The sequence below is a fragment of the Stenotrophomonas lacuserhaii genome, assembly GCF_014836545.1.
Taxonomy (GTDB): Bacteria; Pseudomonadota; Gammaproteobacteria; order Xanthomonadales; family Xanthomonadaceae; genus Stenotrophomonas; species Stenotrophomonas lacuserhaii.
The window spans coordinates 1-114,453 of sequence record NZ_JACSQS010000012.1; the positions used below are offsets into that span (position 1 = coordinate 1).

96 protein-coding genes and 1 tRNA gene (1 of these 97 only partly in view) are annotated in these 114,453 nt (G+C 66.1%); 63 read left to right on the forward strand and 34 right to left on the reverse strand.

The window, feature by feature from the left end; translation table 11 throughout:
* Positions 1-241: 241 nt before the first annotated feature.
* Entirely contained in the window at positions 242-511 is a 270-nt protein-coding gene (gene rpsT / locus H9654_RS11885; protein WP_042614258.1) for a 30S ribosomal protein S20, read from the reverse strand.
* A 116-nt stretch (positions 512-627) separates the two neighbouring features.
* Here rpsT and murJ point away from each other — a divergent pair, with 116 nt between their 5' ends.
* The 6 genes from murJ (at position 628) to H9654_RS11915 (ending at position 9,650) form a co-directional block, all read left to right on the forward strand.
* Complete coding sequence (gene murJ / locus H9654_RS11890) at positions 628-2,220, forward strand: murein biosynthesis integral membrane protein MurJ (protein WP_191771080.1); 1,593 nt, start codon at positions 628-630, stop codon at positions 2,218-2,220.
* A 75-nt stretch (positions 2,221-2,295) separates the two neighbouring features.
* Complete coding sequence (locus H9654_RS11895) at positions 2,296-3,243, forward strand: bifunctional riboflavin kinase/FAD synthetase (RefSeq protein ID WP_182655903.1); 948 nt, start codon at positions 2,296-2,298, stop codon at positions 3,241-3,243.
* Positions 3,240-6,071 carry an isoleucine--tRNA ligase gene (gene ileS, locus H9654_RS11900; RefSeq protein ID WP_191771009.1) on the forward strand — a complete coding sequence of 944 codons (2,832 nt, stop codon included), beginning with the start codon at positions 3,240-3,242 and terminating at the stop codon, positions 6,069-6,071. The genes H9654_RS11895 and ileS overlap by 4 nt, the downstream gene beginning before the upstream one ends.
* The gene (lspA, locus tag H9654_RS11905; RefSeq protein WP_057509280.1) at positions 6,071-6,589 is read left to right on the forward strand and encodes a signal peptidase II; all 519 of its coding nucleotides are present in this window, start codon (positions 6,071-6,073) and stop codon (positions 6,587-6,589) included. Before ileS ends, lspA begins: the two co-directional genes overlap by 1 nt.
* A gap of 36 nt (positions 6,590-6,625) precedes the next feature.
* Entirely contained in the window at positions 6,626-7,576 is a 951-nt protein-coding gene (ispH, locus tag H9654_RS11910; protein ID WP_042615501.1) for a 4-hydroxy-3-methylbut-2-enyl diphosphate reductase, read from the forward strand.
* A gap of 190 nt (positions 7,577-7,766) precedes the next feature.
* Entirely contained in the window at positions 7,767-9,650 is a 1,884-nt protein-coding gene (locus tag H9654_RS11915) for a M61 family metallopeptidase (RefSeq protein WP_191771010.1), read from the forward strand.
* Between the two features lie 150 nt (positions 9,651-9,800).
* Here H9654_RS11915 and H9654_RS11920 read toward each other — a convergent pair whose 3' ends face one another.
* Entirely contained in the window at positions 9,801-10,814 is a 1,014-nt protein-coding gene (locus H9654_RS11920; RefSeq protein WP_225212024.1) for a hypothetical protein, read from the reverse strand.
* Positions 10,815-11,158: 344 nt separating this feature from the next.
* On the opposite strand from H9654_RS11920, the gene H9654_RS11925 reads away from it, so the two are divergent.
* The 7 genes from H9654_RS11925 to H9654_RS11955 all read left to right on the forward strand — a co-directional run bounded on the left by H9654_RS11925 (position 11,159) and on the right by H9654_RS11955 (position 19,206).
* Positions 11,159-11,881, forward strand: a complete 723-nt coding sequence (locus H9654_RS11925) for a hypothetical protein (RefSeq protein WP_191771011.1) — start codon at positions 11,159-11,161, stop codon at positions 11,879-11,881.
* 35 nt (positions 11,882-11,916) lie between these two features.
* A tRNA-Thr gene (locus H9654_RS11930) sits at positions 11,917-11,992 on the forward strand.
* 388 nt (positions 11,993-12,380) lie between these two features.
* On the forward strand, positions 12,381-13,148 hold the full coding sequence (locus H9654_RS17805; RefSeq protein ID WP_318241138.1) for an RHS repeat-associated core domain-containing protein: 768 nt from the start codon (positions 12,381-12,383) through the stop codon (positions 13,146-13,148).
* A gap of 1 nt (position 13,149) precedes the next feature.
* Positions 13,150-13,407 (forward strand): hypothetical protein, encoded by a 258-nt coding sequence (locus tag H9654_RS11940; RefSeq protein ID WP_191771012.1) that lies wholly within the window; start codon positions 13,150-13,152, stop codon positions 13,405-13,407.
* Between the two features lie 553 nt (positions 13,408-13,960).
* The gene (locus H9654_RS11945) at positions 13,961-15,163 is read left to right on the forward strand and encodes an OsmC family protein (protein ID WP_191771013.1); all 1,203 of its coding nucleotides are present in this window, start codon (positions 13,961-13,963) and stop codon (positions 15,161-15,163) included.
* A gap of 198 nt (positions 15,164-15,361) precedes the next feature.
* A complete protein-coding gene (locus H9654_RS11950) occupies positions 15,362-18,232 on the forward strand; it encodes a TonB-dependent receptor plug domain-containing protein (RefSeq protein ID WP_191771014.1) in 2,871 nt (956 codons plus the stop codon).
* Positions 18,233-18,237: 5 nt separating this feature from the next.
* On the forward strand, positions 18,238-19,206 hold the full coding sequence (locus H9654_RS11955; protein WP_191771015.1) for a DUF1684 domain-containing protein: 969 nt from the start codon (positions 18,238-18,240) through the stop codon (positions 19,204-19,206).
* 39 nt (positions 19,207-19,245) lie between these two features.
* On the opposite strand, the gene H9654_RS11960 is transcribed toward H9654_RS11955, so the two are convergent.
* The 3 genes from H9654_RS11960 to H9654_RS11970 form a co-directional block, all read right to left on the reverse strand.
* Complete coding sequence (locus H9654_RS11960; protein WP_225212026.1) at positions 19,246-20,547, reverse strand: GGDEF domain-containing protein; 1,302 nt, start codon at positions 20,545-20,547, stop codon at positions 19,246-19,248.
* A gap of 2 nt (positions 20,548-20,549) precedes the next feature.
* A complete protein-coding gene (locus H9654_RS11965) occupies positions 20,550-21,350 on the reverse strand; it encodes an alpha/beta fold hydrolase (RefSeq protein ID WP_318241139.1) in 801 nt (266 codons plus the stop codon).
* 61 nt (positions 21,351-21,411) lie between these two features.
* The gene (locus H9654_RS11970) at positions 21,412-21,759 is read right to left on the reverse strand and encodes a hypothetical protein (protein WP_191771017.1); all 348 of its coding nucleotides are present in this window, start codon (positions 21,757-21,759) and stop codon (positions 21,412-21,414) included.
* Between the two features lie 151 nt (positions 21,760-21,910).
* Between H9654_RS11970 and H9654_RS11975 the strand changes: the two genes are divergently transcribed.
* Complete coding sequence (locus H9654_RS11975) at positions 21,911-22,915, forward strand: 2-hydroxyacid dehydrogenase (RefSeq protein ID WP_191771018.1); 1,005 nt, start codon at positions 21,911-21,913, stop codon at positions 22,913-22,915.
* A gap of 60 nt (positions 22,916-22,975) precedes the next feature.
* On the forward strand, positions 22,976-24,598 hold the full coding sequence (locus H9654_RS11980; RefSeq protein ID WP_191771019.1) for an L-lactate permease: 1,623 nt from the start codon (positions 22,976-22,978) through the stop codon (positions 24,596-24,598).
* 13 nt (positions 24,599-24,611) lie between these two features.
* On the opposite strand, the gene H9654_RS11985 is transcribed toward H9654_RS11980, so the two are convergent.
* Positions 24,612-25,142, reverse strand: coding sequence for a DUF2442 domain-containing protein (locus H9654_RS11985; RefSeq protein WP_225212027.1), 531 nt, complete (start codon positions 25,140-25,142; stop codon positions 24,612-24,614).
* A complete protein-coding gene (locus H9654_RS17985) occupies positions 25,085-25,315 on the reverse strand; it encodes a DUF4160 domain-containing protein (RefSeq protein ID WP_225212028.1) in 231 nt (76 codons plus the stop codon). Before H9654_RS17985 ends, H9654_RS11985 begins: the two co-directional genes overlap by 58 nt.
* 716 nt (positions 25,316-26,031) lie before the next feature.
* On the opposite strand from H9654_RS17985, the gene cyoA reads away from it, so the two are divergent.
* The 4 genes from cyoA to cyoD are packed head-to-tail and all read left to right on the forward strand — an operon-like array spanning position 26,032 to position 30,057.
* Entirely contained in the window at positions 26,032-27,078 is a 1,047-nt protein-coding gene (gene cyoA / locus H9654_RS11995) for a ubiquinol oxidase subunit II (protein WP_101100241.1), read from the forward strand.
* Positions 27,079-27,080: 2 nt separating this feature from the next.
* Positions 27,081-29,078, forward strand: a complete 1,998-nt coding sequence (cyoB, locus tag H9654_RS12000; protein WP_191771021.1) for a cytochrome o ubiquinol oxidase subunit I — start codon at positions 27,081-27,083, stop codon at positions 29,076-29,078.
* Positions 29,075-29,713, forward strand: coding sequence for a cytochrome o ubiquinol oxidase subunit III (gene cyoC, locus H9654_RS12005; RefSeq protein WP_042613165.1), 639 nt, complete (start codon positions 29,075-29,077; stop codon positions 29,711-29,713). Before cyoB ends, cyoC begins: the two co-directional genes overlap by 4 nt.
* Positions 29,713-30,057 carry a cytochrome o ubiquinol oxidase subunit IV gene (cyoD, locus tag H9654_RS12010; RefSeq protein WP_042613166.1) on the forward strand — a complete coding sequence of 115 codons (345 nt, stop codon included), beginning with the start codon at positions 29,713-29,715 and terminating at the stop codon, positions 30,055-30,057. The genes cyoC and cyoD overlap by 1 nt, the downstream gene beginning before the upstream one ends.
* A gap of 213 nt (positions 30,058-30,270) precedes the next feature.
* Here the strand turns inward: cyoD and H9654_RS12015 are convergent, their stop codons facing one another.
* Complete coding sequence (locus tag H9654_RS12015; RefSeq protein WP_191771022.1) at positions 30,271-32,328, reverse strand: putative bifunctional diguanylate cyclase/phosphodiesterase; 2,058 nt, start codon at positions 32,326-32,328, stop codon at positions 30,271-30,273.
* A 220-nt stretch (positions 32,329-32,548) separates the two neighbouring features.
* On the opposite strand from H9654_RS12015, the gene radA reads away from it, so the two are divergent.
* Entirely contained in the window at positions 32,549-33,931 is a 1,383-nt protein-coding gene (gene radA, locus H9654_RS12020; protein ID WP_101100286.1) for a DNA repair protein RadA, read from the forward strand.
* 145 nt (positions 33,932-34,076) lie between these two features.
* Here the strand turns inward: radA and H9654_RS12025 are convergent, their stop codons facing one another.
* Positions 34,077-34,874: a cytochrome C assembly family protein gene (locus tag H9654_RS12025; protein ID WP_191771023.1), complete on the reverse strand. Its 798-nt coding sequence runs from the start codon at positions 34,872-34,874 to the stop codon at positions 34,077-34,079.
* A 120-nt stretch (positions 34,875-34,994) separates the two neighbouring features.
* Between H9654_RS12025 and ffh the strand changes: the two genes are divergently transcribed.
* From ffh to H9654_RS12070, 9 genes are all read left to right on the forward strand, one after another.
* Positions 34,995-36,371: a signal recognition particle protein gene (gene ffh, locus H9654_RS12030; protein WP_101100245.1), complete on the forward strand. Its 1,377-nt coding sequence runs from the start codon at positions 34,995-34,997 to the stop codon at positions 36,369-36,371.
* 43 nt (positions 36,372-36,414) lie between these two features.
* On the forward strand, positions 36,415-37,488 hold the full coding sequence (locus tag H9654_RS12035; protein WP_191771024.1) for an NAD(P)H-dependent flavin oxidoreductase: 1,074 nt from the start codon (positions 36,415-36,417) through the stop codon (positions 37,486-37,488).
* Positions 37,485-38,288, forward strand: coding sequence for an aminotransferase class IV (locus H9654_RS12040; RefSeq protein WP_406833475.1), 804 nt, complete (start codon positions 37,485-37,487; stop codon positions 38,286-38,288). Before H9654_RS12035 ends, H9654_RS12040 begins: the two co-directional genes overlap by 4 nt.
* 102 nt (positions 38,289-38,390) lie before the next feature.
* Positions 38,391-38,651, forward strand: a complete 261-nt coding sequence (gene rpsP, locus H9654_RS12045) for a 30S ribosomal protein S16 (protein ID WP_042612633.1) — start codon at positions 38,391-38,393, stop codon at positions 38,649-38,651.
* 43 nt (positions 38,652-38,694) lie between these two features.
* The gene (gene rimM, locus H9654_RS12050; RefSeq protein ID WP_101100247.1) at positions 38,695-39,207 is read left to right on the forward strand and encodes a ribosome maturation factor RimM; all 513 of its coding nucleotides are present in this window, start codon (positions 38,695-38,697) and stop codon (positions 39,205-39,207) included.
* Positions 39,207-39,965 (forward strand): tRNA (guanosine(37)-N1)-methyltransferase TrmD, encoded by a 759-nt coding sequence (gene trmD / locus H9654_RS12055; RefSeq protein ID WP_182655927.1) that lies wholly within the window; start codon positions 39,207-39,209, stop codon positions 39,963-39,965. The genes rimM and trmD overlap by 1 nt, the downstream gene beginning before the upstream one ends.
* Positions 39,966-40,121: 156 nt before the next feature.
* Positions 40,122-40,529, forward strand: coding sequence for a 50S ribosomal protein L19 (rplS, locus tag H9654_RS12060; RefSeq protein ID WP_101100249.1), 408 nt, complete (start codon positions 40,122-40,124; stop codon positions 40,527-40,529).
* 88 nt (positions 40,530-40,617) lie between these two features.
* Entirely contained in the window at positions 40,618-40,998 is a 381-nt protein-coding gene (locus H9654_RS12065) for a DUF6404 family protein (protein WP_042612637.1), read from the forward strand.
* A gap of 184 nt (positions 40,999-41,182) precedes the next feature.
* The gene (locus H9654_RS12070; RefSeq protein WP_191771025.1) at positions 41,183-41,572 is read left to right on the forward strand and encodes a DUF1801 domain-containing protein; all 390 of its coding nucleotides are present in this window, start codon (positions 41,183-41,185) and stop codon (positions 41,570-41,572) included.
* A 162-nt stretch (positions 41,573-41,734) separates the two neighbouring features.
* On the opposite strand, the gene H9654_RS12075 is transcribed toward H9654_RS12070, so the two are convergent.
* Positions 41,735-43,222: an MATE family efflux transporter gene (locus tag H9654_RS12075; protein ID WP_191771026.1), complete on the reverse strand. Its 1,488-nt coding sequence runs from the start codon at positions 43,220-43,222 to the stop codon at positions 41,735-41,737.
* Between the two features lie 177 nt (positions 43,223-43,399).
* Between H9654_RS12075 and H9654_RS12080 the strand changes: the two genes are divergently transcribed.
* Complete coding sequence (locus H9654_RS12080; RefSeq protein WP_191771027.1) at positions 43,400-43,807, forward strand: RNA-binding S4 domain-containing protein; 408 nt, start codon at positions 43,400-43,402, stop codon at positions 43,805-43,807.
* Between the two features lie 115 nt (positions 43,808-43,922).
* Here H9654_RS12080 and katG read toward each other — a convergent pair whose 3' ends face one another.
* The 3 genes from katG to H9654_RS12095 all read right to left on the reverse strand — a co-directional run bounded on the left by katG (position 43,923) and on the right by H9654_RS12095 (position 49,056).
* Positions 43,923-46,160 carry a catalase/peroxidase HPI gene (gene katG / locus H9654_RS12085; protein ID WP_191771028.1) on the reverse strand — a complete coding sequence of 746 codons (2,238 nt, stop codon included), beginning with the start codon at positions 46,158-46,160 and terminating at the stop codon, positions 43,923-43,925.
* Positions 46,161-46,317: 157 nt separating this feature from the next.
* Positions 46,318-46,950 (reverse strand): DUF937 domain-containing protein, encoded by a 633-nt coding sequence (locus H9654_RS12090; protein WP_191771029.1) that lies wholly within the window; start codon positions 46,948-46,950, stop codon positions 46,318-46,320.
* 87 nt (positions 46,951-47,037) lie between these two features.
* Positions 47,038-49,056: an acyltransferase family protein gene (locus H9654_RS12095; protein ID WP_191771030.1), complete on the reverse strand. Its 2,019-nt coding sequence runs from the start codon at positions 49,054-49,056 to the stop codon at positions 47,038-47,040.
* Positions 49,057-49,363: 307 nt separating this feature from the next.
* Between H9654_RS12095 and H9654_RS12100 the strand changes: the two genes are divergently transcribed.
* Genes H9654_RS12100 through H9654_RS12115 form a run of 4 tightly spaced genes read left to right on the forward strand, consistent with a single transcriptional unit; the run spans position 49,364 to position 53,198 of the window.
* Positions 49,364-50,062 (forward strand): YIP1 family protein, encoded by a 699-nt coding sequence (locus H9654_RS12100; protein ID WP_191771031.1) that lies wholly within the window; start codon positions 49,364-49,366, stop codon positions 50,060-50,062.
* Positions 50,059-51,279, forward strand: a complete 1,221-nt coding sequence (locus tag H9654_RS12105; RefSeq protein ID WP_191771032.1) for an efflux RND transporter periplasmic adaptor subunit — start codon at positions 50,059-50,061, stop codon at positions 51,277-51,279. Before H9654_RS12100 ends, H9654_RS12105 begins: the two co-directional genes overlap by 4 nt.
* A gap of 1 nt (position 51,280) precedes the next feature.
* On the forward strand, positions 51,281-51,976 hold the full coding sequence (locus H9654_RS12110; protein ID WP_191771033.1) for an ABC transporter ATP-binding protein: 696 nt from the start codon (positions 51,281-51,283) through the stop codon (positions 51,974-51,976).
* Positions 51,969-53,198 (forward strand): ABC transporter permease, encoded by a 1,230-nt coding sequence (locus H9654_RS12115; protein WP_191771034.1) that lies wholly within the window; start codon positions 51,969-51,971, stop codon positions 53,196-53,198. The genes H9654_RS12110 and H9654_RS12115 overlap by 8 nt, the downstream gene beginning before the upstream one ends.
* A 68-nt stretch (positions 53,199-53,266) precedes the next feature.
* On the opposite strand, the gene mutS is transcribed toward H9654_RS12115, so the two are convergent.
* Positions 53,267-55,837, reverse strand: a complete 2,571-nt coding sequence (gene mutS / locus H9654_RS12120; protein ID WP_191771085.1) for a DNA mismatch repair protein MutS — start codon at positions 55,835-55,837, stop codon at positions 53,267-53,269.
* A 266-nt stretch (positions 55,838-56,103) separates the two neighbouring features.
* A complete protein-coding gene (locus H9654_RS12125; RefSeq protein WP_191771035.1) occupies positions 56,104-57,066 on the reverse strand; it encodes a cation diffusion facilitator family transporter in 963 nt (320 codons plus the stop codon).
* 131 nt (positions 57,067-57,197) lie between these two features.
* Between H9654_RS12125 and H9654_RS12130 the strand changes: the two genes are divergently transcribed.
* Positions 57,198-57,824 (forward strand): YiiX/YebB-like N1pC/P60 family cysteine hydrolase, encoded by a 627-nt coding sequence (locus H9654_RS12130; protein ID WP_191771036.1) that lies wholly within the window; start codon positions 57,198-57,200, stop codon positions 57,822-57,824.
* Positions 57,821-58,723, forward strand: a complete 903-nt coding sequence (locus H9654_RS12135; RefSeq protein WP_191771037.1) for an alpha/beta hydrolase — start codon at positions 57,821-57,823, stop codon at positions 58,721-58,723. The genes H9654_RS12130 and H9654_RS12135 overlap by 4 nt, the downstream gene beginning before the upstream one ends.
* A 128-nt stretch (positions 58,724-58,851) precedes the next feature.
* Here H9654_RS12135 and H9654_RS12140 read toward each other — a convergent pair whose 3' ends face one another.
* Positions 58,852-59,244, reverse strand: a complete 393-nt coding sequence (locus H9654_RS12140; RefSeq protein ID WP_191771038.1) for a barstar family protein — start codon at positions 59,242-59,244, stop codon at positions 58,852-58,854.
* Between the two features lie 261 nt (positions 59,245-59,505).
* Here H9654_RS12140 and H9654_RS12145 point away from each other — a divergent pair, with 261 nt between their 5' ends.
* Together H9654_RS12145 and H9654_RS12150 are read left to right on the forward strand one after the other, a co-directional pair.
* Positions 59,506-62,250, forward strand: a complete 2,745-nt coding sequence (locus H9654_RS12145; protein ID WP_225212037.1) for a hybrid sensor histidine kinase/response regulator — start codon at positions 59,506-59,508, stop codon at positions 62,248-62,250.
* A 104-nt stretch (positions 62,251-62,354) separates the two neighbouring features.
* Positions 62,355-62,717 carry a glycine zipper 2TM domain-containing protein gene (locus tag H9654_RS12150; RefSeq protein WP_101098382.1) on the forward strand — a complete coding sequence of 121 codons (363 nt, stop codon included), beginning with the start codon at positions 62,355-62,357 and terminating at the stop codon, positions 62,715-62,717.
* A gap of 115 nt (positions 62,718-62,832) precedes the next feature.
* Here H9654_RS12150 and H9654_RS12155 read toward each other — a convergent pair whose 3' ends face one another.
* Positions 62,833-63,888 carry a threonine aldolase family protein gene (locus tag H9654_RS12155; protein WP_191771039.1) on the reverse strand — a complete coding sequence of 352 codons (1,056 nt, stop codon included), beginning with the start codon at positions 63,886-63,888 and terminating at the stop codon, positions 62,833-62,835.
* 395 nt (positions 63,889-64,283) lie between these two features.
* Here H9654_RS12155 and H9654_RS12160 point away from each other — a divergent pair, with 395 nt between their 5' ends.
* On the forward strand, positions 64,284-66,869 hold the full coding sequence (locus tag H9654_RS12160; RefSeq protein WP_225212038.1) for a TonB-dependent receptor: 2,586 nt from the start codon (positions 64,284-64,286) through the stop codon (positions 66,867-66,869).
* A 39-nt stretch (positions 66,870-66,908) separates the two neighbouring features.
* Here H9654_RS12160 and H9654_RS12165 read toward each other — a convergent pair whose 3' ends face one another.
* From H9654_RS12165 to H9654_RS12190, 6 genes are all read right to left on the reverse strand, one after another.
* A complete protein-coding gene (locus tag H9654_RS12165) occupies positions 66,909-68,012 on the reverse strand; it encodes a metallophosphoesterase (RefSeq protein ID WP_191771041.1) in 1,104 nt (367 codons plus the stop codon).
* Between the two features lie 76 nt (positions 68,013-68,088).
* On the reverse strand, positions 68,089-70,347 hold the full coding sequence (locus H9654_RS12170) for a TonB-dependent siderophore receptor (protein ID WP_191771042.1): 2,259 nt from the start codon (positions 70,345-70,347) through the stop codon (positions 68,089-68,091).
* A gap of 16 nt (positions 70,348-70,363) precedes the next feature.
* On the reverse strand, positions 70,364-70,663 hold the full coding sequence (locus H9654_RS12175; protein ID WP_191771043.1) for a DUF3325 domain-containing protein: 300 nt from the start codon (positions 70,661-70,663) through the stop codon (positions 70,364-70,366).
* Entirely contained in the window at positions 70,660-72,237 is a 1,578-nt protein-coding gene (locus H9654_RS12180; RefSeq protein WP_191771044.1) for a PepSY-associated TM helix domain-containing protein, read from the reverse strand. The genes H9654_RS12175 and H9654_RS12180 overlap by 4 nt, the downstream gene beginning before the upstream one ends.
* On the reverse strand, positions 72,234-72,569 hold the full coding sequence (locus H9654_RS12185) for a hypothetical protein (RefSeq protein WP_225212029.1): 336 nt from the start codon (positions 72,567-72,569) through the stop codon (positions 72,234-72,236). Before H9654_RS12185 ends, H9654_RS12180 begins: the two co-directional genes overlap by 4 nt.
* Positions 72,570-72,658: 89 nt before the next feature.
* On the reverse strand, positions 72,659-73,096 hold the full coding sequence (locus tag H9654_RS12190; protein WP_191771045.1) for a winged helix-turn-helix transcriptional regulator: 438 nt from the start codon (positions 73,094-73,096) through the stop codon (positions 72,659-72,661).
* Positions 73,097-73,177: 81 nt separating this feature from the next.
* On the opposite strand from H9654_RS12190, the gene H9654_RS12195 reads away from it, so the two are divergent.
* The 3 genes from H9654_RS12195 to gpmA all read left to right on the forward strand — a co-directional run bounded on the left by H9654_RS12195 (position 73,178) and on the right by gpmA (position 76,244).
* The gene (locus tag H9654_RS12195) at positions 73,178-74,380 is read left to right on the forward strand and encodes an MFS transporter (protein WP_191771046.1); all 1,203 of its coding nucleotides are present in this window, start codon (positions 73,178-73,180) and stop codon (positions 74,378-74,380) included.
* Between the two features lie 84 nt (positions 74,381-74,464).
* The gene (locus H9654_RS12200; protein WP_191771047.1) at positions 74,465-75,427 is read left to right on the forward strand and encodes a cation diffusion facilitator family transporter; all 963 of its coding nucleotides are present in this window, start codon (positions 74,465-74,467) and stop codon (positions 75,425-75,427) included.
* A gap of 67 nt (positions 75,428-75,494) precedes the next feature.
* Positions 75,495-76,244 carry a 2,3-diphosphoglycerate-dependent phosphoglycerate mutase gene (gpmA, locus tag H9654_RS12205; protein WP_191771048.1) on the forward strand — a complete coding sequence of 250 codons (750 nt, stop codon included), beginning with the start codon at positions 75,495-75,497 and terminating at the stop codon, positions 76,242-76,244.
* A 61-nt stretch (positions 76,245-76,305) separates the two neighbouring features.
* Here gpmA and H9654_RS12210 read toward each other — a convergent pair whose 3' ends face one another.
* The gene (locus tag H9654_RS12210; protein ID WP_191771049.1) at positions 76,306-76,734 is read right to left on the reverse strand and encodes a DUF4262 domain-containing protein; all 429 of its coding nucleotides are present in this window, start codon (positions 76,732-76,734) and stop codon (positions 76,306-76,308) included.
* A 170-nt stretch (positions 76,735-76,904) separates the two neighbouring features.
* On the opposite strand from H9654_RS12210, the gene H9654_RS12215 reads away from it, so the two are divergent.
* The gene (locus H9654_RS12215; protein WP_191771050.1) at positions 76,905-79,001 is read left to right on the forward strand and encodes a M13 family metallopeptidase; all 2,097 of its coding nucleotides are present in this window, start codon (positions 76,905-76,907) and stop codon (positions 78,999-79,001) included.
* 129 nt (positions 79,002-79,130) lie between these two features.
* Here the strand turns inward: H9654_RS12215 and mfd are convergent, their stop codons facing one another.
* The 3 genes from mfd to H9654_RS12230 form a co-directional block, all read right to left on the reverse strand.
* Positions 79,131-82,595, reverse strand: a complete 3,465-nt coding sequence (mfd, locus tag H9654_RS12220) for a transcription-repair coupling factor (protein ID WP_191771051.1) — start codon at positions 82,593-82,595, stop codon at positions 79,131-79,133.
* Positions 82,596-82,737: 142 nt separating this feature from the next.
* Complete coding sequence (locus tag H9654_RS12225; RefSeq protein WP_101098371.1) at positions 82,738-83,283, reverse strand: GNAT family N-acetyltransferase; 546 nt, start codon at positions 83,281-83,283, stop codon at positions 82,738-82,740.
* Positions 83,284-83,376: 93 nt separating this feature from the next.
* Entirely contained in the window at positions 83,377-84,234 is an 858-nt protein-coding gene (locus H9654_RS12230; RefSeq protein WP_191771052.1) for a 23S rRNA (adenine(2030)-N(6))-methyltransferase RlmJ, read from the reverse strand.
* A 47-nt stretch (positions 84,235-84,281) separates the two neighbouring features.
* Between H9654_RS12230 and creB the strand changes: the two genes are divergently transcribed.
* The 6 genes from creB (at position 84,282) to H9654_RS12260 (ending at position 91,665) form a co-directional block, all read left to right on the forward strand.
* Positions 84,282-85,001, forward strand: coding sequence for a two-component system response regulator CreB (gene creB / locus H9654_RS12235; RefSeq protein ID WP_191771053.1), 720 nt, complete (start codon positions 84,282-84,284; stop codon positions 84,999-85,001).
* 2 nt (positions 85,002-85,003) lie between these two features.
* Positions 85,004-86,437, forward strand: a complete 1,434-nt coding sequence (gene creC / locus H9654_RS12240) for a two-component system sensor histidine kinase CreC (protein ID WP_191771054.1) — start codon at positions 85,004-85,006, stop codon at positions 86,435-86,437.
* Positions 86,438-86,524: 87 nt separating this feature from the next.
* The gene (creD, locus tag H9654_RS12245; protein ID WP_191771055.1) at positions 86,525-87,880 is read left to right on the forward strand and encodes a cell envelope integrity protein CreD; all 1,356 of its coding nucleotides are present in this window, start codon (positions 86,525-86,527) and stop codon (positions 87,878-87,880) included.
* A 146-nt stretch (positions 87,881-88,026) separates the two neighbouring features.
* The gene (locus H9654_RS12250; protein WP_191771056.1) at positions 88,027-89,643 is read left to right on the forward strand and encodes a M20/M25/M40 family metallo-hydrolase; all 1,617 of its coding nucleotides are present in this window, start codon (positions 88,027-88,029) and stop codon (positions 89,641-89,643) included.
* Between the two features lie 104 nt (positions 89,644-89,747).
* Entirely contained in the window at positions 89,748-91,154 is a 1,407-nt protein-coding gene (gene gltX / locus H9654_RS12255) for a glutamate--tRNA ligase (protein ID WP_191771057.1), read from the forward strand.
* A 25-nt stretch (positions 91,155-91,179) separates the two neighbouring features.
* Entirely contained in the window at positions 91,180-91,665 is a 486-nt protein-coding gene (locus H9654_RS12260; RefSeq protein ID WP_042612667.1) for a Fur family transcriptional regulator, read from the forward strand.
* A gap of 494 nt (positions 91,666-92,159) precedes the next feature.
* Here H9654_RS12260 and H9654_RS12265 read toward each other — a convergent pair whose 3' ends face one another.
* The 5 genes from H9654_RS12265 to H9654_RS12285 form a co-directional block, all read right to left on the reverse strand.
* On the reverse strand, positions 92,160-93,350 hold the full coding sequence (locus H9654_RS12265; RefSeq protein ID WP_191771058.1) for an HlyD family secretion protein: 1,191 nt from the start codon (positions 93,348-93,350) through the stop codon (positions 92,160-92,162).
* A gap of 8 nt (positions 93,351-93,358) precedes the next feature.
* A complete protein-coding gene (locus H9654_RS12270; RefSeq protein WP_191771088.1) occupies positions 93,359-95,041 on the reverse strand; it encodes an MFS transporter in 1,683 nt (560 codons plus the stop codon).
* Entirely contained in the window at positions 95,038-95,604 is a 567-nt protein-coding gene (locus H9654_RS12275) for a TetR/AcrR family transcriptional regulator (protein WP_191771059.1), read from the reverse strand. The genes H9654_RS12270 and H9654_RS12275 overlap by 4 nt, the downstream gene beginning before the upstream one ends.
* A 104-nt stretch (positions 95,605-95,708) precedes the next feature.
* Positions 95,709-96,929, reverse strand: coding sequence for an MFS transporter (locus tag H9654_RS12280; RefSeq protein ID WP_191771060.1), 1,221 nt, complete (start codon positions 96,927-96,929; stop codon positions 95,709-95,711).
* Positions 96,930-97,022: 93 nt separating this feature from the next.
* Entirely contained in the window at positions 97,023-99,206 is a 2,184-nt protein-coding gene (locus H9654_RS12285; protein WP_191771061.1) for a TonB-dependent receptor, read from the reverse strand.
* Between the two features lie 153 nt (positions 99,207-99,359).
* Between H9654_RS12285 and H9654_RS12290 the strand changes: the two genes are divergently transcribed.
* Positions 99,360-99,773: a MerC domain-containing protein gene (locus H9654_RS12290; protein WP_191771062.1), complete on the forward strand. Its 414-nt coding sequence runs from the start codon at positions 99,360-99,362 to the stop codon at positions 99,771-99,773.
* Positions 99,774-99,884: 111 nt separating this feature from the next.
* Positions 99,885-100,067, forward strand: a complete 183-nt coding sequence (locus tag H9654_RS12295; protein WP_042615275.1) for a 30S ribosomal protein THX — start codon at positions 99,885-99,887, stop codon at positions 100,065-100,067.
* A 241-nt stretch (positions 100,068-100,308) separates the two neighbouring features.
* On the opposite strand, the gene H9654_RS12300 is transcribed toward H9654_RS12295, so the two are convergent.
* A complete protein-coding gene (locus H9654_RS12300) occupies positions 100,309-102,372 on the reverse strand; it encodes a 3-hydroxyacyl-CoA dehydrogenase NAD-binding domain-containing protein (RefSeq protein ID WP_191771063.1) in 2,064 nt (687 codons plus the stop codon).
* A 237-nt stretch (positions 102,373-102,609) separates the two neighbouring features.
* Here H9654_RS12300 and rpoE point away from each other — a divergent pair, with 237 nt between their 5' ends.
* From rpoE to recO, 9 genes are all read left to right on the forward strand, one after another.
* Positions 102,610-103,230 (forward strand): RNA polymerase sigma factor RpoE, encoded by a 621-nt coding sequence (rpoE, locus tag H9654_RS12305; protein WP_042615277.1) that lies wholly within the window; start codon positions 102,610-102,612, stop codon positions 103,228-103,230.
* Positions 103,227-104,075 (forward strand): sigma-E factor negative regulatory protein, encoded by an 849-nt coding sequence (locus H9654_RS12310; RefSeq protein WP_191771064.1) that lies wholly within the window; start codon positions 103,227-103,229, stop codon positions 104,073-104,075. The genes rpoE and H9654_RS12310 overlap by 4 nt, the downstream gene beginning before the upstream one ends.
* Positions 104,076-104,161: 86 nt before the next feature.
* The gene (locus H9654_RS12315) at positions 104,162-105,721 is read left to right on the forward strand and encodes a DegQ family serine endoprotease (RefSeq protein ID WP_191771065.1); all 1,560 of its coding nucleotides are present in this window, start codon (positions 104,162-104,164) and stop codon (positions 105,719-105,721) included.
* Between the two features lie 157 nt (positions 105,722-105,878).
* Positions 105,879-107,672, forward strand: a complete 1,794-nt coding sequence (lepA, locus tag H9654_RS12320; RefSeq protein ID WP_042615285.1) for a translation elongation factor 4 — start codon at positions 105,879-105,881, stop codon at positions 107,670-107,672.
* Between the two features lie 59 nt (positions 107,673-107,731).
* A complete protein-coding gene (lepB, locus tag H9654_RS12325) occupies positions 107,732-108,526 on the forward strand; it encodes a signal peptidase I (RefSeq protein ID WP_057507296.1) in 795 nt (264 codons plus the stop codon).
* Between the two features lie 30 nt (positions 108,527-108,556).
* Entirely contained in the window at positions 108,557-108,940 is a 384-nt protein-coding gene (locus H9654_RS12330) for a DUF4845 domain-containing protein (protein WP_042615281.1), read from the forward strand.
* Positions 108,930-109,613 carry a ribonuclease III gene (gene rnc / locus H9654_RS12335; RefSeq protein WP_101099601.1) on the forward strand — a complete coding sequence of 228 codons (684 nt, stop codon included), beginning with the start codon at positions 108,930-108,932 and terminating at the stop codon, positions 109,611-109,613. The genes H9654_RS12330 and rnc overlap by 11 nt, the downstream gene beginning before the upstream one ends.
* Positions 109,610-110,506 carry a GTPase Era gene (gene era / locus H9654_RS12340; protein ID WP_191771066.1) on the forward strand — a complete coding sequence of 299 codons (897 nt, stop codon included), beginning with the start codon at positions 109,610-109,612 and terminating at the stop codon, positions 110,504-110,506. Before rnc ends, era begins: the two co-directional genes overlap by 4 nt.
* A 24-nt stretch (positions 110,507-110,530) precedes the next feature.
* Positions 110,531-111,253: a DNA repair protein RecO gene (recO, locus tag H9654_RS12345; protein ID WP_191771067.1), complete on the forward strand. Its 723-nt coding sequence runs from the start codon at positions 110,531-110,533 to the stop codon at positions 111,251-111,253.
* A 69-nt stretch (positions 111,254-111,322) separates the two neighbouring features.
* On the opposite strand, the gene H9654_RS12350 is transcribed toward recO, so the two are convergent.
* Positions 111,323-112,057: an Hpt domain-containing response regulator gene (locus H9654_RS12350; protein ID WP_191771068.1), complete on the reverse strand. Its 735-nt coding sequence runs from the start codon at positions 112,055-112,057 to the stop codon at positions 111,323-111,325.
* A 126-nt stretch (positions 112,058-112,183) separates the two neighbouring features.
* Here H9654_RS12350 and rlmD point away from each other — a divergent pair, with 126 nt between their 5' ends.
* From rlmD to H9654_RS12365, 3 genes are all read left to right on the forward strand, one after another.
* On the forward strand, positions 112,184-113,518 hold the full coding sequence (gene rlmD, locus H9654_RS12355; protein ID WP_191771069.1) for a 23S rRNA (uracil(1939)-C(5))-methyltransferase RlmD: 1,335 nt from the start codon (positions 112,184-112,186) through the stop codon (positions 113,516-113,518).
* Positions 113,519-113,593: 75 nt separating this feature from the next.
* Complete coding sequence (locus H9654_RS12360) at positions 113,594-114,109, forward strand: CYTH domain-containing protein (protein WP_191771070.1); 516 nt, start codon at positions 113,594-113,596, stop codon at positions 114,107-114,109.
* A gap of 88 nt (positions 114,110-114,197) precedes the next feature.
* Positions 114,198-114,453, forward strand: partial view of a DsbA family oxidoreductase gene (locus H9654_RS12365; protein WP_191771071.1) — the 5' portion only. It continues 446 nt past the right edge of the window; 256 of the gene's 702 nt are visible here — the first part of the coding sequence; it begins with the start codon at positions 114,198-114,200; its stop codon lies beyond the right edge, outside the window.

Here is a 114,453-nt window from a genome sequence, read left to right on the forward strand (position 1 = left end):
CGGTGGGGCTGGGCGGGGGCGTTGAGCGGCAGGGACGCCGCGAAACGAGGCCCGCATGGATGCAGTTTTTGCCGTCCCCCGACCAGCCCCACCGCCCGGCCCAAATCAGAGAGGGCTTTACGCGACCTACCACGAGGGGCTCAGCCGTTCGCCAGCCCAAATCGCAGGCAACAAAAAACCCGGCCGGAGCCGGGTTTCAAGTAGCAGCCAACACCTTGGGGGTGAGGGCGACTTCGCCTGATCAGGCGGCCTTGAGGGCCTTGATGCGGGCGGTCAGGCGGCTCTTGTGGCGAGCAGCCTTGTTCTTGTGGATCAGACCACGCGCGCTGAAACGATCGAGGATCGGCTGGGCAACGGTGAAAGCGGCTTCGGCGCCGGCTGCATCGTTGTTATCCAGAGCCTTGATCACTTTCTTGACAGCGGTGCGCAGCATCGAGCGCTGAGCCACGTTGCGCGCGTTGCGCACGACGGTCTGCTTGGCGCGCTTCTTGGCGGACTTGATATTGGCCACGGTGGTGGTTTCCTGAAAAATCGGTGTTATGGGAACAGCAAGCTAGCTAGTATGATGACTCGAGAAATGTACGTCAAGTCGATTGTCAAGAGGATGTTTGAGTGAGTTCACCCAAGATGCTGCGGGGCCTGCTGTCGTTCAGCAGCATGACAATGGTTTCGCGGGTGTTGGGGCTCGTACGGGACACCGTCATCACCACGACTTTTGGTACGAACGCCACGACGGACGCGTTCTGGGTCGCCTTCAGGGTACCTAATTTCCTTCGCCGGTTGTTCGCCGAGGGCTCTTTTGCCACCGCCTTCGTGCCGGTGTTCACTGAAGTGAAGGAGACCCGCAGCCACGAGGAGCTGCGTGACCTGATGGCGCGGGTGGCCGGGACGCTCGCTGGCGTGTTGATGGTGGTGACGGCGCTGGCGCTGATCTTCGCGCCGCAGCTGGCCAATCTGTTCGCCAGCGGCGCCACCACCGATCCGGCCAAGCAGGGCCTGCTGGTCGACCTGTTCCGGCTGACGTTCCCGTTCCTGTTCTTCGTCTCGCTGACCGCGCTGGCGGGCGGGGCGCTGAACAGCTTCCAGAAATTCGCGATGCCGGCGCTGACCCCGGTCATCCTCAACCTGTGCATGATCGGTGGCGCGCTGTGGCTGGCCCCGCGCATGGATGTGCCGATTCTGGCGCTGGGCTGGTCGGTGCTGGTGGCCGGCATGCTGCAGTTGCTGTTCCAGTTGCCCTCGCTGAAGGGCATCAACCTGCTCACCCTGCCGCGTTGGGGCTGGAACCACCCCGGCGTGCGCAAGGTGATGACGCTGATGATCCCGACCCTGTTCGGTTCGTCGGTGGCGCAGATCAACCTGCTGCTGGATACCGTCATCGCCGCCAAACTGACCGACGGCTCGCAGTCCTGGTTGTCCCTGGCTGACCGCTTCCTGGAGCTGCCGCTGGGCGTGTTCGGGGTAGCGCTGGGCACGGTGATCCTGCCGGCATTGGCGCGGCACCACGTCGGCACCGACCGCGCGGGCTTCTCCAATGCGCTGGACTGGGGCCTGCGGATGACCCTGCTGATCTCCATCCCGGCCATGCTGGGGCTGCTGCTGCTGGCCGAACCGCTGATCGCCACGATCTTCCAGCACGGCCAGTTCAGCGCGTTCGATACCCGCATGACCGCGCTGGCGGTGTACGGGCTGAGCTTCGGCCTGCCGGCCTTTGCGTTGTTGAAGGTCGTGCTGCCGGCCTTCTACGCCCGCCAGGACACCCGCACCCCGGTGCGCGCCGGCATCGCCGCGCTGGTGGCCAACATGGTGTTCAACTTCGCCCTGCTGGCGGTGCTGTACCACGTGATGGTGCCGGCGGAGCTGCGCGCGCAGGGCGTCATGCAGGCGCTGGGCCAGCAGCCGGGGCTGCACCTGGCGCTCGGCATCGCCAGTGCGCTGTCCAGCTACCTGAACCTCGGGCTGCTCTGGTACTGGCTGGGCAAGACCGACGTGTATGAGCGCCGCCCCGGTTGGACGCGTTTCCTGGTCCGCCTGGCGGTGTCGTGCGTGGCGATGGTGGGCGTGCTGCTGGCCCTGCTGTACTGGCTGCCGGCGTTCTCGCCGATGGGCCTGTGGCAGCGGATCGGCGCGCTGTCGCTGCTGGTCGGGGCGGGCGGGGCGACCTACCTGCTGGTGCAGGTGGCGCTGGGCCTGCGTCCGCGCGACCTGCGTGGGCATTGATCCACGGCCACCACGGCTATACTTCATGGTTACCACAGTTGATCCAGCGGCCCGTGCCGGCCGCGAGCGGAGTTGATGAGCAGGTTGTTTCGAAGCGTTGAGGGCGGGGCGTTGTTCCCGCACGGAAGCGTGGTCTGCATTGGTGCCTTCGACGGCCTGCACCTGGGCCACCGGGCGCTGGTGCGCCACGCCGTCGCCCGTGCCCGCGCGCTGGGCGTGCCGGCCGTGGCCGTGGCCTTCGAGCCGTTGCCGCGCGAGTTCTTCGCCCAGGGCACGCCGCCACCGCGGTTGACGCTGGCGCGCGGCAAGGTGGAGATGCTGCGCGAACTTGGCGTGGATGCCATCGGCCTGCTGCGTTTCGATGCGCGCATGGCCGCCATGCAGGCCGAGGACTTCGTGCAGCGCCTGCTGGTACAGCGGCTGAGCGCCCGTGAAGTGTGGATCGGCCCGGAATTCCAGTTCGGCAATCGTCGGCGCGGCAACCTGGCGTTGCTGCAGCAGATGGGCGCCCAGCTCGGCTTCCAGGCCAATGAAATCGAGCCGGTCCATCTGCGCGGTGAGCGCATCTCCAGCACCCGCATCCGCCAGCTGCTGCTGGCCGGTGATTTCGACCACGCCAGCGACCTGCTGGGGCGGCCCTACGCGATCAGCGGACGGGTCGTGCGCGGGCGCCAGCTGGGCCGTACGCTGGGCTATCCCACCGCCAACCTGCGTTTCCCGAAGACGCCAGCGCTGTCGGGCATCTATGCCACCCTGGTGCACGGCGTTTTCGAGCAGCCGTGGCCGTCGGTGTCCAGCTTCGGCACCCGCCCCACCGTGGACGGCGTGGAGCCGCTGCTGGAAGCCCACCTTTTCGATTTCCAGGGCGACCTGTACGGTCGACACATCGACGTCGAGTTCGTGGCCAAGCTGCGCGACGAAGAAAAGTTCAATGATCTGGCGGCACTGACCGACCAGATGCACCGCGATGCCGAACAGGCGCGCGCCATCCTTTCCGAACATAGATTGCGAGCCACTGCGTGAGCCAGGACTACAAAGCCACCCTCCATCTGCCGGCCACCGAATTCCCGATGCGCGGCGACCTGCCCAAGCGCGAGCCGGGCATCCTGGCGCGCTGGGAAGAGCAGGGGCTCTACGCGCAGCTGCGCGAGAACGCCGCCGGCCGCCCGCTGTTCGTGCTGCACGACGGCCCGCCGTATGCCAACGGCCGCATCCACCTGGGCCATGCGGTCAACAAGATCCTCAAGGACATCATCGTCAAGTCGCGCTATCTGGCCGGCTTCGATGCGCCCTACGTGCCGGGCTGGGACTGCCACGGCCTGCCGATCGAGATCGCGGTCGAAAAGAAGTGGGGCAAGGTCGGGGTGAAGCTCGATGCGGTCGAATTCCGGCAGAAGTGCCGTGAGTTCGCCGAGGAGCAGATCGAGATCCAGCGCGCCGACTTCAAGCGCCTGGGCGTGACCGGCGACTGGGACAACCCGTACAAGACGCTGAGCTTCGAATTCGAAGCCAACGAAATCCGCGCGCTGTCCAAGATCGTGGCCAATGGCCACGTGATCCGCGGCGCCAAGCCGGTGCACTGGTGCTTTGACTGTGGTTCGGCGCTGGCCGAAGCGGAAATCGAATACCAGGACAAGGTCTCGCCGACGGTGGACGTGGCCTACACGGCGCGTGATTCCAAGGCGCTCGCCGCGGCCTTCGGCGTGGACCTGCCCGAAGGCGTGGAAGTGGCGGTGCCGATCTGGACCACCACCCCGTGGACCCTGCCGGCATCGCTGGCGGTGTCGCTGGGTGCGGCCATCGAGTACTCGCTGGTGGAAGGCCCGGCGCACAACGGCGGCCGTCGCTGGCTGGTGCTGGCCACCGCGCTGGCCGGCCGCTCGCTGGTACGTTATGGGGTGCAGGACGTGGTCAGCCACGGCCATGCCAACGGCGCGGCGCTGGAAAACCTGCTGCTGGCCCACCCGTTCTATCCGCAGCGCGATATCCCGCTGCTCAACGGCGCCCACGTGTCCGACGAAGACGGTACCGGTGCGGTGCATACCGCGCCCGGCCACGGCCAGGAAGATTACGCGGTCAGCCAGCAGTACGGCCTGCTGGAGCGCTACCACGCCGGTGAAATCAATCCGATTGACGGCGCGGGCGTGTACCTGCCGTCGACCCCGCCGGCCGGCGATGTCGTGCTGGCCGGGGTGCACCTGTGGAAGGCGCAGCCGCTGATCGTGGAGGTGCTGCGTGCGTCCGGCGCACTGCTGGCCTTCGCCGAGATCACCCACAGCTACCCGCATTGCTGGCGCCACAAGAAGCCAGTGGTGTTCCGTGCCACCCCGCAGTGGTTCATCTCCATGGAGAAGGCGAAGCTGCGCGAAGACGCGCTGACCGCCATCGACAACGTGGGCTGGTTCCCGGCCTGGGGCAAGGCGCGCATCCAGAGCATGGTCGATGGTCGGCCGGACTGGTGCATCAGCCGCCAGCGCACCTGGGGCGTGCCGATCGCGCTGTTCACCCACCGCATCACCGGTGAAATGCACCCGCGCAGCGTGGAGCTGATGCAGGCCGTGGCCGATCGCGTGCAGGTGGACGGCATCGACGTCTGGTATTCGCTGGACGCCGCCGAACTGCTGGGCGCCGAAGCAGCCGACTACGAAAAAGTCACCGATATCCTGGATGTCTGGTTCGATTCCGGCGTCACCCACGAAGGCGTGCTGCTGGCGCGTGGCTTCGGCAAGCCGGCCGACCTGTACCTGGAAGGTTCCGACCAGCACCGCGGCTGGTTCCAGTCCTCGCTGCTGACCGGCGTGGCGATCGACCGCCATGCGCCGTACAAGCAGTGCCTCACCCACGGTTTCACCGTGGACGAGCACGGCCGCAAGATGTCCAAGTCGCTGGGCAACGGCATCGAGCCGCAGGACATCATGAAGACCCTGGGTGCGGACATCCTGCGCCTGTGGATCGCCTCGGCCGACTACAGCAATGAAATGTCGCTGTCGCAGGAGATCCTCAAGCGCAACGCCGATGCCTACCGTCGGCTGCGCAACACCGCACGCTTCCTGCTGGCCAACCTGGACGGTTTCGATCCGGCCGTACACCTGCGCCCGCTCAACGACATGGTCGCGCTGGACCGCTGGATCGTACACCGCGCCTTCGAACTGCAGGAAAAGATCAAGGCAGCGTACGAAAGCTACGACATGGCCGAGATCGTGCAGCTGCTGCTGAACTTCTGCAGCGTGGACCTGGGTTCGCTGTACCTGGACGTGACCAAGGACCGCCTGTACACCATGGGCGAGGACTCACGCGGCCGGCGTTCGGCGCAGAGCGCGATGTACCGCATCGCCGAAGCGTTCACCCGCTGGATCGCTCCGATCCTGACCTTCACCTCCGACGAGCTGTGGGGCTACCTGCCGGGCGAGCGCAGCGCGCATGTGCTGTTCGACACCTGGTACGACGGCCTGGCGCCGCTGCCGGCCGATGCCGAACTGTCCGCCGCCGATTTCGACCACCTGCTGGCCCTGCGCGAGCAGGTGTCCAAGGTGCTGGAGCCGATGCGTGCCAACGGTGCCATCGGTGCCGCGCTGGAAGCGGAGATCACCGTCGCCGCCAGCGAAGAGCAGGCCGCACGCTGGCAGCCGCTGGCCGAGGAACTGCGCTTCCTGCTGATCAGCGGTGACGTGCAGGTGCGCCCGGCGACCACCGACGAAGTGTTCGTCAGTGCCCAGCCGACCAGCAAGACCAAGTGCGTGCGCTGCTGGCACTTCCGTGCCGACGTGGGCAGCGTGGCCGAACATCCTGAGATCTGCGGCCGCTGTGCCGACAACATCGACGGTGCCGGCGAAGATCGGCGGTGGTTCTGATGACCGCCGTCCGTCCGCGTCCGAACGCGCTGATCTGGCTGGTCCTGTCGGTGGTGGTCATCATCCTGGACCAGTGGAGCAAGGCCTGGGTGCTCTCCAGCCTGCCCGAATACGAGCCGGTGCCGGTCATTGAAGGCTTCTGGAACTGGTTCCGCACCTACAACACCGGGGCGGCGTTCAGCTTCCTCAGTGATGCCGGCGGCTGGCAGAAGTACTTCTTCACCGTGCTGGCGATCGGCATCAGTGGCCTGATGGCGTGGTGGCTGTACGGCACCGCCCGCAGCAACTGGCGCAGCGCGCTGCCGTTCGCGCTGGTGATCGGCGGGGCCATCGGCAACGTGATCGACCGCCAGGTGCACGGCCATGTGGTGGATTTCATCCAGTGGTACGTGGGCGACCACTACTGGCCCTCGTTCAACATCGCCGATGCGGCGATCGTGGTAGGCGCCGTCGGTATCGCGGTGTTTGGCCTGTTCGAGGGCAAGTCGTCCAAAAAAGCGGATAATACGACCCCGTAACCCCCCAAGCCGGCCGACGCCGGGAGACGTTGATAGATGGATGTCCTGCTCGCCAATCCGCGTGGTTTCTGTGCTGGTGTCGATCGTGCGATCGAGATCGTGAAGCGCGCGATCGAAACGCTCGGTGCCCCCATCTACGTGCGCCATGAAGTGGTGCACAACCGTTTCGTGGTCGACGACCTGAAGCAGCGTGGCGCCATCTTCGTCGAGGAACTGGACGAAGTGCCGGACAACAACACGGTCATCTTCAGCGCACACGGCGTATCCCAGGCGGTGCGCCAGGAAGCCGATCGCCGTGGCCTGAAAGTGTTCGATGCTACTTGTCCGCTGGTGACCAAGGTGCATTTCGAAGTGGCGCGCCATTGCCGCGCTGGCCGCGACGTGGTGCTGATCGGCCATGCCGGCCACCCCGAAGTGGAAGGCACCATGGGCCAGTGGAACCAGGAAGCGGGCACCGGGAAAATCTACCTGGTGGAAGACGTGGAGCAGGTGGCCTCGCTGGTGCTCGACCAGCCGGAAAACTTCGCCTACACCACCCAGACCACGCTGTCGGTGGATGACACGCGCGGCATCATCGATGCGCTGCGTGCCAAGTTCCCCGCCATGCAGGGGCCAAAGAACGACGACATCTGCTACGCCACCCAGAACCGCCAGGACGCCGTGCGCGACCTGGCCAAGCGCTGCGACCTGGTGCTGGTGGTGGGCTCGCCGAACAGCTCCAATTCCAACCGGTTGAGCGAACTGGCTCGCCGTGAGGGCGTGGAGTCCTACCTGATAGACGGCGCGCACGAGATCGATCCCGCGTGGGTGATCGGCAAGCAGCACATCGGCGTCACCGCCGGTGCATCGGCGCCGCAGGTGCTGGTGGACGGCGTGCTGGCCCGCCTGCGCGAACTCGGTGCCGACGGCATCGGCGAGCTGGAAGGCGAACCCGAATCGATGGTGTTCGCCCTGCCCAAGGAACTGCGCCTGCGTCTGGTCGACTGACCGCCGCGCAGCCTCTGGTAGCGCCGACCGATGGTCGGCGAGCGAAGCGGCCGCCTTTGCGTTTGACGTTCCGGGCGATTCCCACCCGACTTTGCCCAATCCGGCCACCGGCCGATCCGTGACCTTTGGCCATGGGGCGGGGCATTGCCGTGGGCCTAGGATCAAGGTTCCCCTTCTGCTGGAACTGCCGATGAAAACCCGTGCCCTGGCGCTGTCCGTCCTGCTCTCGTTGACGACAACGCCGGCACTCGCGCAGACCCCGCCGCCAGCCGGCAGTGCCTGGCCCGGCACGCTGCGCATCAACGTCGACGCACGCGACCTGGACCGCCGCATCTTCAAGGTCACCGCCACGGTGCCGGCCAAGCCGGGCCCGCTGACCCTGCTGTATCCGCAGTGGCTGCCGGGCAACCATTCGCCCAGTGGCCCGATCGACAAACTGGCCGGCCTGCAGGTCACTGCCAATGGCAAGCCGCTGAAGTGGGAGCGTGACCAGTTCAACGTGTATGCCTTCAAGGTGGATGTGCCGCAGGGCGCCACCGAAGTGGTGGCGCGCTTCAATTACCTGTCTTCGCAGGGCGGCAGCCAGGGCCGCGTGGTGATGACCCCGGAAATGCTCAACCTGCAGTGGAACGCCAGTTCGTTGTATCCCAGCGGGGTGGATGCCGGAGGGCTGCAGGCGCAGGCCAGCGTGACCCTGCCGGCCGGCTGGTCCTATGCGACCGCGCTGGAAACCGAGCGCCGCGACGGCGACACCGTGGTATTCAAGCCGATCAGCTATGAGCACCTGGTGGATTCGCCGTTGTTTGCCGGCGAGCACTTCCAGCGCTTCGACCTGGATCCCGGCGCGAAGCAGCCTGTGCACCTGAATGTGTTCGCCGACGATGCCAAATCGCTGAAGGCCAGCGCGGAGCAACTGAAGGCGCACCGCGCGCTGGTGCAGCAGATGGACAAGCTGTACGGCGCACGCCATTTCGATCATTACGACTTCCTGCTGGCCCTGACCGACAAGCTGGGCGGCATCGGGCTGGAGCACCACCGTTCCAGCGAAAACAGCGGCGATGTGGGCTACTTCACCGAGTGGGACAAGAACTGGTGGGCGCGCGATCTGCTGCCGCACGAGTACAACCATTCCTGGAACGGCAAGTACCGCCGAGGTGCCGACCTGGCAACCGCCAACTTCAACGTGCCGATGGGCGACAGCCTGCTGTGGGTGTACGAAGGGCAGACCCAGTTCTGGGGCCAGGTGCTGGCCGCGCGCTCGGGCCTGTGGAGTACCGACCAAGCGCGTGACATGCTCGCCAACGTGGCGGCGACGTTCGATCGCGGGCGTCCCGGACTGGCCTGGCGGCCGCTGCAGGACACCACCAACGACCCGACCATCGCCCAGCGCCGTGGTCTGGCGTACCGCAACTACCAGATGAGCGAAGACTACTATTCCGGCGGGCAGATGCTGTGGCTGGAAGTGGAGGGCAAGCTGCGTGCGCTGAGCGGTGGCAAGCGTGGCCTGGATGATTTCGCCAAGGCCTTCTTCGGCATGGACAACGGCGCGTGGGACGTCAATCCGTACACCTTCGATGACGTGGTGGCCACCTTGAACACCATCGCCCCGGCGGACTGGGCCGGCTTCCTGCGCGAGCGCCTGGATGGGCATGGATCGCTGATCGGCGGGCTGGAAATGGCGGGCTGGAAGCTGGCTTACCGTGATACCCCGAACGAGGCCTTCAAGGCGCAGGAAACCCGCGCCAAGGCCGCACTGCTGACCTATTCCATCGGGGCTACCGTGACCGACGCCGGCGTGGTGGGTGACGTGGTCTGGGACAGCCCGGCCTTCAACGCCGGTCTTGCACCGGGCATGACCGTGATCGCCGTGGACGGACGCGAGTACAAGAGCGAGCGCCTGAAGGAGGTCGTGGCCGGCTCCAGGGACAGCAAGGCGCCGATCACCCTGCTGGTGAAACATTTCGACCGGGTAATGCCGATCAGCATCGATTACCACGGCGGCGCGCAGTACCCCGCGCTGGAACGGATTGCCGGCACGCGCGATGGGTTGTCCGCGCTGTGGAAGGCGCGCTGACCTCACCGTTGAGGCTCAGCCTGCCCCGGTAGCGCCGAAGGCAGCGGCAGGAGCCGCTGCCAACGTCGCTTACGACGGCCCGGAGGGGGCCGGCCAGGACGGCCGGCATCGCCATGCTCGGCGAGCAGCATGCTGATCCATCTGCAAGGGTCAGCCTGCCCCGGTAGCGCCGAGCCATGCTCGGCGAGCAGCATCCTGATCCATCTGCACACGCGACGGATTGCCGGGATCGTAAATAATCCGCATCGTCTCCCGTGGAATCGTCGCCAGATCAATCAACGGCACGTAGCGCCGGATCACCGCGCGCTGCGGCTGTCCGGCCGCATCGGTAAACCGCAGCTGGAACTCCACCTGCGGCTGTTCGTTGAAAAACGCACCGGTCTGCCGTACGTCGTCGATGATGGCAACAGTGCCCACGCCGCGATACTTCAGCGCATTGGCCGCCGCATCCGCTTGCAGCCGGCGCATCAACAGTCGTATGCCAACGACGAACACCCACAGCACCAGCGGACAGATCAGCAGCGGATGCCCAAGGCTGAGAAACGTCCAGCCCAGTCCATCGTTCTGCAGGTGCCACGCCACGCCATACGCACTCGCGACCACTGCCACGAACAACACGCCGATCGAAGCGCGCAGCCATAGCGTGCTGTGGTTGATCTCCGGCGTGCCGCCTTCCAGGGACATGTTGGGATAGGGGCCGGGCGAGCGGCTCAAACGGGCGGGCAGCGTGCGGCCGACTTCGTAGCGCCGCTGCATCGGCTTGCTGTCCACCAGCACGAGTTCATCGGTGATGGGTGTGCCAGACAGATTGTCGAAGGCCAGGCGCAGCCGCAGCTGCGGGAAACCGTCGACGCTGCCGGGCAAGCAGACCACCTGCTCGATGAGTGCATTGCGCGGCTCACCGCAGGTCAGGATGTCGTGCATCCGGCGCACCGAGCGCACTCCGGCGAGCACGAGGGTATCTACGTAGACGTAGAGCAGCCCCAGCCACAAGCCCACGGAGACGGCCAGCATCGTCAGCGCCCACGCCGGCGCGATTCGGGCCTCCAGCGGCACGGGGTAACTGGCTTGGCCGTATATCATCACGGGCACGCCGACGGCGAACATCAGCGCGAAGAACAGCAGGAATGCGCCCCAGAACCAGAGTGGATTTTTCACGGCCATGTGAGGGAGTACAGGGGAGGGCAGCGTACTACAGGGGTGTCAGGACCTTGTCGGGAATGGCGTTGGGGCCATGTGCAGCTTGTGACGTTTGAGGGCACTATGAGGACGACGCAGCAGGAGCACGGGACGCGATGAGAAGGACAGCGGTAATCGCAGGATGCGTAGTGGTGGTCGTGGCAATCGGCGGTGCGCTCTGGTGCTGGCGTGGCGATGCGCAGCCCGGGACGGTGTCGGCTGTTGAAGCGGACCTTGTCGGGGGTGTTGCAGGCAGCGCAATGCCCGTCGCACAGCTCACGCCCCGGCAGCCTTCAGGCCGCCCCGGAGCTTCCGCCTACGATCCAGCCATGCTGCAGCAAGTGGGCGCGAAGGCCTACAGCATCCACCGCCCCCCGGCGTGGCGGGCTCCCGGGGACGCGAAGCTACAGGTACTCGCGCTGAAGCCGCGCTCGGACGCGGGTGACGGTCTTGCCACGTATGAAATCGAGCTCGCGGTGCGTGACTGCAGGAATCTGATCTCCGGGGAACCCGAAGCGAGCTGGCAGGCCATGCGGCGCGCCGGCATGCGACCCGATCCGGACTTCCTGAGCAAGCTGGAGGTGCGCCTGGGCGAGTGCGTCGCCCTGAGCCAGGACCCCGCGCTCTACCAGGCGCCGTGGCTGGCACGCGCGGCCGAGCAGGGCTCGGTGGAGGCGCAGTTGCTCTACGCGATCGACGTGCGAACGGCGGTGGGTGCGGCGTCGGCAGAGGAACTGGCTGAGCGCGAGGAGGACGTACTGGCGTGGCGTGAGACCTCCCTGCGCTACCTGCATGCGCTGGCGGACGGCGGCAACGTGGAGGCGCTGTCAGGCCTGCAGAGCGTTCATGAAAGTGGTTACCGGACCGTCAAGGATCCGGTCGCGGCTTACGCCTACGGGCAGGTGCTGCAACGGCTGAGCCCCACGTTCTGGTCCGATGCGCTGCTGGCCGAGTCCCGCCAGGCCCTGTCCCTGGACCAGCAGCGGATGGCCGCCGAGCAGGCGGAAGCAATCTACCGCCGCTGCTGCATGCTGCCCGGGTCCGGTGATTGACCGGCTGTTCCCCAGCCCCTAGAATTGCCTGCTCAGCCGGAATAGCTCAGTTGGTAGAGCGGCGCATTCGTAATGCGTAGGTCGTAGGTTCGATTCCTATTTCCGGCACCAGTTGTACGAAAAGCCCCGGCCTTGGTCGGGGCTTTTTGTATGGGGCGGTAGCGCCGACCCATGGTCGGCGGCAGTCAGTTGCTCTTCTCTCCAACGTAAGTCGGCTTCCCGGACGCTCACCGACATCCTCCCTTCCGGAGCGCGTGCGACGTGTGCCATGAAGGCCATGCCTTGCTCCAAGGTTCTTTCAAGGATTGGAAAGATGACTGCGTTCGGGAGACGGGTCGCCGGTACGTTCGCGCACATCGCGTCGGCTGCAACCAGTAGGCTCAGGGCCAGTTCGGTAGCGCTCTGGAGCTGCGCGTTGGTGGCTGGACTGTCCTGGCTTGCGCCAGCTTCGGCGCAGACAACGGTCCGCTACCTGCATACCGATGCACTGGGGTCGGTCGTGGCCAAGACGGATGCCAATGGCATCGTCATTGAGCGGATGACGTACGAGCCTTACGGCGATGTTGTGGGGGAGGATCTGACTGACGGTCCTGGCTATACCGGACATGTGAGCGATGCCGCTACCGGTCTGAGTTACATGCAGCAACGGTACATGGATCCGCAGTTGGGGATGTTCCTGTCTGTGGACCCGGTGACTGCGTTTGAACAGCCTGTGGGGCAGTTCAATCGGTATCGGTACGCGAACGGAAATCCATACAAGTTCACGGACCCGGATGGCAGGGAGAGTGGTGCGGCCTTCAAGGTAGTCAACGACGCCACGAATGGGCAGCCTATTGCTCCACCACCCAGAAATCCAAACGACAGACTCGGACCGGCAATTGGTGCTGCGCTGACTGCAATTCTGGCTGCTCCAGTGCTGGCAGAGGTAGGTGTGGCCGCAATGGCAAATCCGGCAGCGGTTGCCACAGCAACCGAAATTGGTGCAGGAGCTGCTGGTGTCACGGGTACTTCTGGCGCGGTGGCGGGAAAGATCACCGGTTACACGAAGCATGGGTTGAATCAGGCGATCTCCCGCGATGGGGGCAGGGGTGTCTCTGCAAAGGCGATACTATCGGCGGTAAAAGAACCTGCGAAAATCGCCGAGCAGGCCGGTGGCAAGACTGCTTTTACCGGGGGGGATGCAAAGGTGATCCTGAATGGTGAAGGCAAGGTCATAACTGCTATTCCACGAAACAGCGATGGGTTAAGAGACCCTAAGGTGAAGTGAAATGTCACGCTCCAGCTCTTCCCGTCTGCATTCTCTGTTGGTTGAAATCGCAGCGAAGTACAGCTTTCAGCTGCCTGAAGAAGGCATCAAGAACCTGGCCGAACGTGACCGCGACTTGCTGATCGATGTATTGCTGCAAGAGTTCTCGGAGACCGGCGTGGGATCTGACGATGAGCCCAATCACCGGGGCGTCGAGATTGAAGAAATGATCGATTTCGTCGGCTCTATCGCCGATCAAAATCGTGCATCCAGCGAGTGAGGAGTTTTTTTTGAGTCATAAGCGGCTGCTCGTAGGTTCGACTCCCGTTTCCGACACCCAGTTGCATGAATGCCCCGGCCTTGGTCGTAATGCGGTTCACTTAAGCATTTGAGGATGGCAGGGCGGCTGACCGTATCTCAAGCTCGGGCGCTTGCATTGCGAATATGTGCGGGCATCGGTATTGAGGCTGTCTTGTCGACGATCAGCCGTGCGTGAGGTAATGCGCTGCGCTCGACCGCTCGCAAGGTAGGATCGCCGGCTCGCTTCCTGTCTCCAACGCCGACGTCATGAAAAGCTAGCCTATGAGTCGGGGTTTCTCGTAAGTGGGCGACGAACGAGTGGCTGCTTGAGGGCTCGTCCTGCGGCCCTTATCGCGTGGCGTTTCCATGAGACAGCGTTCAGCAGCTGCCTGTTCTGCAGCAAAGCCGTCTCCCTGAAAACCCAACCAACCCCTCCACGCGAATATAGGAATTGCTAACGGTTATTTAAGCGTGGCGACGTGACGTGAAACAGTGGGCCTTCGTTCACGGTCACCCACGGAGTCCGCTCACCCATGTCCACCGCCCGTTCCGCGTCGCCGTTCAAGGTGTTCGGCGCGACAGCCTTGTCCGCCATGCTGCTGCTGGCCCCGCCGCTCGTTTCTCCAGCGGCGGAAGGGGGCTCTCCCCTGCAGACTTATCTGGCTGCCAAGCGCGAGGCCATCCGGGCGCAGTCTGCGCAGCCTGCCACGCCCATCGCGATCCACGCCAAGGTCACGGCCGAAAGCCGCTCCGGCGTACGTCGCCTGCGCATCGGGCCCACCGGCGAATTCCAGTACATCAGCGATAGCGGCCGCAACTACGCCGGCTACAACCTCGGCGCCGGTTCCTGGGACTCACTGGTCGGCACCTTGGCCAGCTCCGTTGCCGATGAGTACATCGTGCAGGCGGCCGAGCAGAATGTCCCGCTTGATGCGCTGGACGTGGTGTTCACCAGCATCCCCGAACGCAAGAGCGAGAGCCTGGCGTATCCGAACAATCTCTCCTATGTGGCGTACATCGATTCGCCTGCTACCGACGCGCAGCTGCAGGCGCTGAAGCGCGCGGTGCACGAAGAATCCTCGGCAATCGACCTGGTAACGCGGCCGCAACAGGTCAGCCATGCCGTGGTCGACTACATCCATAGCGATGCGGCGCGCGACCCCAAGCTGCCGCCCGGTCTGCGCGATTTCATCACCGAGGAGAAGCGTCCGGCGGTGCTGGCCAGGCAGGCCAAGCCGGCCGCTGGCAAGGACAACCCGGCCGAGCCGCAAACCCTGGTGGCGCGCGCCCATGTCGAACCGCGCACCGGCCTGCGTCGGGTCTTCCTGGGCAAGGACGGCTATCACCAGCAGCTGCACGACAGCGCGCCAGGACTGCTCGGCTATGGGCTGGCGCCGACCGTGGAAGAGCACCTGCTCGGCGTGACCGGTACCTGCCTGACCCACATCTTCGAGGTGCAGGCCGCCGCACGGAACGTGCTGTTGGATTCGCTGGAGCTCACCGTTGATGGTCAGCTGAGCCCGCGTTTCGGCAGCAACATCCGCTCGCCCGCACGCTACAGCGACATCCGTTACAAGGTGCGCATTGAATCGCCTGCATCGGAACAGGACATCGACGCGCTGCGCCAGTCGGTCGAGGCGACGTGCCCGCTCTACAACCTGGTCAAGGACGAGCAGAAGCTCGAAGGCAGCATCGTCCGCGGCGCCTACGCCGAAGCGACGAACCAAGCGCGATAACGCACGCCGCGATCCATCCGGCAGTGCCCTTCAGCCATCCTCTGGGGATATTCGATGAGTCCCACTCTAAGTTCGCAGTTGACCGCGAAACGCCCGCGCCATGCCCTGCACGGGTCCCGTCCTCGTCGCGGTCGGTTGGCCTTCGCGTTGTGCACCCTGCTTGCGCCGGCAGCATACGCCGCCGAGGAAACGGGCGGAGTGGCTGGGCAGTCGCAGGGTTCGAATGCCCGCCTGCTGGACAAGGTATCGGTGCTTGGCTCGCAGATCGCCGGGGGCGGCGCGCAGGCCGCGCTGCCGGTGGTCGCGGTGGACCGCGAACAGATCGACGCCACGGGGGCGACCAACGGCAACGAGTTGTTCCGCAGCCTGCCGCAGTTCGGGGATGTTGCCGTCACCGAGAAGGGCACGACCAACGCAGGGCGAAACTCCAATGTCGCACGCGGTGACGTGGGTTCCATCAACCTGCGCAACCTGGGCGCCAAGTACACGCTGCTGCTGATCAACGGCCGGCGCACGGTACAGCACCCGATCAGCAACAGCGGTGATGACACGACCTACAACGCCAATGCCATTCCGACCTTCGGCCTGGAGCGCGTCAACCTGCTGCTGGACGGTGCGGCGTCCATCTACGGGTCCGATGCCGTGGCGGGCGTGGTCGACCTGGTGACGCCGAGCAACCTGCCCAGTGGCGGGGGCATCAAGCTGAACTACGGCAAGGTGGCTGATGGGCATCGCGAGGACATCTCGCTGGACGGCTACTTCGGCAGTGATTTCGCGCAGGGGCGGGGCAATATCTCGGCGCTGTATGGCGTTTCCAAGCGCACGGCGCAGCGCAATTCAGATGCATGGTTCACCGCTACCGATGGCCGCCGTCCCCTCGGCGATGGCACCAGCGTGCCGGATCCAGACGGCACCTCGGGCTTCAGCACACGAACGCCGTGGGGTCATTTCGATACCTATGCCGGCAGCCGGCGCACCGGCAGCTGGCACGTGGATCCAGCCAGCGGCGCGCTGGTGTCAGGCGCGGTACCGACGCGCTATCACTACGATTCGGCGGCCGAGCCGGGCATCACCTCGGCACCGTCCATCAACAAGGGAAATGTCTTCGCCAGTGGACGCTTCGATGCCACCGACAACCTGCAGCTGTTCGGTGAGCTGGCTTACTACCGGGCGAGCTCCGAATCCTGGGTGAGCAGCGAGTCGGGCTTCGGTGGTGACGGCTTCCTGCTGCATATCCGGCCGGACGCCTATTGGGTACCGGACGCCTTGCGCGGCGCCGACGCGATCCGGCTGTTGAACTACCAGTTCGCGGATTCGGGTATCCGAAAGGTCAAAGTGGATAACGATCAGTCGCGTGTGCTGCTGGGCGTGCGTGGCTGGACCGACGGCGGCTGGAACTGGGAAAGCGCGCTGCTGTATTCGCGCGCACGCAGTACCGACACGCAGCAAGGCGGGCTGACCGATGCCTTCATCGCCGCGGTGAACCGTACCGACGCCGGTGCCTACAATCCCTTCAGTGGCGGTGATCCGGCCAGCATTCGGCTGGGCGACGCCACGCCCTACGACACCGCCGCGTTCATTGGCGAGGCCACCCGCGAAGGCACCACGGAGCTGGCGCTGTGGGATTTCAAGATCAACCGGTCCGATCTGTTTACCTGGTACGCAGGTGACATCGGCCTGGCGGCGGGTGTCGAGTACCGCTACGAAAGCCGTGAGGATGACCGCGATGAGAACATCGATGGCAGCCGTCCCTATACGGACTGGTATACCGGTACGGTGGCGGCCAGCAACTTTTTCACCCATAGCCCCCGGCCCGATGTCCGCGGCAGCCGCAACGTGAAGTCGGCGCTGATCGAGCTCGCCGTGCCGCTGGTTTCGCCCACGCAGGGCATACCACTGGTGCAGTCACTGGATCTGCAGCTTGCGGGCCGCTGGGAGGACTACAGCGACGCCGGCAAGGTGGCCAAGCCGAAGCTGGCGGCGGCGTGGAAAGTAAATGGCAGCCTGTTGCTGCGCGGCTCGGTCAGCGGCGGTTTCCGCGCGCCGGGACTGGAACTGGTGAACTCCCCGCCGACCTACGGGTTTGGCTTCAACAACGATGCCATCCGCTGCCACGCACTGATCACCAAGGGCGCCCAGCCCGACTACAGCGCCTGCTTGAATGCCTACAGCAGTGGCTCGTCGGTCAAGCCGTCGGTGAGCGCGGTGACCTCATATGGCGACGACGTGAAGCCGGAAACCACCCGGCAGTCGTCATGGGGCGCGGTGTTCGAGCCGCAGTTCCTGCCGGACTCGCTGGGCTCGATCAGCCTGAGCGTGGATGCCTGGCGGGTGCAGGTAGAGAATCCGATCAATACCCTGGGCGAGGAGCTGTTGTACGACGCCTATCTGCGCGTGGTGGAAGGCAGCAGCAACCCGAACGTGGTGCGTGCGGAGGTGACGGCGGAGGACGCCGCGTTGTTTGCAGGCTCCGGTCTGGCGCCTGCAGGCGTGGTGACGCACGTGTACAACCGCTATCAGAATCGTCGGCCGCTCACCGCGTCGGGTGTGGATTACAACTTCACCTGGCGCCTGCGTGAGACGGCCTGGGGCAATTTCGCGTTCCTGCTCAGCGTCAGCCAGCTCAAGCAATACACCCAGCAGAAGCCTGCCGAGGTGCAGCAGGTGGCGGCCGCCATTGCCAATGGCCAGTTGAACATCATCGCGCCCGACCTGGGCGCGGCCAACGAGGTCGGCATCAATGGGGCCAAGCCGGAATGGCGGGCCAGTGCGACCCTGATCTGGAACCTGCAGGACTGGACGGTCCGCTTGCGCGATGACTATATCGACAGCGTGACCGCCGGTGCCTTTTCCGATCGCAGGCCGTTCGTGGTGGGCTCCACCCAGCGCTGGGCGTTGTCGGTCAAGAAGGATTTCAACACAGGACGCCTGACGGGAACGGCAGTGGAAGTGGGGGCGCGAAACCTGTTCAACGAAGAGCCGCCGCTGAACGCCACCGGCAGCTACCTGAGCGCGTTGCACGAAACCTACGGACGCTACGTCCACCTCGATATTTCCAAAAACTGGTGACCTGCATGAAGACGCATACGCTTGCCTCTGTCCTTGTTGTCACCCTGCTTGCGGTGGCGTGCAGCCCGCAGGATAAGCCTGCGCCGGAGGTCTCCGCAGCGGCGACTGCAGCGCTTGAATTCAAGAACGAACACGCAGAATGGGTGCATGAACGTGCCGCGGATCTGGGCAAGCCCGATGGCTGGACCAGCCTGATCGGGCTGCACTGGATCGAAGCCGGAACGCAGCGTGTGGGCGGTGCTGAAGGCAATACCATCCGCCTGGCGATCGCACCGGACCGCCTGGCCGAGCTGGAGCAGCGCGCTGATGGGCTGTACGTCAGGCCGGTTGACGGGGCGCAGATCACCGCCGATGGCAAGCCGGTGCAGGGGGCGGTGCGGCTGGAACCAGAAGGGAAGGGCGGTGGCACCAAGCTGTCCTATGACGAGGGCAAGGGGCAGATCACCGCGATCAAGCGCGGGCAGCGTCTGGCCCTGCGCGTGCGTCATGCCGATGCACCGGCGCGCCGGCATTTCGGGGGCCTGGACTTCTTCCCGGCCGAGCAAAGCTGGCGTGTGCAGGCGCGGTTCGTGCCACACCCGGCCGGCAGGACGCTGCCGATCGTGAACGTGCTCGGCGAGGTCGCGGATACTCCGAATCCGGGCTACGTGGTATTCGAGAAACAAGGGCGTGAGTGGCGGTTGGAAGCCCTCGGCGATCCGACGAAAAGCTTGAACCTGATGTTCCAGGACCAGACCACCAGCCGCCAGACCTACGGCGTGGGGCGCTACCTGCGCACCGATGCGGTCGCGGCAGACGGCACGGTCACGCTGGATTTCAACCGCGCCTACAACCCGCCATGTGCCTATACGGACTTCGCCACCTGCCCGTTGCCGCCACCGGAAAACCGCTTGGCCCAGCAGGACGCCAGCGGTGAACGCGTGCGGCTGGCGGTGTTGGCGGGCGAGAAAAAGTACGCGCTGGCACAGCACTGATTTCTTTGGCGCCGACTGATGGTCGGCGGCCGGCGAAGGTCAACTCATCCGCACCCGATTCCGCCCGTCGGCCTTGGCCTGATACAGCGCCTCGTCCGCACGTGCCACCAGCTGTTCAAGCAACCTCGCATCGCTGCCCGGCAGGGCCTCGCCCATGGCGCCGCCCACGCTGACCGTTACATCGATGCGCAGGCCGCCCACGTGCACCGGCGCGCCGGAAATCGCGTTGCGCAGGCGTTCGGCGGTGGCGGGTACTTCATCGGCGGTCGGTGCCGCCAGCAGCGCGATGAACTCCTCCCCGCCAAAGCGCGCGAACAGGTCACGCTCACGCAGTGCCTCGCGGCAGCGGCGGGCGACCACTTTCAGCACCTCATCGCCGATCGGGTGGCCGTGGGTGTCGTTGATCTTCTTGAAATGGTCGACGTCCAGCATCAGCACCGCGACCGAGCGGCCGGTTGCCTCGCGCGCGGCGATGATCTGCGCGGAGCGCTCTTCGAAATGCCGCCGGTTGGGCACGCCGGTCAACGGGTCCGACGAGGCCAGGCGCCGCAGTTCGGCGGCCATCAGCAGGTCCGCGGTGATGTCGGTGAACAGCCAGATGCGGCCCTGCTCGCCATCGCCGCGCACCGGATGGGTATCCACCTCGAAGGTGCGCTCCCCCATCACCCAATGCAATGTCGTCGCAAAGTTCAGGTTGCCCACCTGGGCGGCGTAAGCCTGCTCCAGCGCCTCATGGTTGTCGCAGCGCTGCCGCAACGCCCGCATCGGGGCAACGAGGTCAACGGCGCGATGTCTGCCGGGCTTGTGCCCCAGCAGTTCGGCGGCGCGCTGGTTTATCACCGTGCCCAGTCCATCACCGTCGACCAGCACGATGCCCGCAGGAACACTTTCCACCAGATCGATGAACTGGTTGCGCACGACGATGTCATGCACCGCGCCGCGTCGCGCCGAGAGAAGCTGCGCGACACTGGGGCCCAGCAATGCCATCGAGGCAGCGGACTGCTCGGGGTTGGCACCGGTCTTCCAGAGCAGCAGCAGGCCGCTCGATGGGGCGTCGTCCGACGGCGCGGGGATGAACAGCACGCTGCCCGCAGGGCACCCCAGCGCGGTAAGAATGGACGTTGGCAAGCGGAAGCGCGAGGCGTCCACCGGCTGATCATTCCAGGCGTGCTCCAGCACGCCACTGCGCGCGAGATTGAAGCCGGAGAACGAGGTCACGGGAAAGCCGGTAGACCATGCGACGCGGCCGTCGGTCTTCACTTCAACCACGATTGCCAGGTCGGCGCCGGACGCGGTACGTGCGAACTGGCTCAGGCTGACCAGGGCGTTGCTGTCGGCCATGTTCAACGGGCCGTCCGATCCAGCCGCTGTTGGAGGATCCGGGTCATTTCATCGGGCGCGGTCATGTGCGGAAGATGGCCCGATGCCTCGATGATGTCGAGGGTTGCCCCCTCGATGGCCTGGGCCAGCCAGTGACTGACGGCCACTGGCACGGCGACGTCGACCGAGGTCTGGACCAGGTGCACCGGGCGCGAAACCTGCGCCGCCAGTGCTCGGACATCCGAGGTGAAAATGGTGCGGGAGGTATTCAGCGCGATATCCGGACGCATCCGGAACAAGGCATTGGAAAAATCGGCGATGACCTCGCTGTCATCCACGCCGACCACCATCGGGGCGAAGCCGGCTACCCACGCCTGGTAATTCGCGCTCATGCTGTCGAACAGGTTTTCAAGGTCGTCCAGCTTGAACCCACCGGTGTAACCGTCGTCATCCAGATAACGCGGCGATGCCCCGATGAGCACCATGCGCTCGAACAGCTCCGGCCGCGCGATGGAGGCAAGCGCGCCGATCATCCCGCTCATGGAGTGCCCGATATAGGTGCAGCTCTGCACGTCCTGCTCGTCCAGGATATCCAGCAGATCGTCGGCATAGCCGGCCAACGAACCGTGCCGTTCGAAGTCGTAGGTTTCCGTGCCATGGGGGCCGGAGCCGGCGAGGTCGAATGAAATGACCTCGAACCGCTGTTCGAACCACGGACGCAGGGCGGACCACGCGTTCTGGTCGGTGCCAAAGCCATGCGAAAGGACCGCGATGGGCTTGCCTGCACCGCTGCGGCGGCCGTTGAACCTTTCAAGACTTCCCACGACAAGGCATCCATGGTGTTTCGCAATTGGCGATAGTAGGCCACGGGAGAGCGGGGGTCCATCAGCCCGCGCGTGCTGCCAAAAGAGCACCGGATCCCAACGGGCCCACGCCGAAGACCAGTTGCCGCAGGTAACCGCCCATCGCGCCCGCCGCGATGCCCAGCAGCGCCCGCCGCGCCACGCCGATGATCGGGCCGGCTTGCCCACACAGCCACGGCAGGGTGGCCAGCAACTGCGCCCCCAGCAGCAGCGCCAGCACGTCCAGGCCCAGCGCATCCACCACCGGCAGCAGCGGCAGCAGCTCCGGATTGCAGGCCACCAGCAGCGCGAACATCGTGGTCAGCAGGAACAGCGTGCGCTTGCCCGCAGGGGAGGTTGTCCAGCGGACGATGCGTGACATGAGCGACATGGCAGGGCCTGATTGCAAGGTGATCCTCAGTGTAGCGCCGGGGTAGGGCCGGGGTCAGAGTCCTTTTTCCTGCGGGAAAAGGACTCTGACCCCTTTGGTGACTCCTTCGCCTGCTACAGTCCGTAGAACCCCACGGGGAAGGAAGTCCTGTATGAAAGTCGCCGTTTTCAGCGCACGCCCTTATGACCGCCGCTCGCTGGATGAAGCCAACCAGCAGCGAGGGTCGGGCCCAGCTTTCGAGTTCCAGTATTACGACGCCACGTTGGACGTCCACACGGTCACCCTGGCGCAGGATTGCGATGCGGTCTGTGTGTTCGTCAACGACCGTCTGGACGCTCCAGTGCTGCAGGCATTGCATGCAATGGGGGTGCGCGCGGTGCTGCTGCGCTGCGCCGGTTTCAATAATGTCGACCTCGCCAGCGCCGAAGGCCTGGGGTTCTTTGTCGCGCGCGTGCCAGCCTATTCGCCCGAGGCCGTCGCCGAGCACACGCTGGCGTTGATCATGACGCTCAACCGCCAGACCCACCGGGCCTACAACCGGGTGCGCGAGGGCAACTTCATGCTTGAAGGCCTGCTCGGCCGCACCCTGCATGGCAAGACAGCAGGCATCGTCGGCACCGGCAAGATCGGCCTGGCGACTGCGCGCATCCTGCATGGCATGGGCTGCACCGTGCTCGGCCATGATCCGTATCCATCGCCGGATTTCGTCGGGTTGGGCCAGTTCGTGCCGCTGCAGGAACTGCTGGCACGTTCGGATATCGTCTCGCTGCACTGTCCGCTTACGGCGGATACCCGGCACCTGATCAATGATGATTCGCTGACGCTGATGAAGCACGGCGCGATGCTGGTCAATACCTCGCGCGGTGGGCTGGTGGACACCGATGCGGTGATCCGCGCGCTGAAATCGCGGCAGCTCGGTCATCTGGCCATCGATGTCTACGAGCAGGAAAGCGCGCTGTTCTTCCAGGATCGCTCCGGGCAGATCATCGACGACGATGTGTTCCAGCGCCTGATGACCTTCCCCAATGTGCTGGTCACCGGCCACCAGGGATTTTTCACCGCCGAGGCGCTGCAGGAAATCGCCGAGACCACGCTGGGGAATCTCGCCCATTTTGCTGCCGGCACCGACTGTCCCAACAAGGTCGCCAAGGCGTAACCTCGGTCTTCATGCGCGCACCCGCCGGGGATGCCCGGCGCCACCCTGGGAAGGCGGACCATGTGGCAACAGAATTACGATCCGCTGGGTAACCCCGATCTGTCGGCGCTGCTGGCCGCGTTGCCTGTGCTGGTATTCCTGCTGGCATTGACCGTGCTGCGGCTGAAAGGGCTGACGGCTGCGCTGCTGGCCGTCGTGGTGTCCGTGCTGGTGTCCGCGCTGGTGTTCGGAATGCCGGCCGGCACCATCGTGGGTGCGGGACTGCTGGGTATCGCCAATGGCGTGTTCCCGATCAGTTTCATCGTGCTGATGGCGGTGTGGCTGTACAAGCTCGCCATCCGCAGCGGCAAGTTCGAGGTGATCCGCGGCAGCATCGCGACGATCTCCGAGGACCAGCGCATCCAGGTGCTGCTGATCGCGTTCTGCTTTGGTGGATTCCTGGAGGGCGCGGCCGGCTTCGGCGTGCCGATCGCCATCTGCGCCGCGTTGCTGGTGGAGCTGGGTTTCCGCTCGCTGAAGGCGGCCATGCTGTGCCTGCTGGCCAATGGCGCAGCCGGTGCGTACGGGGCCATCGGCATCCCGGTGCTGGTAGGTGCACAGCAGGGCGGGGTCAGTCTGGATGCGATGTCGCTGATGCTGATGGCGCTGGTGCAGGTTATCGCGCTGCTGTCGCCGACGATCCTGGTGCTGATGCTGGACGGCTGGCGCGGCGTGCGCGACACCTGGCCGGTGCTGCTGGTGGTGGGCGGGGTGTTCAGCGGCGTGCAGACGGCCGTGCTGTACCTGCTGGGGCCGGAGCTGGTGGACATCATCGGGCCGCTGGCGGCGATGGCCGCGCTGGCCGGCTTCATGCAGGTCTGGCGGCCCCGCCGGATTTACCGCGAAGCGGATACACCGCCGGAGCCGGTGCAGCGCTACACCTTGAAGGAGGTGCTGCTGGCGTGGTCGCCGTTCTACATTCTTACTTGCGCCATCCTGCTGTGGAGCCTGCCGGCGTTCAAGGCGCTGTTCGCCGCCGGGGGGGCGCTGGCCAGCACCGTGATGCATCTGCCCATTGGCCTGCTGGATGGCCGCGTGCAGGAACTGCCGCCGCTGGTGGTCAACGTGCATACGCTGCCGGCCGTGTGGAATGTCGGCTGGTTGAATGCTTCAGGTACCGCCATCCTGGTGGCCGCGGTGCTGACTGTCGTGCTGTCGCCCAAGCTCAACCTGCGCAGGGCCGGTGAGGAGTTGGCGCAGGCCGGCCGCGAGATGTGGAAGCCGCTGGCCACGGTGTCACTGGTGATGGCGGTGGCCTATATCACCAATTATTCCGGGGCCTCGTCCACCATCGGTCTGGCGCTGGCGCAGACCGGGGGCGTGTTTCCGTTGTTGTCGCCGGTGATCGGCTGGATGGGCGTGTTCATCACCGGCTCGGTGGTCAACAGCAACACCCTGTTCGCGCATCTGCAGGCGGTCACGGCGGCGCAGATCGGGGTGCCTGAAGCCCTGTTGGTGGCAGCCAACACGGCCGGCGGGGTGATGGCCAAACTGGTGTCCCCGCAGTCAATCGCCATCGCCGCCGCAGCGGTCAAGCTGGTGGGGCAGGAATCGGCGATCATGCGCACCACGCTCGGCATCAGCCTGGGCCTGCTGGCTTATGTATGCCTGTGCACGTGGGGGCTGTCGGTGTTGCTGGGGTAGGGGGCGCGGGTCTTCAAGCGGCGTCGTAGTGCAGTACGGCCTGCGTGCCTCGGACCTGCACCACATTCCAGCCCACCATGGCCAGGCCGATGGCGCGCGGGATCTGTTTCTGGCCACTTCTATAGTAGGCAAGCATGCGGCGGCTGATGCCGAGCGCTTCGGCTGCTGCATCAAGCGACATGCCGTGGTGAGCCATCCACGTAACCAGCTGGTGGTGGGAAAATCCGCCGGCTTGTTCCGTGGCCATTGCACGAAGTGTGTCGCTGGCCAGGCTGAGATCGTCGTTGTCATCGAAGACGACGCCCAAGCGCCACTCATCTGCTTGAACGCGATGAAAAACCGGTGCCGCGCGAAGGGGGTGCAACGTCGGGTGCCGCTCGATGACCTCTGCCAGGCTTACATCCGCGCTGAAGCCATCGGCGAAAGAGAGACGCAGAACGCTGCCGTCCCGTGCTCTTACGTCGTTGAGAATGAATTGCTTCTGCCTCATGGATTGAGTTCTCTCCAGCGGAATGTAAGCAATGGGATATTCACTTGCGCCCATCTGAGAGTCTCGATCAATTCGCGCCTCGTCAGGCCGCCTGAGAGCACGCCCAATCCGGCTATTACTATCAGTGCCTCGCGCCCATCCCGCGTTCGAACATGGAAATGCGGTGGAGGGTGGTCACCGGCGTACATGGTGATGGTGCACCGGCCCAAGCGCGTGATTACGGGCATCGGCGTGTTCCGGCAGGTTCGCCGGATAGTGCAACTATTGCACTGTATGAGGCCGGGGTCCAGCGTGCCATCAGCCTGCTACGAGATTGCGCCCTCGGGCTTTCCCAGAGCCTGAAGGAGGAGGCTTGCGTGGGTTATAGGAAAATGCCGGTCAAACACGCGGACCGTGCATTTCGCAATTTTTCTCATGTACGGCGATGACGTCAGGCCACACGATGAACGTGCTGGACGCAGCTCCTCCGGCCGGTGGCGGCCCCTTCTCTCGAGGGTGTCGCCACCGTTTGAGCCTGTCATTGGGCAACGGCGGAAATGCGACGTCCTCGTCCTCACAGGGGGCGTTTGCATGGGGTCATGCCCATCCGCCGTATTCTTTCGTCTGGTTGGTTGCCCTCCTTGGGGGCAAGGGGTAGGGTGACTGGCGCAAAAGCGTGACGACCAACGGTCGGCACCCACCAGAGCGGCGGGTCGTTCCCACCGGACCGCTTTTCGGGCCATGCGCCCTGCGACAGGCGGCTGCGACAACGTGTCGCAGGCCGAAAACGTCGAAAACTGCGTCAGATCAATGTCAATGGCTTTCTTAAATGGGCAGTGACGGCCTAAACTTGAAAGGCTGACTCTTCCCCCGTTCTCCGAACCCGTCGATCCTTGGCGGGTCGGGCCGGCTTTTGCCGGACTGGGCAGGGCGGGGTGGCATTCCCTCGCAATTGGATCGACCGATGATTCCGTTGAAAACCCTTGGACGCTTCTTGCGTCCGGGCCTGCTGTTCGCACTGGCGGTGTTCCTTACCGGCTGCAACACGGCCATCCTGAACCCGAAGGGCCAGATCGGCCAGGATGAGAAGACCCTGCTGATCACGGCTGTCGTGCTGATGCTGCTGGTCGTCGTCCCGGTCATCATCATGACCCTGACGTTCGCCTGGAAGTACCGCGCTTCCAACACCAAGGCCCGTTACGAGCCGAACTGGTCGCATTCCACCGCGATCGAAGTGGTGGTCTGGTCGATCCCCTGCATGATCGTGCTGGTGCTGGCCGTGCTGACCTGGCGGTCTTCCCACGCGCTGGACCCGTATCGCCCGATTGAATCGGACGTCAAGCCGGTCGTGATCGAGGCCATCTCGCTCGACTGGAAGTGGCTGTTCGTCTATCCGGAAGAAAAGATCGCCGTGGTCAACGAGATCAAGTTCCCGGTCAACACGCCGCTGAACTTCAAGATCACCTCCGATACCGTGATGAATGCGTTCTTCATCCCGCATCTGGGCAGCATGATCTACTCGATGGCCGCCATGGAGACCAAGCTCCACCTGATCGCCAACGAGACCGGTGAGTTCCCGGGCATGTCCTCGCACTACAGCGGTGCCGGCTTCGCCAAGATGCATTTCACCGCCCATTCGGTCACCGAACCGGAGTACCGCGCGTGGGTGGACCAGGTGCGTGCCGAACAGGGCAACAGCCTGAACAAGGACACCTTCCGTGCGTTGGGCGAAGAGCGCAACTCCGACTGGCATCCGGTGACCTACTACGGTCAGGTGGAAGAGGGCCTGTTCGACTGGGTCATCGCCAAGCACATGGGTGACAACAAGCACTACGGCATGAAGCACGCCCATGCCGGTGCAGCGGCGGCCGACGCGGGCTCGCAGGAAGACCATGAGGGCCATGCGCCGATGGACGACCACGAGTCCAAGGCGTCTGGCGAGAACCTCGACGCCAACACCAACCACGACGAGCACGCGGGCCACGCCGGCCACGAGGGCTCGGGAGAATGAACATGCTGGGTAAACTCTCTATTGAGTCGATCCCCCACGATCCGATCGTCCTGACGACGTTGATCGGCGCGATCCTTGGTGGCCTGGGCGTTGTCGCCCTGATCACCAAGTTCAAGCTGTGGGGCTATCTGTGGAAGGAGTGGTTCACCTCGGTGGATCACAAGAAGATCGGCGTGATGTACCTCATCGTCGCCTTCGTCATGCTGCTGCGCGGTTTCTCCGACGCCATCATGATGCGTACCCAGCAGGCCATCGCCGTCGGCGGGTCCGAGGGTTACCTGCCGCCGCACCACTACGACCAGATCTTCACCGCCCACGGTGTGATCATGATCTTCTTCGTGGCGATGCCGCTGATCACCGGCCTGATGAACCTGGCCGTGCCACTGCAGATCGGTGCGCGCGACGTCGCGTTCCCGTTCGTGAACTCGCTCAGCTTCTGGCTGTTCGTGTCCGGTGCGGTGCTGATCATGCTGTCGCTGTGGATCGGTGAGTTCGCTGCCACCGGCTGGCTGGCATTCCCGCCCTTGTCCGGCATCGAGTACAGTCCAAGCGTCGGCATGGATTACTACATCTGGGGACTACAGGTAGCAGGCCTGGGTACCACGCTGAGCGGCATCAACTTCTTCATCACCATCCTGAAGATGCGCACGCCCAGCATGAAGCTGATGCAGATGCCGATCTTCACCTGGACCGCGCTGATCACCAACATCCTGATCGTGGCCGCCTTCCCGGTGCTGACCATCACCCTGGTGCTGCTGACCCTGGACCGTTACCTGGGCACGCATTTCTTCACCAATGACGGTGGCGGCAACGCCATGCTGTACATCAACCTGATTTGGATCTGGGGCCACCCGGAAGTCTATATCCTGGTGCTGCCGGCCTTCGGCGTGTTCTCCGAAGTGATCGCCACGTTCTCGCGCAAGGCGCTGTTCGGCTACAAGGGCATGGTGTATGCAACGGCCGCCATCGGCGTGCTGTCCTTCATCGTGTGGCTGCACCACTTCTTCACCATGGGCTCGGGTGCCAACGTCAATGCCTTCTTCGGCATAACGACGATGATCATTTCCATCCCCACCGGCGTGAAGATCTTCAACTGGCTGTTCACCATGTTCCGCGGTCGCGTGCACTTCACCTCCCCGGTGCTGTGGACCATCGGCTTCATGATCACCTTCGTCATCGGCGGCATGACCGGCGTGATGCTGGCGATCCCGGCCATCGACTTCGTGCTGCACAACAGCCTGTTCCTGATCGCCCACTTCCACAACGTCATCATCGGCGGCGTGGTGTTCGGCATGTTCGCCGGCATCACCTACTGGTGGCCGAAGATGTTCGGCTACAAGCTGAATGAATTCTGGGGCAAGTGTGCGTTCTGGTGCTGGTTCATCGGCTTCTACGTGACCTTCATGCCGATGTACGTGCTGGGCTTCATGGGCATGACCCGTCGCCTGCAGAGCACGGTCAACCCGGCCTACGAGCCGCTGCTGCTGATCGCCGCAGGTGGTGCCTTCATCGTCGGTGCCGGCATCCTGTGCCAGGTCATCCAGATCTTCGTGTCGGTCCGCGACCGCAAGAAGAACATGGACCTGACCGGCGATCCGTGGGATGCCCGTACGCTGGAGTGGGAAACCTCTTCGCCGCCGGCCTTCTACAACTTCGGTACGCTGCCGCAGGTCACCGAGCTGGACGATTTCTGGGCCCGCAAGCAGCGCGGTGAAGCCTGGCCGAAGCCGGCCAAGTACACCGACATCCACATGCCGCGCAACACCGGCACGGGCGTGGTGATCGGTGCCTTCAGCATGGTGTTCGGCTTTGCGATGATCTGGCACATCTGGTGGCTGGCCATCATCGGCCTGGTCGGCATGATCGGCACGTTCATCTACCGCACCTTCGACAAGGACGTGGACTACTGGGTCCCGGCCGCCGAAGTGGAGCGCATCGAAAACGAACACCGCAAGCACCTGGTTGCCCAGGGCCTGGTCAAGTCGGAGCTGAAGGCATGAGCACCCATACCCCAACCGTGAACCACGGGCACGCCGCGCAAGCGGCGGCCCATGGCCATGACGAGCACGAGCACCACGACACCGGCGGCAACACCGTCTTCGGTTTCTGGGTGTACCTGATGAGCGATTGCCTCATCTTCGCTTCGCTGTTCGCCACCTACGTGGTGCTGGTCGGTGGTACCGACGGCGGCCCCGGCCCGGGTGACCTGTTCGAGCTGCCGTTCGTCGCGTGGGAAACCGCGCTGCTGCTGACCTCCTCGCTGACCTTCGGCCTGGGCATGATCGCCATGCACAAGAACAAGGTCGGGCAGCTGTACCTGTGGCTGGGCATCACCTGGCTGCTGGGCTTCGGCTTCATGTGCATGGAAGTCTGGGAGTTCAACCACCTCATCCACCAGGGTTACGGTCCGGACCGCAGTGCCTTCCTGTCGGCATTCTTTGCCCTGGTCGGCACCCACGGCCTGCACGTCAGCGCTGGCCTGCTGTGGCTGCTGGTGATGTTCATCCAGGTCAAGCAGAACGGCCTGACCGCGACCAACAAGACCCGCCTGGCGTGCCTGAGCCTGTTCTGGCACTTCCTGGACCTGATCTGGATCGGCGTGTTCTCCGTCGTCTACCTCAATGGAGCGCTGTAATGGCACATGACAACGCACACGACCATGGCCACGGCGCCGGCGGCGAAAGCCACGGCAGCGTCAAGTCGTACCTGATCGGCTTCGTGCTGGCGGTGATCCTGACCGTCATCCCGTTCTGGGTGGTGATGTCGGGTGATTTCTCCCGCACCGTCAGCGGCGTGGTGATCGCGGTCTCCGCAGTGCTGCAGATGCTGGTCCACCTGGTGTTCTTCCTGCATCTGGACCGCTCGTCGGAAAGCCGCTGGAACGTCAACGCGGCGGTGTTCACCGTCGTGGTGATCGGCATCATCGTGGCCGGCACCCTGTGGGTCATGCACAACATGAACGTGCACATGATGCACTGACGTCTTCGCGACGTTACCGCAAGCGGAAAGGCCACCCCTGGGTGGCCTTTTTGCTGGTGCGCTCGCTGGGGACTACGGCTCTTGGTGGGTGACGACCGTTGGTCGTCACGCTGTTGCCTTTGCACCCTGCAGGATTGTGACGACCAACGGTCGTCACCCACCGAGCGTGGTCGTCAGCCACCGAGCGTGGTCGTCACCCACCGAGGGCGGTCGTCAGGCGACCTTGCGCAGGAACTCGTCCGGGGCCATCGGGCGGCCCAGGTGGTAGCCCTGCAGCTGGTCGCAGCCCAGGCTGCTGAGGTAGTCGCGCTGGCCGGCGGTTTCCACGCCTTCGGCCACCACGTTGAACTGCAGCGAACGACCCAGTGCGACGATCGAGGACACGATGGCTGCATCCTCGGCGTTGTCTTCCAGGTCGCGCACGAAAGCGCGGTCGATCTTCAGTTCGGTGGCCGGCATGCGTTTGAGGTACAGCAGGCTGGAGTAACCGGTGCCGAAGTCATCGATCGAAATCCGCACGCCCAGCGCGGTCAGCGCATTGAGGATCTGCAGGCTGGTTTCCACGTTCTTCATCGCCGTGGTTTCGGTGATCTCCAGCGTCAGCCGGCTGGCCTGCAGGCCATGCCGTTCCAACGTTTCCCTTACCGTTTCCACCAGGCCGGCCGCGGCGAACTGCAACGGCGACAGGTTCACCGCCATCGTCCAATGCGGATTGCCGGCGTCATGCCACGCCCGCAGCTGCGCGCAGGCCTGGTCCAGTACCCAGTCGCCAATGGGCAGGATCAAGCCGCTGCGCTCGGCGATCGGGATGAAGAGGTCCGGCGCCAGCATGCCCAGCTCCGGGTGCTGCCAGCGCAGCAGCGCTTCAGCGCCCACCGCAGGCGCGCCGGCAGCGACGAACTTGGGCTGGTAGTGCAGCAGCAGCTCGCCACGTTCGGTGGCCTTGCGCAGGTCCTGCAACAGGCGCAGCTGGCGATTGGCGCTGACCTGCATGGACGGGGTAAAGAAGGTGTAGCCATTCCGCCCTTGCTGCTTGGTGTGGTACATCGCTGCATCGGCGTTGGCCATCAGCTCGCGTTCGTCGGCCGCATCGTCCGGGTACAGCGCAATACCCAGGCTGGCGGTGACCTGCAGTTCGGCCGCCTCGATCAGGAAGGGCTCGGCCACGGCCGCAATGATGCGCTCGGCCATCACCATCGCATCGTCAGGTTCGTCGATGGGCAGCACGATCACGAACTCATCCCCACCCAGGCGCGCGAGGGTGTCCTGCGGCCGCAGCAGGGAGCCGATGCGCTGGCTCACCTTCACCAGCAGGCGGTCACCGAGCTGGTGGCCGTAGGCATCGTTGACCGTCTTGAAGCCGTCCAGGTCGCAGAACATCACCGCCACCGCGTGGTTGCGCCGGCGTGCTTTTTCAATCGACTGTTCGATGCGATCCTGCAGCAGCGAGCGGTTCGGCAGCTGGGTCAGCGGATCGTGCAGCGCAGCCTGCAGCAGCTTGTCATTGGCGCGTTCCAGCGACTCGGCCAGCAGGCCGGTGCGTTCGCGCATCTGGCGGTCGAACAGCGAGGCCACCAGCGCGATGCCGATGGTGCCCAGCGTGGTGACGATGACCAGCACCGCCAGCCATTGCGCATCGATGCCACCGTCGATCACCGCCCCGCACAGGCTGCCTGGCGGGAAGCGTGCGGCGGCCATGCCGGTGTAGTGCATGCCGACGATGGCAAGGCCCATCACCAGCGATGCGGCCCCGCGCAGGCGGCGGGTGTTGCGGCCTTCGACGCGCAGGCGGAAGGCGATCCAAAGCGCTGCGCCGGCCGCGCCGATGGCAATCAGGAGGGAGGCGATGAACCACAACGGGTCGTAATCGATCCCCGGTTGCATGCGCATCGCGGCCATGCCCAGGTAATGCATCGCAGCGATGCCCAGGCCCATCAGCAGCGCACCGGCGAACAGGCGGCGGGTGGGCAGCTGCGGACGCGAGACCAGCCACAGCGCATAGGCCGAGGCGCCCACTGATACTGCCAGCGAGTACACGGTGATGGCCAGGTCGTAGCCGATCGGGATCGGCAGCTTGAAGGCCAGCATGCCGATGAAGTGCATCGACCAGATGCCCAGGCCCATCGCCGCGGCGCCGCCGGCGAGCCACCAGCGCGCCACGCGCCCTTGCGCGGTGGCCAGTCGACCTGCCATGTCCAGTGCCGTGTAGGAGGCCAGTACGGCCACCAACAACGAGAAAAAGACGAGGCTCTGGCTGTAGCTGCCAGTCATGGGAGGTCCTTGGAATGGGGGAGGGCGCGCAGGGCGGCGCACATGGTATCGGCCGGTCTGCGCTGAACCTGAGTGGAGCATCACGCAAGGCCAGGGGTCAGAGTCACGACTCTGACCCCTGACTCTGACCCCTGACTCTGACCCCTGCCGGGGCTGCGGGTCGCAGCGGTTGCGACGGGGCTCGGCTATGCTCGCCATCCAACGCGCAACCGGAATGATCATGGCCAAGAGCCGCACCGCCTACGTCTGCAGCGAATGTGGCGCCGACTACAGCAAATGGCAGGGCCAGTGCACCGAGTGCAAGGCCTGGGACACGCTGTCGGAAATCGTCGTGGAAAGCGCGGCGGCGGCCGGTGCGCCGGCCTCACGTCGCAGCGGCTGGGCCGGCAAGATCGATCCGCCCAAGGTCACCGCCCTGAAGGACGTGGCGCAGACCGACCACATCCGCGTCACCACCCGCATCGGCGAGTTCGACCGGGTGCTCGGCGGTGGCCTGGTGGAGGGCGCGGTGGTGCTGGTTGGCGGTGACCCGGGCATCGGCAAGTCGACCCTGCTGCTGCAGGCGGTGGCGCTCATGGCCGCCGAACTGCCGGTGCTGTACGTCACCGGCGAGGAATCGCTGGCCCAGGTGGCTGGCCGCGCGCACCGGCTGGAGCTGCCGCTGGAGGGCGTCAACGCGCTGGCCGAAACCTGCGTGGAAACCATCCTGCAGCACGCCGGCAAGGCCAAGCCGCGGCTGATCGTGGCCGACTCCATCCAGACCCTGTGGACTGAATCGCTGACCGCCGCCCCCGGCTCGGTCAGCCAGGTCCGTGAAAGCGCGGCGCGGCTGGTGCGCTTCGCCAAGGAGACCGGCACCGCCGTGTTCCTGGTCGGCCATGTGACCAAGGAAGGCGGTATCGCCGGCCCGCGCGTGCTGGAGCACATGGTCGATGCGGTGCTGTATTTCGAAGGCGAAAGCGGCAGCCGTTTCCGCCTGCTGCGCGCGTTCAAGAACCGCTTCGGTGCGGTCAACGAACTGGGCGTGTTCGCGATGGGCGACAAGGGCCTGAAGGAAGTCTCCAACCCCTCGGCGATCTTCCTGTCCGGCGGCAGCACGCGGCAGCCGGGCTCCTGCGTGATGGTCACCCGCGAGGGCACGCGGCCGTTGCTGGTGGAAGTGCAGGCGCTGGTGGATGCCTCGCCGCTGTCCAATCCGCGCCGCGTGGCGGTGGGCCTGGAACAGAACCGGTTGGCGATGCTGCTGGCGGTGCTGCATCGCCACGGCGGCGTGCTGGTCGGCGACCAGGACGTGTTCGTCAACGTGGTCGGCGGCATCCGCGTGCAGGAGACCGCAGCCGACCTGCCGGTGCTGCTGGCGGTGCTGTCCTCGCTGCAGGACCGCGCCCTGGCGGAGAAGACCATTGCCTTCGGGGAGGTGGGCCTGTCCGGCGAAATCCGCCCGGTACCGAACGGCGAAGACCGCCTGCGCGAAGCGGCCACCCATGGCTTCAAGCGCGCCATCGTGCCCAAGGCCAATGCGCCCAAGGGCGGCACGGTGAAGGGCATGGAAGTGATCGCGGTGGAGCGCCTGTCCGAAGCGCTGGAAGCGGCTGGCGCGTAACCTGCCGGCACGGCGTTACCGGACCTGTAATGCGATGGGCCGGGTGCGCGCGCAGGCTTGCTGGTGAACAGCCCCCTTGGTGTTCAAGGGGGCGCGCCAACGGCGCGGGGATAAGGTGGAATGCGTGGGCATACGACCCGATGCTTTACCGGGTCGTATGCCCGAAGACCAGTTCGATCACGAACTGGCTGCCGAAGAACGCCAGCAACAGCAGCAGCATCGCGCTGAGGGTCCAGTGGACGGCCTTCAGGCCGCGCCAGCCGTAACGGCGGCGGCCGATCAGCAGCACCCCGAACACGATCCACGACAGCACGCTGAGCACGGTCTTGTGCACCAGCTTCTGCGCCAGCAGGTCATCGACGAACAGCACGCCGGTGACCAGGGTCAGGGTCAGCAGGAAGAAGCCGACGGTGATCACCCGGAACAGCAGTGATTCCAGGTCCGCCAGCGGCGGCAGGGCACGCAGCCAGGGGCGGAATTCGCGCCGACGCAGGGCACGTTCCTGCAGCCACTGCATGATCGCCAGCAGTGCGGCGATGCTCAGCGTGGCGTAGGACAGCAGGGCCAGCCAGGCGTGGGTGGCCAGCCGCCAGCCCAGTTCCTTGCTCGGCTCATGCCCATAGCCGTGGTAGGCGCCCAGCAGCACCGCCGCCAGCGGAAACACCACCACGCCGAGTGCGGCCATGCGGCCGCGCGCGCCCACCAGCGAGGTCAGCCCGGCCATGCCCAGGCCGACCAGCGACAGCGCGGCGAAGAAGTGCATGTCCGGCCCGCCGGCACTCTGCAGTGCCACCTGCACGTGGTAGCCGGCATGCAGCAGCAGCGCCGGCACCGCAGCGGCCAGCCAACCGCGGCCCGGGTTGGGCGCATCGCTGCCGACCGCGCGCACCAGGGCGGCGGTGGCGGTCAGGTAGAGCAGGGCTGCGATGAGAACGATTGTCATCGTGGAAGTTTCGCACACCCCCAACGCAGTGGCGACGGCCCATCGCGCGCGCCCGGGTCGCCGGGGCGACCGGCTATACTGTCTGCCTCATTGTCCCCCGTTCCAGACAGGTTGCATCGCATGTTCGAGTCCCTGACCCAGCGCCTTTCCGGCACCATCGAGCGCCTGCGCGGCCGCGGCCGCCTGACCGAGGAAAACATCCGCGACGCCACCCGCGAAGTGCGCATCGCGCTGCTGGAAGCCGACGTCGCCCTGCCGGTGGTGCAGGCGCTGATCGAGCGCATCAAGGAGCGCGCGGTCGGCCAGGAAGTGCTGAAGTCGCTGACCCCCGGCCAGGCCCTGATCAAGGTCGTCCGCGACGAGCTGACCAACGTGATGGGCGCTGAAGCCAGCGACCTGAACCTCAACGTGCCGGCACCGGCGATCATCCTGATGGCCGGCCTGCAGGGTGCGGGCAAGACCACCACGGTGGGCAAGCTGGCCAAGCACCTGAAGGAAAAGCGCAAGAAGAAGGTGATGGTGGTGTCGGCCGACGTCTACCGCCCGGCCGCGATCGAGCAGCTGAAGACCCTGGCCGAACAGGTGGGCGTGCTGTTCTTCGCCTCCAGCGCCGACCAGAAGCCGGAAGCCATCGTGCGCGCGGCGATCGATGACGCACGCAGGTCCTTCGTGGACGTGCTGATCGTCGATACCGCCGGCCGCCTGGCCATCGACGAAGCGATGATGGCCGAGATCAAGGCCCTGCACGCGGCGGTCAATCCGGCCGAAACGCTGTTCGTGGTCGATGCGATGACCGGCCAGGACGCGGCCAACACGGCCAAGGCCTTCGGCGATGCGTTGCCGCTGACCGGCGTGGTGTTGACCAAGACCGACGGTGACGCCCGCGGCGGTGCCGCGCTGAGCGTGCGCTACATCACCGGCAAGCCGATCAAGTTCGTCGGCGTCAGTGAAAAGCCGGACGGCCTAGATGTGTTCCACCCGGACCGTATCGCCAGCCGCATCCTGGACATGGGCGACGTGCTGTCGCTGGTGGAGCAGGTCGAGCAGCAGGTCGACAAGGACAAGGCGCAGAAGCTGGCCGAGAAGGTCGCCAAGGGCAAGAAGTTCGATCTGAACGACATGCGCGACCAGCTGGAGCAGATGCAGAACATGGGCGGCATCGGCGGGCTGATGGACAAGCTGCCGGGCCTGGGGCAGATCCCCGAGCACCTCAAGGCGCAGGTCAGCCAGGGCAAGGAAGTGCCGCGCATGATCGCCATCATCAGCTCGATGACCAAGAAGGAACGGCGTAATCCGGGCCTGCTCAACGGTTCGCGTCGTGCCCGCATCGCGCGCGGTTCGGGCACCCAGCCGGCCGACGTCAACAAGCTGATGAAGCAGTACATGCAGATGGAAAAAATGATGAGCAAGATGGCCGGCGGCGGCATGAAGGGCATGATGCGCAGCATGAAGGGCATGATGGGCGCCATGGGCGGCCGCGGCCTGCCGTTCCGCTGATACCGGATTGCCCCGCACGGACTCATCAAAAGAGGCTCGATGCATGCGTGATGATGGAATTGCTGGCCGGGTAGAACGCTTCTGCCAGCGCTTCAACCTGCAGATGCCGGTCCTGCTGGCGCCGATGGCCGGCGCCTGTCCGGTGCCGCTGTCGGCGGCGCTGGCAACCGCCGGCAGCATGGGCGCGATGGGCGCGGTGCTCTCCCCCGCAGCCGATATCGGCCGCTGGATGGATGACTTCCGTAGCCGCAGCAGCGGCCCGGCGCAGGTGAATCTGTGGATCCCCGATGCGCCTGCGCTGCGCGATGCGCAGGCCGAAGCGGCTACCCGCGCGCTGCTGGCGCAATGGGGACCCGAGGTGCCGGCCAGCGCCGGCGACGCCGGCCCGGCGGATTTCAACGATCAGTTCAACGCCGTGCTGACCGCACGACCGGCCGTGCTGTCCACCATCATGGGCGTGCTCGAGGACCGCCAGGTGCAGCGATTGAAGCAGGCGGGCATTGCCTGGATCGCCTGTGCGACCACCCTGGCCGAAGCGCGTCAGGCGCAGGCCGCCGGTGCCGATGCAGTGGTGGCGCAGGGCTTCGAAGCCGGCGGACACCGCGGTGCGTTTGATCCGGCGCAGGCCGAGCGCCAGCTGGTGGGCCTGTTCTCGCTGTTGCCGCGCCTGGTCGACCATCTGGATATCCCGGTGATCGCCGCAGGCGGCATCGCCGACGGCCGTGGCATCGCCGCCGCACTGACCCTGGGCGCCAGCGCGGTGCAGATCGGCACCGCGTTCCTGCGTACCCCGGAGGCGGCGATCGCGCCGGCATGGGCCGATGCGCTGGCGACCAGTGAACCGGAAGACACCTGGCCCACCCGTGCCTTCAGTGGCCGGCTGGGACGCGGACTGGCCACCGAATACGTACGTGCGGCCGCCGGAGTCGATGCGCCGCCGCCCCGACCCTATCCGGTGCAGCGCGGGTTGACCGCGGCGATGCGTGCGCAGGCGGCGCGCGAGAACGCCTTGGCTTCGATGCAGGCCTGGGCGGGGCAGTCGGCGTGGATGGCGCGTGCCGAACCGGCCGCTGCCCTGCTGCAGCGCTGGTGGCAGGACGCGCAGGCGCGCCTGTGAGCGCGACGGGCAGCAGCGCGCTGTTCTGCAATGGCCAACCGGCCGATGCGGCGACGTTGGGCGCGGCGTTGATCAATTATGGCCACTTCACTTCGCTGCAGGTACGCGGCCATGCAGTGCAGGGTCTGGACCTGCACCTGCAGCGCCTGGCGCATGCAACGCAGGCGCTGTTCGGCAGCATGCTCGATGAGCGCCAGGTGCAGCGATGGATGGCGCAGGCGCTGCAGCATGCTGGTATGGCCGATGCATCGCTGCGGGTGACGGTGTTTTCCCGTGCCTTCGATTTCCGCGACCCGTTGTCCGTCGTGCCGGTGGACGTGCTGGTGGCCGTGTCCGCTCCGGTGCAGCTGAGCGCTTCGCGCGCGGTGTGCAGCGTGCGCTATCAACGCGAATTGCCGGCGCTCAAGCACGTGGGGACCTTCGGCCTGTTCCAGCAGCGGCGCGAGGCGATGGCCGCCGGCTTCGACGACGCGCTGTTTCTGAACGAGGAGGACCAGGTCAGCGAAGGCAGCACCTGGAACCTGGCCCTGCACGATGGGCAGCAGCTGGTATGGCCGCAGGCGGCGGCGCTGCGGGGCACCGCCGAGGCGCTGCTGCGGCAGCATTGGAACGGGCCACAGGTGGTGAGGGCGGTTGCCGCGGCGGAGCTGGACCGAATCCAGGCAGCGTTTGCCTGCAACGCCAGCGGGATCTGGCCGCTGGGGGCCATTGACGGCCGCGCGCTGGCCGGATCGGAGCCGCTGGCAGCACAGGGCAGGGCGGTGATGGCTGCGGTGCCGTGGCAGCCGTTGCAGGTGTGAAGACCGCAAACCCAGGCTGGGGTTGGCTTGGGCCGAAGCTGCCGCTATAATCGTCGGCTTACCGCGCCATCCTGGCGACTGGGTTACATAGGAAAATACACCATGGTCAAGATTCGACTGACCCGCGGCGGCGCCAAGAAGCGTCCGTTCTACCACATCATCGTGACCGACGTCCGTAGCGCCCGCGACGGCCGCAACATCGAGCGCGTCGGTTTCTACAACCCGGTTGCACAGGGTGGCGAGAAGCGCATCGAGCTGGACCTGGCCCGCGTTGACCATTGGGTCAAGAACGGCGCCCAGCCGACCGACAAGGTCCGCAACCTGATCAAGGAAGCGTCCAAGTCCCAGGCCGCTGCGGCCTGATCTTGAAGGGCCGCGCCCGTCGCGGCCCATCTGGCATACGCAGATGAAAGATATCGAGCGCCGGATCCTGCTGGGCAGGGTTGCCGGCGCTTTTGGTGTGCGCGGCGAACTTAAGCTCGAGTCCTGGACCGAGCCGCGTTCTGCCATCTTCAATTACCAGCCGTGGATCGTGGTCAGCCCCTCGGGGCAGGAATCCACGCTTTCCGGTGTCCGCGGCCGTGATACCGGCAAGCACCTGATCGCCCGGTTCCCCGACGTGGATGACCGCGACGTGGTCGAGGCCATGCGCGGTACCGAGGTCTACGTGGCACGCAGCTCGCTGCCGCCGCCGAAGCCGGACGAGTACTACTGGGTCGACCTGGAAGGCCTGGACGTCAAGACCGTCGACGGGGTATCGCTGGGCCAGGTGTCGCACCTGTTCTCCACCGGTTCCAACGACGTGCTGGTCACCCGCGGCGACCGTGAGCGGATGATCCCGTTCGTGCAGCCGGAGTTCGTCAAATCCGTGGACTTCGATGCCAACCTGGTCATCGTCGACTGGGATCCGGACTTCTGATGCGCTTTGACGTCATCACCCTGTTCCCGGAATTCCTTGCCCAGTCCGCCGGACTGGGCGTGGTGGGCCGGGCGCAGGAAAAAGCGTTGTTCAGCCTGCACGGCTGGAATCCGCGTGATTACGCCGAAGGCAACTACCGCCGGGTGGATGATCGTCCGTTCGGTGGGGGGCCGGGCATGGTGATGCTGATCGAACCGCTGCAGGCCTGCCTGTCCGCGGTGCGTGCGGCAGACCCGACCCCGGCGCCGGTGATCTACCTGAGTCCGCAGGGCCGTCCGCTGACCCAGGCCAAGGTGCGTGAACTGGCGGCATTGCCGCGCATGATCCTGCTCTGCGGCCGTTACGAGGGGATCGACGAGCGGTTCCTGGCCAGTGCGGTCGACGAGGAGATTTCCCTCGGCGATTACGTGTTGTCCGGCGGCGAACTGGGGGCGGCGGTGATCATCGACGCCGTGGCCAGGTTGCAGGAGGGCGCGTTGAATGACGCCGAATCCGCCGCCCAGGACAGCTTCGAAGGTGAACTGGGGCTGCTCGACTGCCCGCATTTCAGCCAGCCGGCCCAGCATCCGCTGGGCGACGTCCCGGATGTGCTGCGCTCGGGCAACCATGCCGCCATCGCCGCTTGGCGCAGGCAGCAGTCGCTGCTGCGGACCTGGCAGCGGCGGCCCGAATTACTGGACGAGTCCACGTTGAACAAGGCCGACCGCAAGCTGCTGGCACAGGGCCGGGACGGATTGGAAAGCGACAAGAACCCCTAGCAAGGGCGGCCCGTAATGGGCTATGATTGCGAATTACCATCGTCCGTACTGGTCGATGTGCTCCATACATAACAAACGTGCGGCACAGTCCAGTGACCGCATGAGCCCACGCTGTCGAATGACACGCCCACCCGAACATATGAATCGGTGTAACCCATGAGCAAGCTGAACAAAACCATTCTCGCGGACTTCGAAGCCGCCCAGATCACCCGCGAACTGCCGAAGTTCAGCCAGGGCGACACCATCGTCGTGAACGTGAAGGTGAAGGAAGGCAACCGTGAGCGCGTCCAGGCCTACGAAGGCGTTGTGATCGCGACCAAGAACGGCGGCCTGAACTCGGCCTTCACCGTGCGCAAGATCTCGCACGGCTACGGCGTCGAGCGCGTCTTCCAGACCCACAGCGCCATCATCGACTCGGTCGAAGTGAAGCGTCGTGGTAAGGTCCGCGCCGGCAAGCTGTACTACCTGCGTGGCCTGGAAGGCAAGGCTGCCCGCATCAAGGAAGATCTGGCTGCTGCTGCGCAGGCCAAGGCCGCGCGCCTGGCTGCCAAGGCTGCCCAGTAATACCTGCCGACAACTCCGGTTGTCGCCGCAACGGCCGCCTTCGGGCGGCCGTTTGCGTTTGGGTCCGCGCAGCGGCTATGTTCCGGGGATGAATACGTCTACTCCCCCGATTTCCGAGCGCTATCCGCCGCAGGTGCGACGCGCGCTGCAGCAGCTCGACGCCGCCGGCGTGAAGCGCTCGATGTCCGCGCCGCCCCTGTACCGCCTGTTCTGGCGGCTGGGCTGGGGCGTCGCCCCACCGATCCTGACCGGCTTCGCCACCAACGTGCTGACCACCGGTGCGTGGTTCGGCATCGGCTGGGGCACGGTGATGTGGCTGATGCTGTGGCGCAGTAGCGGCATGACCGGGCTGGGGATGGTGACCACGGCCGTGCTGGCCGGATTGGCCTTCGGCGTGCTGATGGCGGTGATGCTGCGCTACCAGCGGCAGCGCTTGGGCCTGCCGCTGTGGAAAGACATCGCGCCCTGAGGCATCCCGGGTGACGTCGTATCGAGCAAGCTCGACACTACGGTTCAGCATCCCGGGTGACGTCGTATCGAGCAAGCTCGACACTACGGTTCAGCATCCCGGGTGACGTAGTGTCGAGCTTGCTCGACAAGACACGGGGCAGTCGAGCAAGCTCGGCGCTACCCCCAAGGCGCAGGACACGGCGATGACGCTGCTTTCCGGTGGCAATCCGCAGATCCCCAAGGGTGACGGCGACGGGCCAGTCCAGGCTTGGATCGCCGCCGCGCCGGGCTGGAAGCAGGCCGCTGCCACGGAAATGGACGCGCTGATTGAACAGGCCGTGCCCGGTATCCGCAAGGCGGTCAAATGGAACTCGCCGCTGTACGGCGCGGCCGGGCAGGCCGAGTGGTTGCTCAGCCTGCACTGCTTCAACCGCTACATCAAAGTGGCTTTCCTGACCGGCGCGCGGCTGAAGCCGCTGCCGCCGGAAGGGTCGAAGCATCCGCTGACGCGCTACCTGCACGTGTTCGAAGACGTGCCGCTGGACCGCGCGCAGTTCACCGACTGGGTACGCCAGGCCGCCGCGCTGCGGTAGCGCCGACCCACCGTCGGCGAACGCGGCGGGCAGGCATAAGGTAGCGCCGCAGGCAGCGGCAGGAGCCGCTGCCAACGTCGCTTGCGACGGCCTGGAGGGTGCCGGTCAGGACGACCGGCATACCCATGGTCGGCGAGCGCAGCGGGCCCTGCGCGGGCGGCCTCAGCGCGGTGGCGCGGCCGGCGATACCGCCGCAGGCGCGGCGATTTCCAACGCGGCATCCGGGTCGGCCACCGGCGAAGGCGGACTGGCCGGGACTTCGGCCGGCGTACCATGCGCGGGGCTGTCCAGCATCCTGGCCTTGCGCCATCCGCCCCAGCGGTAATACGCCAGCGACAGCAGCATCGACACCAGTGAGCTGGCCGGAAAACTCCACCAGATCGCGTCCACGCCCAGGTACGGCTGCAGCAGTTCGGCGAAGGGCACCCGCACGCCCCACAGCGACCCGGCCAGGATCAGCAGCGGCGCCAGTACCGCACCGGTGGAGCGCACCACGCCGGAAATCACGAAGCTGACACCGAAGAACAGGAACGACCACACCGCGATGTGGTTGAGGTGCCGGGCCGCCTGCAGCGCCTGACTGCCATCGGGCAGGAACAGTGCCAGCGTGTAGCGGTCCAGCAGGATCAACGGGGCGATCAGCACGCCGGTCAGCAGGAAATTGAACAGCACGCCCTGGCGCGCGGTGGCGCGTACGCGTCCCCACAGCTGCGCACCGACGTTCTGCGCGGCCATCGACGAACATGCCGCGCCGATCGCCATCGCCGGCATCTGCACGTAGGTCCACAACTGAAGCGAGGCGCCATAGGCCGCCGCAGTATCGGTGCCGTACTGGTTGACCATGGTCATCAGCATGATCATTGACAGCGAAATCAGCACCATCTGCAGGCCCATCGGCACGCCCTTGACCACCAGCGCCTTCAGGATCGGCAGGTCCACTTTGAACAGCGCCATGTCCTTGCGGCCCAGCCACAGCACGTGGCGCTTGTGGCGCATGTACAGCAGCAGCGCGACCAGCGACAGCGTCTGCGCGATCAGCGTGGCCCACGCCGCACCGGCAATCCCCAGTTCCGGCAGCGGCCCGAGGCCGAAGATCAGCAGCGGGTTGAATACGATATCCAGCGCGACGGAAACCAGCAGGAAGCGGAACGGCGTACGTGAATCGCCGGCGCCGCGCATCGCTGCGCTGAGAAAGGCAAACGCGTACAGCGTCGGCATCGCCAGGAAGATGACCTTCAGGTAGGCCTCGGCCAGTGGCAACGACGCGGCGGGCGTGCCCATCGCCGCCAGCAACGGGTGGGCGAGGAACCAGCCGGCCACGGCAATCACCACCGACAAGCCGATGAAGAAGGTCGCGCTGGTGCCCATCACCCGGCGCGCCTGGCCGATGTCCTTGGCGCCCATCGCCTGGCCGATCAGGATGGTCGAGGCCATCCCGATGCCGAACACCGAGCCGATCAGGAAGAACATGATGTTGTTGGCATTGGCCGTCGCGGTCAGCGCGGCTTCGCCGAGGAAGCGCCCGACCCAGACCGCATTCACCGAGCCATTCAGCGACTGCGCGATGTTGCCCGCCAGGATCGGCAGGGAGAACAGCAGCAGGTTGCGCCCGATGGGGCCGGATGTGAGGTCGAGCGGCGCTTTTGCCATGGGTTGGAGATCGAACGGGCGTGCGCGAACACTAGCATCTGGCGGGTCTGCGGGATGTGCCGGTGAATCATTCACCGAGGGCGCAGCAGGCAGCCGGGGGAAGCTTGATTGCCGCAGGGAAGGCCGCATGTCCTGAGCAGCATCTCCTTGAACAACCCTGCGGAGTAACCCCTGTCGATGACCGAGCTTTCCCTGCCGCAGCCCAGCGTCCGTCTGGATATCTGGTTGTGGGCGGCACGATTCTTCAAGACCCGGAGCCTGGCCAAACAGGCGGTTGAAACCGGCAAGGTGGCGGTAGCTGGCCAGCGGCCGAAGTCCTCGCGTGCGGTGCGGGTCGGCGAGCAGCTGACCATCGAGCGCGGCGAAGAGCAGTTCGAAATCGCGGTGGTCGCGTTGAGCGACCAGCGCGGTCCGGCGCCGGTGGCCCAGCAGCTGTATGTGGAAACAGACGCATCCAAGGCACGTCGTGCAGAGCAGCGTGCAGTGCGGATCGCGGCGCGTGATGGGTACAAGGCGCCGGAGCACAAGCCAGACAAGCGGGCGCGAAAGCTGATCCGCGCGTTGGGGGATCTGGACGCGCTTTGAGTGTGGGGTGGAAAGCGGTGACGACCAACGGTCGTCACCCACCGATACCAATCCCCCACCGAGACAAATTCGTCACCCGGGTCGGTCCATGCCGCCCGGGTGAGGGGCTGCGACTTCAGCCGTGCAGGTCGTAGCGGTCCAGTTCCATCACCCGCGTCCAGGCGGCGACGAAGTCCTGCACGAACTTCTTCTGGCCATCGGCACTGGCATACACCTCGGCCACCGCGCGCAGCACCGAGTTCGATCCGAATACCAGGTCCGCACGGCTGGCGGTCCAGCGCGTGCCACCGCCGTTGCGGCTGCTGCCCTCGTAGCCATCGCCGGCGGCCTTCCACTGCGTGCCCATGTCCAGCAGGTTGACGAAGAAGTCGTTGCTCAGCGTGCCGATACGATCGGTCAGCACGCCGTCCTTGCCACCGTCCACGTTGGCGCCCAGCACGCGCAGACCGCCAACCAGTGCGGTCAGTTCCGGTGCGGTCAGGGTCAGCTGCTGTGCCTTGTCGATCAGCAGCGCTTCGGCCGGGACGCTGTAGCGTCCCTTGAGGTAATTGCGGAAGCCATCGGCTGCCGGCTCCATCACCGCGAAGGACTCCACATCGGTCTGTTCCTGGCTGGCATCGGTGCGGCCTGGAGTGAACGGCACGCTGATGTCATGGCCAGCGGCCTTTGCCGCCTGCTCGATGCCCACGCCACCGGCCAGCACGATCAGGTCAGCCAGTGAAACCTGGGCGCCACCGGCACCGTTGAAGTCTGCCTGCACCTTCTCCAGCGCGGCCAGCACCTTGGCCAGCTGCTGCGGCTGGTTGACCGCCCAGTCCTTCTGCGGGGCCAGGCGCACGCGTGCCCCATTGGCGCCACCGCGCTTGTCACCGCCACGGAAGGTCGATGCCGATGCCCACGCGGTGGACACCAGTTCGGCCACGCTCAGCCCGCTGGCGGCGATCTTCTGCTTCAGCGCGGCCACGTCCCTGGCGTCCACCAGTGGGTGCGTGGGTTCGGGCACCGGGTCCTGCCAGATGAAGGTTTCGGCCGGGATTTCCGGGCCCAGGTAACGGGCACGCGGGCCCATGTCGCGATGGGTCAGCTTGAACCAGGCGCGCGCAAAGGCATCGGCGAAGGCCTGCGGATCGGCCAGGAAGCGGCGCGAGATCTTTTCGTAGGCCGGATCGTAACGCAGCGAGAGATCGGTGGTCAGCATGGTCGGGCGGTGCTTCTTCGACGCATCGTGTGCATCGGGAATCACCGCCTCGGCATCCTTGGCCACCCACTGGTGGGCACCGGCGGGGCTCTTGGTCAGTTCCCACTCGTGCTTGAACAGCAGCTCGAAGAAGTCGTGGCTCCACTGCGCCGGGGTGCGCGTCCAGGTGACTTCCAGACCGCTGGTGATGGTGTCCCCGCCCTTGCCGCTGCCGAAGCGGTTGCTCCAGCCCAGGCCCTGGCGTTCCAGTCCATCGGCCTCCGGTTCCGGACCGACGTTGTCCGCCGGGCCTGCACCGTGGGTCTTGCCGAAGCTGTGGCCACCGGCGATCAGCGCAACGGTTTCCTCGTCGTCCATCGCCATGCGGCCGAAGGTATCGCGGATGTCGAAGGCGGCCAGCAACGGATCGGGGTTGCCGTCCGGGCCTTCGGGGTTCACGTAGATCAGCCCCATCTGCACGGCGGCCAGCGGGTTTTCCAGCTTGCGCGAATGCACGTCGCCGTCGGCATCGTCATCGGATACCAGCACGCCGCCGGCCTTCTCCACGCCTTCCGAACCGTGCTTGTAGCGTTCGTCGCCGCCGAGCCAGGTGGTCTCGCGGCCCCAGTACACGTCCTGGTCCGGTTCCCAGGTATCCGGGCGACCGCCGGCAAAGCCGAGCGTCTTGAAGCCCATCGATTCCAGCGCGACATTGCCGGTGAGGATCAGCAGGTCCGACCAGGAAACAGCCTGCCCGTACTTCTGCTTGATCGGCCACAACAGGCGTCGTGCCTTGTCCAGGCTGACGTTGTCCGGCCAGCTGTTGAGCGGGGCGAAGCGCTGCTGCCCACGGCCGCCACCGCCGCGACCATCGCCGATGCGATAGGTGCCCGCGCTGTGCCAGGCCATGCGCACGAACAGGCCACCGTAGTGCCCGAAGTCGGCCGGCCACCAGTCCTGCGAATCGGTCATCAACGCTTTCAGGTCATTCTTCAGCGCCTGGTAGTCCAGGCCCTTGAACGCGGCGGCGTAGTCGAACTGCGGATCCAGCGGATTGGAGCGCGAGGAATGCTGGTTGAGCAGGTCCACGCGCAGTTGCTTGGGCCACCAATCCCGGTTGGTGGTGCCTTCACCGGTGACGGCGTGGTTGAACGGGCACTTCGCTTCGCTATTCATGGGTCTCTACCTGTGTACTGGCGAATGTTTAATAGGGAACGTAAATCGATGTCCCATCCCACGGTAAGCACCACGCGCGGGAACGTACATTCGATTCGCTCAACCTCATCAATAGTAAGAAGCTATGAACTAGGAGCGATTGGACAGTCGTGGCCAATCAGGGGCGCTTGCCGAGCAGTCCGCCGCCGATTTTCAGGACATCACCGAGGCCAAACTGCCCATCGCCGTCCTGATCGAGGAGGGCGCCGAGGCCACCCCCGGCCATGCCCGAAGCCTGCGCTTCCTGACCTAGGGCCTGGCTGAGCTGGCCGGCGTTGCCCTGCTGGGCAAATTTCTGGGCCAGGAACGACATCACGATCGGGGCAAGCAGGGCCAGCAGCTGGCCGGACCTGCCACTGTCCAGCCCGGTCTTCTGGCCCAGCAGCTGCGCGGCCTGCGGACTCTGGCTGCCGAATACGTGGCCGAGGATGCCGGCGCCGTTGGTCGCCTGGCCACCGCCGCCGCCGAGCACCGCGCCCAGCAGGCCGCCGAGGTCGAAACCGCCTGCAGCACCGCCGGTCGAGGCAGGGCTACCACCCAGGTGATCACGCTGCAGTGCGTTGAGCAGCGACTGGGCACCCTGGGGATTGCTGGCGTTGTTGCCCAGGGCGCCCAGCAGCAGCGGCAGCGCGGACTGGATCGCCTGGCTGGCCTGGTTGCTGTCCACGCCGAGGGTCTGGGACACCTGCTGCAGGGCCGGACCCTGCTGCAGCTGCTGGAGGAGGGAGCTGGTGAGCGACTGCGTGTTCATGGCGGAACTCCTGCGGCTCGGTGTGGGCGACTCGGGTGTCGAACCCGCCGAGCATAACGCCGCCTGCACCAAAGCGATGCGAAGGCTTCACGGTGTGCCATGGGGCACGCCAGCAGCAGGCGGAGTCGCGATGGCGGCAGTGCGCTCCCCTATCTCCAGCAGCAGGCGGTCGAAATCAGGCAGCAGGGTGCGGTTGCCGTGCCCACTCAGGTGATCCTGGTCGAAGAACAGAGGTTGGTCGCCATCCATTGCCGCGCAGCGCTGTGGCGTGCAGAGCAAAGGCATCGGATCCCAGACGTGCAGCGCCGGATAGCGTGCCGACAGACGTTGAAGCATCGCCATCTGCGGCGCGCGCAGGGCCTCCATCTCCGCACGCGGCACGCTGAGTCCGCCGGCGCAGGCCGGGTTCATCCGGTTGAAGGCATCGGAGCATCGGTAGGCGGCCGAGCGGAACACCGGCATCGGTGCATCGATGATCACCTGCACGTTGAGCGCCTGCAATCGCTGCAGCACGGCATCGGCGTCGCGCTCGGCCGCAGCGGTATCGGCCGCACTGCGCTCGCCGCGCAGGGCAGCGAAGCCTGCTGCTTCGCCACGGCTCCAGTCCGCATCGCGCAGTTCCTGCATGCGCAGCGAGGCCAGCAGTACGATGTCTCCGGGCCGCGCCTCATCTTCGATCTTCTGCAGGACGCGACCCACGTAAGGCGCGCAGTCCACGCTGCTGGCCCGCAACAGGTTGACGATGCTGCAACCACCGCGCTCTTCAATGTGTAGCTCAAGGTCGAACTGTCGCGCCGCAATCGTCACCATGTTGCGATAGGCCGCCGCGTGCGAATCCCCGGCGACGAACAGACGGCGACCCGCAAGAGCAGGTGCATCGATCGGCTCGACCGGCATCCAGGCGGGTTGCCGTTGTGCCCTCCAGGCGTAGCCATCGCGCGTGGCGCTCAATGACAGGCTGTCGGTGTAATGGAGGATGGTCCATGCACCTGCAGTGGAAACGCCCAGGCCGGCCATGGCGCAGAGCAGCAGTTTGCCGGGGTGCCAGCGGCGACCAGCGTGAGCATTGCGCAGGGGGCATTCCACCCAGTGATACGAGGCGCTGGCCAGCGCCAGCAGCATGACGGGATAGGCCCACAAGGCGATGCCCTGCATGCCGTAGGTCCAGCGCAGCAGGACCAGCAACGGCCAGTGCCACAGATACAGCGAATACGACAACCTTCCCAGGTACACCAGCGGCGCCCATTGCAGGCCGCGCAGCAGGACATGCGGTCGTGGCGCGCCGTTGGCCGATGCCGCAGCGCCAAGCAGCATCACCGTGCCGACCACGGTGGCGATGGCGCCGGGGAACGGCACCGGCTGATCCCCGGCGAACAGGAACCCGACCACCACCAGCAGCAGCCCCGGCACCGCCCAGCCTTGCCAGTGCGGCGCCAGCGTGCGGGCGGCGATGCATTGATACAGCAGCGCGCCAGCGGCCAGTTCCCACAGGCGTGCTGGCAACAGATAGAACGCGCTGATGGGCGCGGCCTTGGTCTGCCAGGCCGCCAACAGCAGCGATGCCAGCGCCAGCAGTGGCAGGATCCCGTTTACCCATGGCCGCGATTGCCGTGCCCGCAGCCACACCAGGAACAGCAGCGGAAACAGCAGGTAGAACTGTTCCTCCACGCCCAGTGTCCAGGTATGCAGGAACGGATTGAGGTCTGCACCCGGAGAGAAGTAGTCCCCCTGCTGCCACGCCAGCACGAAGTTGGCGACCCCGAACAGCGCGCCCAGCCCGGTCTGGTCGAACTGCTCGTTACGCCACGCACGCGGCATCAGCAGGGCGGACAACAGGAAGGTGACCAGCAGCACCAGCAGCAGCGCCGGGAGGAGGCGGAGTACCCGGCGACGGTAGAAGTCCAGCAGGTAGGGGACGGCGTGGGCGTGCGGACGCGAAGCCAGCGACTGGCTTATGACGAAGCCGGACACCACGAAGAACAGGTCCACGCCACTGAAGCCCCCGGGCAGCAGGGACGCATCGACGTGGAAAATGACGACCGCCAGCACGGCGATGGCACGCATGCCATCGATGGCGTTGTCATGACGCGGTTTGGGATAGGACATGGACGAACCAGCGGCGGGCAAGGCCACAGGATCGAAAGCTGCGCGGTGGCGGACAAGCAGCAGATGCGACACGCGTGATTGCTGTTGGGCCAGCGTTGAGCCCGCCCCGCTAACGCCGACCCAGGGTCGGCGAGCGCAGCGGGTCGTGCAGAAAAACTCAGCCGAACATAGCTGGTCGCAGGCGGCATCGCGACACGTGATCGAAATCTGGAAGCACTGCCGCAGGTCCTTCGAAATGATGTCGGTCGCCGGAGATGGCCAGCCTTGTTCAGCCGGATGAGAAGCGAACGATGGAAAAGGGAGCGGGATGAGCAGTCGTATTGCAAGGACAGCAGGTGATGTGATCCTCGATCCGTTGAAGGGTTGGGAGCGCGTTGAGGCACGCAGCGACTGGCCGTGGCCGCTGTTGGCACTGACACTGGCTACGGTGGTGGCTTGGGCGACTTACTACGCGAACGTGGACCTGGCATGGCTGCAGGACCACGTGCTTGCGGACCACAGTGAGCTGGACGGTCGCGAGCTCGAGTTCATGCGAAACCTGCTCGGGCGCAGCCTGTTCACCGTCCTGTCGGTCGCCAGCTCGCTGCTGGTGGGCGGCGCCTTCATCCTGCTCACCGCAGCCTATCTGAAGGTTGTCGCACGTACCCGCCGCCCGGACCCCTATGTTAGGTGGGTGGGGCGTGCTGCATGGCTGACGGTGCCGGAGACCGTGATGCTGCTGATGATGGCGCTGCGTTGTGCAATGGCTGACACCAGCAACCTTCCTCCTGAACTGTCCAACCCGCTGTCCATGGCCCAACTGACCGGAATCGGCGTGGGCAGCCGATGGCTTTCGCTGGCCGGTTCGGTTGGCGTGCAATCACTCTGGACGGTGGCCCTGTGTGCAGCCGGCCTGCGCTACTGGCTCGACATGGGCTGGATCCGCGCGCTGTCGATCGCGCTGGCACCCGCGCTGTTGGTGTACGGCGCATGGGCCATGCGCGTTGCTGCAGGCGCCACGCAATGAACCGGCGTCTGGTGACCGGTGGCATCGTGATCATGGTGCTGGCGGGCAGCATGGTTGCCGCCCTGTGGGGCGGGCGGAAGCCCGTGGAGGTGCAGTACGAAATCGCGGAGAACAGGCCCCTGCGCGCGTCGGTGCTCGGTTCCGGTACTTTCGACTTCCGCGATACGGCCGCGCTTTCGCCCGAAGTCATCGGCCTTGTGCGCCAGGTGCTGGTGAAGGAAGGGGACCACGTCCAGATCGGTCAGCTGGTGATGGTGCTGGACCAGGAAACCCAGAAGGCCGAGGTGCAGCAGCGGGAATCAATGGTGCGTCAGCGGGCACTGGATATCGAGCAGCAGGCAGAGCTGCTCGACATCCGCCAGACCCAGGAACGTCGCAGTACCGAACTGGTAGCCAAGCGCTTGGTCGACCAGGCCAGTCACGATCAGGTTCGCCACGAGGTGGCACTGGCGCGGCTGCGGCTGAAGGCCAGCCGAGAGCAGCTGAAACAGTCCATGGCGGCCTTGGTGCAGGTGCGTGAGAGCCTGGCCAAGACGCTGATCCGCGCACCCATCTCAGGTGTGGTCACGTCCATCGCCTTGAAGGTCGGCGAAACCGCGGTACCGAGTTCGACGGGCATCGCGGGCTCCAGCCTGATGACGATCGCCGACGTCGGCACGATGGCAGCAACGATCAAGGTCGATGAGATGGATGTGTCGCGGATCAGGCAAGGACAGCAGGCCCAGGTATTCGCCGGATCGGACAGCCGCAGGGTGCTGAGTGGCAGGGTCCAGGAGATTGCGTTGGCACCGATGCGAACCGGGCTCGAGAGCACCAGCGCACACCAGCGCAGCTACGCGGTCCAGATCGCCCTTGATGGCCACGCCCATGCCGACCTTCGAACCGGGATGAGCTGCCGTGCCGAGGTGTTTGTTGATGTCGGCCGTACACCGGTCGCGGTGCCGGTGCAGGCACTGTTGAGCGAACAGGCCGATGGTGCACGCCACCGAGGTGCGGCAGGCAAGGCGGCGCAGCAGCGGTACTACCTGCTGGTGGAGTCGGGAGGCGCAGTCGTCAGGCGGCACGTCGAATCCGGCGTGTCCGACGACAGCCATGTCGAGATTGTCTCGGGACTGGCGCGCGGCGATCGGGTCATCACCGGACCTGCAAAAACGATGCGGCATCTGCGTGACAACCAGCGCGTACGTGCGGTGCCGGCGATGTTGGAACTGCCCTGACATGCAGCCCATCCTCGCGTTGCAACAGGTCTACAAGCACTACGCTATGGCGGGCGAGCAGGTTCCGGTACTGCGCGGAATCGATCTGACCATAGCGCGCAACGAGTACGTTGCCATCACCGGCCCTTCGGGATCCGGGAAGACCACCTTGATGAACATCCTGGGGTGCCTGGACCGGCCCAGTGCAGGAAACTATCTGCTCGCGGGTCAGCCGGTCACGCGCCTGGACGAGCGCGAGATGGCAGGAGTACGCAATCGCGCCATCGGCTTCGTTTTCCAGAGCTTCAACCTGATGTCGCGCGCAACCGCACTGCAGAATGCCATGCATCCGTTGCTGTACCGGAGGATGGGACCCGCAGAGCGCCAGCAGCGGGGCATGGACGCCTTGTGCAAGGTGGGGCTGGCGGACCGCGCAGACCATCTCCCCAGCCAGTTGTCCGGGGGGCAGCGGCAGCGTGTGGCGATTGCGCGTGCGCTGTGCGGCTCGCCATCAATCCTGCTCGCCGACGAGCCTACCGGCAACCTCGATTCCGCAACAACGCGAGACATCATGGCGCTGTTCGACGCGCTCTGGGCTCACGGAAGCACCATCGTCATGATCACCCATGAGACGGATATTGCGGACCACTGCCACCGCGTCATCCGTATCGAAGATGGGAAGGTGACCGCGGACCGGAGGCGTCAGCGGAATGGCTGATCTCCTGTTGATCTTCGAGTCGGCCTGGGCAAGCATCCGCGCGCACGCCATGCGCAGTCTGTTGACCGTGCTGGGCATCGTCATCGGTGTTGCTTCGGTCATCGCGGTGGTGTCGATCTTCCAGGGCATGGCCGCCTCGATTACGGATCAGTTCGCCGGTCTGGGCGCGAACAACCTGACCGTCCGGTCCGAGACCTCCTTCGATGACCAGTTGCAGGGTCGCCGTAGCCGGATATCACTGGAGGATTACCAGCGCCTGGTCGACGGCTTGCCCGGGGTGGGGGAAGTGTCTCCGAGCTTCAACGTCATGGGCGACCATGGCGGCACGGTGCATGCGGGGCGCGCGGATACCTTCACCCGAATCATTGCCAGTTCACCGGCTTACCAGCATTCGCGGCAGGTCTACCCCCGACTTGGCCGGTTCATCACGGCTGCCGACAACGATTCCCGTCGTCGGGTCTGCGTGGTCGGGGAGAAACTGCGCGGCAACCTGGAACTGCCTGCTGATCCCGTCGGCCAGTACATCCGCATCGGCAGTGAGTGGTGCAAGGTGGTGGGGTTGATGGAAGAGCGCGGCGACGTGTTTGGCTTCAGCCAGGATGACTTCGTCCTGATGCCTTTCGCCACCGGTCTTGCACTGGTGCGGGATGCATCTCAGGTGGATCTCAGTATCGACGTCCAGGTCGCCGATACGGCAGAAATGGAGGCAGTGAAGGAGAGGATCGAATCGCTGCTGCGTCAGTCCCGCCTCCGGGGAGGTAGCCAAGGAGGCGACTTTCGAGTCGAAACCGCTGAGCAACTTGGGGATTCGCTGAAGAGCATCATCCATCTGGTCAGCATGGTGTTCGCGGGGATCGTGGGTGTCTCGCTGCTGGTCGGGGGTATCGGCATCATGAACATCATGCTGGTTTCAGTCACCGAACGGACCCGCGAAATCGGCATCTGCAAAGCGCTTGGAGCCACCCGCCAAGCCATCCTGCTGCAGTTCCTCAGCGAGGCGGCGCTGCTTTCCGCGATCGGCGGGATCATCGGCGTAGTAGTCGGTTACGCAGGCGGCCTGCTCGCTTCTCTGGTCATCCCCGGGCTGCCACCGGCCACGGCGCCGTGGTGGACGATTCTCCTGTCGGTCCTGTTCTCCGCCGCCGTCGGCGTGGTGTTCGGAACGATCCCCGCCGCCAAAGCAGCCGGACTGGATCCCATAGACGCGCTTCGTTACGAGTGACCGCAGGTCAACATGCCCGCCCCGCTAACGCCGACCCAGGGTCGGCGAGCGCAGCGGGCCGTGCAGAATCAGACCAGCGCTTTCAACCGATACAGTGCTTCCAACGCCTGCCGCGGCGTCAGTTCGTCCGGGTCCACTGCCGCCAAGGCATCGAGCGCGGCGGTGTTGTGGGCGGCAAACAATCCGAACTGCTGCGGCGCATCCAGCGCCTGCGGCGCAACGGCCGCCGACTGGGTTTCACCCCCGCGCTGTTCCAGTTCGGCCAGCCGACGTCGTGCCTGCGCCACCGTCGCGCGCGGCAGCCCGGCCAGCGCGGCTACCTGCAGGCCGAAGCTGCGGTTGGCCGGGCCATCCTTCACTGCATGCATGAACACCAGCCGCTCGCCGCCGTTCTGGTCGGTGTGTTCCACCGCGTCCAGATGCACGTTGGCGATCCCGCTGCGGTCACCTTCGTGCTGTTCGCCGGCCAGTGCGGTCAGCTCGAAATAGTGCGTGGCAAACAAGGTGTAACACCGGTTCTGCCATGCCAGATGACGCGCCACCGCGTCGGCCAGCGCCAGGCCATCGTAGGTTGACGTACCACGACCGATCTCATCCATCAGTACCAGCGAATGCGCAGTGGCGTGGTGCAGGATGTAGCTGGTCTCGGCCATCTCCACCATGAAGGTCGACTGCCCGCGCGCCAGGTCGTCGCCGGCGCCGATGCGGGTCAGGATGCGGTCGATCGGGCCGATCACCGCCCGGCTGGCGGGCACGAAGCTGCCGATATGCGCCAGCAGCACGATCAGTGCGTTCTGCCGCATGTACGTGGACTTACCGCCCATGTTCGGGCCGGTGATCACCAGCATGCGGCGGTCGGGGTGCAGGTCCAGGTCGTTGGGTTCGAACGGCTGGTCGCGCACCGCTTCCACCACGGGGTGGCGCCCGCGTTCGATCTTCAGGCAGGGCGCGGTGTCCAGCTCCGGCCGAGCCCAGTCCAGCGCTTGCGCGCGTTCGGCGAAACCGGCCAGCACATCCAGTTCGCTCAGCGCGCCGGCGCACTGCTTCAGCGGCTCCAGGCAGTCGCCCAGCGTGTCCAGCAGCTGCTCGTAAAGCTGCTTCTCGCGCGACAGTGAACGGTCGCGCGCGGACAGCACCTTGTCTTCGAAACTCTTCAGTTCTTCGGTGATGTAGCGTTCGGCATTGGTCAGCGTCTGGCGGCGGGTGTAGTGCACCGGGGCGCGGTCGGACTGGCCCTTGCTGATTTCGATGTAATAGCCGTGGACGCGGTTGTAGCCGACCTTCAGCGTGGCGATGCCGCTGCTTTCGCGTTCGCGCTGTTCCAGGTCGATCAGGAACTGGTCGGCGTGCGTGGAAAGCCGGCGCAGTTCATCCAGTTCTTCATCGAAGCCATCCGCCAGCACGCCACCGTCGCTGAGTTTGAGCGGTGGCATGTCGGCGATGGCGCTGGCCAGCAGGCGCGCGCAGTCGTCGTGCTCGCCGAGCAGCTGATGCAACGCCTGCAGGCGCGGCGAATCCAGCGGGGCGAGCACCTCGCGCACCGCCGGCAGCAGGCCCAGGCCATCGCGCAGTGTGGAAAAATCGCGTGGGCGCGCCGAACGCAGCGCCACGCGGGTCAGGATGCGTTCCAGGTCGCCCAGGCGCCGGAACTGTTCACGGATATCCGCATCCGCGCCGCGGTCGATCAGGGTTTCCACGGCATGGTGGCGCTGTACCAGTACCTCGCGCAGGCGCAGCGGCCGGTGCAGCCAGCGCCGCAGCAGGCGTCCGCCCATCGGGGTGACGGTGCTGTCCAGCACGCCGAGCAGCGTGTTGCGGGTATCCCCATCGACGCGGGTATCCAGCTCCAGGTGGCGGCGCGTGGCGGCATTCATCGCGATCGCTTCGCCCGCGTTTTCCATCGCGATGGAGGTCAGGTGCGGCAGGCGCTGCTTCTGGGTTTCTTCGACGTAGCCCAGCAGCGCCCCGGCGGCACCGGTGGCACGTGGTTTGTCATCGATGCCGAATCCACTGAGGTCATGCAGCTTGAAGAACGCCAGCAGCTGGCGGCGGCCACTGTCGGCGTCGAACAGCCACGGCGCACGCAGCCGCACGCCCTTGCGCTGGCGCAGGAATTCGGGCCAGTTCTCTTCGTCGGGGACCAGCAGTTCGGCCGGTTCCAACCGTGCGAGCTCGGCTTCCAGCGCGTCGTCGGTGTCGACTTCGTTGACCAGGAAGCGCCCGCCGGCCAGGTCTGCCCACGCCAGCCCGTAGCCGGACCTGCTGCGCGACAGCGCCATCAGCAGGGTGTCGCGGCGCTCGTCCAGCAAGGCTTCGTCGGTGACGGTGCCGGGGGTGACGATGCGCACCACCTTGCGTTCCACCAGGCCCTTGGCCAGGGCGGGGTCGCCGATCTGTTCGCAGATTGCCACCGATTCGCCCAAGGCCACCAGCCGGGCCAGGTAGCCTTCATAGGCATGCACCGGCACGCCGGCCATCGGGATCGGGGCGCCCCCCGAGCTGCCACGCTGGGTCAGGGTGATGTCCAGCAGCCGCGCGGCCTTGCGTGCGTCGTCGTAGAACAGCTCGTAGAAATCGCCCATGCGGAAGAACAGCAGCAGGTCCGGGAACTCGGACTTGGCGGCGAAGAACTGCTTCATGAGCGGGGTGTGTTCGGGCTGTTTCTGGGTCACGCGGGGTCCATCTTGAGGCGGGTGCGGGCACGGGGCGGCCGCGGATGGACCATTGTAGGGGAGGCGGCCAACGTCCGGGATGCCGCTACCCGTGTGGTGGCGTAGCAGGGATGGCCTGTGCACGCGTGTTCTTCGGCTCGCCCGGCAAAGCGCGGCACTAGCATGCCCGGACAGGCGCCGCAGGCGCTCTGGAACCGAGTGGTCACCTACAGGCATCGCCGGGCAAGCGGTCGTCAGCCCTCCGCCACCGGCCCGGCCAGCATCGCCGCCCGACGCGCGCGATAGACCTCCGGCGTCTGCGGTTTGATGAACAACGCCGTCAGCTCGGGATACTCGCGCTTCACCACCTGCTCGATGCGGGTGATGCATTCCTCGATCTGCGGCGTGGTGCGGTCGTCTTCGAACTCCGCACTGAGCATCGCAACCACCTGGTTGGGTCCCATCTGCATGGTGCTCAGGCCGTTGGCACGGCGCACGTCCGGATCGGCGCTGGCTACTGCCAGGATGCGTTCGGCCACGTGCGGGTGTGCGGCCTCGCCAACGAGAAGGCCCTTGGTTTCGCGGGCCAGCAGGAAGGCGGTGGCAGCCAGCACGGCGGCAATGCACAGCGACGCCACGCCATCCAGCACCGGCATGTCCAGCAACTGTGCAGCGAGCAGGCCGACCATCGCAAAGCCCAGCCCGAGCAGCGCCGCGCTGTCTTCCAGCAGCACGGTGAAAGTGGTGGGGTCCTTGCTGCGTCGGAACGCTTCGAAGTAGCCCATGTGGCCCTTGGTAGCGCGGAATTCGCGCAGCGCGATCCACCACGAAGTGCCTTCGAACACCATCGAAACACCGAGCACGATGTAACTCACCAGGTGGTTGGTGGCCGGCTCCGGGTGCAGGATGTGCTGCACACCCTGGTAGCCGGACACGATGGCACCGGCGGCGAACACCAGCAGGGCGACGATGAAGCTCCAGAAGTACAGCTCGCGGCCATGGCCGAACGGATGCGTTGCATCGGGTTTGCGTTCGGCGCGGTGCAGGCCGTACAGCAACAACAGCTCGTTGATGGTGTCGACCAGCGAATGCACGCCTTCGCTGACCATGGCCGAGCTGCCGGACAGGCCGGCGGCGATGAACTTGGCGATGGCGATGGCGAGGTTGCCGGCGAGTGCGGCGTAGACGACGAGACGGGAACCGGACGGCTTGGCCATGGCAGGGCAGACGGGTAGGGGGCTGTATCATCGGCAAACGGCCGTGCCGGCTGCGTGCAGGGCGCGGCGGGCCGTCCCGCGGCAGGAGTGGCATGGCATCATCACGGCCTTGTCCTGCCGTGTGATCGTCCATGAGAGTCGCCCTGCTATGCCTTGCCTTGTTGTTTGCGCCGCTGCTGCCGGCGCAGGCCGCGCCGCCCCAGCCACAGAACGGGGACCTGCTGTTCGTCACCGCCGCCACCACCGGCCTGAGCGGTGCGATCAATGATGCCACCGGCAAGCCAGGTACCCTGAGCTACGACCACGTCGCACTGATCGCACGCCAATCCGGCGGCGCGGTCGTGCTGCATGCCGATGACAAGGGATCGCGTGAGCAGACGCTGGACAGCTTCCTTGATGATGCCCGTGGCAAGCACCGCCACGTGGTGCTGTACCGCCTGAAGGGCGAACAGCGTGCGGCCATCCCGGCGGCCATCGCCAAGGCGCGCACCCTGTTGGGCAAGCCCTACAACGACACCTACGTGCAGGATGAGGACAGCTACTACTGCTCGGATTTCATCGAACGTGCGTTCCGTGCACAGCAGGTATTCGCCACCCAGCCGATGAACTTCAAGAACCTGCAGACGGGAGAAGTCTCGCCGTACTGGGTGGAGTTCTACCGCAGCCGCGGCATGGACGTGCCACAGGGGGCGCCGGGCACCAACCCGAACGACATGTCCGCTGCGCCGGTGCTTGAGCGCATCGGGGAGCTGGAATGATGCGCCTTCTGGTATCGACTTTGTTCGCCGTGCTGCTGGTGGGCGGTGCAAGCGCGGGTGAGCGCGCCCCTGCACAGCGCGGACACGGCCAACCGTACGAAATCATCGGAAGCCAGGTATGGGACGTGCCGGATCCCGCCTCCGGACGCGATTACCAGGTGTTCGTGCAGCTGCCTGCTTCGTATGAGAAGGAGCCTGCGCGCCGCTACCCGGTGCTGTATGTCACCGATGCCGACTATGCCTTCCCGGTACTACGCCAGGTCGGCCGCCGGCTGGGCAGTTCGGTGCAGGAGTTCATCCTGGTCGGGGTGTCCTACGCCGTGGGCGAGGAGGGCATGCCGAGCCGCCGCCGCGACTACACGCCGACCGTCAACGGCGCAGAGGGTGCGCCGGCCGAGGCGGTGCATGGCGGCGGGGCGGCTCACGCCGCTTACCTGCGCGACCAGGTGCTGCCGTTCGTGGCCAGTCGCTTTCGCACCGATGAGACGCAGCGCCTGTTCCTGGGCCATTCCTATGGTGCACTGCTGGGCACGCAGATCCTGCTGAGCGAGCCGTCGCTGTTTGCCGGGTATGTGCTGGGCAGCCCGTCGTACTGGTTCGACCAGCACGTGATGGAGCGCATGGAGCAGGCGTCTGCGGCAACCCTGAAGGACATGCCGGCGAAGGTGTATTTCTACATCGGCGAGTACGAGGCGAAGCGGGTCGGCGATCCGCGTTACCTGCAGGACGATGACATGGTGGAGGATGCGCGCCGCATGGAGCGCACGCTGCGCAGCCGTGGCTATCCCTCGCTGGTGATGCGGCTGGATGTGTTGAACGACGAGGACCACCTGAGCATCGCACCACGTGGTTTCACGCTGGGCCTGCGCTATCTGCTGCCGGGCAAGTCCGCACCGTAGTGGCGACCTTGGTCGCCACCTGAAGCATCCCCGTAGTGGCGACCTCGGTCGCCACCTGAGGCATCCGCCGAGCATGGCTCTGCGTACCACGGCCAGCGCAGAGCCGCCGCGCAGGGCCCCATCACCCGTCACGCGGGCTGCAGGTGGATCTGCGGGTGGCTGGCGAAGATGTCCAGCACGATGTCGAAGTAGGTCTGGCCGTGGCCTTGCTGCAGGGCGAGCAGCTGTGCCTGCAGGGACGCGCTGTTGAAACGCCCTGGCTGGTCAAGCTTGTGCTGAAGCCAGGCTGTGGTGGCTGCCACGCCGAGCGCGGCGCGGCTGGTTTCCATGTCTTGCCAGACCACCGTCACTGCCTTGTGGCCTTGCAGTGCGCCATAGCCGCCATAAAGCAGGTCATCCAGTGCGTCCAGGCTGTTGCCGAGCGCCCAGTCCTCGTCTGCCATGAACACGCGGTTGAGCTCGCCGTAGAGCGAGGGAATATCGAGAATAACGCTGCCGTGGAGCGTGAATTCGATGCTCATGCAACGCCCCGCGAGGGAGCGCGTTGACACTGTTGCCGCCACTTCTGCATTAGATTGCCCGCTTTCCTGGTCCTGGCGTGCGCAGTCTTGTCGACTTCCCCCTACCTGGGCAAGGCCCAACGCGGATTCCCCTTCACTGTCGGGGATGCAGCCGATCGCGTGCGCGGGCATGACTGGCAGGCTACTTCGCTTGGCCATCCGGATGGCTGGCCACTCGCACTGCGGCATGCCACCAGCCTGATGCTGGCCAGTCCGGAAAGCATGTACCTGGTGTGGGGCGATGAGTTGGTGTTCCTGTTCAACGATGCCTACAGCCCGATCCTCGGCCCGCGGCTGGAACAGGCGATGGGCGCGCCGCTGCGTACGCTGTGGGCCGATGCGTGGGACGCAGTGAGGGGACCCATTGAACAGGCCCTGGCAGGAAAATCATCGCGCTTTGACAACATGCCGGTGCAGATGAACCGCCATGGAGCGGTGGAAGACACCTGGTGGACGTTCTCGTTCTCGCCGATCCTGCTTGAGGACGGCCGTATAGGTGGGGTGTTCTGCGTGACCCGCGAAGTCACCCAGGCCATCGTGGCGCAGCAGCGGCTGGCCCATGAGAACGAGCGGCTGATCGCCCTGTTCGAGAAATCACCGATGTTCATGGCCTTCCTGAGTGGGCCGGAGCACCGGGTGGAGCTGGCCAATCCGCGATACGCTGAGATGGTGGGGAATCGGCCGGTGATCGGCCAGCGGCTGGCCGACGCGATCCCGGAAGTGATCGACCAGGGCTACCTGCCGCTGCTGGACCAGGTGTACCGCAGCGGGGAGACATACATCGGTACGGAGGTGACCTATGACCCGCTCGCTGCCGATGGCAGCACGGCCGAGCCGCGCAAGCTGGACATCGTCTTCCAGCCGGTCAAGGACGAGGCGGGCCAGTCGATCGGCGTGTTCGTGCAGGGCCTGGATGTCACCTCGCAGGTGGCGTTGCAGCGCAGGCTCAGGCGCAGCGAGGCGCGGCACCGGCAGATCATGGACAGTGCGATGGACTACGCCATCTTCGCCATGGACCTGGAAGGGCGCATTACGCTGTGGAACGAAGGTGCACGGCATACGCTTGGCTGGACCGAAGCGGAGATGCTGGGGCAGACCCCCGAGCGTTTCTACCTGGAGAAGGATCGCCGGGCAGGCCGGTTCCAGCACGGGATGAAGGTGGCGCTGGCCGAAGGCGGGCTGTCCGGCGAGCGCCCCTTGCTGCGCAAGACCGGCGAAACCTTCTGGGCGCAGGGCGCACTGACTCTGCTGCGCGACGAGGAGGGCACCGCGATCGGCTTCGTCATCGTGCTGCGCGACCGCACCCTGGAGCGGGCTGCGATCGATGCCCTTGCCGCCAGCGAGCGGCGGCTTGGCGCGCTGGTCGCTGCCTCATCGCAGGTACTGTATGCGCTGTCGGCGGACTGGCGCGAGCGCCGACAGATCCTGCGCCAGGGCGATACCGCGCAATTGTTGCCGCCGGACTGGAACTGGCGGGAAGCCTTCGTACATCCTGATGACCGCGCCATGGTGGATGCCGCCCTTGCCGAGGCGGACCTGCAGAAGAAGCCGTTCGAGATCCAGCACCGCACGCCGCTGCGCAACGGCAGCCATCGCTGGGTGTTGATGCGCGTGGTCCCCATGTTGGACGCGGACGGGTCGGTCAGCGAATGGTTCGGCACGGCCACGGACATCACCGGGAAACGTGAGGCCGAAGAGCGGCTGCAGCAGCTGACGGTCACCCTGGAAGAGCGCGTGCGCGAACGTAGTGCCGAGTTGTTGATGACCGAAGAAAAGCTGCGCCAGAGCCAGAAAATGGAAGCGGTCGGCCAGCTCACCGGCGGCATCGCGCATGATTTCAACAATCTGCTGACGTCGGTGTCGATGGGACTGGAACTGCTGGAAATGCGGGTCGCCCAGGGACGTATCGACGACCTGGGCCGCTACGTGGAAATGGCGCGTTCCGGTGCCGACCGCGCCGCGGCGCTGACCCAGAGACTGCTGGCGTTCTCGCGGCGGCAGACTCTCGCCCCCACCGGTGTGGTGGTGGAGCAGATGGTGCTCGGCATGATGGAGATCATCACGCGCTCGCTGGGGCCGTCGATCGCCATCAGCACCGCTTTCGACGATGGCGGTGCCGCGGTGCAGGTCGATGGGCCCCAGCTGGAGAATGCGCTGTTGAACCTGTGCATCAATGCACGCGATGCCATGCCTGATGGCGGAACACTGGACATCAGCAGCGACGCCGTTGAACTGGCCGGTACCGATGCAGCGGCGCTTGAACTTCCGCCTGGCCCCTATGTGCGCTTGTCGGTGCGCGACAGCGGCACGGGCATGGAAGCGGACGTCGTAGCGAAGGTGTTCGAGCCGTTCTTCACCACCAAGCCGATCGGCCAGGGCACCGGCCTCGGGCTTTCGATGATCTACGGATTCACGCGGCAGTCCGGTGGTCAGGTCCAAGTGGATTCCCGTCCCATGCAGGGCACCACGATGCATCTCTACCTGCCGCGGATGGCCGAAGGCATGCAGGCGCCGGCGGACCCAGCAGCGGCGGTGGCCGAGAACGAAGTGCGACGCGGGCCGATGCGCACCGTGCTGCTGGTGGAAGACGAAACCGCGGTGCGCGTACTGGTCAGTGAGGTGCTGGTGTCGGCAGGCTATCGGGTGATCGAAGCCTCCGAGGGACCGCCTGCCCTGGACGTGTTGCGCTCGGTGGAGCCGATCGATCTTCTGCTGACCGACGTCGGGCTGACCGGACCCTTGAATGGCCGGCAGGTCGCCGACGCCGGCCGGCAATGCCGCCCCGGCTTGCCGGTCATGTTCATCACCGGCTACGCGGCCAGTGCGGCGGTCGGCGCCGGGCACATGGAGGCAGGGATGGAAGTACTGGCCAAGCCGTTTTCCGCGGCCGAGCTGGTGCGTCGCGCGGACGCACTGCTGTCCCGCAGTGAAGACGCGCCTCGGTCGGCACGGCCCACCGCTGGCTGAACAGGGCGACCCGCCTGCACAGTCCCTGCACGGGAATTCACCCGGGTTTGCCAACGTCCGGGGAAGACTGTCGGCATACACCCGGACCGTGAAGGAGTCCCCCGATGAAGATGTCCATCCCCCTTTTGTGCGCTGGCGCCCTGATGGCCGCATCCTCGGCGGTGTCCGCGCAGACGTACGGCCCGCGCGATGAAGGCCGCCGCTTCGACGACGGCAGCCGCGTGGTTTGCCGCAACGTGGAAGTACAGCGCAACAGCAAGGATTCCAACCGCATCGCAGGTACCGCCACCGGCGCGGTGGTGGGTGGCCTGCTCGGCAACCAGATTGGTGGCGGCAACGGCAAGAAGCTGGCCACCGTCGCTGGCGCCGTGGCCGGCGGCGCAGCAGGCCGCAACATCCAGGGCCGTCACCAGCAGAAGACCGGTGATCGCGTGGTCGAGCGTCGCTGCGAGCGCGAGTACAGGTAAGACCGCTGACAGGCGCACCGCGACTGTCATGGCAGCAACAGGAGGGCGGCTTCGGCCGCCCTCCTGCGTTCTTGGCACGCCCGACGACGACGCGGGGCGTACCCGCCTGCCGGCATCAGCTGCCCAGCACCTCAGCGAATTCATCCAACTGCTGCTGGCTGGTCGACCACGCCGTGACGAAGCGCACCGGCACCTCATCGGCGCCCAGTGGCATCGAAGTCGGCAGGCTGTCCGGATACCAGTCATAACACTCCGCACCCGCAGCCAGCAGGCGTTCGAGCAGGGGCTTGGGCATCACCACGAACACTTCGTTGGCCTGCACCGGCCAAGCCAGGCGGATGTCCGCATGCGCCTGCAGGGAGACGGCGAGCACCTGTGCGGCGTGGTTCGCCTGATGGGCGAGGTCCAGCCAATGGTCGTCCTGCAGCCAGGCGGTGAACTGGGCGCCGAACAGGCGTCCCTTGGATACGAGCTGGCCCGCGCGCTTGCGCCGGTAATCGAATCCTTCGGCAAGTTCCGGCTTGAAGAAAACCACCGCCTCTGCCGCCAATGCGCCGTCCTTTGACGCACCGAAGGACAGCACGTCGATGCCGGCGTGCACGGTCATTTCGGCAGGTGTGCAGCCCAGCGCCGCCACCGCGTTGGCCAAGCGCGCCCCATCCATGTGCACGTGCAGGCCATGCTCATGGGCGAGGTCGGACAGTGCCTTCAGTTCGGCGGGCGTGTACACCAGGCCGTTCTCGGTGGCCTGTGCCAGCGACACCGCCGCTGGCTTGACGCTGTGCGGCCGCGCATCGGGCAGCCGCTTGAGCGTATCGCGCAGCGCCGCCGGGGTGATCTTGCCGCTGTCGGTGGCGATCGGCAGCAGGCGCGCGCCACCGGTGAAGAACTCCGGTGCAGTGGATTCATCGCTGATCAGGTGCGCCTGTGCATGGCACAGGATGGCATTCCAGGGCTGCGCCACTGCAGACAGGGCAAGGCAGTTGGCGGCGGTACCGGTGGCCACGAAGAAGGCCTTGACGTCGTGCTCGAACACGCGCGCGATCGCCTGTTCGGCCTGGCGGGTCCACGCATCATTTCCATACGAGGCAGCGGTGCCCGAGGACGCTGCGATGAGTGCATCGAGGATGCGTGGCGAAACGCCGGACTGGTTGTCACTGCCGAAATTCATGGAAGGCCTTTCACTGGATGACATTGGCAAAGCGTACCGCGTGCGACCCGCCTGCGGCTTATGAATCTGATCCGTGCACTGCATGTGCAGGGGCGTGTGCGGCGCGCAACGACTCGATCACCGGCAGCGAACGTAAATTTACGTTTTTGGTTGTTCTAATGCGCACGACCGATCTGTCGGGATCGGCACACAACACGTCACTCCGTCCAGCGCAGCCTGCCTGGCGCGTGCTCCCCCAGGATCCCCCTGCGCACCCGTTGCTGCCGGCCAGGAAGGTGCACGCCCTCGTCTGGCTCCGCACTTCGAAAGGAACACCCTGCATGTCCCGATCCGCTCCCCCGCGCCGCCGCCGCATGCCAGCGCCCCTCCTGCTTCGGCGCGCGCTGCTTCCTTCGATGATCGTGGGCATGGTGGGCACTGCGCAGGCGCAGGCGCCGGCATCGGAAGCCCCCGCGCCGGTGGCTGCACAGGAACTGGATTCGGTGCAGGTGCGCGGTGTGCGCGGCAGTGCGACCGGCGCGGTGGAGGCCAAGCAGGCCAAGGCGGAGATCAGCGATTCAGTCGTCGCCGAAGACATCGGCAAGCTGCCTGACAACAGCGTGGCCGCCGCACTGCAGCGGGTCACCGGTGTGCAGGTGGCGCGTGGCGGTGCGGAAGTCGGCACGGTTCTGGTACGCGGCCTGCCGGACGTGGTGACGACCTTCGACGGCCGCAACGTGTTCACTGCCAGCGGGCGCGGCATTGCCCTGCAGGACATCCCGGCCGACCTGCTGCAGAGCGTGGATGTCTACAAGACCGGCAGCGCCAAGTTCCTGGAGGGGGGCATCGGCGGCAGCATCGACGTGCACCTGCGCAAGCCGTTCGATCTGGACAAGGACACCACGCTTGCCGGCAGCATCAGTGCCGTCCGCGGTGACCAGGCGGGGGATACCAAGCCCAACGGCAGCCTGACCGCAGCACACAACTGGGACAGCGGACACGGGCGTATGGGCGTGCTGGGAAGCGTCTCGCTGCAGCAGCGCCCTTACCAGGAAAGCAACAGCTTCCATGGCACCTACGACCGGGTTGCCAATCCGGCCGATCCCTCCCAGGAGATCTTCGTGCCGTACAACGCCGGCGGGCTGGTGGCGAACAACACACACAAGCGCCGCGCGGCCAACTTCACCTTCCAATGGGCGCCGACGGACAACAGCGAGGTCTATCTCGATACGTTCTACGTCAATTACGAGGGTCGCAACAACGTCAACTACTGGATGCCATTCCCTGGCCTGGTGAACCCGGGCAACGTGGAATCAGTGAGCCTTCGCCCCGGCAGCAACGTGATGGATGGCTTCGTCGCGCGCGACCTCTACACGCTGTCCAGCACGCAGGCACACAAGCAGACCTCTGATACGTTCCAGGCCGCGCTGGGCGGCAAGTGGCACAACGACACCATCAGCCTTTCCACCGAACTGGCTTATACCTGGAGCACCAACAAACACCGTGCGATGACCCTGGACATGGGCATGGACGCGCCCTTGATGCATATGCGCGATGCCGGTGGCGTGCCCGATACGTGGGTCACCCACGCCGATGGCTCGGCCTACGATGTCAGCAACCCGGCCAACTGGTACCTCAGCCAGTACTACGACAGCTGGGACGAACAGAAAGGCGAAGAGTGGGCATGGCGCGGCGACGGCACGTTCCAGTTCGACGCCGGTCCGTTCAGTTCACTCGATGCGGGGCTGCGGATCAGCCGTCGCACTGCTTCCAACCACGGTGGCGATCCGGGCGCCATGGACAACATCACCGGCACCCGGGTGTACGCCAGCGATGTCCCCGGGCTGGCCGACGTATCACCCGGTGGCATGCTGGACGGCGCCCGCGCGTTCTCCACCGACCGCTGGGCGGTTGCCAACGCGGCCTACCTGCTGCAACAGACCGCGCAGCTGCGCCAGGTCATGGGCCAGTCGCCGGAGGCACCGGCCGAGCTGGCCTCGCTGTTCTTCGACAACCGCGAAGACAACTACGCCGCCTACCTGCAGCTCAACTGGGGCACAACGCTGGGCAGCATCCCGGTGGATGGCCGCATCGGGGTGCGCGCCACCCGGCTTGAATCCGAGCTCAGTGGCACGCAGACCCTCGACGGCGTGGACGTGCCCAGCCGGATAGAGACATCGCAGACGAAATTCCTGCCCAACGCCAGCGCCAATTTCTCGCTGCGTGAAGACCTGGTCCTGCGGCTGTCCGCCAGCCAGACCATCGCCCGGCCGAACTTCGCCGACCTCAATCCGCAGTTGAGCCTGTATGAGTCCACCGATACCCTGCCGGCGCGTGGCAACGGCGGTAATCCGGAGCTGCAGGCGGTGGAATCGAAGAACCTGGATGCTTCGCTGGAGTGGTATTTCCAGCCCGGCTCGTTGTTGTCGGCCGCCGTGTTCCATCGCAGGCTGGACGGCTACGTGCAGCGCTATGCCGATGATGAGGTGATCGGCGGCACCACGTATTCCATCACCCGCCCGCGCAATACCGGCGAAGGCACGCTGAAGGGATTCGAGGTGGGTTACAGCCAGTTCTACGACTTCCTGCCGGGCTGGCTGTCCGGCTTCGGGACCCAGCTCAACTACACCCGCATCAGCGCCGAAGCCGAATCGCCGACGGGGCAGATGCAGCCGCTGACCAATGTGTCCAAGCATGCCTTCAACGCGGTGCTGATGTACCAGTACGACCGCTTCTCGGCCCGCCTGGCGTGGAACCGTCGTACCGACTATACGGCCAGCTTCAACAGTTCCGGGGACCAGCCCAGCGAAATCCAGCATGGCGACGAGGACTGGCTCGACGTCGCGCTGAACTACGACGTCAGCGAGCGCGTCACCGTGTTCGCCGAGGCGACCAACCTGCTCGGCGGTTCGACCCGCAACTACTTCGGCAGTCCGGCCTTCCCGCGCGATTTCGCCTCGCCCGAGCGCACCTACACGGTGGGCGCGCGCTTCCGCCTGTGACTGCGGCTGAAGGGGCCAGGGTGCGCCGGGAGGAAAGACTCAGTCGTCGAGCCCGATCACGCCAGGCGCGAGCGGCACCCGGTTACCGTCCAGCAGGCCACGGCTCAGCCGGCCTTCTTCAATGAACAACAGTTCGCCGTTCTCACCGTTCTTGATGCTGCTGTCGACTGCGATGACGCGATCGCCATGGAAGCTGCTGACGTGCGGCATCGAGGTGTGGCCGACCACGATGCGTTCCAGTCCGAGACGATCCAGCACCGCCTGCACGCCATCGGTATCCAGGCGGCCATCGAAATAGCCGCGGTACCAGATCGGGCTGGTCTTGCCGTCATACAGGGAGGCGGTGGCTGGGTCGGCTTTCACCTGCTCGCGCGGGAGGCCCAGCGAGGACCGGTAGGCGGCATTGGTCGCCGCCGGATCCAGCGCCAGCGCGAGTGCGTCCGGTGAGATGCCCCCGTGCAGGAACAGGGTATTGCCGATGCGCAGCAGGACCGGACGGGTGCGCAGCCATTGGCCGATCACCGAGTCAGGACCGTACAGCTGCGGGTAGCTGCGACCCAGCAGCTGCGCACTGCGCAGGTACTTCGGATTGACGTAGCGCAGGTCGTCGTACAGCACCATCGTTTCGTGATTGCCCAGGACGAAGTGCACCGCGCCGCCTGCAGCGCTGGCTTGCTGCTGCAGGCTGTACAGCAGCCAGAAGGCCTCGGTTACCTTCGGCCCGCGATCAAACACATCGCCTGCCACGACCAGCGTGTCGGTACCCCGCGCCCAGCGGTCCTGCGCATCGATGATGCCGTTGGCGCGCAGCAGCTGCACCAGCAGGTCGTACTGCCCGTGGATGTCGGACAGCACCACCACGCGCGGCACGGCAGGCAGTACGTCCACCGCTGCGACCGCCCCAGGGGCGACGTCCACGGGGTGCGGATAACCACAGACCGGCGCGACGCGGGTGGCGGTCTGATCGCGGGTGACCACCTTGTCATCGCATATCCAGCGCGCCTGCACCTGCTCGCCGTCACGCACTATGTAAGGACCGTCGGCGTCGACGTGGGCGGCTGGCGCGGGGACTTCGCGCGCGCTGGATGCCGTGCTGGCAAGCAGGCCGGCAAGCAGCAGAAGGGGCGTGGTGCAATGGCTCATGGCGGGACATCCGGAGAGAATCGGGCAGGGCCGCGAAGGCCCCGCCCGTGATCCTACCCGTTGCGCGCAGGCCCGGTCAGAACTTCGCGCGGACGTTGAACAACACCCGCCGCGGCTCGCCCCAGTAACCGGAATTGAAGAAGCCGACGTTGCGGTAGTAGACCTTGTCCAGCACGTTGGTGACGGTTACTCCGACGCTGACGTCGTCGGTGATGCGGTAGCGACCCATCAGGTCGAACAGCACATAGCCGCCCTGGTGGACCGCCCCTTCGGCGGTGACAGGTGTGCCATTGGCGTTGAAACGGCCGGTGGGAATCGGCTGGGTCTGGGAGATGTCGCTCTGCACGGTGAAACCACCGCCAACGGTCCAATCACCCAACCGGTAGGTGGTATTGAAGCGTGCCAGGTGCATCGGGCTGGTGGAGCCGAAGCGGCTCCCATCCGGATTGCTGCTGTAGGCATAGGTATAGCCGCCGGTCATGCTCCAGTGCTCGGTGATGGAGCCGGACACCTCGAACTCGCCGCCTTTCGTCTTGATGCCGGCACGCGCGATGTACGGTGTGCTGCCATCGGGCAGCCTTATGTCGCCGGCCGCCGGATCGATCTCCGATACGTTGTCCTGCTCCATGTAGAAGCCGTTGAGCGCGGCATACAGTCGGCCGCCGAAGAACTCGGCCTTCAGGCCGTACTCGTAGTTGCCGCCGGTGGTGGGGTCGAGCAACTGGTTGTTGACGTCGCGCCGCGCCGTGGCCTGGAACACATCCGAATAACTGGCGAACGCGCTGATGCTGGAGGTGAGGTCATGGATGACGCCCACGTACGGAGTGACCATGTGCGCGCTGGTGCGTGCGGTCTGCCCGGTGAAGACGCCTTCGACGTTGTAGCCGTCGGTGGTGGTTTCGTAGTCGGAGTAGCGCACGCCGGCGATGACCTTCAACGGGTCGATCGGGTTCAGGCGCACGGCGGCGTAGTAGCCGGTTTCGGTGGTGCGGGTGATGCTGGACGGGATACCGGCATTGAAGGTGGTCGGCTTGCCGATGTTGCCGTCCCACGTGAAGATGCTGGGGAAGGCGGTGGTGCTGTAGGGGCGCGAGCTGATGCCGGCGCGGATCGTGTCCAGGTCGCGGTCGTAGTGGTTCACGCCGAGCACCAGTTCATGCTGGCGGCCGAACAGCTGGAATGGGCCGGAGGCGTAGAGATCGAAGGCGTCCTCGCGGGTTTCCGACACCGAGTAGGTGTCCGAAACGGAAAGGCCCAGGCCGGTGATCGGATCGGCAAAGCCGGTGCCACGCGCGGCGTTGTAGCTGTTGGAGCCGGCCAGCAGCAGCGAATCAGTATCGGTGGCACGGTGGTTGTAGGCGATGCGACCGCTCCAGCCCGCGGCCAGCTGCTGTTCCAGCGTGGCGAAGTAGTTGGTGCTTTCGCGGTTCCACTCGTTCCAGCGTGCCGCGGCGCTGTAGGAGCGCGACATCTTCGCGCGGCTGCCATCGCGGAAGAACAGCGGTGATGCGCTCCACGCGCCCCCATCGGACTCCGTCTTCAGATAGTCGATGCCGGCGCGCAGGCGGGTGTTGTCGGTCAGGTCGGCTTCGATCACGCCATACAGGCTGGGCGAGGTGTCCTGCTGGAAGCGCACCCAGCTTTCCTTGTCAGTGTAGGCGCCGACCACGCGCCCGCGAACGCGGCCGCCCTTGCTCAACGGCCCGGACACATCCAGTTCGGCGCGCTTGTAATCCCACGATCCGGCACTCAGGCTGGTGCTGGCCTGGAAGGTGTTGGTGGGACGCTTGCGCACCATGTTGACCGTGGCCGACGGATTGCCCGAACCGGTGACCAGGCCGCTGGCGCCGCGGACGATTTCGATGCGCTCGTATACCGAGGTATCACTGAGGATGGAGTTGCCACCGGCGCCGGTGGTGTAGTTGGTGGGGACGCCATCGAACATGAAGTTGTTGATGGCGAAGCCGCGCGCGTTGAACAGCGTGCGGTTGCTGTCGTAGGACTGCACGGTGATGCCGGGGGTCTGCTGCAGCACCTCGGCAATGGTGATCAGGTTGAAGTCTTCGATGCGCTGGCGGGTGAACACGGTCAGCGACTGCGGCGTCTCACGCAGGGTCAGCGGCAGCTTGGTGGCGGTGTTGGTGCCATATACCTGGTAGCCCTCGGTGCGCTGGGTGACCATCACGCGGTCCAGTTCGGTGGCTTCGGGCACCTCGTTCACGGCGGCTGTGGGCGTGGACTGGGCGGAGGCCAGCGGGGCGGCAAGCAACCAGCCAGCGGCCAGGGACACGGCAAGGACATGCCGGCGCGGGGCGCCACGGGACAGCGTTTTCATCAGCGGGATCTCGGTATCAGGAACGGGAAGACGGGCGTGCGGCCGGCGTGGCCGGGCGGCGGAAGCTGAGCCAGAGCACCATCGCCCCGGCAGCGGCGGCGAGTACGCCGCACCAGCCGACCACGCCCCAGGCAACGCCCCAGGCGCCGATGCTGGCCGCCAGACTGGCGGCGAGGCTGCCGCATCCCAGCAACCGCAGCAGGCGTCGGCGCGCCGCTGCAGGCGGGTACCCGGCGACGTCGAGGTGATGGCGCTCCATCGCCAACGCCAGGCAGGCAAAGGCGAGGGTGGCCAGCAGCAGGGCGAGTACGCTCATGTGCCGGCCCCGGCGGTCGATGGGGTGTGTTGCGTACGCGGCTTGCGCGCGCTGGGCACGAAGCGATGGACTTTGCGCGCGCTCCATAGCAGGCCGCCGCCGATCAGCAGCAGGCCGATGTCGATGCCGGCCTTGGCGCCGTCGCCGCTGGCCAGTGCACTGAACAAGCCGCCGTGCCAGGCGACCACGTTGTAGAGCGGCAGGCCTGATGCCAGCACGCCTGCCACTGCGAGCTGTTCCACCCAGCCGCGGCGTGGCAGGCGCAGCATCGCGTGCAGCAGGCACGCCGCCCACGCATGGAAGAAAACGCGCACTTCGGCATCGCTGCGGTTGGCGAGGTCCAGCGGCAGCAGCCGATTGCCCCACAGGAAAGCCAGCATCGCCACCGGCAGGCCGGCCACGAAGCCGATGTTGAGGCGTTCGACAATGCGGAAACCCAGGTGCGGGCGCGCCGGGTCGGGCAATTGGGCGCGGCGCTTGACCGTCCACAGCACCAGCCCGGTGGCCACCATCAGCGTGCCGGCGACGCCCGACAGAAAGAACAGCCAGCGCATCGCAACGGGCGCGAATCGAGCCGCGTGCAGGCCGATCATGCCGTCACGGGTGACCACCGCTGCGGACCTCGCGCCGGCCTCGTCGACCAGGCCGCCGCTCGCATCGAAAGTGAGTGTCTGGTCGGCATCGGCGATGCGGTCACCCGATTGCCGGCGCACGCTGATGCGCATCGCCGCGTCTGCCGGGTGTTCTACCTGGACCGAGCCGCCGCGGCCATCGCCCCACACCAGTTCCGCGCGGTGCAGCAGGTCCTTCAGGTCTGGCGGGGTGGCAGCGACGTGGCGAGGCTCGACCTTCTCCGCGCGAGGGAACAGCTCGGCGAAGAACGCATCGCGGCCGCCGCTGAAGTTGGCATCCACCGCCCACGGCATGTACAGCGTCATCAAGGTGATCAGGCCGGTATAGGTGATCATCAGATGGAAGGGCAGGGACAGCACGGCCAGCGCATTGTGGCCGTCCAGCCAGCTGCGTTGCCCCTTGCCACGGCGCAGGGTGAAGAAGTCGGTGAAGATCTTCTTGTGGGTGATCACCCCGCTGACGATGGCCACCAGCATGAACATCGTGCAGAAGCAGACGAACCAGCGCGCCCACAGCACCGGCACGTAGTGCAGGTCGAAATGCAGCCGATAGAAAAAATCGCCGCCGCGGGTTTCGCGGACCTGGACCGGGTTGCCTTGGGCATCCAGCGTGGCCTGGTAGGGATTGCGCTGGCCACGTCGGCGCTCAGCTGCGCCGGGCGGCTGCCAGCTGACCGCGGTTGCGCTGCTGCGGTGGCCGGGTAGTTCGATGGACCAGCGCTGGGCGTCCGGTGCGGTGCGGGCCAGGAAGCGCTGCGCCTGCTCCAGCGCGACCGGGGCGGTGGCCGGCAGCCCGGTTTCAGGCTGCATCCAACGTGTCAGTTCAACGCGCCAGTAAGCAGCGGTGCCGGCGATGAAGATCAGGAACAGCACCCAGCCGACCAGCAGGCCGGACCAGGTGTGCAGCACCGATTGCGATTGGCGGAGTCCTCCCAGGCTCATGCCGAGGCTCCGCGCAGCAGCCAGGCGATGCTCAGCCCGAGCGCCCCTGCCATCAGCAGCCCGAGTGCAGCGCGTGCGGTGCTGCGCGCGGCGAACGCCCAGATCGCCGCTGCGGTGTAAACGAGAAAGGAGAGCATCGTGGCGATCAGCGCGGTGTCCGCCGCACCTCCCGGCAACAGGCGCGCCAGCCCCGCAGCCCACGTTGCTGCGACCGCGTAGCCGCCTGGAAGGGCCAGCCCACCGCGTGCCCACAGCGCCCGATGGCCTGCGCCGCGCGCGTTGCGCTTTGCCGGTGCGTGGGCAGGCGGCAGGGAAGAAGAGGATGTCGCCATTCCTAGGATGAATGAGAACCGTATGCAATTGCGAGCAGATGCTATTTGAGCGCAACGCTACTGTCGACCCCTCGATCGGGGGATGCGGATCAGCCCTGGTCGAGCTTGAGCACCAGGGTGTCGGCGGCCTCCAGCACGCGGCCTCGCGGCGTGCGGGGTTGCATGTACGGCAGTTCGCGGCCGGTGTTGCGCTCCACCAGCCGCGAGTGCGGCTCGCCCGGAGTGAAGCGTTGCGCCTGGCCCCACTGCCGCAACGCGACCACGACCGGAAACAGCGCAGTGCCGGCGTCGGTGAGCACGTACTGCTGGTAAGAGGTTCCATCGGCGGCCGGCTGCAGTGCCAGCACGCCGCCGTCGACAAGGCGGCGCAGACGCTCGCTGAGGATGTTGCGGGCTACGCCCAGACTGCGCTGGAAGTCGCTGAAGCGGTGCACGCCATCGAAGGCGTCGCGCACGATCAGCAGGATCCAGCGGTCGCCGAGCAGCTCGGTGGCGCGGGCCACGGGGCAGGGGGAGGAACTGGGCATGGACGGTTCTGCGATGGATTCTGGTTGCATTTTAAAACCAAACTACCTACGGTGCGAGCGGTTGCAATTTGAAACTGGTACATGAAGAAGCCACCCTCCTCCCCGGTTGTCGATCCCACCCTGTTCCTGCTTGCCAGCGCAGCCGGCGCCAGCGTTGCCAATGTCTACTACGCACAGCCACTGCTGGAGCGCCTGGCCGATGCCTTCCGGATGGATGCGGCGATGGCCGGATTGGTGGTGGCGGCCACCCAGGTAGGCAGCGTGCTTGCGCTGTTGATCCTGCTGCCGCTTGCTGATCGGCGTGAACGCCGGGGCTTGCTGCTGTTGCAGTTGGGTCTGCTGGCGTTGTCGCTGCTGTGGCTGGCTGCCGCGCGCGGAAGCGTGTCCCTGCTGGTCGGCATGCTGTTGGTGGGGCTGTTCGGGACGGCCTGCACGCAGGCGTTGATCACCTGCACGGCGGCGATGGCCGCGCCAGCGGTACGCGGCCGCCACGTCGGTACCGTGCAGGGCGGTGTATTCGTTGGCCTGCTGCTGGCACGCGTGGTGTCCGGCACGGTAGCCGCCGGGCTGGGATGGCGGGCGGTGTACGCGGGTTCGGCCGTGCTGATTGCTGCGCTGGGGATGCTGCTATGGCGGTGTTTGCCGCCGATGCCGGTGGCGCAGGCGCGAATCCACCAACGCGGCGTCATGGCGTCGATGTGGCGGTTGCTGTGCGCGGATGCGACGCTGCGCGAACGGGGCGTGCTGGCGTTGCTGCTGTTCGCCGGCCTCAACCTGTTCTGGAGTGCGGCTTCGCTTGCGCTGTCGGTACCGCCGTTGTCGTGGTCCACGACGGGTATCGGTGCGCTGGGCCTGGCCGGGCTGGCGGGCGCCTTGCTGGCGGGGCGCGTGGGCCGCTGGATGGACCACGGTCATGCGCGCGCGGTAAGCGTCGCGGCCTTGCTGCTGATGCTGGTGGCTTGGCTGCCGCTGCTGCAGTTGCCGGTTTCCCTGGGCTGGTTGCTGCTGGGCATCGTGCTGCTGGATCTCGGCGGCCAGGCCTTGCATGTGAGCAACCAGGCGCTGGTGCTGCGGGCGGCGGAGCCCGTGCACGGGCAGCTGATCGCGCTGTACATGCTGTTCTATGCAGTGGGCAGCGGCATGGGGGCGGCGGCCGGTCCCGCGCTGCAGGCGCACGTGGGGTGGACGGGGGTCTGCATCGCAGGCGCGGGCGTTGCGCTGCTGGCCTGCCTCTGGTGGGGCGCGGCGCGCTGGCGCAGGGCCGCCGCGGTGCGCTGCCACTGACGCGTGGAGGGCGATGTTATAACCGGTGTGATGGTATCCCCTGCACGCGGGGCGTAGCCTGCCGGCAACACACAGGAGACCCCGATGGGCCACGACCACAACCATCTTCCCACTGAAATCCGCCACGAAAAGCCGCTGTGGTGGGCACTGGGCCTGACCGCCGCGTTCCTGCTGGTGGAAATCATCGGCGCGTTCGTCACCAACAGCCTGGCGCTGCTGTCCGATGCGGCGCACATGGCCACCGACACCCTGGCCTTGATGATCGCGCTGGTCGCGGTACGGCTGAGCCGGCGTCCCCCCGATGCCCGCCGTACCTATGGCTACGCGCGGCTGGAAGCGCTGGGCGCGATGTTCAATGGGGGCATGTTGTTCGTGGTGGCCGGTTACATCCTGTGGGAGGCCATCGCGCGGTTCCGGCAGCCGCAGGAGATCGCCTCCACCGGCATGCTGGTGATCGCCGCGGTGGGCCTGGCAGTGAACCTGGTGTCGATGCGCCTGCTCAAGGCCGGCAGCGGCGAGAGCCTGAACGTGAAAGGCGCCTACCTGGAAGTCTGGGCGGACATGCTGGGATCGGTGGCGGTGATCATCGGCGCGCTGCTGATCCGCTGGACCGGCTGGAAGGTGATCGATCCGATCCTGGCGGTGCTGATCGGCCTGTGGGTGCTGCCGCGGACCTGGGTGCTCATGCGTGAAGCGATCAACGTGCTGCTGGAAGGCGTGCCGAAAGGCGTCGTGCTGGCCGATGTACGCAGCAGCCTGTGCAGCCACGCCGCGGTGGTGGACGTGCACGATCTGCATGTATGGGCCCTGGCCTCCAGCACGCCGGCGTTGAGCGCCCACGTGGTGCTGCGCGACGGTGCCGATGCGGACCAGGTGCGGCGCGAGCTGGCTGATGCGCTGCACGAGCGCCACGACATCGACCATGTGACCCTGCAACTGGAAGCCGAGCATTGTGGCGATGCCTGCGCGGTGGGACCGGCGCCGACCGCACACGAACATGGTCACGACCACGACCGTCACGGCCATCATGGCCATGTCCACCACTGAGCCGGCGCCCGGCGTTGTTTCACCGTCTACAATGGCCGCCTGCCTTCCCGACGTTGGAGACCCTGCAGTGACTCGTAAACTCGTACTGTTGCGCCACGGCCAGAGCCAGTGGAACCTGGACAACCGCTTCACAGGTTGGGTCGACGTGGAGCTGACTGACAAGGGACGCCAGGAAGCGGCTGCCGCCGGGCGCCTGATGCGCGAAGAAGGCCTGCAGTTCGATGTGGCCCATACCTCCGTGCTCAAGCGTGCCATCCACACCCTGCAGGGTGCACTGGCCGAAATGGACCAGGATTGGTTGCCGGTCAGCAAGAGCTGGCGCTTGAACGAACGCCATTACGGCGGCCTGCAGGGCCTGGACAAGGCCGAAACCGCGGCCAAGCACGGCGAGGACCAGGTCAAGATCTGGCGCCGTTCCTACGACATCCCGCCGCCGACGATGGACATCGAGGATCCGGGCCATCCGCTGCACGACCGCCGCTATGCCACGCTGGACCGCAACGCGCTGCCGGGTACCGAATCGCTGGCCACCACGCTGGACCGCGTGCTGCCGTACTGGTTCGATTCGATCGCCCCGCAGTTGAAGGACGGCAAGACCGTGCTGGTCACCGCGCATGGCAACTCGCTGCGTGCGCTGTACAAGTACCTCAACAACGTCTCGCGCGAGCAGATCCTGGAACTGAACATTCCGACCGGCATCCCGCTGCTGTTCGAGCTCAACGATGACCTGACGGTGCAGTCGTTCCGTTACCTGGGCGACCCGGAAGCCGCGCGCAAGGCCGCCGAAGCGGTGGCCAACCAGGGCAAGGCGAAGTAAAGGCGGTTGTAGGGCCGACCTTGGTCGGCAGTCGTTGCAATGGTGCCGACCTGGGTCGGCACTACATTACGATGCCCAGCGCCTCATCGGCCTGGGCATCGTTGTAATCGGGTTGCCAGGCGAAGCGGTGTTCCTTGTCCGGCAGGAACATGACCACGGCCTGCAGGGGCTGCCCGCCGCGATGACGCACCGCCATGCCGAGGTAATCCTCATGGCAGTCCTCGCGCACAGTGCGGAAGATGACCTTGTACCCGCCATCGAGCACATCGGCATCCTCCACGCCGGTATGGATCTGGTGGCCGCCGGCCAGCAGCTGCGCGCACTCGCTGAGCAGCGCGTGCGCCTTGGAGCGCTGGAGCCCGAACACCATCACTTCCGGGGCGTTGTAGGTTGTCTGGAAGCCGATCGAATAGGAAAAGCCAGCCTCGCCATCCGGTCCGGGCAGGATGTGCAGGCAATGCCAGCCGTGCGCGCGGATATCGTCAGCCACTTTGCGGTCCTGGGGTCTTTCCGCTGTTGTCATGTGAACGCCTGCCCGCTGGTCGTGAAGGACGACCGCCAGTGTCACACGTGTGGCGGTCATGCGCGCGGCGTGACCTTTGGCGGTCCCCCGCGTCCCGTGTCCGGGCTACCCTCGGGGATTACCTGTCGGAGAGTCCCATGAAGTTGCGCACCCTGGCCCCGTTGGGCCTGACCGTTGCCATCGCCGCCTCGCTGGCGGCCTGCGGCAAGACCGAAACCGCGCCCGCCGCCACTGCCGATGCGGCCAAGCCGGCCTTCGACCAGTCGCTGATCAAGACGCCGCTGATCTCGCTCAACAGCGCCGACCTGGACACTGCCATCTCGGCCTGTACCGACCTCAATGCCTTCGTCAACCAGAAGTGGTTGAGTGCCAACCCGGTGCCGGGCGACCAGACCACGTGGGGCAGCTTCGAGATCCTGCGCGAGCGCTCGCTGGAAGTGCAGCATGCACTGGTCCAGCAGGCCGCTGCCAGCGAGGCCAAGGCCGGCAGCGTGGAAGCCAAGATCGGTGACATCTGGAAGACCGGCAGCGACGAGGCGAAGATCGATGCCGCCGGGCTGGCGCCGCTGCAGCCGCAGCTGGACAAGATCGCCGCGCTGGGCGACACCGCCGCCATCACCCAGTACCTGCGCGACAGCCAGGCGCAGGGGCAGGGCGTGCTGTTCTCGCTGTTCGCCAATGCGGACTACAAGGACTCGGCAAACGTCATCGCCTATGTCGGCCAGGGTGGCCTGGGGCTGCCGGAAAAGGGCTACTACTTCGATGCATCGCAGGCGAAGATCCGCGATGCCTACGTGGCTTACATCGCCCAGGTGCTGACCCTGTCCGGCGTGGACGCCGCGCAGGCGGCCGACCAGGCCAAGGCTGTGCTGGCCTTCGAAACCCGCCTGGCCAAGGCCTCGCTGTCGCGCATCGAAATGCGTGATCCCTCCAAGCGCTACAACCCGGTCAGTGCCGCCGACGCGGACAAGCTCACCCCGAACTTCAGCTGGACCGCGCTGTTCGACACGCTGAAGGTGCCGGCCGCGCAGAAATTCTCGCTGGCCCAGCCGCAGTTCTTCACCGAAGTGGACAAGATGCTGGCCGATGTCCCGGCCGCCACCTGGCAGGCCTACCTGCGCTTCCACACCATCGATGATGCCGCGCCGTACCTGAGCAGCAACGTGGAAAAGGCCAACTTCGATTTCTACGGCAAGACCCTGCGCGGCCAGCAGGAGATGCAGCCGCGCTGGAAGCGCGTGCTGGATTCGGTCAACAACGGCATGGGCGAAGCGCTCGGCCAGCTGTACGTGGATGCGGTGTTCCCGGCCGAAAGCAAGGAGCAGATGCAGCACCTGGTGGAGAACCTGTCCGAAGCGCTCAAGGCACGCCTGGAGAAGCTGGAGTGGATGGGCGAAGACACCCGCAAGAAGGCGCTGGAGAAGTGGGCCAGCTTCACCCCGAAGATCGGCTACCCGGACAAGTGGCGTGACTGGTCGGGCCTGCAGACCAACGGCGACAGCTTCCTGGGCAACATGCAGGCCGCGCGTGCGTACAACTACCGTTACATGCTGGACAAGATCGGTAAGCCGGTGGACAAGACCGAGTGGGGCATGACCCCGCAGACCGTCAACGCGTACTACAACGCCACCAAGAACGAGATCGTGTTCCCGGCGGCGATCCTGCAGGCACCGTTCTTCGACGCCAAGGCCGATCCGGCGCTGAACTACGGCGGCATCGGTGCGGTGATCGGCCACGAGATGATGCACGGCTACGACGATTCGGGCAGCCAGTTCGCCGCCAACGGCAACTTCGACAACTGGTGGACCGACGCGGACCGCAGTGCCTTCACCCAGCGCACCGACCAGCTGGTGGCGCAGTTCGATGGCTACGAGGCGGTGCCCGGCGTCAACGTCAAGGGCAAGCTGACCCTGGGCGAGAACATCGGGGACCTGGGCGGACTGACCGTGGCCTATGACGCGCTGCAGATGGCGCTGAAGGAAGATCCTTCGAAGAACGTACCGGTGGACGGCTACACGCAGGACCAGCGTTTCTTCATGAACTGGGCTACTGTGTGGCGCCGCAACTTCACCGATGGCGAGCTGCGCGTACGCCTGAACACCGATCCGCATGCACCGGCAAACTTCCGTGCCAACGGCGCGCCGTCGAACATGCCGTCGTTCGCGGCGGCGTTCGAGTGCAAGGCCGGCCAGCCGATGGTGCGCGCCGACGACAAGCGCGTCGTGATCTGGTGATCATGCGCTGATGTTGAAGCCTGAAAAACCCGGCGCAAGCCGGGTTTTTCTTTTGCGGCGGCGTACCGCTGTCGCTCTGTTGCCGCTGCGCTCGCCGAGCATGGCTCGGCGCTACCGAGCGGCGCCGGGTCAGCCCGGCGCCAGCGTCGTCAACAAGGCCTTGGCGGCATTGAAACGGTCTTCCGGCAGCGGCAGTGGATGCTTGATGCGCAGCTTGTCCGGGCCGTCCATGCTGTACAGGTTCGACTGCTTCTGGATCAGCTGGATCACCGACATCGGATCGATGTTCGGCTTGGCCTCGAACACGATGCGGCCGCCGGCCTCGCCCAGGTCCAGCTTGCGGATGCCAAGCTCGTTGGCCTGCAGCTTCAGTTCGGCGATGGCGAACAGGTGCTTGGCCGCATCCGGCAACAGGCCGAAGCGGTCGATCATCTCCACCTGCAGCTCGCGCAGCGACGCACTGTCGCGCGCGCTGGAAATGCGCTTGTACAGGGTCAGCCGGGTGTGCACGTCGGGCAGGTAGTCGTTGGGGATCAGCGAGGGCACATGCAGTTCCACTTCGGCCCCACGGGCTTCCTCGCCGGCATCCAGGTCGGGCAGCTTGCCCAGCCGGATGCTGCGCACGGCGCGTTCCAGCAGTTCGGTGTACAGGCTGAAGCCCACTTCGGCCATCTGCCCGCTCTGGTCTTCGCCCAGCAGTTCGCCGGCACCGCGTATTTCCAGGTCGTGGGTGGCCAGTGTGAAGCCCGCGCCCAGTTCGTCCATCGAGGCGATGGCTTCCAGGCGCTTCTCCGCATCCGGGGTGATCGAGCGGCGGTCCGGCACCACCAGGTAGGCGTAGGCACGATGGTGCGAACGTCCCACGCGGCCGCGCAGCTGGTGCAGCTGGGCCAGGCCGAAACGGTCGGCGCGGTTGATGATGATGGTGTTGGCGTTGGGGATGTCGATGCCCGATTCGATGATCGTGGTCGACAGCAGCACGTTGAAGCGCTGCTTCTGGAACTCCAGCATCACCCGTTCCAGCTCGCGCTCGGGCATCTGTCCGTGGGCGATGCCGATGCGGGCTTCCGGTACCAGCTCGGACAGCTCACGCTGCATGCGGCCGATGCTTTCCACGTCGTTGTGCAGGAAGTACAGCTGGCCGCCGCGGGCCAGTTCGCGCTGGAAGGCTTCGCGCAGCAGCGCATCGTCCCATTGGCTGATGAAGGTCTGCACCGCCAGCCGGTTCGGCGGCGGGGTGGCGATGATCGACAGGTCGCGCAGCCCGGCCATGGCCATGTTGAGCGTTCGCGGAATAGGCGTGGCGGTCAGGGTCAGCAGGTGCACGTTGGCACGCATCGCCTTCAGCGCCTCCTTCTGGCGCACGCCGAAGCGCTGTTCCTCGTCGACCACGACCAGGCCGAGGTCCTTGAACTTTACGTCCGGCTGAAGCAGCCGGTGGGTACCGATGATGACGTCGATGGTACCGTCGGCCACCTTCTCCAGTTCGGCCTTGATCTCCTTTGTGGACTTGAAGCGCGACAGCACTTCCACCTTCATCGGGTAATCGGCGAAGCGGTCGCGGAAGTTGCGGTAATGCTGTTCGGCCAGCAGCGTGGTCGGCACCAGCACGGCGACCTGCTTGCCGGCACTGGCCGCGGCGAACGCCGCCCGAACGGCCACTTCTGTCTTGCCGAAGCCCACGTCACCACAGACCACGCGGTCCATCGGCTGGCTGCTGGCAAGATCGCGCAGGGTCGCGTCGATGGCGGCCAACTGGTCCTGGGTTTCCTCGAACGGGAAGCCGGCGGCGAACGGTTCGTACATCGCGCGGTCCACATCCAGCGCCAGCCCGGCGCGGGCGCGACGGCGCGCCTGGATCTCCAGCAGCTCGGCGGCTACGTCGCGTACTTTCTCGGCCGCCTTGCGCTTGGCCTTGGTCCATTGTTCGCCGCCCAGCGAATGCAGCGGGGCGGTTTCCGCCGATGCGCCGGAATAACGGCTGATCAAGTGCAGCTGGGCCACCGGCACGTACAGCCGGTCGCCCTTGGCATATTCGATTTCCAGGAACTCGCCGGGCATGCCGCCGACGTCCATCGCGATCAGTCCGCGGTAGCGGCCTACGCCATGGTCTTCATGGACGATCGGCGCGCCTTCGGTCAATTCGCCGAGGTCGCGGATGATCGCCTCGGGCTCGCGACCGGCACGACGCGAGCGCCGCTGGTGCGCTGCGCGTTCGGGGAACAGCTGGCGTTCGGTCAGCACGGCGATGCGCGGATCGTCCAGCGCGAAGCCGTCTTCCAGCGGCGCAACGGTGATCGCGAAGCGCTCGCTGCCGGCCAGGAAGGTCGGCAGGTCGGCCACCACCGGCGGACGCAGGGAGGCGGCCTGCAGGACTTCCAGCAATGCTTCGCGACGGCCGGCGGTATCGGAGGCGATCAGCACGCGGCCGGGATACTGCTCGATGAAGGTGGCCAGCGCCTGGCCTGCGGCGGCATCACGCGCAGCGACCGGCAGTGGCGGCAACGCGGTGTCACCCAGCGCGTGGGCCTGCTCGATGCGTGCATGGCCGGGCGGCCACACTTCCACGCGGGGCAGGTCGTTGAGCTTTTCGCGCAGCAGTTCAGGCGACAGGTACAACTGGCCCGGCGGCAGCAGCGGGCGTTCGACGTCGTGCCGGCGCTGTTCATAGCGCTGGCCGGTCTGCGCCCAGAAGGCAGCTGCGGCTTCACCGACGCCGGCGGCGATCACCGGCAGCACGTCGGCGGAAAAGTAATCGAACAGCGTCGCGGTGTGGTCGAAGAACAGCGGCAGGTAGTACTCGATGCCCGCCGGTGCGAGTCGCGATTTCAGGTCCTGGTACAGCGAACTGCGCCGCGTATCGACATCAAAGCGTTCGCGCAGGGCATCCATCACCCGCGAGATGCTGGCATCGTCCATCGGCACTTCGCGACCGGGCAGCATGTGCACGGCCTGGACCTTTTCCAGCGAACGCTGGGTTTCCGGGTCGAAGGCACGGATGGTGTCGATATCCTCGTCCAGCAGTTCCACGCGCAGCGGTTCGCTGGCACCCATCGGGTATACATCCAACAGGCCGCCGCGCACGGCGAAATCACCCGGATCCATGACCTGCGGCACGTTGCGGTAGCCGGCGCTTTCCAATCGCCGCTTTTCCGCGTCCAGGTCCAGCCGCTGGCCGACCTCCAGATCGAAACTGCCGCCGATCACATACTGTTTCGGCGCCAGCTGCTGCATCAGGGTCTGCACCGGAACGACCACCAACCCACGCTTCAGCCCGGGCAGGCGATGCAGGGCGGACAGGCGTTGGGAAATGATGTCCGGGTGCGGACTGAAGCGATCGTAAGGCAGGGTTTCCCAGTCCGGGAACGCCACCACCGGCAGCGACGGATCATCGCCGAGCAGCGTGCGCAGATCGGATTCGATCTGGTTGGCGCCGTGGTTGTCCGGCGCGACGACCAGCACCGGGCCGTCGTGTGCCTGCGCCGCACGGGCGAGGTACCAGGCCAGCGCGGTGGGCGAGCTGGGAGCGCGCCACCAGGCGCGGAGCTGGCCCGGACGGGGCAGCGGCGGAAGGGGATAAGGAGAGCGCGACATTGGCCGTGGATTCTACCAGAGCCGCCTGTGCAGGCCCGGACAAAACCACGTCACGCAGGAGTAGCGCCGAGCCATGCTCGGCGTTGCCTGATCGACCGCTGCGCTCGCCGAGCATGGCTCGGCGCTACCGACGGCAGCGGCCTCAGTTATCCAGTTCCAGCACCATGCGCACCAGCCCGGGCGTGCCCTGCGGATGCGGCACCGGCTTGAAGCCCAGCGAATCGGCCAGCTGCTTCATTGGCTCGTTTTCTTCGGCGACATCGCCATACAGGCGATCCAGGTATTTGCCGCGCGCCCACTTCACCAGCTTGCGCATCAGCTGCCGGCCAAGGCCCTGGCCGATCAGGAAGCGGCTGATCAGGATGGCGTACTCCGCTTCGCGGGTTCCCTGGATGATCGAGGCACGTGCGACGGCACCGACCACCGCTTCGCCGGCAGGCAGCGACTCGGCCGCGACCAGGGTGATTTCGGTCTTGGGGTTGGGATGGGTCAGCCGCTGGGTGGTTTCCGGCGACAGTTCGGTCACCGCCTGCAGGAAGCGGTCGCGGATTTCTTCCGGGCCGAACAGGCTGAAGGCCGCCTGCAACGGCGGGCCGTCTTCGGGCCGGATGGGACGGATCAGCAGTTCATGGCCACTGGGGGCCTTGAAGATCTCGTGCCAGGGCGGCATGCGGTTGCGAGTGGCCATACCGGGTAGTTCCTTGGTGGTCCAGCGATTGTGGCATCCCCATGGTCGCATTCCGTGAACGGAAGGTTCACGGGGGGCAGCGGCCGGGACGCCTTAGTCGGCGGTCTTCAACCAGTCCAGGCGGGTGCTGGCGCCGGGCTCGCCCAGGTGCTGCTTCAGGGCGGCCAGAGCGGGGCCAACCATGCGGTCGAACTGGAACGGGGCATTGAGGATGAGCATGCCGCTGCCATTGAGGCGCAACGGGGATTCATCCGGACGCACCAGCAGTTCGATGGTCATCGCGGATTTATAGGGCAGGGCGGTGGCCTTGCGCAGGAAATGCAGGATGGTGCGGCGCTGCTTGATCGGGAACCAGACCGCGCAGGTGGCCTGCGGCCAGCGCTCATGGGTTTCTTTCAGGGCAACGAGGATGCGGATGTACTCGGCGTCCTGGCCCTCGTAAGGCGGATCGATCAACACCAGGCCGCGACCGATCTTGGCGCCGTTTGCCTTCGGTGGGACCAGAGCCCGGATTTTCTCGTAGCCGTCGCCTTCGTATACGCCGACCCGAGCATCACCGGCGAACAGTTTCTTCAGCGCGGCGGCCTCTTCTGGCTGCAATTCACAGGCGGCCAGGCGGTCCTGCGGGCGCATCGCCTGGGCGGTCAGCAGGGGTGAGCCGGGGTAGGTGATCATCGCCCCGACCGGGTTGTCGGCCTGCACGGCCTTAAGGTAGCGCTCGACCACGTCGGGCAGCTTCGGCTGGGACATCAGCTTCATGACCCCGTCCTCGGCTTCCAGGGTCTTGCGGCTTTCTTCGCTGGCCAGCAGGTAGCGGCCGCGGCCGGCATGGGTGTCCAGCACGAAGAACGGGCTGTCCTTGCGCTTGAAGCTGTCGATCAGGGCCAGCTGCACGATGTGCTTGAGGACATCGGCATGGTTGCCGGCATGGAAGGCGTGGCGGTAGTTCATGGGGCGCAGTGTACGGGTCGGCAGGCGCAGCGGCTATCGCAGCGGCTATGCTGCCGCCCATGACAGAACCCGTTGCCCGCGTGCTGGTGGTCGAAGACGAGGCCGCCATCGCTGAAACCGTCTTGTATGCCCTGCGCAGCGAAGGCTTCGCGGCCAGCCATTGCCTGCTCGGCGGGCAGGCCCTGCAGCAGCTGCAGGAGGGCGCGTTCGATCTGGTGATGCTGGATGTGGGACTGCCCGACCTGGGCGGATTCGAGGTCTGCCGACGCCTGCGCGCGCTGCCGGGCGCGGTGGGACAGCTGCCGGTGATCTTCCTGACCGCGCGCAACGATGAGGTCGACCGGGTGATGGGGCTGGAGCTGGGCGCCGATGACTACGTCACCAAGCCGTTTTCGCCGCGCGAACTGGTGGCGCGCGTGCGTGCCCGACTGCGCCGCAGCGGCGTAGCGGGGACCGCGTCCGATGGCCGCTGGCAGCAGCAGGGTACGTTCCATATCGACCGGCAGGGCCGCCGCATCCGCTATGGCGAGCAGCTGCTCGACCTGACGCGCTACGAGTACGCGCTGCTGGCGGCGCTGCTGCAGCGGCCCGGCGCCATTCTCAGCCGCGCCCAGCTGATGGACCGCGGCTGGGATGCCAGCGCCGACAGCGCCGACCGCACCGTGGACACCCACATCAAGACGCTGCGCGCCAAGCTGCGCGGTGCCGGGGCCACCGATGATCCGATCCGCACCCATCGCGGCGTCGGCTACGCGCTGGAGGCCTGAGCATGCGGCTGGGGCTGAAACTGTTCCTGGGCTTTTTCCTGATCGTCGGCCTGGCTGCGTTCTTCGTGATGCGCGTGTTCGTGGAGGAAGTGAAGCCAGGGGTGCGCCAGGCGATGGAGTCCACCCTGGTGGATGCAGCCAACGTGCTCGCCGAACTGGCGGCGCCCGAACTCAAGGCCGGTACGCTGGCCCGCGGTGGCTTCACCTCCAGCCTGGCCCGCGCGCAACGCCGCGACCCGAAGGCGATGGTCTGGCGCTTTCCCAAGCGCGCGCTGGACTACCGGGTGACCATCACCGATGCCAAGGGCATCGTGTTGTACGACTCGCTGGGCCGTGACGTCGGCCGCGACAACTCGCGCTGGAATGATGTCCATCGCACCCTGCGTGGCGAGTACGGCGCGCGGTCCAGTCCGGAGGTGCCCGGCGATGCCACCCACACGGTGATGCACGTGGCGGCGCCGGTGTACGACCCGGCCGATGGCCGCACGCTGATCGGCGTGCTGTCGCTGTCGCAGCCCAACCGAAGCATCGATCCTTTCATCACCGCCAGCCAGCGCCAGATCATGCTGCGCGGTGCGTGGCTGATCGGCCTGTCGGCGCTGATCGGCATCCTGATGACGGCGTGGTTGATGACCGGTGTGCGACGGCTCAACCGTTATGCGCAGGCGGTCAGTGCCGGCGAGCCGGTGGCCCCGCCGAAGCCGCGGCGCGATGAGATCGGTGACCTCGGCCGCGCGCTGGAAACCATGCGCCGGAAGCTGGAAGGCAAGGCGTACGTGGAGCAGTACGTGCAGTCGCTTACCCATGAAATGAAGAGCCCGCTGGCGGCGATCCGCGGCGCGGCCGAGCTGTTGCAGGAGCCGATGCCTGCCGAGGACCGCGAGCGCTTCGCGCGCAGCATCGTCGACCAGCAACAGCGGCTGACCCAGACCATCGACAAGCTGCTGGCGCTGGCCGAAGTGGAGCAGCACGGCTGGCTGCAGTCGCGTGACACGTTGTCGGTGGCCACGCTGTTCGCCGCGGTGAAGCAGGGTGCACAGCTGCGCGCGCAGGCCGCCGGCGTGCAGGTGCAGGTGCAGCCCGCCGGCTCGATGACGCTGCAGGGCGATGGCTACCTGCTGCGCCAGGCGCTCGGCAACCTGCTGGACAACGCGATCGATTTTTCGCCGGCCGGCAGCAGCATCCAGCTGATCGCCGCGGTGCAGGCCGGCGGCATCGCACTGCAGGTCGTCGACCAGGGCACCGGCATTCCGGAGTTCGCGCGCGGGCGGGTGTTCGAACGCTTCTATTCGCTGGCACGCCCGGCCACCGGCGCACGAAGCTCGGGCCTGGGCCTGCCGTTCGTCGGCGAGGTGGCACGCCTGCATGGTGGGCACGCCAGCGTGGAAGGGGGCGCATCCGGCGGGACCCGCGCGGTGCTGTGGCTGCCGCGGTAGCGGCCACTTCACATTCGCTTCAAACTCAGCTCAAACCCCGCACATCCGGGGTGTCCATCCTGCAGGCCTCCCCAACGAGGATGGACCATGAAATCCCTGCACCTGTTCCTGCGCTTCGCCATTGTCGGCGGGCTGATCCTGCTGCTGCTGGTTCCGCTGATGCTGATCCGCGGCGTGATCACCGATCGCAGCGAGTACCGCGAAGAGGCATTCCGCCGGGTGGCCGAAAGCCGCGCCGGCACCCAGCAGCTGGTCGGACCGGTGCGCGTGGTGCCGTGGATCGAACGCACCACGGTGGTGGTGGTCGACAAGGCAGGCAGGAGCAGCAACGAAGTGCAGATCACCCAGGGCCACTGGCTGCAGATGCCCCGCCAATTGAGCGTGGATGGACGGCTGGCGCCGGACCTGCGCTCGGTCGGCCTGTTCAAGGTGCCGGTGTACAGCTGGCAGGGGCACATCGCGGCCGACTTCGCTGCCGATGACTACCCGGTGAGGGAGGGGCGCAGCTATGGCACGCCTTACCTGGCCATCGGCCTGAGTGATGTGCGCGGCCTGGTCGGCACGCCGGACCTGCGGGTCAACGGCGCGCCGTTGCGGCTGCAGCCGGGCGTCGGCATGGCCGACGCGCTGGGGCGTGGCCTGCACGCCGAGGTCGCCGGGTTCGCCGATGCACGCGGTGGCACGCTGGCCGCCAGCCGGATCGAGCTGGACCTGCAGGTGGATGGCAGCCGCTCGCTGGCGGTGGTGCCGGTGGGCGATGACAACCAGATCGCGCTGCGTTCGCGCTGGCCGCACCCCTCGTTCGCCGGCGCCTTCCTGCCCAATGAGCGCCGCGTCGACGCGCAGGGCTTCGAGGCGCGCTGGACCGTGTCTTCGCTGGCTTCCGATGCGCAGCGGCAGCTTCGTGCCGGTGATCCGTCGACGCAGGCGGTCGAAGTTTCGCTGGTGGATCCGGTGGATGTATATACCCAGGCTGATCGTGCTTCCAAGTACGGCGTGCTGTTCGTGCTGCTGACCTTCGTCGCTTTCCTGCTGTTCGAGCTGATCCGCCAACTGCGCATCCATCCGCTGCAGTACCTGATGGTCGGCCTGGCGCTGGCGATCTTCTTCCTGCTGCTGATCAGCCTGTCCGAGCACATCGCCTTCTGGCAGGCCTATCTGGTATCGGCGCTGGCCTGCATCGGCCTGCAGGCGGTCTACCTGGCCAACGTGCTGGGCCACTGGAAGCGCGGCATGGGCTTCGCCCTGATGCTGACCGTGCTGTACGGCGCGCTGTATGGCCTGCTGGTGTCGGAGAACAATGCGCTGCTGATGGGCTCGCTGCTGCTGTTCGGGATCCTCGCGCTGGTGATGTGGGTGACCCGCCGGGTGGACTGGTACGCGCTGGGCATGGGAGCGCCCCCTGCGCTGCCTGCGGACACCGCGCCGCGCAGTCTCGGCTGATTCTTTCCGGCACGCATGCCAGAGCGCCACATTCCGGATCGGAATGTGGCGCTGCTGCGTTGCGTGACCTTAGGCATCTGGCGTGCGCGGCCCTTCGCCCTACACTCAGGGATTGATCTGTGACGGCGCGTGCCGGGGGCTGGACGATGGGGAAGTGGGGTGTGCTGGCGATCGCGCTGGCGTTGAGCAATCCGGCCGTGGCGCAGCGCGCCGAGCCGGTCGACCTGGACATGGTCAGCAAGATCCGCCAGGAAGCGTTCCATCGCTCGCAGGTGATGGATACCTTCAGTCATCTGACCGAAAGCATCGGCCCGCGACTGACCAATTCGCCGGCCATGTCCCAGGCCAACGCCTGGACGCGCGGCAAGTTCAACGAGTGGGGCCTGGTCAACGTCCACGACGAAGCGTTCGAAGATTTCGGGCGCGGCTGGGAGTTCACTTCGGCATCGGTGCTGATGCTGGGCAGTGGTCCGCAGGGTGACCGCATGCAGCCGCTGCATGCGCTGCCCAAGGCCTGGACCCCGGGCACCAACGGCCCGGTGGAAGGCGAGCTGGTGCAGGTGGACATCAAGAAGCTGGCCGACCTGGAAAAGTACAAGGGCAAGCTGCGCGGCAAGATCCTGCTGCTGGGCGAGGCACGTGAGTACAAGCGCGGCACCGAGCCGGACTCGCACCGCCACGATGCGACCTCGCTGGAAGGCCTGCAGGAATTCACCGTGCCGAAGAATGCCGCGGCCGACAAGGAAAAGCGGGTCAAGGAGTACACCGAGCGCCAGGCACTGGCCAAGGCGGTCAATGCCTTCTTCGTGGAAGAAGGCGCACTGGCGGCGATCAGCATCAGCGGCTGGGACAACGGCATCATCCGGGTCGCTGGTGGCGGTTCGCGCAAGGCCGGCGAATCAGCTGGCATCCCGGAGCTGGCGATGATCTCCGAACACTTCAATCCGCTGGTACGCGCGCTGCTGGCCAAGCAGCCGGTGAAGCTGCGCGTGGACGTGGCGGCACGCTTCACCGATGACAGCAACCAGCCCGGCTACAACACGCTGGCCGAGATCCGCGGCAGCGGCAAGGCCGATGAAGTGGTGATGCTCGGTGCCCACATGGATTCGTGGCATAGCGGCACCGGCGCAGCCGACAATGCCGCCGGCGTGGCGGTGATGATGGAAGCCATGCGCATCCTCAAGGCGGTCGGCGCCAAGCCCAAGCGCACCATCCGGGTCGCGCTGTGGAGCGGCGAGGAACAGGGCCTGATCGGCTCGCAGGCCTACGTGGCCAAGCACTTCGCGCAGTTCCCCGAGCCGACCGATGCCGGCCAGAAGGCGTTGCCGGCTTCGTTGCGCGAACCGACCGGTGCACTGGTCAAGCGCCGCGATTACGAGAAGTTCTCGGTGTACTTCAACATGGACAATGGTTCGGGACGTTTCCGTGGCATCTACGCCCAGGAGAACCTGGCGGCGATGCCGGTGTTCGAGGCCTGGCTGAAGCCGTTCAACGACGTCGGCGCAACCACCGTGGCGACCCGCAACACCGGTTCCACCGACCACATCAGCTTCGACCGCGTCGGGCTGCCGGGCTTCCAGTTCATCCAGGACAAGCTGGACTACTTCAGCAACGTCCACCACAGCCACCTGGACACCTGGGACCACGCCGAACCGGAAGACCTGAAGCAGGCCGCCGCGATCGTGGCCTCGTTCGTCTACAACGCCGCCACGCGCGAGGACCTGTTCCCGCGCAAGGCGCAAAAAGGGGACGGAGGGGATTAAGTCGTAAACGGCACAGGTCGGGCGTGAAGGGTGGGGGGATCGCGACTTAATCCCCTCCGTCCCCTTTTGCTAAAATCGGCGGATATTCGTTCCCCGAGCGTCCCATGACCTGCCGCACCCGCTTTGCCCCCAGTCCTACCGGCTACCTGCACATCGGCGGCGCCCGCACGGCGCTGTACTGCTGGCTGGAGGCCCGTCACCGTGGCGGCGAGTTCGTGCTGCGTATCGAAGACACCGACCGGGAGCGCAGCACGCAGGGCGCCATCGACGCGATCCTGGAGGCGATGGAGTGGCTGGGCCTGGGCTATGACGAAGGCCCGATCTACCAGACCCAGCGCGTGGCGCGCTACCTGGAAGTGGCCGAACAGCTGGTCGCCGAGGGCAAGGCCTACTACGCCTACGAGACCCGCGAAGAGCTCGACGCGATGCGCGAGGCCGCCATGGCGAAGCAGGAAAAGCCGCGTTACAACGGCGCCGCACGCGAGCAGAACCTGCCTTGGCGCGATGACCCGAACCGGGTGATCCGCTTCAAGAACCCGCTGGATGGCACGGTGGTGTTCGATGACCTCATCAAGGGTCCCATCGAAATCGCCAACAGCGAGTTGGATGACATGGTGATCTTCCGCCCGGACGGCTACCCGACCTACAACTTCGCCGTGGTGGTGGACGACTGGGACATGGGCATCACCGAGGTGATCCGCGGCGATGACCACATCAACAACACCCCGCGCCAGATCAACCTGTACCTGGGCATCGGCGCGCCGGTGCCGAAGTTCGGCCACATGCCGATGATCCTGGACGAGCAGGGTGCCAAGCTGTCCAAGCGCACCGGCGCGGCCGACGTGATGCAGTACAAGGACGCCGGTTACCTGCCGGAGGCGCTGCTGAGCTACCTGGCCCGCCTGGGCTGGTCGCACGGTGACCAGGAGATCTTCACCCGCCAGGAACTGATCGACCTGTTCGACGTGACCAACTGCAACTCCAAGGCGGCCCGACTGGACATGGCCAAACTGGGCTGGGTCAACCAGCACTTCCTGAAGACCGAAGCGCCTGCGTCCATCGCGCCGGCACTGGTCTACCAGCTGGAGAAGCTGGGCCTGGACCTGAACGCAGGCCCGTCCGCGGAAGATGTCGTGGTCGCCTTGCGCGAGCGCGTGCAGACGCTGAAGGAAATGGCCGAAAAGGCGGTGGTCTGGTACCAGCCGCTGGAAACCTACGACGAGGCGGCCGTGGCCAAGCACCTGAAGGCCGGCGCCGAACTGCCGCTGGGCAAGGCGCGCGAGCTGCTGGCGGCATTGCCCGAGTGGACTGCCGAAAGCGTGGGGGTGGCGCTGCATGATGCCGCCGCAGCGCTGGAGATCGGCATGGGCAAGGTCGCCCAGCCGCTGCGCGTGGCCATCACCGGTACCCAGGTGAGCCCGGACATTTCGCAGACGGTGTACCTTGCCGGTCGCGATGAGGCCTTGAAACGCATCGATGTTGCCATTACCAAGGTAGTGGCTGCGGCCTGAAATCCGCCCGAACTGGAGAACCCGCATGTCCGCCAAGCACGCCTGCACGGCCCCGCACCACCACGTCCACGACGCGTCGGACTTCGTGGGGGTGGTCGAGCGCGTGTGCCGCGAGCGCGGACTGCGGCTGACTCCCATCCGCGCCAACGTACTGCGGCTGATCGCCGAGGCCGGCAAGCCGGTGAAGGCATATGAACTGCTGGAGTGGGTGCGCAGTGGCAAGGGCGTGGGCGCCGATGCACCGCCGACGGTGTATCGCGCGCTGGATTTCCTGATGGCCAACGGGTTCGTACACAAGCTGGAATCGGTGAACGCCTTCGTGGCCTGCCACCACCCGAGCAGTGCGGCGCATTCGGTGCCGTTCCTGATCTGCAACAGCTGCCACAGCGCGGTGGAGCTGGAGGACCGCGAGATCGTCAGCCAGCTGGAAAAACGCGCCAAGGAGCTGGGGTTCCAGCCGCAGGCGCAGACGCTGGAAGTGCACGGACTCTGCGCCCGCTGCGCGGGCTGAATTCTTGTTGTTGCCGGGCTTGCGGCCCGGCGGCCCGCTTTTTCAGGCAACAGCAACAGCTGCGGGGCTGCCTGCTGGCGGGGCGGGGTGGCTGTGCAGGACACGCCGCAAGTACGTCCTTGTAGGCTCGCTTTTCGCATCCATGCGAAAAGACGGTCCTGCACAACCACCCCGCCCCACCTTCGACGGGTCCATGGTGGCCATGGACAGAGCAGGGGGTGGAGGGTGGGAGAAAGACGGGGTCAGAGTCCTTTCGCGTAGCGAAAGGACTCTGACCCCTGCCTTTGTTATTTTTTTTCATTACGCGGGCGGCTGCCACCGGAACCTGTCAGGGGCCGGGCGGGGAGGGTGTGCGGGGCCTTGAGCGGCAGGAGCCGCGAAGAGCTACATGGACGTACTTGCGCGTGCCCCGCACAGACTCCCCGCCCGGCCCATCCCAGATGCGGCTCTAGATCCCAGAGCCACCCGCGAGTGGATCCCACCCGTTCGACCACTCACCGCCCGCGCGGCGCGGAAGCCGGCTCCACCGAAGTATCCACTTTGGCCACCACCGACATACCCGGCCGCAGCCGCGCCGCCAGCGGTTGATCGGCATCGATCGCAATCCGTACCGGCAAGCGCTGCACCACTTTGGTGAAATTGCCGCTCGCATTGTCCGGCCGCAACACGCTGAACTCCGAACCGGTCGCCGGTGCGATCTCCTCCACGCGGCCGCGCAGGACCTCACCCTGGAACGCGTCCACCGCGAAGGTGGCCGGCTGGCCGATGCGCATCTGCCAGGTCTGGCCTTCCTTGAAGTTGGCCACCACCCATAGCGCATCGGGCACCAGGAACAGCAACTGCGAACCGGCCGTGACGTACTGCCCGACCCGCGCGCTGGCTTCGCTGACCTGGCCATCGCGCGGGGCGTGCACCGTGGTGTTGGCCAGGTCGATCCGTGCCAGTTCCAGTGCCGCCTGCGCGCTCTCGACCTGTGCCTCCAGCCCCTTGCGGGCGACCTGGGTGGATACCAGGGTTTCTTCGGCAATCTGGATCTGCGCCTGCGACTGCTGCACGCCGGCCTGCGCGGAGGCCTGGCTGGTGCGGAACTTGTCGCGGTCGTTCAGCGCCACCAGACGTTGTTCGGCCAGCTGCTCGTAGCGCGCAAGCTCGGCACGCGAACGCTGCAGTTCAGACTGCCCGGCCGCCAGCGTGGCCTTGGCCGAAGCGATCTGCGCGCGGTTCTGCGCCTGCGACTGGTCCGAATTCGCCAGCGCCGCCTTCGCGCTGTCCAAGGCTGCTTCGGCCTGCGCGACGCGCTGGCGGTAGATGCGGTCGTCGATGCGCAGCAGCACATCGCCCTGTCTGACGTGCTGGAAATCTTTCACCAGGACGTCGGTGACGTAGCCATTGACCTGCGGCGCCAGCACGGTGACCTGCCCGCGGACGTAGGCGTTGTCGGTGCTGGCGATGGAACTGGTGAACGGCCACAGCTGCCAGCCGCGCAGGATCAACGCGATGCCCACCAGCGCCATAAGCACCATGATCACCACTGCCCGGTTGCTGGGCTTGAGGTACTTCGGCGCGCCCGTAGGCGTTGCCGGGGTGGCGGCCGGCGGCGGGGCAGGGGCGGGTGCGGCATCGGTGGGAGGCGCCGGATTTACGTTTTCCGGGGCGTCGTCATCGCGGGGTGGTTGCTGGGACATGGAGTTGCTCAATGCGTTGCGGCAGCCGCATCGGGCGCCGCGGGGGAGGAAGGGGAGGGGCGGCGCCTGCGCCATTGCTTCATCGCGGCGATCCACAGCTGCAATGAGAGCAGCCAGCCCAGGAAGCCCAGCGCCAGCCAGCCGCTGAGCGTGAACACATCATTGAAGCCACGCACGTTGGCTTCGCGGCGCGCAATCTGCGCCAGCTGCGCGGTGCCCTGCGAGCTGCGCTGCACCGGGTCGGTGATCTGCGCGCTGTAGAGCTGCTGCTGCAGGCGCAGCCGCTGCGCGACCACCGGATCGGCCGGGTCCAGCTGGCTGACCAGCGCGGTGGAATACAGCTGTTCGCGATGCAGCTGCACCGTCCCGAGCACCGCCGAACCGGCCAGCCCCCCCAGCGTCTGGGTGATCGACAGGGTGACCAGGAAGGTGATCATGTGGTCCACGCCCTGCTTCAGCACGGCGGTGATGCCGAGCATGATCAGCGGGCCCATGAACATGCCCGAGCCCACCGAAGCCAGGAACTGGCTGACGAAGAAATCATGCGGACGGTCCAGGCTGGTGCGGTGCTGGTCGAGCAGGGCGGCGCTGCCCAGCAGCAGGATTGCCATCAGCACCTGCGGGATCAGCCGCTTCGGACCGAAGGTCAGCGAACTGGCGGCGATGCCGGTGACCACCCCGGCCAGGATCACCGCGAACAGCGGCCGCATCTGGTCCGGCCCCATGCCGAGCGTACGCATCAGCCCGACCACGCCATAGGACTGTTCGGTAGTGAGAAAGCGCAGCAGGAACGCGCCGACGATGAAGTGCAGCACCGGCAGGCTGGCCAGCCAGCGCACCTGCAGCAGTGGGTTGCGCCGGTAGTGTTCAATCACGAAGGCCGTCGTGGCCAGCGTGATCGAGGCAACCAGCGCCCAGCCCAGCCACGGCGTGTCGGTCCACCAGCGCACGTAACCCTGCGCCAGCACCACCACCAGCAGGCCGACGGCCGGCGCCAGCAGCGCGAAGGTGAGGAAATCCATCGGTTCGAAGGCCTTGATCTGCACGCCCGGCGGGAGCTTCAGCAGCACCACGGCAGCGAAGGCGCACAGTGCCAATCCGGCCTCGAAGAAGTACAGCAGATGCCATTGGCCGGTACCCACCAGGCTGGGCGAGACCACCCAGGCCAGCGGCACCGCCAGCTGTGACAGCCCCACGCCGATCACCAGCAGGTTGCCGGTATAGCGGCGTGGCAACGACTGCAGCATGTACAGCGTGCCCAGCGTCGAGCACGCCGCGCCGGCGAAACCGCTGGCCGCGCGCAGCAGCACGGTGGTTTCGAAGCTGCCGACGGCCAGGTGCAGCAGGGCCAGCGCGGCGTACAGCCCGAGGCCGATTTCGGCGAACAGGCGGATGCCATATTGCTGGCGGAACTTGAAGGCAAGCAGGTTCGCCGTCACGTTGACCATCACGTAGGAGGCGACCAGCCAGGTGCCCTGCACGGGGCTCAGGCCCAACTGGCCCTGCAGGAAGGGCAGGTTGGCGGTGACCAGCGCAGTGCCGAGGCCACCGGTGATGGCCACCAGCACCGACACCAGCGCATAGGCGGCGCGCCGGTGCGGCGGGTGCCACGGCATCGACGCCGAGCCCGGGAGAGTGGGCTTCTCGTGTTCCTCCCAGTCCGGGATGGGCTTGAGGTACTGCGACATCAGGCCTCCGTGGCGCTGGTTCCCTGCAGGCCTGCGCGCAGCAGCTGCAGCGCGCGTCCTGCCAGTGCGCTGCGCTCTTCGCGGTTCTTGCCGCGCAGGGCCGCACCCAGCATGCCCGAGATCAGTGAAATATCCGTGGAGGTCAGGTCCGGCCGGCACAATCCGGCGGCGATGGCGCGCTGGATCGGCGCTTCCATCAGGGAGCGCACGCGTTCGCGCGCACCCCGCACGGTCGGGTCGTCCGGATGCACCGCGCGCCAGTAATCGGCCAGCGCCGGTGAATCGATGATGCGGCGGGCCATTCCATCGAGCAGCTCGAACAGGGCATCGTCGCGCGTGCCCAGTTCGGCGACCTGGCGCGCGATACGCTCCACGGTTCGCTGCAGCAGCGCTTCGATCAACGCGCTGCGATCCGGGAAGTTACGGTACAGCGTCGCCCGCCCCACCTGCGCCCGTTCCACCACCAGGTCGAGCGGGGCGGTGACGCCGTGATTACCGAACACATGGTCGGCGGCATCGAGGATGAGGGCGCGGCGGGCGGCGGCGTCGGCACGTAAGGAAGTCATGGGTCATTTTCGGACAAATATGTCCGTTTATCCAGTGCGGATCGCGACTGCGTTGGCGGCGTTTCAGTGCGCAGTCCGCTACGTGATGGTCGGGTGAGCGGAACTCAGACTGCGCTTGCGGTCGCCATGGGCGGCGCCTGCTCGCGTATCGGCAGGTGCGCCACCGCGGCGATCAGCGCCAGCGCGATGTCCAGGTACCACATGATCATGTAATTACCGGTGTTGGCCAGCACCAGCCCACCCAGCCAGGCGCCGAAGAAGCCACCGATCTGGTGCGACAGCAGGGTCAGACCGAACAGGGTGCCCAGGTAGCGCGGCCCGAACAGCTTGCCGACCAAACCGGCGGTAGGCGGCACGGTGGCCAGCCAGGTGAAGCCCAGCGCAGCGGCGAAGACATAGAAGGTCAACGCGGTGGGCGGAGCAACGAGGTACAGCCCGATCATCATCGCGCGGCTGGCATACAGCGCCACCAACAACAGCTTCATCCGGTAGCGCTGGCCCAGGTAGCCCATCAGCAGGCTGCCTGCCACGTTGAACAGGCCGATCAGCGCGATCGAGGTGGATGAAACGGTGGGCGACAGACCGCACAGTGCGATCTCACCAGGGAGATGGGTGACCAGGAAGGCGATATGCAGCCCGCAGGTAAAGAAGCCCAGGTGCAGGTACCAATAACTCGGCTCACGCAGGGCCAGCCGGAACTGCGCACGCAGCCCGCCATCGGCCGCCGCCGTGGCATGCGCATGGTCGCCGGCACGGCGGCGCAACGGCCAGGCCATCGGCAGAGTCAGCAGGGAAACCACGGCCATCAGCAGCATCGCCCGTCCCCAGCCTGCAACGGTGATGACCACCTGCAGGATTGGTGCGAAGACGAACTGGCCGAGCGAGCCTCCGGCATTGATCAGGCCGGCTGCGAACGAACGGCGCTCGGCCGGCAGCCGATGCGCGGTGGCACCGATCAGCACGGAGAAACTGCCGGCACCCGCACCGGCCGCCATCATCAGGCCCAGGCTGAGGCCCAGCCCCCATCCGCCCGGAAGCATCGGCGCGAGGGCCAGTCCTGCGGCCAGCAGGATGCCACCGCCGATCAGCACCGGCAGCGGCCCGCGCTGGTCGGCCAGCGCACCGAACACAGGCTGCACCGCACCCCAGACCAGTTGGCCGATGGCCAGCGCGAAACTGATGTCGACGATGCTGACGCCGGTATCGCGGTGGATGGGATCGACGAACAGGCCCGTGGTCTGGCGTGCCGCCATGGTGATCATCAGGATGCCCGAGGCCGCCAGCAGGAGGCCCCAGGGGAGACGCGCGGTGGAGTCGGTGGTCATGGCCGGCACTATAGGCCGTGATCAGCCAGTGCGGTGACGACCGACGGTCGTCACCCACCGACAGCGCAAGCAGACGGCCAGCGGCTCAGCCGGTCAGAAGTACGCGCGGATGCCGAAGGCCACGCCGCGTCCCGGCAGCGGCGCGTAATCGCGCAGCAGCGAGGTGTGCGGACGCACTTCGCGGTTGGTCAGGTTGCTGCCGTCCACGAACACTTCGTAGCTGTTGCTGTCGCTGCGGTCCCAGCGGTACGCGAAGTGTGCATCCACCAGCGTGTAGCCATTGGTCGGTTCTTCGTTCTGCGCGGTGTCCTTCTGGCTGCTGTAACGCACCGCACCGAGCGATGCGCGCCAGCCGTCCTTGGCCCAGCGCAGGTCGGCGCCCACGCGTGCCGGCGAAATGCGCGGCAGGTAGCCCCCGTTGGCCAGGTCCACGGTGTAGTTGTGGTTGTGGTCGCCATGCGGCACGGCGATGTCCACGCTGCGGCTGCCACTGCCATCCAGTTCGGCCTTGACGTAGTCACCGAACACGCGCAGGTCCCAGTCACCGCCATGGCCTTCGAACAGATGCACCAGGGCCTCCGCTTCGGCGCCCTTGAAGGTGGCGTCCTGCTGCGCCCACAAGCGCACCGGCAGGTCTTCCACCACGCCGGTGTCGGCCAGGTAGATGAAGTCCTTGAACCTGGTCTGGTACACCGAAGCGGAGAAGTCCAGGCGATCGCTGTGCGTGTGGATGCCCAGTTCGATGCGCTGGCCGCGCTCGGTCTTCAGCTGCGCATCGCCCAGCTCGATCGAACGCGTGGCGATGTGCGCACCGGCGGCGTACAGCTCTTCATTGGTCGGTGCACGCTCGGAACTGTCCACGCCGAAGCGCAGGTCCACGGCATCGTTCAACGTCCAGATGCCGGCGGCAGACAGGTTGGTGGCATCGAACCTGCGGCGCTGGTAGTCGGCGGTCGGCTCCAGCTTGACCTGGTCATGGCGCGCGCCCAGTTCCAGCTTGAACGGGCCGAACTGCTTTTCCTGCAGCACGAACACGCCGAGGTTCTCGGTCGTGGTATCCGGCACGAAGGCTTCTTCGCCCTTGGCACCGAAATCGCTGTTGCCGAACTGCAGGCCGAAGGCGCCGTTCCAGCCGGCGATCTCGTTCTGCACCGCTTCCAGCCGGCCTTCGATGCCCTGGTTGGTGAAGCGGGTTGCCGGGGTGCCGGCTTCCAGTTCGGTGTGCTCGTAGTCGGTGTAACCGGCGCGCAGGGTGACGTTCTTCAGGAACGAGGTCGGGTTGTAGATGCCGCCTTTGAAGTCGAAGCGGTTCTGCACCATGTCGATGCGCACGTCGTGCTCCTCGCCTTCTTCTTCCTCTGCGCCATGGTCGTGGCCATGGTCGTGGTCATCGCCTTCGGCATGCACGTGCGCGCCGTTGGGGATGCCGTAGTTGGTGCGGTAGGTACCGGCGGACAGGCCGAAGAAGCCGCCATCGCCGAGCCAGGTAGCACCGACGCCACCGGCGCGGGTGCGGATGGAACTGTTGTCCAGGGTGCCGCGGCGCGGTTCATCGGCGTCGCCGTCATCGTGTGCATGGTCGTGTTCTTCGAGCGCATCGACCACCGCGTAGCCGGGGATGCGGTAGTCATCGCCGTTGCGCACCAGGCCGTCCACGTGCAGCACCCAGTTGCCGTTGACGCCGTCCAGCCGGAACATGCCACTGCGTTCGTCGTTGACGCTGTTGCCGCGCACCTCGGCACGGCCGCTCAGCGGGCGCTCCGGCAGTTCGCTGGCGATGCGCCCATCGACCACGTTGACCGCGCCGCCGATCGCGCCACTGCCGAACAACAGGGTGGCCGGGCCCTTCAGGACTTCGATCTGGTCGGCCAGGAACGGTTCGATGCTGGTGGCGTGGTCGGCACTGACGGTGGAGGCATCCATGTTGCCGACGCCGTTGGACAGCACGGCCACGCGCGGGCCTTCCTGTCCGCGGATGATCGGCCGGCCCACGCCGGGACCAAAGTAGGAGCTCTGCACGCCGGGCAGCTTGGCCACGGTGTCGCCCAGGGTGCCGGCCTTGGCTTCGTCCAGGCGTTCGCCGGCGAGCACCTCGACCGGCCGCGCCAGCGATTCGGCATCGCCCTGCAGCGGCGAGGCGGTGACCTTCACTTCGGACAGTTCGGTCAGGTGTCGGCCGGCCGGGGCGTCGGCGGCCATCGCCATCGCGGGCAGCAGGGCAGCAGCGAGGGCCAGGGCGAGAGTGTGCGGGCGGGGCCGGGTACGCAGAGCAGTCATGGGGCTTCCAATGAATTGTTATAACGTATCAACAAGGGGGCGCACGAATCCCATGGCGGACAGCGGGAGAGAGTCGCTGGGCGAAACAGGCCGTGCGGGTACAGGAGGGATGTTATATTATTCCATAACGCTTCGCCGACCCTGCTGGAAGTCATGCCCCTGATCCCACGCCTCCGCCATCTGATTGATCGCTTCGGTGCCACCGGTTCGCTGCTGTGCGCGGTGCACTGCGCGGTGATCCCCGTGGCCTTGGCCGCTGCACCCTCGCTGGGCCTGTCGGTGTGGCTGGGCGATGGCGTGGAGCAGGCGCTGGTGGTGTTCGTGACCCTGCTGGGGTTGTTCAGCCTGGTCTGGGGTTATCGGCGGCATGGTGCGCTGCGTGCGCTGGGGTTCCTGATTCCCGGCCTGGTCGCTTTGTGGACGGGCGTACTGTACGACCCGCTGCACCACGATCCGGTTCCGCATGCGGTAGTGATGACCCTCGGCGGGTTGCTGGTGGGCGTGGCCCACCTGGTCAACCTGCGCCTCAACCACGGCCACGTACACGACGCCAGCTGCGCGCATTGAGGCCGTCGTGGTAGGCTTTCCGATCGTGCGCGGGGGCGTCCAGCAAGACGGCCCCGCCAAACCCGTGTCAGCACGGGGTAATCAGAATCAACATAGCCAGGAGTTCAAGACATGGGTAAGGGTGACCGCAAGACCGCCAAGGGCAAGCGCTACAACGCCAGCTACGGCAACGCCCGTTCGCACACCGTGAGCAAGGCCGCCGTCGGCGCCGCCGCTCCGGTCGCCAAAAAGACCGTGGCCAAGGCCCCGGCAAAGAAGGCCGTTGCCAAGAAGGCCGTCGCCAAGGCCAGCTGATCCGCTGACCGGCAGAACACGAAAAAACGCGGCGCCCAGCGCCGCGTTTTTTTTATGCCTTTTTCCGTTCCCGCCGGTGCCGCGCCGACTCACTTTCAGAGGGCGGCGCGAGGTGCTGGCCGGGACCGTGAGCCGCATGGATGCGGCGATCGAGCCTACAAGGACGTACTTGCGGCGTGTCCCGGGCAGTACCTCGCGCTGCCCGCCGCGACGCATAAGCAGAAAACACGCCGCAACGCGGTCACACCACTGCTTCGCGCAGCACCGGATTATCCCAGCCCGGCCGCGGCGAGAACCGATCCCCATGTCGCTGCTGCAGCACCTTCAGCCGCTCCACCAACGCATCGGCACCGGTCGCCCGGATGTACTGCACCGGACCACCACGGAACGGCGCGAACCCGGTCCCGAAGATCACGCCCGCATCCAGCAGGTCTGCATCGGCCACCACGCCATCGTGCAGGCACGCCACGGCTTCGTTGAGCAGCGGCAGGATCAGCCGGTCTTCCAGATCACCCGGCGCCTGGTAGCCCTTGGGTACTTCCGGCTTCTTCGCACGGCCGTTTTCCCAGGCGTAGATGCCCTGGGCGTCCTTCTTGCCGCGCTTGCCCTGTTCGACGGTCTGCAGCGCCGCCGGAATCTGCAGGCCGAGGAACGGAGCGAGCTCTTCGCCCACGCCGGCCGCTACGTCCAGTCCAACCGTATCCAGCAGTTCGATCGGCCCCATCGGCATGCCGAATTTGACCGCAGCCTTGTCGATCACCGGGCCCGGGATGCCTTCTGCATAGGCGGTCGCCGCCTCCAGCATGTACGGGAACAGCACGCGGTTGACCAGGAAGCCGGGCGTGCCGGCGACCGGCACCGGGAACTTGCCCAACGCCTTGCAGAAGGCGGCCAGGCGGCGCTCGGTCTCCGGCGCCATGCCGTCGTGGTGGATGATTTCCACCAGCGGCATCTGCGCGACCGGGTTGAAGTAATGCAGGCCGGCGAACTGCGCCGGGCGCTGGATGTGGTCACGCAGTTCGACCAGCGGGATCGAGGAGGTGTTGGTGGTCAGCAGCGCATCGGCCTTCATTTTCGGCTCCAGCGTCTGGTACAGGTCACGCTTGGCCTGCGGATTCTCGATGATCGCCTCGATCACCAGGTCCGCCTGCGCAGCGCCCGCGCCGGCCAGGTCGGCCTGCAGGCGCGCGGCCACCGCCGGCCGCTTGCTTTCGTCGCGCACCTTCTTTTCGAACAGGGTCTGCGCGCGCTGCATGGCCGGGTCGAGGAAACGCTGCTCGCGGTCCTGCAGGGTCACGTTGAAGCCTTTGTAAGCCGACCACGCGGCAATATCGCCGCCCATCACGCCAGCGCCGACCACGTGTACGTGATGGATGCCGTGGTCGCCACTGCCGAGCGCCTTCAGGCGTTCGGTCAGGAAGAAGATGCGGATCAGGTTGCGCGCCGTGGGCGTGCTGGCCAGCTTCACCACCGCGCGGCGTTCGGCATCCAGGCGCGCCTGCACCGGCTTGCCGCCGCTGCGTTCCCAGGTGCTGATCAGCGCGTACGGAGCAGGGTAGTGCTCTTTGCGGGCCTTGCGCGCGACCTGCTTGGCCATCTGCGGGGCCAGCAACTTGCGCGCTGGCCAGGTGTTGGTCGCCCAGGCGGTAGCGCGCTGCTTGAACGGGCGGACGGTGCCTTTCAGCGCCAGCGCCACGGCCGTATCCAGCAGCAGGGCGTGGGCCACCACCTTGTCCACCAGGCCGATAGTCCGCGCCGCCGACCCCGACAGCGTGCGACCGGTCAGCATCATGTCCATTGCCGCCGGGGCGCCGACCAGCTGCGGCAGGCGGGCACTGCCGCCCCAGCCCGGGAAGATGCCCAGCTGGGTTTCGGGCAGGCCGATACGGGTGCTGCTGTCATTGGAGGCGACACGGTAGCGGCAGGCGAGTGCCAGTTCAGTACCGCCGCCCAGGCAGTGGCCATGGATCGCCGCTACGGTCGGGCAGGGCAGCTCGGCCAGCTTCTGGTAGGTCACCTGGCCGCGGCGGATGGCGTCATTGACGGTGCCGCGGCGGTCGAACTCCTGGAACTCCTTCAAGTCCGCGCCAGCGATGAAGCCCGCCTGCTTGGCCGACTGGATCACCACGCCCTTGGGGGGATCGATGGCGATGCGCTCGATCAGGTCGCCCAGTTCCAGCAGGACATCCTGGGACATCGCATTGACGTTGGCGTCCTGGCGGTCGAGATTGAGCACCACGACACCGTCGTCGCGGATCTCCGGGTGCCAGTGCGCGAGGCGAAGCCCATCGAAGCCTGAGAGCATGGACGTTCCATCCGGTTGTGTATGGAGAAGGCGGCTATGATCCAGAGGTTGTTTCCCTTCCGTCAAATCCCAATAGCTGGGGGGTAGCGATGGCGGAGGCTCATAGCATGGACCGCTACGTTAACGGAACGTTGGTTAAAAGCTGGTGCGGTGCCCGGTCAGATGGCGCTGAACTTTTCCCGGGATTGGCAGTCTCATTGCCTGACGTCGGTTGGGCTGACAGGAGTTCGGTCCCCAATGGCCGAGGTTGAAACACCACAGGAGCTGGACCTGGAACTGGTCCGGCGCGTGCAGCGCGGCGAAAGCGCGGCATTCGATGTCCTGGTGCGCAAGCACCAGCATCGGGTCGTCTCGCTCGTCGGACGCTACATCGCCGACTGGAGTGAGTGCCAGGACGTTGCCCAGGACACGTTCATCCGCGCCTACCGCGCGATCAACAGTTTCCGCGGCGACGCCCAATTTTCGACCTGGTTGCACAGGATTGCCGTGAATACCGCCAAGAACCACCTTGCTGCAAGCAATCGTCGCCCGCCGACCGATGACATCGAAATCGGCGATGCCGAACAGTTCGATTCGGGAACGCGCCTGCGCGATACCGATACGCCGGAACGCCAGCTGATGCGCCAGGAGCTGGAAACCACGGTGATGAAGGCCGTCGCCTCGCTGCCGGAGGAACTGCGCTTGGCCATTTCCCTGCGTGAGGTGGAAGGCCTGAGTTACGAGGAAATCGCGCAGAAGATGGGGTGCCCGATCGGCACCGTGCGCTCGCGGATATTCCGTGCCCGCGAGGCAATCGACACTGAACTCCGGCCGCTGCTGGACACCGGCAGCGCCACCCGTGAGAAGAGCCGCCTATGAGCAAGTACGACCAACCCGAAGACAAGATCGACCTGCATAACCGCCAGCAGCTGTCTGCGCTGGTCGATGGTGAACTGGCCTCCGAGGAGGCCCGTTTCCTGCTGCGCCGCCTGCAGCATGATCCCGAGCTGCAGGCCTGCCAGGAGCGCTGGGCGCTGCTGGGCGATGTGATGCGCGGCAAGGCCGTGGCGCCGGCGCCGCTGGATTTCGCCACGCGCGTTTCGGCGGCGGTGGCGCAGGAACCCGTTCCCCGGGCCGAGCCGCGGCGCGAGCTGCGCACCGGCTGGCGTCGCTGGAGCGGCGGTGCCGCGCTGGCCGCGTCGGTGGCCGCGGTGGCCTTCTTCATGGGGCGCCAATCGCTGGATGAGGGCGCACCGCCGGCAGACCTGCCGGTGCAGGTGATCGCCAGCCAGGCCGAGCTTGCACTGCCGGCGTCCGCGCCGGTGCAGGAGCCTGCTGCATCGCCGTCCGGCGCAGCGCTGGTGGCCAGTGTCCCGGCGGCCGCGGTGGCCGCTGCGGCGCGGCGCCAGGACGCCAGCGTCCGCCGCGCCAGTGCCACGCGCAGCCAGCAGATGGCCCGCGTCGCGCAGCGTGATGACGAGCCGCAGCGTGCGCTCGCCGCAGCCCAGCCGGTGCTGTCGGCCCCGCTGTCCACGGCCGCCCGGCACGAGCTGACGTTCGGCAACGTGGGGGCGCTGCAGGCCAGGCCATGGCCGCGCTCCAGCGTGGGTCCGACGGCCGGCGCTGCGCTGAATGCCAGTTTCCCCGGTAACACGCCGGGCACCTTCTATCCCTTTGAACCGCGGTTGCAGGACGCGCCGCCGGTCCAGGGCCCGCGCGACTGACCGCGCGTGGCCTGCGCCTGCCCGCTGGATGGCGGGCAACGCTTCCCCTTTCTGCTGTCCGATGACCTGCCGGAGGTTGTATTCCGATGATCCCGCTTACCCGTTCGTTCCGTACCCAGGCCCTGGGCCTGCTGGCGATGACTCTCCCGCTGGCCGCCTGCGCGCAGTCACCTTCGCCGGCACCGCAGGCCACCACGGCGCAGTCCGCAGCCGCCGCGCCGCGCGCGCCGGCCCAGCCGCTGGTATCGGGCCTGCCGGACTTCACCAACCTGGTCGATCAGGTCGGGCCGGGCGTGGTCAACATTGAAACCACCATCGTGCGCGGCGGCAACCGCCAGGCGCGCGGTGGCGGGATGGGGCCGGGCCAGGATGAAATCCCGGAAATCTTCCGCCGCTTCTTCGGTCCGGAGTTCGGCATGCCCGGTCCGGGCGGCCCCGGCGGCGATCCGGATGGCGGCCCCAGCATCAAGGGCCGCGGCATGGGCTCGGGCTTCATCATTTCCGCCGACGGCTACGTGCTGACCAACCACCACGTGGTGGCCGATGCGTCCGAAGTGAAGGTGAAACTGGGTGACAACCGCGAGTTCATCGCCAAGGTGGTGGGCAGCGACCAGCAATACGACGTGGCCCTGCTGAAGATCGATGGCAGCGGCCTGCCGACGGTGCGCGTCGGTGATTCGCGCACCTTGAAGCCGGGTCAGTGGGTGGTCGCGATCGGCTCGCCGTTCGGGCTGGACCATTCGGTCACCGCCGGCGTGGTCAGCGCCACGGGCCGCAGCACCGGCGGCGCCGACCAGCGCTATGTTCCGTTCATCCAGACCGACGTGGCGATCAACCAGGGCAACTCGGGTGGCCCGCTGTTGAACACCCGCGGCGAAGTGGTCGGCATCAATTCGCAGATTTTCTCCGCTTCGGGCGGCTACATGGGCATCAGCTTTGCGATCCCGATCGACCTGGCGATGGGCGCGGTCGAGCAGATCAAGAAGACCGGCCGGGTCAGTCGTGGCCAGCTCGGCGCGGTGGTGCAGCAGATCGATTCGCTGAATGCCCAGGCGCTGGGCTTGAAGGACAGCCGCGGCGCACTGGTAAATGAGATCGTCGCGGGCAGCGCGGCGGCCAAGGCCGGGGTGCAGGTCGGTGATGTGATCCGCTCGGTGAACGGCAGTCCGGTGAACTCCTTCAGTGACCTGCCGCCGTTGATCGGCGCCCTGCCGCCGGGCAGCAAAGTGAGCATCGGCCTGGTCCGCGATGGCAAGGAGCGCGAGCTCAGCGCCACCCTGACAGAACTGGCCGAAGACGCGCAGGCGGCAGCAAACCGTCCGGCTGCGGCCAACGACGACGCGGCGCCGCAGACCGGTGCCAATGCGCTGCTGGGACTGGAAGTGGCCGACCTGACCGCCCCGCAGCGCAAGCAGCTGGGGCTGGAAGCGGGCGAGGGCGTGCGGGTAACCCGCGTCAACGGCCAGGCCGCCCGCGACGCGCGGCTGTCGCCGGGGATGGTGATCCTGCAGGTCGGCCGTACGGCGGTGGGCAGCGTGGAGGCGCTGAACCGGGCACTGACTGATTATAAGAAGGGTGACGTGGTGATGCTGCTGGTCCGCAGCGGCGGTAACAGTGCCTTCGTGGCCGTGAAAACCGGTAGCTGACCGGGCAGGGTAGCGGCCGGGCCCGCCCCGCGAGCGCAGCGGCAGGCAGCAAGCTGACGGCCAGCGGCCGTCACTACCGGCGGCCGTCCCGTGCGATAATCCAACGTTTACCCTGACGACGCCCGGCGCCGCCGCCACCTCTATGTCCTCTGATTCGATGCGGAACATCCGCAACTTCTCCATCATTGCCCACGTCGACCACGGCAAGTCCACCCTGGCTGACCGCATCATCCAGCTGTGTGGCGGCCTGCAGGCCCGCGAGATGGAAGCGCAGGTGCTCGATTCGAACCCGATCGAGCGCGAGCGTGGCATCACCATCAAAGCCCAGTCGGTGTCGCTGCCGTACTTGGCGGACGACGGACAGACCTACCACCTGAACTTCATCGACACCCCCGGCCACGTCGACTTCTCCTATGAAGTCAGCCGCTCGCTGGCCGCCTGCGAAGGCGCGCTGCTGGTGGTCGATGCCGCCCAGGGCGTGGAAGCGCAGTCGGTGGCCAACTGCTACACCGCGGTGGAGCAGGGCCTGGAAGTGGTGCCGGTGATCAACAAGATCGACCTGCCCACCGCCGATATCGAACGCGCCAAGGCCGAGATCGAGGCCGTGATCGGCATCGATGCCGAAGATGCCGTACCGGTCAGCGCCAAGACCGGCCTGAACGTGCGCGACGTGCTGGAAGCCATCGTCAAGCGCATCCCGCCGCCGGTGCCGCGCGATACCGACAAGCTGCAGGCGCTGATCATCGATTCCTGGTTCGACAACTACCTCGGCGTGGTGTCGCTGGTGCGCGTCATGCAGGGTGAGATCAAGGCCGGTGACAAGCTGCAGGTGATGTCCACGGGCCGCAACCACCAGGTCGACAACGTCGGCGTGTTCACCCCCAAGCGCAAGGTGCTGCCGGCCCTGCGTGCGGGCGAAGTGGGTTGGGTGACGGCCAGCATCAAGGACGTGCACGGCGCGCCGGTCGGCGACACGCTGACCATGGCCGGCGATCCGGCACCCAAGCCGCTGCCGGGCTTCCAGGAGATGCAGCCGCGCGTGTTCGCCGGCCTGTTCCCGGTGGATGCCGAAGACTACCCCGACCTGCGCGAAGCACTCGACAAGCTGCGCCTGAACGATGCCGCGCTGCGCTTCGAGCCGGAAAGCTCCGAAGCGATGGGCTTCGGTTTCCGTTGCGGCTTCCTTGGCATGCTGCACATGGAAATCGTGCAGGAACGCCTGGAGCGCGAGTACAACCTGGACCTGATCAGCACCGCGCCGACCGTGGTCTATGAAGTACTCAAGACCGACGGCAGCATCGTCAACATGGACAACCCGGCCAAGCTGCCGCCGGTGAACCAGGTGCAGGAAGTCCGCGAGCCGATCATCCGCGCCAACATCCTCACCCCCGAGGAATACATCGGCAACATCATCAAGCTGTGCGAGGAAAAGCGCGGCAGCCAGCTCGGCATCAACTACCTGGGCAGCCAGGTGCAGATCAGCTACGAGCTGCCGATGGCCGAAGTGGTGCTGGACTTCTTCGACAAGTTGAAGTCGGTCAGCCGCGGCTATGCGTCGCTGGATTACGCGTTCGTGCGCTTCGATGCCGGTCCGTTCGTGCGCGTGGATGTGTTGATCAATGGCGACAAGGTCGACGCCCTGTCGCTTATCGTCCACCGTTCGCACTCCGATCGCCGCGGCCGAGAGCTGTGCGAGAAGATGAAGGAGCTGATTCCCCGGCAGATGTTCGACGTGGCCATCCAGGCGGCGATCGGCTCGCAGGTGATTGCCCGCACCACCGTCAAGGCCATGCGCAAGAACGTTCTTGCCAAGTGCTACGGCGGCGACGTGTCGCGCAAGAAGAAGCTGCTGGAGAAGCAGAAGGAAGGCAAGAAGCGCATGAAGCAGGTGGGCCGCGTGGAGATTCCGCAGGAAGCCTTCCTGGCCGTGCTGCAGATGGACAACAAGTAACGGTACAGTCGGCCCCCTTACCGGGCCGCTTGGCCCCGCGACGCTGCAAAGGACATTGAATGAAAGCGTTTGAGTTCCTCCTGGTTGCCTTGACCCTGGCCTCCGGCCTGATCCTGCTTGCCGACAAGCTGTACTTCGCCCGCCGCCGCGCCCGTCGCGCCGGCCTGCTGGACACCGAGCCGGCGCTGGTGGACTACTCGCGCGCGTTCTTCCCGGTGCTGGCGATCGTGCTGGTGGTGCGCAGCTTCATCGCCGAACCGTACAAGATCCCGTCCAGTTCGATGATGCCCAACCTGCTGATCGGTGATTTCATCCTGGTCAACAAGTTCGCCTACGGCCTGCGCCTGCCGCTCACCAACACCAAGTTCGTGCCGATCAGCGAACCGGAACGTGGCGACGTGGTGGTGTTCCATTTCCCGGGCCACGACGACCAGGACCCGAACAAGGGCGAGAACTTCATCAAGCGCGTGATCGGCGTGCCGGGTGACCAGATCACCTTCGAAGGCAACGGCCTGATCCTCAACGGCCAGCCGGTGGAATACGAAGACAAGGGCATCTACGCCGGCCATCGTGGACATGGTGAAGGGTCCAGCCTGCTGGTCGAAAAGCTGCCCGGCCGTACCCACACCGTGCTGGAGACGGCGTATCCTGCCGGCCAGGGGGAATGGACCGTTCCGGCGGGCCGCTACCTGGTGATGGGCGACAACCGTGACAACAGCGACGACGGCCGTTTCTGGGGCCTGCTGCCGGAGCAGAACCTGCGCGGCAAGGCGTTCCTGATCTGGCTCAACTGCTCCGGCTGGTTCTGCAAGGACGGCTTCGAACCGTCGCGGATCGGCTCGGGCGTCAATTGATTCATCCACGCGTATCTGGGGAGAAACGCAATGAACAGCATGAAGGCGCAACGCGGCATTACCCTGACCTCCTTCCTGGTGGTCCTGATCGTGGTCGGCTTCTTCCTCTATGTCGGGATGAAGCTGTTCCCGATGTACCAGGAAAACTATGCCGTCCGTTCGGCCATGAAGAGCCTGGCCAATGAGCCCGGCATCGGCAGCATGCAGCCAGCCAACATCCAGAAGCTGCTGTTCAAGCGCCTGTACATCAACTACTCCGAGAACGTGAAGCCTGCCAACGTGAAGTTCGACCGCAAGGACAATGGCTGGACCATGCGCGTGAACTACGAAGTGCGGCGTCCGTTGATCGGCAACATCGACGTGGTCGGCAAGTTCGACTCAACCCAGGACCTCAGCCGTAGCGGTGTCGAATAAAACCTTCCAACGTGGTGACCTGATCGGCCACCCCTTCGCCAATGCGGACCTGCTCACGCAGGCCCTGCGGCACCGGTCTGCCGGCGTACCGAACAACGAGCGCCTGGAGTTCCTCGGCGACAGCATCGTCAACATGCTGGTGGCGCAGGCGCTGTATGCGCGCTGGCCGAAAGCCGACGAGGGCGCGCTGACCCGCGGCCGCGCCGAACTGGTGCGCGAAGGCGCGCTGGCCGAGCGCGCCCGTGAACTCAAGCTGGGCGAACGGCTGGTACTGGGCGCCGGCGAAATGAAAACCGGCGGCCACCGGCGCGATTCGATCCTCGCCGACGCCTTCGAGGCGGTGGTGGCAGCGATCTACCTGGACGCCGGCTTCGATGCCTGCCGCGCGGTGGTACTGCCCTGGTTCGATGCGGCCATGGACGCCCTGCCGGCGACCGGACGGCCGGAAAAAGACCCCAAGACCCGGTTGCAGGAATGGCTGCAGGGCCGACAGAAGGCGCTGCCGGCGTACGAACTGGTGTCAGAATCCGGTGACGACCATGCCAAGACCTTCCGGGTACGCTGCAACCTGACAGAACCGGCCGTATGTACCGAGGGCGAAGGCTCCTCGCGGCGGCTGGCCGAACAACAGGCGGCTGCGGCCGCGCTTGACCTACTGGTGGATTCAAAGTGACCGAACAGACCCCCCATCGTTGCGGCAGCGTTGCTGTCATCGGCCGCCCCAACGTGGGCAAATCGACCCTGACCAATGCACTGGTAGGGGCCAAGGTCAGCATTGTCTCCAACCGGCCGCAGACCACGCGCCACCGGCTGTTGGGCATTGCCACCTATCCGGAAGGCCAGCTGGTGCTGGTGGACACGCCCGGCCTGCATAAAGTGCAGAAGCGGGCGATGAACCGGGTGATGAACCGTGCCGCGCGTGGATCGCTGGAGGGCGTCGACGCCGGCCTGCTGGTCATCGAAGCCGGTCGCTGGGACGAAGAAGACAGCCTGGCGTTCAACGTGCTGCGTGATTCCGGCATCCCGGTGGTGCTGGTGGTCAACAAAGTGGACCGCATGAAGGAAAAGGCCGCGTTGCTGCCGTTCCTGCAGCAGATCACCGAAGGCCGCGAGTTCGCTTCGGTACATCCCATTTCCGCGCAGAAGCGCAATGGCCTGGAAGCGCTGGTGCGTGACGTGCTGGCCCTGGTGCCGGAATCCCCGCCGATGTTCGGCGAAGACGAAATCACCGACCGCAGCCAGCGTTTCCTGGCCGGCGAACTGGTGCGCGAGCAGCTGATGCGCCAGCTCGGCGAAGAACTGCCGTACGCCACCACGGTGGAAATCGAGCGCTTCACCGAAGACGGCAACCTGCTGCGCATCGGTGCGGTGATCTGGGTCGAGCGCGAAGGGCAGAAGGCCATCGTGATCGGCAAGGGCGGTACCCGCCTGAAGGACATCGGGGCCAAGTCGCGGATGCAGATGGAGCGTCTGTTCGGTGCCAAGGTGTTCCTGGAAACCTGGGTGCGCGTGCGCGAGGGCTGGTCCGACGACGAGGCCGCGCTGAAGGCCTTCGGTTACGAATAAGCAGCGCCTGCGGGGCCGGCCCTGATGGAGATCGCGTCCGAACCGGGCTTTGTCCTGCACGCGCGGGCTTACCGCGAGACCAGCCTGCTGGTGGAGGTGCTCAGCGCCTCGCACGGGCGGCTGGGCCTGCTCGCCCGCGGCGTCTCCAGTGCGAAAGGACAGGTGCTGCGCGCGGCGCTGCAGCCGCTGCAGTGGATCCGCTTCGACGCGGTGCAGCGTGGCGACCTGGCGCAGCTGCGTGGTGCCGAGGCGCTGGACGCCGCACCGCGCCTGACCGGCAATGACATGCTGGCCGGCTTCTACCTCAATGAACTGGTGATGCGGCTGGCGCCGCGGCACGACCCGCTGCCGGACCTGTACCGGGCCTACGGCGAGGTGCGCGCGCGGCTCAGCCTGGAGCTTTCGCTGGCCTGGAGCCTGCGCCGTTTCGAACGCGACCTGCTGGAAGCGCTGGGGGTGGGTTTCAACCTGGCCTTCGCCAGCGATGACAGCGCGGTGGACCCGGCCGCGCGGTATCTGCTGGATCCGCAGGAGGGGCCCCGGCGGTTGCTCAGCGAACGCGATGGGGAAGGGCGGAGGGGGACGGCAACCGGGGCCGCGCTGCTGGCGCTGGCGCGCGATGAAGAACCCGGCGCCGACGACCTGGCCAGCCTGCGCCTGCCGATGCGGGTGGTGTTGGCCTACCACCTGGGATCGCGCGGGCTGAAATCCTGGGAACTGCTGGACGACCTGGCACGCCGCCGCTGAGGGGTCAGAGTCAGGGGTCAGAGTCAGGACTCTGACCCCTGACTCTGACCCCTTCAGTTACCCCTTCAGTTAGTGCAGCAGCGCGGCTACCGCATCGCGGAAGCTGGCCTGGGCCATGTGCGAGGCGGGCATCTGGTGCAGGGTGCGCACTGCGCGGCTCAGCCGGGCAGCACCGACGAAACCACAGCTGGCCTGCAGCCGGTGCAGCTGGTTGCGCAGGGCCGGCTCGTCATGGCGGTCCACGGCCTGGTCCACGGCATCCCGCACACTTGGCAACTCGGCCAGGAACAGCTCGCGCAGCGCCACCAGGTGGTTGCGTTGCCCGTTCAGGGCGGCCAGCGCAGTGATCTCGTCCCAGTCCTGTGCTTCGTTCAGCACCATGGCCTGGATCGGCGCGCTGTCCACGCGGTAGAGGGCCCCTTGGCCCAGGCTGCGACGCACGCCCTTGAGCAGGGCATCGCGGCCCAGCGGCTTGACCAGGATGTCGCCGAATCCCGCATCCCGCAGGCGCCCGTGTGCGGACGCGTCGCGATCGGCGGTATGTGCCAGTGCCGGGGTGTCCGGGTGCTGCCGGCGCAACTGCTGCAGCAGCTCGCTGCCATGGCCATCGGGCAGGTTCGCATCGATCAGCCACAGGTCGTAGTGCCGCACATGGGCCCGGGCCAGCGCGGCGTTGAGCGAGTCGGCGGTATCCACGTCCGCTGGCAAGGTTTCCAGCGCGGCCTTGAGGAAACCACACGTGATGATGTCGTCCTCGACCAGCAGGAAACGGGGGCGCGCGGGGCGCGGCGTATTCGTCTGCATAAGGCTGCCTCCATGTCAGCTACGCTGCATATTAACCACCGCGCGCCGCCTTGCAAGGGTGGAGAGGCGACTTTCGCCCTCATCTGAGACAATACGCGCCCTTTTTCACACGCAGCCCTTCGCCACGTGGCCCGTCAACGTTCCCGCATCGACCGCACCCTCTTCAGAACCGACATCCTCGACCTGAGCCACGACGGCCGCGGCGTTGCCCGCCGTGATGGCGAAGGTGGCAAGGTCACCTTCATCACCGGCGCGCTGCCGGGTGAAGTGGTGATGGCCGAACAGACCGCGCGCAGCAAGCATTTCGACCAGGCGCGCACCGTCGAAGTGGTGGAAGCCTCGCCGCTGCGCGTGCAGCCGAAGTGTCCGCATTTCGGCGTCTGTGCCGGCTGCGTGCTGCAGCACCTGGAAGAAAGCGAGCAGATCGTGGCCAAGCAGCGGGTGCTGATGGACAACCTGCAGCGCATCGGTCACGTGCAGCCGCAGCAGGTGCTGCCGCCGCTGGTGGGCGACAGCTGGGGCTATCGCCGCAAGGGACGCTTCTCTGTGCGTCGGGTCGAGAAGAAGGACAAGACCCTGGTCGGCTTCCGCGAGCTGGATCCGCGCTTCGTGGCGGACCTGTCGCAGTGCCTGACGGTGATCCCGGAGATCGGCACCAAGGTGTCGGTGCTGTCCGCGTTCGTCGAATCGCTGGATGGCCGTCGCGACATCCCGCAGATCGAATTCATCGCCGGCGACGACGCGATCGCGCTCACCATCCGCCACATGCAGCCGCTCAGCGAGTCCGATCGCGCGGCCTGGATCGCGTTCGGGCAGGAACACGGCTTCGCCATCTTCCTGCAGCCCGACGGCGTGGATTCGGTCCACCCGCTGTGGCCGCAGGAGGTCCCGCTGTCGTTCCGGCTGGCACCGTGGGACGTGGAGCTGGCGTTCCGCCCGCTGGACTTCATCCAGGTCAATGCGAACCTCAACGTGAAGATGATCGAGCATGCGCTGGCGCTGCTGGATGCCGGCCCGGACGAGCGCGTGCTGGACCTGTTCTGCGGGCTGGGCAACTTCACCCTGCCGCTGGCCCGCGGCGTGCGCGAAGTGGTCGGCGTGGAAGGCGATGCCGGGCTGGTGGCCCGGGCGAAGGAGAACGCGCAGCGCAATGGGCTGGCCAATGCCAGCTTCCATGCCGCCGACCTGACCCAGGACCAGAGCCAGGCCTCGTGGATGCTGGAAGGCTTCGACAAGCTGCTGCTGGATCCACCGCGCTCGGGTGCCATCGAAGTGCTGCAGCAGCTGCCGCTGGAGCAGTTCAAGCGCATCGTCTACGTCAGCTGCCATCCGGGTTCTCTGGCGCGCGATGCCGGCTACCTGGTCAAGGAGCGTGGCTTCACCCTGGTCAGTGCCGGGGCGATGGACATGTTCCCGCATACCGCGCACGTGGAAAGCATCGCGGTGTTCGAAAAAGCCTGATCGTGGTGGCTGACGACCGTTGGCTGTGGTGGGTGACGACCGGTGGTCGTCACGCCGTTCCCGCATAATCACCCCATGGGCATTGAAATCGAACGGAAATTCCTCGTCACCGGTGATGGCTGGCGGGCGGCGGCGCATGCGGTCATCCCGATGGCGCAGGGCTATATCAACGACATGGGCGCGCTGGACCGGGGCGATCAGAACGCCTCGGTGCGGGTGCGCATCGAAGGTGACGGCGCGGCGCTGAACCTGAAGTCGCGCACGCTGGGCCGCAGCCGCCAGGAATTCGAGTATCCGATTCCGGTGCAGGACGCGCGTGAGCTGCTGGCGCTGTGCGTGGGTGGGCTGATCGACAAGCGCCGCCACCTGGTGCAGCACGACGGCCTGCTGTGGGAAGTGGACGAGTTCCTCGGCGACAATGCCGGGCTGGTGGTGGCCGAAGTGGAACTGGATGACCCTGGGCAGGCGCTCAGCCTGCCTGCGTGGGCCGGCCGCGAAGTCACCGACCAGGCCCGCTACTACAACGTAGCGCTGGCTTCCCACCCTTACACCCGCTGGTCTCCCGAAGAGAAAGGCGACGGCGGGGCGTAAGTCGTTGCCGGCGCGTCACGGCTTGGCCGAAACCGCGTGATCCCGTCCGCCCCCTTTTTCGGGGCGCGGCCGTCCCCATGTCGGGGGGATGAAGATCGATATCTATTCCGACGTGGTGTGTCCGTGGTGCTGGATCGGCAAGCACCGTTTCGCGCAGGGTCTGGCGCTGCTCGGCGATGAGGTGCCTGCGCTGCAGGTGCGCTGGCAGCCGTTCCAGCTGGATCCGGATGCCGACACCACGCCGGTGCCGCTGCGCGAGGCCTACGCGCGCAAGTTCGGCGGTGCCGAGCGCACCAACCAATTGCTGGGCCAGACCCAGGCGACTGCCCAGGCCGAAGGCCTGC

What these genes read in the sequence shown, in the direction of transcription:
- rplS (WP_101100249.1), top strand. Translation starts at nt 40,122, where the DNA reads ATGAGCAAGCTGAACAAAACCATTCTCGCGGACTTCGAAGCCGCCCAG.
- H9654_RS11960 (WP_225212026.1), bottom strand. Translation starts at nt 20,547, where the DNA reads ATGGCCGACAGCAACGCCCTGGTCAGCCTGAGCCAGTTCGCACGTACC.
- H9654_RS11985 (WP_225212027.1), bottom strand. Translation starts at nt 25,142, where the DNA reads ATGGGCGCAAGTGAATATCCCATTGCTTACATTCCGCTGGAGAGAACT.
- H9654_RS12100 (WP_191771031.1), top strand. Translation starts at nt 49,364, where the DNA reads ATGAGCAGTCGTATTGCAAGGACAGCAGGTGATGTGATCCTCGATCCG.
- H9654_RS12285 (WP_191771061.1), bottom strand. Translation starts at nt 99,206, where the DNA reads ATGACTGCTCTGCGTACCCGGCCCCGCCCGCACACTCTCGCCCTGGCC.
- H9654_RS12330 (WP_042615281.1), top strand. Translation starts at nt 108,557, where the DNA reads ATGAACAGCATGAAGGCGCAACGCGGCATTACCCTGACCTCCTTCCTG.
- H9654_RS17985 (WP_225212028.1), bottom strand. Translation starts at nt 25,315, where the DNA reads ATGCCCGTAATCACGCGCTTGGGCCGGTGCACCATCACCATGTACGCC.
- H9654_RS12140 (WP_191771038.1), bottom strand. Translation starts at nt 59,244, where the DNA reads ATGAGCATCGAATTCACGCTCCACGGCAGCGTTATTCTCGATATTCCC.
- H9654_RS12250 (WP_191771056.1), top strand. Translation starts at nt 88,027, where the DNA reads ATGGGGAAGTGGGGTGTGCTGGCGATCGCGCTGGCGTTGAGCAATCCG.
- H9654_RS12260 (WP_042612667.1), top strand. Translation starts at nt 91,180, where the DNA reads ATGTCCGCCAAGCACGCCTGCACGGCCCCGCACCACCACGTCCACGAC.
- lepA (WP_042615285.1), top strand. Translation starts at nt 105,879, where the DNA reads ATGCGGAACATCCGCAACTTCTCCATCATTGCCCACGTCGACCACGGC.
- H9654_RS12170 (WP_191771042.1), bottom strand. Translation starts at nt 70,347, where the DNA reads ATGAAAACGCTGTCCCGTGGCGCCCCGCGCCGGCATGTCCTTGCCGTG.
- radA (WP_101100286.1), top strand. Translation starts at nt 32,549, where the DNA reads ATGGCCAAGAGCCGCACCGCCTACGTCTGCAGCGAATGTGGCGCCGAC.
- H9654_RS11895 (WP_182655903.1), top strand. Translation starts at nt 2,296, where the DNA reads ATGAGCAGGTTGTTTCGAAGCGTTGAGGGCGGGGCGTTGTTCCCGCAC.
- H9654_RS11955 (WP_191771015.1), top strand. Translation starts at nt 18,238, where the DNA reads ATGAAGACGCATACGCTTGCCTCTGTCCTTGTTGTCACCCTGCTTGCG.
- H9654_RS12025 (WP_191771023.1), bottom strand. Translation starts at nt 34,874, where the DNA reads ATGACAATCGTTCTCATCGCAGCCCTGCTCTACCTGACCGCCACCGCC.
- cyoA (WP_101100241.1), top strand. Translation starts at nt 26,032, where the DNA reads ATGATTCCGTTGAAAACCCTTGGACGCTTCTTGCGTCCGGGCCTGCTG.
- H9654_RS12300 (WP_191771063.1), bottom strand. Translation starts at nt 102,372, where the DNA reads ATGCTCTCAGGCTTCGATGGGCTTCGCCTCGCGCACTGGCACCCGGAG.
- H9654_RS12160 (WP_225212038.1), top strand. Translation starts at nt 64,284, where the DNA reads ATGATCGTGGGCATGGTGGGCACTGCGCAGGCGCAGGCGCCGGCATCG.
- ispH (WP_042615501.1), top strand. Translation starts at nt 6,626, where the DNA reads ATGGATGTCCTGCTCGCCAATCCGCGTGGTTTCTGTGCTGGTGTCGAT.
- H9654_RS12070 (WP_191771025.1), top strand. Translation starts at nt 41,183, where the DNA reads ATGACGCTGCTTTCCGGTGGCAATCCGCAGATCCCCAAGGGTGACGGC.
- H9654_RS11975 (WP_191771018.1), top strand. Translation starts at nt 21,911, where the DNA reads ATGAAAGTCGCCGTTTTCAGCGCACGCCCTTATGACCGCCGCTCGCTG.
- H9654_RS12075 (WP_191771026.1), bottom strand. Translation starts at nt 43,222, where the DNA reads ATGGCAAAAGCGCCGCTCGACCTCACATCCGGCCCCATCGGGCGCAAC.
- H9654_RS12155 (WP_191771039.1), bottom strand. Translation starts at nt 63,888, where the DNA reads ATGAATTTCGGCAGTGACAACCAGTCCGGCGTTTCGCCACGCATCCTC.
- H9654_RS12350 (WP_191771068.1), bottom strand. Translation starts at nt 112,057, where the DNA reads ATGCAGACGAATACGCCGCGCCCCGCGCGCCCCCGTTTCCTGCTGGTC.
- H9654_RS11980 (WP_191771019.1), top strand. Translation starts at nt 22,976, where the DNA reads ATGTGGCAACAGAATTACGATCCGCTGGGTAACCCCGATCTGTCGGCG.
- H9654_RS12115 (WP_191771034.1), top strand. Translation starts at nt 51,969, where the DNA reads ATGGCTGATCTCCTGTTGATCTTCGAGTCGGCCTGGGCAAGCATCCGC.
- H9654_RS12105 (WP_191771032.1), top strand. Translation starts at nt 50,059, where the DNA reads ATGAACCGGCGTCTGGTGACCGGTGGCATCGTGATCATGGTGCTGGCG.
- lepB (WP_057507296.1), top strand. Translation starts at nt 107,732, where the DNA reads ATGAAAGCGTTTGAGTTCCTCCTGGTTGCCTTGACCCTGGCCTCCGGC.
- H9654_RS12195 (WP_191771046.1), top strand. Translation starts at nt 73,178, where the DNA reads ATGAAGAAGCCACCCTCCTCCCCGGTTGTCGATCCCACCCTGTTCCTG.
- H9654_RS12065 (WP_042612637.1), top strand. Translation starts at nt 40,618, where the DNA reads ATGAATACGTCTACTCCCCCGATTTCCGAGCGCTATCCGCCGCAGGTG.
- H9654_RS12095 (WP_191771030.1), bottom strand. Translation starts at nt 49,056, where the DNA reads ATGTCCTATCCCAAACCGCGTCATGACAACGCCATCGATGGCATGCGT.
- H9654_RS11920 (WP_225212024.1), bottom strand. Translation starts at nt 10,814, where the DNA reads ATGGCCGTGAAAAATCCACTCTGGTTCTGGGGCGCATTCCTGCTGTTC.
- H9654_RS11940 (WP_191771012.1), top strand. Translation starts at nt 13,150, where the DNA reads ATGTCACGCTCCAGCTCTTCCCGTCTGCATTCTCTGTTGGTTGAAATC.
- H9654_RS12315 (WP_191771065.1), top strand. Translation starts at nt 104,162, where the DNA reads ATGATCCCGCTTACCCGTTCGTTCCGTACCCAGGCCCTGGGCCTGCTG.
- H9654_RS12200 (WP_191771047.1), top strand. Translation starts at nt 74,465, where the DNA reads ATGGGCCACGACCACAACCATCTTCCCACTGAAATCCGCCACGAAAAG.
- H9654_RS12225 (WP_101098371.1), bottom strand. Translation starts at nt 83,283, where the DNA reads ATGGCCACTCGCAACCGCATGCCGCCCTGGCACGAGATCTTCAAGGCC.
- H9654_RS12185 (WP_225212029.1), bottom strand. Translation starts at nt 72,569, where the DNA reads ATGGCGACATCCTCTTCTTCCCTGCCGCCTGCCCACGCACCGGCAAAG.
- creB (WP_191771053.1), top strand. Translation starts at nt 84,282, where the DNA reads ATGCTGCCGCCCATGACAGAACCCGTTGCCCGCGTGCTGGTGGTCGAA.
- H9654_RS12275 (WP_191771059.1), bottom strand. Translation starts at nt 95,604, where the DNA reads ATGACTTCCTTACGTGCCGACGCCGCCGCCCGCCGCGCCCTCATCCTC.
- katG (WP_191771028.1), bottom strand. Translation starts at nt 46,160, where the DNA reads ATGAATAGCGAAGCGAAGTGCCCGTTCAACCACGCCGTCACCGGTGAA.
- H9654_RS12145 (WP_225212037.1), top strand. Translation starts at nt 59,506, where the DNA reads ATGTACCTGGTGTGGGGCGATGAGTTGGTGTTCCTGTTCAACGATGCC.
- H9654_RS12135 (WP_191771037.1), top strand. Translation starts at nt 57,821, where the DNA reads ATGATGCGCCTTCTGGTATCGACTTTGTTCGCCGTGCTGCTGGTGGGC.
- rpsP (WP_042612633.1), top strand. Translation starts at nt 38,391, where the DNA reads ATGGTCAAGATTCGACTGACCCGCGGCGGCGCCAAGAAGCGTCCGTTC.
- recO (WP_191771067.1), top strand. Translation starts at nt 110,531, where the DNA reads ATGGAGATCGCGTCCGAACCGGGCTTTGTCCTGCACGCGCGGGCTTAC.
- H9654_RS12295 (WP_042615275.1), top strand. Translation starts at nt 99,885, where the DNA reads ATGGGTAAGGGTGACCGCAAGACCGCCAAGGGCAAGCGCTACAACGCC.
- H9654_RS12110 (WP_191771033.1), top strand. Translation starts at nt 51,281, where the DNA reads ATGCAGCCCATCCTCGCGTTGCAACAGGTCTACAAGCACTACGCTATG.
- H9654_RS12150 (WP_101098382.1), top strand. Translation starts at nt 62,355, where the DNA reads ATGAAGATGTCCATCCCCCTTTTGTGCGCTGGCGCCCTGATGGCCGCA.
- H9654_RS12080 (WP_191771027.1), top strand. Translation starts at nt 43,400, where the DNA reads ATGACCGAGCTTTCCCTGCCGCAGCCCAGCGTCCGTCTGGATATCTGG.
- H9654_RS11945 (WP_191771013.1), top strand. Translation starts at nt 13,961, where the DNA reads ATGTCCACCGCCCGTTCCGCGTCGCCGTTCAAGGTGTTCGGCGCGACA.
- cyoB (WP_191771021.1), top strand. Translation starts at nt 27,081, where the DNA reads ATGCTGGGTAAACTCTCTATTGAGTCGATCCCCCACGATCCGATCGTC.
- H9654_RS12280 (WP_191771060.1), bottom strand. Translation starts at nt 96,929, where the DNA reads ATGACCACCGACTCCACCGCGCGTCTCCCCTGGGGCCTCCTGCTGGCG.
- H9654_RS12310 (WP_191771064.1), top strand. Translation starts at nt 103,227, where the DNA reads ATGAGCAAGTACGACCAACCCGAAGACAAGATCGACCTGCATAACCGC.
- H9654_RS12165 (WP_191771041.1), bottom strand. Translation starts at nt 68,012, where the DNA reads ATGAGCCATTGCACCACGCCCCTTCTGCTGCTTGCCGGCCTGCTTGCC.
- creD (WP_191771055.1), top strand. Translation starts at nt 86,525, where the DNA reads ATGAAATCCCTGCACCTGTTCCTGCGCTTCGCCATTGTCGGCGGGCTG.
- H9654_RS12215 (WP_191771050.1), top strand. Translation starts at nt 76,905, where the DNA reads ATGAAGTTGCGCACCCTGGCCCCGTTGGGCCTGACCGTTGCCATCGCC.
- H9654_RS12130 (WP_191771036.1), top strand. Translation starts at nt 57,198, where the DNA reads ATGAGAGTCGCCCTGCTATGCCTTGCCTTGTTGTTTGCGCCGCTGCTG.
- H9654_RS12015 (WP_191771022.1), bottom strand. Translation starts at nt 32,328, where the DNA reads ATGACTGGCAGCTACAGCCAGAGCCTCGTCTTTTTCTCGTTGTTGGTG.
- H9654_RS12265 (WP_191771058.1), bottom strand. Translation starts at nt 93,350, where the DNA reads ATGTCCCAGCAACCACCCCGCGATGACGACGCCCCGGAAAACGTAAAT.
- lspA (WP_057509280.1), top strand. Translation starts at nt 6,071, where the DNA reads ATGACCGCCGTCCGTCCGCGTCCGAACGCGCTGATCTGGCTGGTCCTG.
- H9654_RS12360 (WP_191771070.1), top strand. Translation starts at nt 113,594, where the DNA reads ATGGGCATTGAAATCGAACGGAAATTCCTCGTCACCGGTGATGGCTGG.
- H9654_RS12035 (WP_191771024.1), top strand. Translation starts at nt 36,415, where the DNA reads ATGCGTGATGATGGAATTGCTGGCCGGGTAGAACGCTTCTGCCAGCGC.
- H9654_RS12180 (WP_191771044.1), bottom strand. Translation starts at nt 72,237, where the DNA reads ATGAGCCTGGGAGGACTCCGCCAATCGCAATCGGTGCTGCACACCTGG.
- H9654_RS12230 (WP_191771052.1), bottom strand. Translation starts at nt 84,234, where the DNA reads ATGAACTACCGCCACGCCTTCCATGCCGGCAACCATGCCGATGTCCTC.
- H9654_RS11970 (WP_191771017.1), bottom strand. Translation starts at nt 21,759, where the DNA reads ATGTCGCTCATGTCACGCATCGTCCGCTGGACAACCTCCCCTGCGGGC.
- mfd (WP_191771051.1), bottom strand. Translation starts at nt 82,595, where the DNA reads ATGTCGCGCTCTCCTTATCCCCTTCCGCCGCTGCCCCGTCCGGGCCAG.
- H9654_RS12290 (WP_191771062.1), top strand. Translation starts at nt 99,360, where the DNA reads ATGCCCCTGATCCCACGCCTCCGCCATCTGATTGATCGCTTCGGTGCC.
- H9654_RS11915 (WP_191771010.1), top strand. Translation starts at nt 7,767, where the DNA reads ATGAAAACCCGTGCCCTGGCGCTGTCCGTCCTGCTCTCGTTGACGACA.
- ffh (WP_101100245.1), top strand. Translation starts at nt 34,995, where the DNA reads ATGTTCGAGTCCCTGACCCAGCGCCTTTCCGGCACCATCGAGCGCCTG.
- creC (WP_191771054.1), top strand. Translation starts at nt 85,004, where the DNA reads ATGCGGCTGGGGCTGAAACTGTTCCTGGGCTTTTTCCTGATCGTCGGC.
- H9654_RS12190 (WP_191771045.1), bottom strand. Translation starts at nt 73,096, where the DNA reads ATGCCCAGTTCCTCCCCCTGCCCCGTGGCCCGCGCCACCGAGCTGCTC.
- H9654_RS12090 (WP_191771029.1), bottom strand. Translation starts at nt 46,950, where the DNA reads ATGAACACGCAGTCGCTCACCAGCTCCCTCCTCCAGCAGCTGCAGCAG.
- H9654_RS11925 (WP_191771011.1), top strand. Translation starts at nt 11,159, where the DNA reads ATGCTGCAGCAAGTGGGCGCGAAGGCCTACAGCATCCACCGCCCCCCG.
- mutS (WP_191771085.1), bottom strand. Translation starts at nt 55,837, where the DNA reads ATGAAGCAGTTCTTCGCCGCCAAGTCCGAGTTCCCGGACCTGCTGCTG.
- H9654_RS12125 (WP_191771035.1), bottom strand. Translation starts at nt 57,066, where the DNA reads ATGGCCAAGCCGTCCGGTTCCCGTCTCGTCGTCTACGCCGCACTCGCC.
- rimM (WP_101100247.1), top strand. Translation starts at nt 38,695, where the DNA reads ATGAAAGATATCGAGCGCCGGATCCTGCTGGGCAGGGTTGCCGGCGCT.
- trmD (WP_182655927.1), top strand. Translation starts at nt 39,207, where the DNA reads ATGCGCTTTGACGTCATCACCCTGTTCCCGGAATTCCTTGCCCAGTCC.
- rpoE (WP_042615277.1), top strand. Translation starts at nt 102,610, where the DNA reads ATGGCCGAGGTTGAAACACCACAGGAGCTGGACCTGGAACTGGTCCGG.
- H9654_RS12175 (WP_191771043.1), bottom strand. Translation starts at nt 70,663, where the DNA reads ATGAGCGTACTCGCCCTGCTGCTGGCCACCCTCGCCTTTGCCTGCCTG.
- cyoC (WP_042613165.1), top strand. Translation starts at nt 29,075, where the DNA reads ATGAGCACCCATACCCCAACCGTGAACCACGGGCACGCCGCGCAAGCG.
- cyoD (WP_042613166.1), top strand. Translation starts at nt 29,713, where the DNA reads ATGGCACATGACAACGCACACGACCATGGCCACGGCGCCGGCGGCGAA.
- gltX (WP_191771057.1), top strand. Translation starts at nt 89,748, where the DNA reads ATGACCTGCCGCACCCGCTTTGCCCCCAGTCCTACCGGCTACCTGCAC.
- murJ (WP_191771080.1), top strand. Translation starts at nt 628, where the DNA reads ATGCTGCGGGGCCTGCTGTCGTTCAGCAGCATGACAATGGTTTCGCGG.